Source organism: Neptunomonas japonica JAMM 1380, from assembly GCF_016592555.1.
In the GTDB taxonomy this organism is placed as follows: domain Bacteria; phylum Pseudomonadota; class Gammaproteobacteria; order Pseudomonadales; family Balneatricaceae; genus Neptunomonas; species Neptunomonas japonica_A.
Window position 1 is genome coordinate 516,867 of sequence record NZ_AP014546.1, and the last position, 115,343, is coordinate 632,209.

Here is a 115,343-nt window from a genome sequence, read left to right on the forward strand (position 1 = left end):
TTTAAGTACAGAGCCGGCTAAGTTGTGGCTGAGTATCCAGGAAGAAGCAAAAACTGAAGTAGCGAAAGAGCCTTGCCTGGCTAGCTTTTACCACTCTTGTATTATTAATCACTCTGATCTGAAATCAGCACTTTCCTATCTTTTAGCCAGTAAGTTAGCTGATGATGTGATGTCATCACTGCTGCTTCGTGAGTTGCTAGAGAAGGCGATGGATGCGGATCCTCAAATAATTACTGCGGCGTGCCATGATATTATAGCGGTAAGAAAGCGCGACCCTGCTGTTGTACATTGCTCAACAGTGCTGCTTTATTTGAAGGGATTCCATGCATTACAAGCACACCGTGTGGCTCATTGGTTTTGGCATCAGAACCGCCGTTCGATGGCGCTATATATCCAGAGTCGTGTTAGTACCATGTGCCAGGTGGATATTCATCCAGCCGCAAGCATCGGTCAAGGGGTGATGTTTGATCACGCTACCGGTATTGTCGTGGGTGAAACGTGTGTCATCGAGAATGATGTTTCTATTTTGCAGTCGGTCACGTTAGGCGGAACGGGCAATGAAAGTGGTGACCGTCATCCGAAGATTCGCGAAGGTGTATTGATTGGTGCTGGTGCTAAAATCTTAGGTAATATAGAAGTAGGCAAGGGTGCTAAAGTAGGCGGCGGAAGTGTCGTGCTAGATAATGTGCCTTGTCACACTACTGTTGTTGGTGTTCCTGCCCGTGTAGTTGGTGATTCTGGGTGTGAGAAACCAGCCTTTAATATGAATCAGCAAATATCTCTAGAAGAGAGTTCAGCGCAGGCACACGAAAAGAGAGTTAAATCATGAGAATTGCAGTAATGGGTGCCGCTGGGCGCATGGGTAAGGCCTTAATCGAAGCGGTTTGCCAAGCAGAAGGTGTTAAGTTGAGTGCTGCTGTCGTGCAACCGGGTAGCTCGCTAGTGGGTGCGGATGCTGGTGAGTTGGCCGGTGTTGGCAAGCTAGATGTTCGCTTAGTCGAGAAGTTGTCTGATGCAAAAGACGACTTTGATTTGTTGATCGACTTCACATCACCAGAAACGACTATGAGTAACTTAGATTTTTGTGCCGCACATGGTAAAAAAATCGTAATTGGCACGACCGGCTTATCAGATAACCAAACTCAACATTTAGCAGAATGTGCTAAGCAAACGGCTGTTATGTTTGCGCCAAATATGAGCGTAGGTGTGAATGTTTGTTTTAAGGTATTGGATCTTGTAGCACGCACACTAGGGGATGATTACGATATTGAAGTAATCGAAACTCACCATCGTCATAAAGTGGACTCTCCGTCGGGTACCGCATTACGTTTAGGTGAAGTGGTTGCCGATGCGCTAGGACGTGACCTTAAAGAGTGTGCTGTTTATGGCCGTGAAGGTCAGACGGGTGCGCGTACTCAAAAAGAAATTGGCTTTGAAACTATTCGCGCAGGTGATGTTGTAGGCGATCATACAGTACTGTTTGCTACAGAAGGTGAGCGTATTGAAATTACCCATAAAGCGAGTAGTCGTATGACTTTTGCTAAGGGTGCTGTGCGAGCCGCCACTTGGTTAGCAGAGCAGCCATCAGGTCAGTTTGATATGCAGGATGTTTTGGGGCTGCGTTAAGTTGGAACTCAGTTTACTGTTTTATAAAGCCGCTCTTGAGCGGCTTTTTTTATATAGTCTAAAATAATATCTTAAATACAGATTTTTGTTTCCTTTAGTGAATTTTTTTCTTATGGTATTTTATACTTTGGTATTGATAAGAAAAACAGTGAGGTGGTAGGGATATGTCAGCTGAGAAGTTTCCAACATTAACAGAAATGGGTATTGATGAGCCTTCTGATATCGAGCGTTATACATCTCGTATTGAAGGTGATGTTGATATCTTAAAGATTTACTTTCATCGCCATCAAGGCGACTGGATGACCAAAAGCAAAAAATTTAAATTCAAGCGTATGCATAAAAACATGCGAGTGAATGAAGGTCGCGTACCTTATATTGCTACAACTGAGTCCTCTCCTTACTTTTTACGTGCAGTAGCAGAGTTGGATAAGTTGGTTAGCGCTGAGAAGACAACGCAAACGCGTAAAGCCAAATTGCTGGATGATATTGAGCATCTAGAGAAAGTTGTTGCGCGAAAAATAGAAGATATTCGTCGCCAGATTGATGAGATCTAAATAGCGACTGCCTGTCAGTAGGCATCCCCGTTCGCTGTTAAAAGGGGTCTGGTAACACATCTATGTGGGTTGCATAGAGTATTTCACAGGCCCCGGCTCCTACATCTTGACGTGTCATTGATGTATTCCAGAAAAAGCCATCCGTGCTTCGTACATCGACTAGCTGCCCAGAAATTTGAATAATATCCCCCTCATCTACCCTTGATATTTGCTCCTTTACTGCCTGATTGGCAGGGATAATATGGACATTAGATGCACTTGTTTCTAACTCTTTACGTGGAATAGGTAGCTTATCTGCTCTCCAGTGGAACCAGCGGCCACTCTGTGAGATTTTTATCTGGTCAGTCACTTGTGGGTTAGCCATAGCCCCCCACCCTAAGGCAAAGTCATAGGGTGAAAGGTCTGCTTCTCTTCCAAGGCGATAGCGCTCTTTGCCTAATAGCCGAGCTGAAAAGTGTATTTCTGCCTTGGGCTGCAATATATATTCATTGAGTAAAAAGGGTTGCGCGTTCTGCTGTGTGTTCTCTAGCGGCTTTTGTATAGGTGCTGTTAGGGGGGCTGGTACGGGGGTAATGTCTGGTTGGTATTCTGACGTAGTGTTATTGTTTGGTGCTAACCAAATGAAAAACATCACGATGGCACCTAGTACAGCAAATAGTCTGAACATGCGTTGTCCTTTTAATTCTCTATCTTGATTATATATCAAGGCTGAAATTTTGCTTTTTTGAGTAGAGCGTAAGAATGTCATTGGGCCTTTTATTAGCTTTGTGATGCATGTTTTATATCAATGAATTTATTCTAAATGAATGATAAATATTATTGTCACGACGCGCTTGCACAATGCGCTAGTCATGTCTTATGTTGTAGGTCAATGCAGCCAATCTTGTTGGGAGTTAACGTATGTACAAGCTCGCTTTTTTTGTTCCTGAGTCTCATCTTGATGTAGTGAAAGTTGCTTTGTTTGAGCACGGTGCAGGCAAAATAGGGGATTACGAGGCCTGTTGCTGGCAAGTCTTAGGGCAAGGGCAGTTTCGCCCCGGAGAAGGAAGCCAGCCTTTTGTCGGAGAGCTCGATCAGTTAGAGATGATGTCTGAGTGGAAGGTAGAAATGGTATGTGAAGATCACCTGATCAAAGAGGTGGTTGCTGTTCTGAAGCAAGTTCACCCTTATGAAGAAGTAGCTTACGACGTCTACAAACTCGCAGATATTTAGATGAAATTGTGCACGTAAATTAAAGGTCTGTATTTCAGGGAGAGATGAGTGACTCAGTTACTAATGCGTTATTCCCGTATTTTGGAAATTGTCGGTGATATCGTAAAAGTCCATGTGCCGTTGTCCGAGGATGGCGTGTCGGCTATCTGTTTTGGTGATTTGGCACTTATTGAAAGTGTTGAGCATAGTGGTCGTCCACCTCATTTATCGCAAGTTATTTTATTGGAAGGTGAATCGGTTTCTTTACAGGTATTTTCCGGTACTAAGGGGCTATCAACACATTCAGCCGTGCGCTTTCTTGGGCGATCTATGCAAGTGACATTTTCTCCTAATATTTTGGGGCGGTCATTTTCCGGTACAGGACGTTCTATTGATGGCGGTCCTGAATTAACGCAAGAGCCCACGATTGAAATCGATGGTCCTACAGTAAACCCCGTTAGGCGAGTGTTAGCTTCACGTATGATTCGCACCGATGTGCCGATGATCGATTTGTTTAATTGTCTAGTCGAAAGTCAGAAAATCCCTATTTTTTCTGTGGCAGGTGAGCCTTATAACCAGCTCTTAGCGCAGATTGGTGCTCATGCTGATGCAGATATCGTCGTATTTGGCGGTATTGGCTTGGTTTTTGATGACTATCATTATTTTCGTCAAGCTTTTGAAGAAGCGGGTGTGTTAGCACGTACGGTGATGTTTGCTCACCAGGGTTCTGATCCTGTTGTAGAAGGATTACTGGTGCCTGATATGGCACTGGCAGTAGCCGAACGTTTTGCCGTGGAAGAAGGTAAGCGTGTTTTAGTGTTGCTAACGGATATGACGGCCTATGCGGATGCGCTTAAAGAGGTTGGCATTTCGATGGAGCATGTGCCTTCTAATCGTGGTTATATCGGTGATCTTTATTCTCAGTTAGCACGCCGCTATGAAAAAGCCTGTGACTATAAAGGCGCTGGTTCAGTGACGATTCTTTCTGTCACGACGATGCCAGGAGATGATGTAACGCATCCAGTGCCAGATAACACAGGGTATATTACAGAAGGCCAGTTATACCTGCATGATGGCGTCATTGACCCATTTGGTTCTTTGTCACGTCTTAAACAGCATGTGATCGGTAAAGTGACGCGTGAAGACCATAGTCAGGTAATGAATACTATGGTGCGTTTTTATGCTGAATCTCAAGATGCGGCACAAAAGCAGGCTATGTCATTTGAATTGAGTGAGTATGATCATCGGTTGCTAAAGTTTGGCGATCTGTTTCAGCAGCATTTTATGGATATAGGCGTCACTATGTCTCTAGAGCACGCTTTGGACCTTAGTTGGGAAGTATTGGCTGGATGCTTTAGTAAAGACGAACTTCTTATGAAGAAGGCGCTGGTTGATAAATACTTTCCAGTCAGTGAGTCACGAGAGAAAAGTACTATTGTGACTGAGTCCTGATTATGGCGAAGTTAGCATTGAATAAAAGTACCCTCAATCGAGAGGGGAAAAACCTAAAATCCTACCGGCAGTTTGTTCCTGCACTGGATCTTAAGCGTAAACAGTTAATGGCTGCTCGTGTGAAAATACGTAATGATTTACTGGCTTTTCAACAAACATTAGATACGCTGAAACTGCAAATAAAGGAAGAGTTTTCCGTTTTAGCAACCGCTGAAATTGATGTTGGTCGTTTGGTTAAAGTCGAGGCTATTGAGCTTGATTATTACAACCTTGTTGGCCTGCAATTACCTAAGTTGGGGCGGTTTTGTGTTGAACCACAAGAATACTCCAAGCTGGCGACACCTTTATGGTTTGATGCGTTAGTCCTTAATCTGGAACAGTCGGTTAAGCTTGAAGCTGAGGTTATGATTGCTCAGCGTCAGCTCTGTTTACTTGATGAAGGGCTACGCAAAACAACTCAACGCCTTAATCTGTTCGATAAGGTGCTTATTCCTACAACAGAAAAAAATATACGCAAGATTAAGATTGCTCTATCAGATGCGGAGCGCGCCGGTGTTGTGAGGGCAAAAATTGCTAAGAATAAGCGACGGAGGCTGGCTTTTACGTGAGTATTCTTCAACTTAAAAAAGCCACCTTAATCGGCCTTGCTGAAAGCAAACCGCAGATTTTGGATGCTTTGCAGTCGCTAGGTAGCTTACACATTATTCCATTGGCACAACAAAAAAAGCGCCCCCAACCGTTATTAGTGGACATTAATTCTGAGCAGCTATCTACAGTGCTGGGGTATCTGCTGGGCTGCAGTCACAAGCGTCGCCAAGTGCTTAGTGAACGGCATTTTGATTTAGTTGATGTGGTGCGCACCACAGAGAAAAATCGAGCTGAACGTTTGCAGCTGCTGGAACGCCGTGAGTTTCTTAAAAAGCGTATTAAAGATTTAAAACCGTGGGGGAGTTTTGGTTTTCCTGAGCATGGTGAACTTTTTGATCAGCGTTTATGGTTTTATTTAGTCCCTAATTACCGGATGAATGAAGTCGCTAAGATTACCTTGCCTTGGTCTATTGTCCATCGTGATAACCGTCATTCATATGTGGCTGTCATTGCGCCTGATGAACCGCAAGTAAGCCTGATGCCTGTGCAGCGAACTCATACGGGTGCTGTTCCATTAGATGCTCTGGTCGTTGAACTAGAAGATATCGAAATTGCTATTGAAACTGCAGAGGCCGAGCGCCAAGCGTTAACTCGATGGATCTATGCTTTACAGCTGAGTGAGGCGGGAATCGGTGATCAGGATGCGCTGAAAAAGGTAAATGAACAAACATTGGACCGTGGGGAAGTATTTGCTATTCAGGGCTGGGTTGCGACACAAGAAATAGCACGGCTTGAAGCCTTTGCTCAAAAGCAAAGTTTGGTGTTACAGCTGAGTGACCCCGAGACTGATGAAACCCCACCAACATTACTGTCTAACCCAGCCGAATTGGCTGGAGGGGAAGAGGTTGTTAGCTTCTTTCAGACGCCAGGCTATAAAGGTTGGGATCCTTCTCGCGTAGTGTTTTTCTCATTTGTTGGTTTCTTTGCATTGATTATGTCAGATGCAGGCTACTCGCTCATGCTGGCATTGATATTGATGTTCTATTGGCGGCAAATGTCGTTAACACAAACGGGGCGTAGGCTCAGAGCCATGGGTGTTGCTCTATCGGTAGCTGGTTTTGTCTGGGGTGTCATGGTGGGGAGTTACTTCGGTGCTTCACCTCCCTTTGCATGGTTGGCGTCGTTTAAGGTAATGGACCTGCATGACTTTGAAAGCATGATGAAGCTTTCTATCTGTATTGGCGCCGGGCATTTGATTCTCGGTAATTTGATGATGGCATGGGTAAAGAGACATACCAACCAAGCGTATGCTTCGCTTGGTTGGGCTAGCGCTGTTGTTGTCGGGTTATCTGGTTGGTTGCAGGGGATACACTCTTTGCACTGGGTTGGTTTTGCTGCTGCATTGCTGCTAGTGGTGGTGTATTCGGGACAAAGTAAAGCGTGGAGCCTTAAACGTTTTCTTGAAGGGCTATTAGCGCTGACAAATGTGACCAAAATGTTTGGCGATATCTTGAGCTATTTACGCCTGTTTGCTCTTGGCTTGGCAAGTGCTTCACTGGCGATTACTTTTAATCAATTAGCGGTTGATGTGGCGACAGCGTTACCGGCCATTGGACTACTTTTCAAAGTCCTTATCTTGATTACAGGGCATTTACTTAACTTTGTATTGACAGTTGTTAGTGGTGTGATACACGGCTTACGACTTAATTTGATTGAATTTTATAATTGGAGTTTGGCGGATGAGGGCTATGCCTTTCAGCGCTTTTCCAAACAGGAGGTTACACCTTGGATAACTTGATTATGATGCTGGGATGGGCGGGTTTATACGGCCCAATGGCCTTAGGTGCTATTGGCAGCATCATCGGCTGTGCGATAGCAGGACAAGCTGCCTGTGGTGCGCTGCTTGAGACGGAAACCGGCCATGGTCGCTACATCGGTATCTCTGCTATGCCTTCTTCTCAGGCTATCTATGGCATTGTTGTGATGTTTGCATTAAACCGTACGGTAACGCCGGATAATGCTCCAGGATTAGCGGCTATTGGTTTGTTATGCGGGTTAGCACTGTTGTTTAGTGCCGCTCATCAAGGACGTGCTTGTGCTGCAGCAATTAATGTATCAAAAATTCGTCCAGAAATTTTTGGTATGTCACTAGCGCCAGCGGCCATTGTTGAAGGTTTTGCTGTATTTGCATTTATTTTTGCATTAGTTATCAGTGCCGGAGTGCCTGCTTAGGAGGCTAACTATGAATAATAAATCTGAGCTAGCCTCATCGGGTGTTGAGGCGCTCATTGAGCAGTTACGTGAGCAAGGTGTTAAGAATGGACAAAAGGAGGCATCCAAGTTAATAGAAGAGGCTGAGCACCGTTCTGATTGGTTGTTGGAGCAAGCACGTCTTGAAGCGGAGCAAATCCTTGTGAAAGCTCGCCGCGAAGCCGCGCATTTAAAAAATGCGGGTGAAGACGCGTTGAAAATTGCCGCAAGGGATTTGCATCTGGAGGTGAAGGAAAGTTTAGCGCATAGCTTTGCAGGTCAGGTTGAGCGTCTCGTAGCACATCAGATGGATAATGGCGCTTTTATGCAGAAGTTGATTCTTGAGCTGGTTGGTAAGGTGCGTGAGGAAATGGCGCTGGATAAAGCCGCGCATGTTGAAGTGCTTTTGCCTAGAGATTTTATTGGTTTAGAGGAGCTTCGTCGAAGCCCTCATGAATACAAGGAAGGTCAGTTAAGCCATTTCGTGCAATCACTGACAGCTGAACAGTTGCGTGAAGGCGTTGAGATCGCTTTTTATGAAGGTCGGGGCATCAAGGTACGTCTTAGTAGTCAAAAAGTGGAAGTAGACCTGAGTGAAGATGCGGTTTCTAGATTGTTGTTGAAGCACTTGCAGCCTCGTTTTCGCGCGATTGTCGAAGGGGTTATTCGCTAGTGTCACAATACTACACCTTGCTAACGTCATTACCGCATTTACCTGTGTTGGAGAAGTCTCGGCAGCTGCCTATCTCACGATTGGCGCTTGAGAGTCGCCTCAGTATGTTGTGCGAGACTGACTGTGCACAACTTGATGCGATAGAGGCACTGTATTTTCCAAACCCTAGTGTGTTGTCTGGCTTAGCTGACCGCGAAGTTGTTCAAGCATGGAAAAGTGCTTTGTTATTGCTTGAGTCAGATGTGCTAAAAGAGCGTATTGCTTATCAGCTTGAAATTAGAAGCTTGCTGGCAGCACTGCGTTACCGTGAGGCTGGTGGAAAGAATCCTGATCAGTTTATAGGCTTTGGGCGTTGGCATTCGTTTATCAAAAATCATTGGTTCGAGCCTTTTTTTGGTATGGATGAATTTCAACCACAGATACAAAAAATAGCACGTTACCTTAAAGAAAATAGACCGGGTCATGCGGATAAATTGTTAGACCAGATGCTATGGCAGGACCTTTTTTATTGTGAAAAGCAACAGGGTTTTAGTTTCTCTGCTGTTGCGTGTTATGTACTGCGTTGGGGAATTGTGTCTCGTTACTTAAGTGCGGATGCAGATGCTGCTTTAATAAAATTTGATGACGTAACACGCCACTTGTTAATGAAGACGACATTTATAGATGATTTAAACCAGGAGTCGGCAAACAGATGACGGATAGCAGAGTAACCGCGCGGGTGAAGGGAGTGCGTGACGATATCGTTACTATTGAGGTGCTTACCGATGCTGAGGGAAATTATTATCCTGTTGTTAAAAATGAAGTGATTCATATTTGTCCAACGCGTCTTGGTTTAGGTGATCGTCAGGAGTTTCTTAAGGCAGAGGTATTACGTGTACGTCATGGCGAAGCCGATGCGCAGGTATTTGAGAATACTCGTGGTGTTGCCATTGGTGATCCTGTTGAGCAAACCGGGCATATGCTTTCTGTCACGTTAGGCCCTGGTTTACTGGGGCAAGTTTATGATGGTTTGCAGAATCCTCTTGAGTTAATTGCTTCGCAGCATGGTTTTTTTCTGCCGCGCGGTTTAGAAGTCGATGGTATTGATCAGCAGCAACATTGGGCATTTGTTCCGGTAGTAAAAGTGGGTTCTGCAGTATGCGCTGGTGATGTTATTGGTTCGGTGCAGGAAGGGCGTTTTAAGCACAAGATTATGGCGCCCTTCAATTTACTGGGTGAAGCGGAGGTTACTTGGGTTCAGGAAGGCTCGTTTAGTGTTTCCACCCCTGTTGCTCGAATACGGAGTAATGGTGAAGAGATCGACGTAAGCATGCAGCAGTCTTGGCCAGTCCGAATCCCTGTATGTGAGCCCTTACTTCGATCACGTAGTAGTCAGCGCCACTTCCCCAAAGAACCACTACTCACCTCTATTCGTTTAATAGATACCTTTTTCCCGATCGCGCGCGGGGGGACTGCTTGTATACCAGGCCCTTTTGGTGCGGGTAAAACAGTATTGCAAAGTTTAATATCACGCTTTTCTGAAGTGGATATTGTGGTTATTGTTGCGTGTGGTGAGCGTGCTGGCGAGGTGGTAGAAACGATTACTGAGTTTCCGAATATGCCTGATCCAAAAGGTGGGGCGTTGATGGATCGAACAGTCATCATCTGTAATACATCTTCTATGCCTGTTGCTGCACGTGAGGCTTCTATTTATACCGGAATCACCATCAGCGAATATTATCGCCAGATGGGTAATAATGTATTACTGATTGCCGATTCAACATCACGCTGGGCTCAGGCTATGCGAGAAACATCAGGGCGCCTTGAAGAGATTCCAGGTGAGGATGCATTCCCTGCGTATTTGGACTCATCTATTCGTGCTTTATATGAAAGGGCTGGGCTGATTGAGAATAATCACGGAGTTATGGGAAGTTTAACCTTGATTGGAACAGTCTCACCGGCGGGTGGTAATTTTGAAGAGCCGGTGACGCAGTCGACATTACGCACAGTGAAAACATTTTTAGGCTTGAGTGCAGAACGTGCCTATAAGCGTGCCTACCCTGCTGTTGATCCTCTGATTTCCTGGTCGCGTTATTTGGATCAGTTATCTGAATGGTATCAGGAGAATTTAGGTGAGAATTGGATTGAGCAAGTCAAAGAGATGCATACGCTATTACGTCGTAGTGAGTCTGTGCAGCAAATGATGCAAGTTACCGGTGAAGAGGGGGTGACATTAGAGGACTACATTACATATCACAAAGGGATGTGCCTCGATCAAGTGTATTTGCAGCAGGATGCTTTTGATGATGTTGATGTATCTACTTCGATAGAAAGGCAGCAACGTATTTTCGAGTTATTACGTGATGCTTTGTCGCAACAGAAAAAATTTCCGAATAAAGAGGCGGTGCGTGAGCACTATATCAAGCTTACAAGCTTGTTTCGTAACCTCAACTACAGTCGGGAACAGAGCCCTGATTTTAAGCTTTATATGACAGAGATTCAGCATTTGAAAACTGAATTCGGTTAAGCTTATATTCATTTTATCTATTCTGGCTGTTAAAGCTGTTATACAATCGCCGACCTAATATAGGTTTGCAGCGTAGCAGCCTTCATCCGATAACTGAAAAGGAAAGCAGTTCTCGATAGTTGGAATAGTATTTAATTTTATGTCATTTCGAATAGATGCTCATTCAATACCCCGATATCAAACATGGGGGATGATGGGAGTAGTACTACTTTTATTGATCACTGTTTTTGGTTTTTTGTTTCGCGAGAATATGCTGCGGATAGTAAACGTACGGCTTTGTTATACCAAGAAATTTTGAACAGCCAGAAGGATCGTTTACGTACAGAGTTAAGTTCAGCGCAAGATTACATTCGGTTTATGAATCAACAAGCTGATGCTGTGCTGATGCAGAACGTTAAAGACCAAGTGGATCAAGCTTATAGTGTTGCGATATCGATCTATCGACGCTTAAATGGATCCAGTTCAAAAGAAGAGATACAGCAAGTCATTCGTGAGGCATTGCGTCATATTCGTTTTTCTAACGGGCGTGGCTATGTCTTTATTGATGATATGGATGGCCGTTGTGTTCTGTTGCCCACGGCCCCTGAATTAGAAGGGCAGTCCCTTTGGAATAACCAAGATGATAACGGGCTTTACATCATGCGCTCGCTTATTGATGCAGTAAAAAATCCTAGTGGGGCAGGTTATAGCCGCTATCGTTGGTACCCGCCGGGCAATGCTGATGAAATGAAAGAAAAGATTACCTATGTACGCCATTTTGAACCTTTCGATTGGGTTATTGGTGCAGGTGATTACATTTTTCAGACGGAAAATGATTTAAAGGATCAGGCCCTAAAGAGAATTTCTGCTCAACGATTTGGAAGGAATGGCTATATCGCTGTGCTCGACCTAGCAGGTAATGTTTTGTACACCCCCTATACCAGTGCCACGTCACTACCCACGCACTACAGCACATTTTCAGATGTTCAGGAGCAACGTGTCGTCGGTGATATCATGGAGATAGCTGAACAAGGTGGCGGTTTTGCTGAATATGATTGGTTCATCCCAAATGGTGATGATAAGTCTGCTCAAAACTTAACGGCAAAGTTGTCTTTGGTTGATGTTGTTCCTTTGTGGGATTGGGTATTGGTGGCTGGTGTATATCCTGAAGAGTTCCAGGAAATATTTCATAGGCAACAAAAAGAGCTGCAAGATAAGCTTAATGCGGATGCTTGGTTCTTATTATTGAGCCTATCTTGTGCAGGTTTTTTTATGATGCTGGTCGTTTGGATTTACGGTCAATGGTTAAAAAGGCTATTTCTAAAATACAGTGCTGATATTGAAGCTAAGCAAGAACAAATTGAAGGTGATGCTCGTTCTCTGAAAATTGCTTCTCGAGTGTTTGATACCGCTCGCGAAGGTATCATGGTTACCGACCCTGATAACCGTATTGTCGCGGTCAATAGCTCTTTTACAGAAATTACTGGCTACGCGGCCTCTGAAGTAGTGGGCCAACTTCCTAGCTTGCTTGCTTCCGGGCGCCACTCTCCTGATTTTTACCGTGGGATTTGGGAAGCGTTAGCCGTCTCGGATCAATGGAGTGGTGAAATTTGGAATAACACTAAATCCGGACAAACCTTTCCAGAACAGTTATCTATTTCTGTTTCTAGAGATGAGGTCGGTGAGGTTGTTAATTATATAGCGACTTTTAGTGACGTTACGGATAAAAAACGCGCTGAAGAGCAGCTTCGTTACTTGGCCGAATATGATGACTTGACTGGCTTGCCAAATAGACGCTTGCTTATGGATCGTGTTGTGCAAACCATAGCAAGAGCTAAGCGCCATGAATTACGTCGTTTTTCTCTGATGTTTATAGACCTTGACCGCTTTAAGAATATCAACGATTCACTTGGCCATAGCGTCGGTGATCTAGTGCTGCAAGAAGTGGCTCAGAGGTTACAGGGTGCTGTGCGCGAAATTGATACGGTTAGCCGTATTGGCGGAGATGAGTTCGTAATTCTGGTAACAGGAAAGGGCAGTGATGCGGTTATTTCTGCAGCAAACTTAGCGCACCGTCTATTAAAAATGGTGTCTGAGCCAATACAGGATCAAGATTTAGATTTAGTGGTTACGCCGAGTATAGGCATCGTGTCTTACCCGGCTGATGGTGAGGATTTTGAAACGCTACTGCGCAATGCCGACGCTGCTTTGTACCACGCTAAGTCTCGTGGGCGAAGCAACTACCAATTTTATGATTGTAAGATGAATGAAAAAGCGTCAGCGCGTTTGAAATTGGAAAATGCATTAAGGCAGGCCATCGAAAAAGGAGAGATGCAACTCTACTATCAACCGCAGTATAAGCTCGGTACGAATGAGTTGAGCGGTTGCGAGGTTCTATTACGATGGTTTCATGGGGGGGAGCTCATCTCGCCCGAAGTGTTTATACCATTGGCAGAAGAAACAGGCTTTATCTTGCCATTAGGTAAATGGGTACTTGAAGAAGGCTGTCGTCAAGGTGCTGAATGGTTAGAGGAAGGTGTAAACGTTCCGTCTATTGCTATTAACGTATCGGCTTTCCAGTTTAGGCAAGAGTTTTATCGTACCGTTGATAGTGTATTACGTCATACGGGCTTTCCTCCTGACTTACTAGTTTTGGAAGTGACAGAAAGCGCTTTAATGAGTGATGTTTCTAGGACTGAGTTTTTATTAACGCAATTTCGTGAGTTGGGTATCCAAATAGCATTGGATGATTTTGGCACGGGCTATTCAAGCTTGGCTTATCTGAAGAAGTTCTCTCTTGATAAACTAAAAATAGATCGAGCTTTTATCGATGGTTTACCAGATGATCAAGATGATATAGCCATTACTTCATCTATTCTTGATGTGGCAAAGCACTTGGGTCTAGAAACGATAGCGGAAGGGGTTGAAACTGAAGCTCAGTTGAATTTCCTAAAAGCCTATGGATGCGATCAAGTACAAGGTTTTTACTTCTCCAAACCATTACCACTTAATGAGTTTGAGCTATTAATTAGTTCTGCTAATGATCGGCCATAATTATTTGATTGGCAGTCATAAATAACAGAGTATCCTGCATTGCTTTTATAATGAGGTGGTTATGTTGGGGCGTTGGGTACCTGTTGTTTCTCTTTTCTTCGCTATGTTGTTATGGGCTAGCTCGTTTATCGCACTAAAAATAGCATTTTCCTATTATGATCCGATGGTAGTTATCTTCGGACGTATGTTGGTTGCTGCTTTTTGTTTTATATTTTTCCTTAAGTATTTAATGCGCTTTGAGTATCAAAAAGGTGATTGGCGGTTGCTTTTATTGATGGTGATATCTGAGCCTTGTTTATATTTTTTATTTGAAGCTCATGCATTGCAAAACACCAGCGCAGCGCAGGCGGGAATGATTACCTCCATGGCTCCCTTGCTGGTTGGTATTGGTGCATTGTACTTTTTGCGAGAGAAGCTCCCAAAAGAAGCCTGGTTAGGGTTTTCAGTTGCGGTTATTGGTGCTATTTGGTTAAGTTTATCCAGTGGTGAAACGGAGCATGCTCCCAATCCGTTACTCGGTAACTTTCTTGAGCTGTGCGCCATGGTGTGCGCTACAGGTTATACCTTATGTCTTAAGCATTTGTCGCAGCGGTATTCAACGTGGTTTCTTACTGCCTTGCAGGCATTGTGTGGGATGGTGTTTTTTATACCTTTCCTTCCATTTACCGGTGAAGAGAATGTGTGGAATTTGCAGTGGAATTGGGATGGAGTATGGGCTGTTTTATATTTAGGAACATTAATTAATATTGGAGCTTATGGACTGTATAATTTAGGTGTCTCAAAGATTAAAGCTGCAGAGGCCTCTGCATACATCAACTTAATTCCTGTGTTTACATTACTAATGGCTTATTTTATTTTGGGCGAAACATTTAATGTCCAGCAAATATGTGCATCCGCTTTAGTGTTGGGAGGGGTATTTCTTAGCCAAAGAAAGGCGTTTGTTAAGATTGAGACCGCGGATGTTGCTGCGGCTCAATAGGCCAAGTGAAAAGTTTAGATCTACGGTTTAATTAGTTGCTTTGGTGGTGCTTTTAATACGACATTATGCAGTGGGAACTTTCCAGCTTTATAGTCCTCAATATAAAATGTAAGCGCATTTTTGATGGTTTGAAAAGCCAATTGATTCCAAGGGATATCTTCAAAGCTAAATAGTTGGACATCAAGCGACTCGATGCCACTTGAAAACTCAGGTGTCGGTAACTCTGCAAGAAATAACATCTGTACTTGGCTAGCATGTACTATGGAGGTCAGCGTGTAGAGGCTGATAATGTTGACCTCTGCGTTTGCTTCTTCGCGGGTTTCGCGAAGAGCGGCGGCTTCAACGGATTCGTTATTTTCCATATAGCCGGCAGGCAAAGTCCAGTAGCCTCGTCTTGGTTCGATAGCGCGTTTACAAAGAAGAATCTTATTTTTCTGATAAACAGGAAGGCAGCCAGCAACAATGTTTGGATTGCTATAGTGAATTATTTGGCAAAAATGGCAGTTGTGACGAGGCCTATTATCGCCTTCTGGTGTGTAATAAGAAACTTTGTTACCACATTCACTACAGTATTTCATGCTATCTCCCTGTTCATACTATAGTGTAGAAGTGAATGCTCATCGTATTCAACAGTGCTAAGAATAACATGTGGTCGCATATCTCTTATTGATGTTGGTGTAATAGCATATAGCGAGAGGTTTTTTAGATACAATGATGTTAGATCAGCTACGACAGCGGTTAAGTTGTTACCAGGCTCGCCGTTTCGACAGTCAGGAGGCTCAAGCAAGTGTTTTGATAGCACTTACTGATAGTCATGATCCGCATGTGATTTTGACAAAGCGCGCTGCTGGGCTTTCCACTCATGGTGGAGAGGTGGCTTTTCCTGGTGGACGTCATGACCAGACAGATCCTGATCTGTTGTTTACAGCGTTGCGTGAGGCTAACGAGGAGGTTGGCTTACAAGCTGAGGATGTAGAGATACTAGCGCCGTTAGGGCAAGTAATGTCTAAGCATCGCTTGCAGGTTACGCCTTGGGTGGGCATTGTGCCAGAAGCAGTACAGTTGACGCCAAGCCCTGATGAGATAGATAGTATATTTACGGTGCCTTTACGTTTCTTTTTAGATGATGAGCGTCACCATACTGACGAGATTCGTTTTAAAGGAATGACGCATTTTGTGCCGGCATATGAATATGACGGCCATATTATTTGGGGTCTGACGGCTTATATGTTGATTGAGATGTTAAATATAGGTTTTGATGCAAAAATACCCATGAAGCCCCGCCCAGAACATTCATATGAATGCTGATGTGTAAATGAGTTAGAAATAAAGTTATCGTTAAAGAGTGTGTATTAAAATGACAGAACAAAGTAGCCCGGTTCGCAGTCCATGCATGGGTGTTTGTGCCTTAGATGAGAAAGACTTGTGCATTGCATGTCGTCGCAGTGGTATGGAGATCGCAGAATGGGGTGTGCTGACGAATGATCAGCGCCGTGAAGTGATTAAGAAAATTGAACGTCGGTATCGTGGGGAGGTTTGTTAAGGCAGTAACAATCAGCTTTTATGGAGCAGGCTGTTATGCCTTATCATGGTAAATCTCTGCTTTACTCTGTCTTGAGTGCTATTAAGCGGGCAGTGGTGATCAAGTTGTCCGTCATTTGTAATGTTTCTATGCGGTAATCGCCAATATCTAAGCATACATTCGCATCAGGAATAGATTCTAACGTTTCAATAATTAAACCATTGAGAGTTTTAGGGCCATCAGTGGGTAGCTCCCAAGAAAGTGCTTTGTTGATGTCTCGGATAAATGCAGAGGCTTCTATAAAGTAACTACCATCGTCTTGCCTATGGATATCTGCATTCTCTTCTCGGTGATCTGCTGATAACTCACCTACTATCTCTTCTAAAATATCTTCAAGCGTGGCGATACCTAAAACATCGCCGTATTCATCAACGACAAGCCCTATGCGGCGACTCTCTTTCTGAAAATTTAAAAGCTGAGTTTGTAGTGGTGTACTTTCGGGAATGAAGTAAGGTTCGTGCACAACCTGAAGAATGGAGGCTTTAGTAACTTTTCCCTGCTGGATTATTTGTGCCAAGTTACGCATATGTAAAATACCAACGACTTTATTGATGTCGCCATTATAAACAGGTAGTCGCGTGTGATTGGTTGTGGATAAGCGGTCGAGGATTGAATTGAGTTCAAGATCTAGATCAATACCCTGAATATCATTTTTAGTAATCATGATGTCATCAACAGTAACATCATTCAATTCAAGAACACCTAAGAGCATGGATTGCTTGCGATGCGGCAATAAAGCCCCCGCTTCATGCACGAGCGTTCTGAGTTCTTCAGTGCTGAGGTGGTGATCACTATTACCATCAGGGCTGATACCAAAAACTCTTAATAAGCTATTGGTTATACCATTAACTATCCATACAAGTGGGTAAGTAAGGGTGAGTAGGGGTGTTAAAATATAAGCTGCAGGAAACGCAATTTTTTCAGGGTAAAGTGCCGCCACTGTTTTTGGCGAAACTTCAGCAAAAATAAGAATGATAATGGTCAGAGCTGCTGTAGCTATAACAATGCCCGCATCTCCCCATAAGCGTACGGCAATAACCGTAGCAATGGCGGATGCAAGAATATTAACGAAGTTATTACCAATGAGAATGACACCGATTAATCGATCGGGCCGCTCTAATAATTTATTGGCTTTTCGTGCACCACGATGATTTTGTTTGACGAGATGTTTTAGTCGGTATCGATTGAGAGACATCATGCCTGTTTCTGAGCTGGAAAAAAAAGCAGAGCAGAAAATCAGGAAACAAAGAACTCCTAAAAGAAAACCTATTGATGCGTCTTCCAAAACTATCGCCTAACGTTACAAATTGGAGGTACATTTTCAGTGCGCGCCGAAGGTGTGTCAAGGTGTTGCTGTCGTCTAAAAGTCAATAATGTCTAGAACGAGTTTTGATCCGAAGAAACTAAGCATCAGTAAGAAAAATCCACTGACTGTCCACCTGACCGCACGGTGGCTGCGCCAGCCCCGCATAGAACGCCCCCAAAGTAAAATTGCATAAAGAATCCATGCAATTATAGACAGTATGGTTTTATGTACTAAATGTTGTGAAAATAAGTCATCTAGGAAGATAAAACCGGTCACGAGTGATGCGGTTAGCAAAATCATCCCGATCCAAATCATTTCAAATAGTAGGCGTTCCATGGTTTGCAGTGGTGGAAGAGACGCGACTAGCCCACGAGTGTGATGTTGTTTTAGAGCTAAGTCTTGCTTTGATAACAAAAATGCCTGAAAAGTAGCGACAGTAAAAATGCTATACGAAAGGATCGATAGCAATATATGGATGATTAGCCCGCCCTGATAAATTTTAGCTACGCCTAAATTTGGCCCCCATACTGAGAGAGCTGCGGTTAATGCGGCCATAGGCAATACGCCGATAAAAAGGTTTTCAATAGGTTGTCTAAGGCTGCTAATAATAACGACCGTGGCCACTAGCCAGCCAATTAATGAGCCTGCAATAAAGAAACCAAGATTTATGCCATCAGGCTGATGAAGAACACTATAAACAGAAAAAGTATGCACAATAGCGCCAGCACCTGCGATTGTTTTAATCATTGCAGGTGAATTGGTTTGTTGCTTAAGCAGCTTAAATTGCAAAATGGCTGCTATTAGATACAGAAATACCGCTATTAATGTAGACAGGGTGAGCATCTTTTTCTCCTAAAGATGAGTAGTTTGGCATAAATGTGCGGTGGTTGAAATATGGGGGTGTGGCCTTGAACGTCACTACGCTATAATGTCGCCAAAGTTTTAAGAATTTCAGGGTTTAATCTTATTCGAAGTTTTACTTTGCGAATGAATATTCATCTAAATAAGGTTAGATCCTTGTAGAGGCAACTATGTTTGAGAATCTGTCAGAACGATTAACGAAGACGCTGCGCGCGGTTACCGGGCAGGCAAAGCTAACGGAAGATAATATCAAGGATACCTTGCGCGAAGTGCGTATGGCATTGCTTGAAGCCGATGTTGCACTGCCTGTTGTTAAAGAATTTGTAAATGCTGTTAAAGAGCGTGCAGTCGGGCAGGAAGTTTCTAAAAGCCTGACGCCAGGGCAGGTCTTCGTCAAAATTGTGAATGACGAGCTTGTGCGGGTAATGGGGGAGGCCAATGAAGGCTTAGATTTGGCTGCGGTTCCACCTGCTGTAGTATTAATGGCTGGCCTTCAAGGTGCGGGTAAAACCACTTCTATTGCGAAACTGTCTTTACTATTAAAAGATCGTGAGAAGAAAAAAGTATTGGTAGTCTCTGCTGACGTATATCGTCCTGCGGCTATTAAACAGCTAGAAATGCTGGCGGGTGAAGTGGGCGTTGATTTTTATCCCTCATCTGCCGATCAAGATCCAATTGCTATTGCTGAAGCGGCTGTTCAGCACGCTAAAATTCAGCATTATGATGTGTTGCTTGTAGATACTGCCGGTCGTTTGCATGTCGATAATGACATGATGGATGAAATTAAGCGTCTGCACAGTGCTATTAACCCAGTGGAAACCTTGTTCGTTGTTGATGCAATGACAGGTCAGGATGCCGCCAATACCGCACGCTCTTTTAATGAAGTGTTGCCTTTAACGGGTGTTATTCTAACCAAAGCGGATGGTGATGCGCGTGGTGGTGCTGCGCTATCGGTACGTCATATTACGGGTAAACCTATTAAGTTTATCGGTATGGGCGAAAAGATTGATGCGCTGGAGCCATTTCATCCAGATCGCCTGGCATCACGTATTTTAGGTATGGGTGATGTGCTTTCTCTAATAGAGGAAGCCGAGCGTAAAATTGATAAAGATAAAGCAGAAAAGTTCGCAGCTAAGATCAAAAAAGGTAAAGGTTTTGATCTAGAAGATTTCCGTGAGCAGTTGCAGCAGATGAAAAATATGGGCGGCATGATGGGCATGCTAGATAAAATGCCTGGTATGGGGCAGTTGGCTCAAGCTGCAGATGCGAGCAAAGCAGAGAAAGGCATGGGGCAGATGGAGGTTATTATCAACTCTATGACCCGCGGTGAGCGTCGCAATCCAGATATTATTAGTGGCTCTCGGAAAAAGCGTATCGCGATGGGCTCTGGTACTCAAATTCAGGATGTTAACCGTTTGCTTAAACAGCATAAGCAAATGTCGAAGATGATGAAGAAGTTTTCTGGCAAAGGCGGTATGACAAAAATGATGCGCGGCATGAAAGGGATGTTGCCACCTGGGATGGGTGGCGGCCCCGGTGGTATGCCTCGGATGTAATGCCGAGTAAAGAATAAAATAGATTTACTTTCCAATAGGGGTGCTTTCACGTAGAATGCGCCCCTTGATTTATTTTGGCTCGACTGAAAAATTATTCGGTCGGAACTGCAACGCTGGGCGATATCAAAACCCACGCAATATAAAGGGATTAACGTATGGTCACTATTCGTTTGTCACGTGGCGGCGCTAAAAAGCGTCCTTTCTATCAACTAACAGTAGCTGATTCACGCAATGCGCGCGATGGTCGCTTTATTGAGCGTATCGGTTTCTTTAATCCGTCAGCTCGCGGCCAAGAAGAGCGTCTTCGCTTGGATATGGAACGTGTTGAATACTGGACTGGTAAAGGCGCACAGTTATCTGAGCGTGTTGCACAGCTAGTAAAAGAAGCTAAAAAAGCTGCACAGTAATTTTTATATAGTAGCTGGATAGGTCAATGAGCCGAAATACGAATAATGAATTTACTGTAATCGGCCAGATAACCTCGGTTTATGGTGTGAAAGGGTGGGTGAAAGTCTTCTCTTATACCGAGCCGATGGATAGCATCCTGACTTATTCACCGTGGATGATCAAAGAAAATGGTCAATGGAAGCCTCTTAAAGTAGAGACGGCCAAAAAACACGGTAAAGGCTTTATAGCCAAGTTGGACGGTGTTACTGATCGTGATGTTGCTCGCAAATTTTGCGGTATAGATATTGCGATTGAGTCTTCTCTTCTTCCTGATTTGGAAGAGGGTGAGTACTACTGGAGCCAGCTGGAAAATCTGACAGTTTATACACTTTCTGGCGAATTGCTGGGGCGTGTGAGTCATCTGATGGAAACCGGTGCTAACGATGTCATTATCGTTAAAGGTGATGCAGAAAGTATTGATCGCCGTGAGCGATTAATTCCTTATCTGCCCGATCAGGTGATAAAAGAAATTGACCTGGAATCAGGTACGATGCGGATCGATTGGGATCCGGAGTTCTAAACCATGTGGTTTGGCGTTATTACGTTATTTCCTGAAATGTTCGATGCTGTCAGTCAGTATGGTGTGACAGGAAGGGCGGTTCGTAATGAGTTGATGTCTATTGAATGCTGGAGTCCTAGAGACTTTGCGCACGATAAGCATAGCACTGTGGATGATCGGCCTTATGGTGGTGGTCCGGGGATGCTGATGAAGGTTCAGCCATTACGTGATGCGATCCATGCAGCTAAGGCTGTGGCAGGAGAGGGGGTTAAAGTTATTTACCTCTCGCCTCAAGGGCGCAAGCTAGATCACAAAGGTGTGCAGGAGCTAGTTTCCTGTGAGAAATTGATTTTAGTAGCTGGGCGCTATGAAGGTATCGATGAGCGATTAATTGGCTCAGAGATTGATGAGGAGTGGTCGCTGGGGGATTTTGTTCTCAGTGGAGGTGAATTGCCTGCAATGACCATGATTGACGCAGTCTCCCGATTAGTTCCTGGTGTGTTAGGGCATCAAGACTCAGCTGAAGAAGATTCTTTTGTTGAGGGATTGTTGGATTGCCCTCACTACACGCGACCAGAATCAATTGAAGGACAGCATGTACCTGATGTGTTGTTAAGTGGCAACCACGAGAATATCAGACGCTGGCGTCTGAAGCAGCAATTAGGCAGAACTTGGCAACGCCGATCTGACTTGCTGGAGAAACTCGAGTTGACTGCTGAGCAGCAGGCGTTGTTAACCGATTATATCCATGAGACCAATGCGTCTGATGGTTGAATATTAGGAGCGAGCGATGAGCAGCAAAAACTTAATCATTCAGCAGATTGAAGCTGAACAGATGACAAAAGAAATACCAACTTTCTCACCTGGTGACACAGTAGTTGTGCAGGTTCGAGTAGTTGAAGGTACACGTAGCCGTTTGCAGGCATTTGAAGGTGTAGTTATCGGTAAGCGTAACCGCGGTCTGAACTCTGCATTTACAGTACGTAAAATTTCTCACGGTGTGGGTGTTGAGCGTACTTTCCAGACTTACAGTGCTGTTGTTGAAGAGATTACTCTGAAACGTCGCGGTGATGTTCGTCAGGCTAAAATCTACTACTTGCGTGAGCGCAGTGGTAAATCTGCACGTATCAAGGAAAAACTCGGCTGAGTTAAACCTGATTCGCTGCTATAGAAAAAAGGTGACCTTATGGTCACCTTTTTTTGTTTTGTCATTAGTAAATTGCAGTAAAGATCACTAGAATTATTAAAACACTATTTTTTGTAGGGCATGGATGAGGTTGTAGATGCGGCGTTGGCTGAAGTGGTTATTGGTACCGTTAGTCTTCATGCTCTTGTTAGCAGGGGTGCAGGGGTACTATTGGTATCAGGTGAAGTCTGATATTGATAGTTTAGTTGCATCAGTCAGACCTTTCGCTAAAGTTGAATACGACGGTATTTCGGCTGCCTTTCTTGGCGGAATTGCTCTTGAAAATATTACGATTCAACCAAACGCCTATAAAGAAAGAATTTCAATTCAGCGTTTATCGTTAACATCTTCTTCGCGTGCTTTTTTTCTAACAGCGCATGAGCAGCTACGTACGGGCGTGTTGAGTGATCCCGTCTCTCTTAATTTGACCGGCGTAAGCTATGACCTGAATGCCGATTATGCTAAGCGTTTGGTTCTTTCCTCATCTGATTCTAAAAGTAGCTCCTTGGATACGCTAGTTTGCGGTGATACGCGCTCTATTGATAGCGCTGCATTGCAGGCGATGGGGTACCGCTTTCTTCAGGGTGACTTGAGTTTGTTGCTTGAGTCTTCTGCTAATAAAAAGCTTATGAAGGTGCGTCTAGGGTCTGAATTTGCACAGCTAATAAAGGCTGAGATGAACCTTTGGTTGGCTTTGCGACAAGGGGGGACGCTTAGGCGGGATGATTTAGCGAAAACGGCTATTCAAATGTTTGGTATGACGGTTAGTGATTTGGGGTATAACCAGCGCTGGAAGGCTTTCTGTGCTCAGCAAGAAGGAGAGGTTGTAGAAGGTTATTTAGAGCGTTATCGAGCTGCGCTGATCCAAAATTTTGTAGATGGTGCTGCGCAGTACGAAGGTGAACGTTTGCTTGGGGCTTTAGTGAGTGCGCGCAGTAACCGTTCTATTGTGGCTGTTCGTCTTGAGCCCGCTGTTCCGCTTGGTTTGGGGCAATTGGCCAGTCCTGGTGGTGCTGATTCTTTGTTTTCTAGTGCGGAGCTGGCGCTGCAGGTGAATGGTAAAGTGCTTGAGCTGATGGATGCTGAATGGCAGGTGATGCGTGAGCTCTTTGGTGGGAATGTACGTCGGGCTGCCTTGGCGGTAATGGAAAATAAAAAACCTATCGTTATACGGGAAAAGGCACCAGAAGTGGCTCCCATGAAAGAAATTATCCCTGGCGTTATGCCTATACGGCCTCCAGAAGTCAAAAAGTCATTTGTGGAAACCCCCATTGATAAGCTAGCGGGTTATGTTGGCAGTGCTGTTAAGCTTAGAACCTTTTTTGGTCGAGAGATGGAGGGAGCTTTAGTTGATGTAAACGCTGAGGCTATCAGTATTCGCCATCAAGTTGAGCAGGGGAGAGCCACCTTTCCTGTAGCAAAAGATAAGATCGCTTTCATTCAAGTGTATCGCTAACCGTGTCGCTAGAGCTTGCTGGGGGGGATAAGCGCTTTACGAGTCGAGTTCCGCACAGTGAAGATGTAGAGCTGATTAGGCAGTTTATTGATGCAATGTGGTTGGAGGAGGGTTTAAGTAAGAATACTCAGTCCTCTTATCAGCGTGACCTTTCTATTTTTGCCTGTTGGTTAAACGATCTTAATGGGCGCTTGGCTGGTGTTGATGCGCTAATTGTTCGCAAGTATCTATTGTGGCGAGTAGAACAACAGCTATCACCATCGTCTACTTCTCGTTTTCTTTCTTCGGCGCGTCGTTTTTTTAGATATCTTTTACGTGAAGCTTTTATCAATGAGGATCCGATGTTGCTTATCGCCCTGCCTAAGAAAGGGCGCTCCTTGCCTAAAACGCTGAGTGAAGCAGATGTTGAGTGTATTTTAAATTCCCCGGATGTTGATAGTGTTCTTGGTTTAAGAGATAGGGCGATGTTAGAAACCTTGTATGCATCGGGCTTGAGGGTTTCAGAATTGATCTCCTTAGAGTTGGGGCAGATTAATTTAGAGTTGGGTGTAATAAGAGTCGTGGGTAAGGGGGCAAAAGAGCGACTTGTTCCTTTGGGTGATGAAGCGGTTCGTTGGATAAAAGAGTTTTTACACTGCGCTCGTGATGAGTTGTTGCAAGATACTACCGATGAAATGCTTTTTCCTAGCCTGCGCGGTCGAATTATGACACGCCAAACTTTTTGGTATCGGATTAAGCGCTATGCGCAAGAATCTGGTGTTGATAAGGCTATTTCTCCTCATGTGCTTAGGCATGCTTTCGCAACTCATTTGCTTAATCATGGAGCGGATTTGCGAGTAGTACAGATGATGCTTGGGCATAGTGACTTATCTTCTACGCAAATATATACCCACGTGGCGCAGCAGCGTTTACAATCGCTACACCAACAGCATCACCCTAGAGGTTAATTGAACTTTAAGCGTTTGATTTAATCAGATTGTTATCATTACCGGATATTGAGGAACGTATGCGAATTAAAACATTAATAGCAGGAGTGCTGTTACTAGCTAGTACGATGGTTGTGGCTGAAGATGCTAAAGATGTCATCATTAAGCAACTGCAAAAAATTGATCAGCGTATCCCTGTGGTTTCTGTTAAAGAGGCTCAATTGGCCGGCATGTATGAGGTTGAATTAGGAACAGGAGAAGTTATTTTCTCTGATGCGAAGGGTGAATACTTCTTGTTAGGTCAGCTGTATCAGTTGTCGGATGAGAAAGGTTTTGTAAATCTATCTGAAGCAAAAATGAATACTCAGCGTGCCGCTCAATTACAAGCCATTCCTAGTGCTGAGAAAGTAGTATTTAAAGCCAAGGGTGTGGAAAAGGCATCTGTTTATGTTTTTACCGATGTTGATTGTCCATATTGCCGTAAGCTGCACAACGAAGTGCCCAAGCTTCAGGCGATGGGTGTGAGTGTTGAGTATTTGGCGTTTCCTCGCCAGGGGCCTAATACGGCGACTTTCAAAAAAATGACTAATATCTGGTGTGCTGAAGATAAAGTTGAGGCAATGACGCGTTCTAAACAGGGGAAGTCACTTAAAAACATGGAGTGTGAAAATCCTGTATTGGCTCAGTATGAGGTTGGGCAAAAAGTGGGTGTTACCGGTACACCGGCTATCATCACGAAAGATGGTCAGTTGATTCCTGGGTATATGCCGGCTGAGCGGTTGGCTGCAATGTTGGGAATTAAGCCTTAGTACCTTGCTTTAAGTAAAAAAGGAGCCGGGTGCTCCTTTTTTTATTGCTGTTTATCCTGTCTCGAATAGAGTCTGGAAGAGTTATTCGCTATACTATTTCCCCATTTTTGTTCGTTAATTCAGCTTGCGCTTGGCTTGCGATTGACTAGTAAACTGCGAGGTATTGGTTTGAAACCGGTAAAAGTTGGAATATGTGGTCTAGGTACTGTTGGTAGCGGTACGTTTAATGTCCTGCATCGCAATGCAGATGAGATTTCTCGTAGAGCTGGGCGTCGTATTACGGTTGAACAGATTGGTTCGCGTCGAGACAACCCCGGGTGTGATACAAAAGGCACTCAGGTTACTCGTGATATTTTTGATGTAGCGACTAATCCAGAAATTGACATCGTAGTTGAGTTGATTGGTGGTTATGACATCGCGCGTGAACTCGTGATGACGGCAATCGAAAATGGTAAGCATGTCGTTACTGCAAATAAAGCATTGATTGCGGTACATGGAAATGAGATTTTCGAAGCAGCGCAGCGTCACAATGTAATGGTGGCATTTGAAGCTTCTGTTGCTGGTGGTATTCCTGTTATTAAAGCAATTCGTGAAGGCTTATCAGCTAACAATATCGAATGGTTGGCAGGCATCATTAATGGAACTGGTAACTTTATCCTCACAGAAATGCGTGATAAAGGTCGTGATTTCGCTGATGTTTTAGCTGAAGCTCAAGCATTAGGTTACGCTGAAGCTGATCCAACATTTGACGTTGAAGGTATTGATGCAGCGCATAAGCTAACCATTCTTGCTTCTATCGCTTTTGGTATTCCGCTGCAGTTTGATAAGGCCTATACCGAAGGTATTAGTGCGATTACACCTGCCGATGTTGAATATGCTGAAGAGCTTGGTTATCGCATTAAACACCTAGGCATCAGCCGTCGCACTGAGCATGGAATTGAGTTACGCGTTCACCCTACAATGATTCCTACATCTACCTTGCTTGCTAATGTAAATGGCGTAATGAATGCTGTGTTGGTTGATGGTGATGCTGTCGGTCAAACACTATATTACGGAGCGGGTGCGGGTGCTGAGCCAACAGCTTCTGCTGTTGTTGCTGATATTGTTGATGTGGTACGTACGCTAACAGCTGATCGTGATAACCGTGTTCCTCATTTGGCGTTCCAGCCATCTGAGTTGTCTGACCTGCCAATTTTGCCGATGAGTGATACTGAAACTGGGTTTTATCTACGCCTACAGGCTGCAGAAAAGCCAGGTGTTTTAGCGAGTATTACTAAAATTCTAGGTGATAATGGCATTAACATTGAAGCCATTGTGCAGAAAGAAACGGCTGAAGAGCAAGTGCCGGTGATTCTGTTAACGCAGCGTGTTCAAGAACAAAAAATGAATGAAGCGATTACAGCCATTGAAGCGCTGGATGACATCATTGGTCAAGTAACACGTATACGTGTTGAGCACCTTCAGGGTTAAGGGGACTAAACGTGAAATATATTTCTACACGTGGGCAAGCGCCTGCACTTAACTTTGAAGAAGTTCTGTTGGCAGGCCTAGCAAGTGATGGCGGCTTGTATGTGCCGGAGAATTTACCTACTTTTAGTCAAGAAGAGATCGCTAGCTGGGCAGGGCTTTCTTATGCTGAACTAGCATTTAAAATTATCTCTCCTTTTGTAAATGATTGCATTGATGATGCTGATCTAAAGCAGATGATTGATGAGACCTATGAAGGCTTTAATCACTCTGCGGTCGCTCCTTTGAAAGAATTAGGTACAAACGAGTGGGTATTGGAGTTATTTCATGGCCCGACCTTAGCTTTCAAAGATTTTGCTCTACAGTTGCTGGGTCGTTTAATGGATCATGTGCTGGTGAAGCGTAATGAGCACCTAGTGATCATGGGCGCTACATCAGGTGATACGGGTTCAGCAGCGATTGAAGGTTGCCGTCACTCTAAGCATGTGGACATCTTTATTCTACATCCGCACAACCGTGTCTCTGAAGTTCAGCGCCGCCAGATGACCACTATTCTGGATGAGAATGTACATAACATCTCTTTAGAAGGTAACTTTGACGATTGCCAAGAGATGGTTAAGGCGAGTTTTGCTGATCAGAGCTTCCTTAAAGGCATGAAGTTGGGCGCAGTTAACTCGATTAACTGGGCGCGTATTATGGCTCAGATCGTTTACTACTTCTCAGCCTCATTGGCTGTGGGTGGCCCGCATCGTCCGGTAGCATTTTCAGTACCCACTGGCAACTTTGGTGACATCTTTGCCGGTTATCTTGCGAAGAAGATGGGCTTGCCTATCACTCAGTTAGTAGTTGCAACTAACCATAACGATATTTTACATCGTGCTATTTCTAACAACGATATGTCTAAGAGTGAGTTGGTGCATACCTTGTCACCCTCTATGGATATTATGGTCTCATCGAACTTTGAGCGTATGTTGTTTGATATTTATGACCGTGATGGCGCTGCTATTGATGATCTGATGAAGCGTTTTAAGACTGAGTCAGTACAGTTGGATGCTTCGCGTTGGGATAAGATGCGTGAGTTATTTGATAGCTGTGCGGTTGATGATGAAACGACATGTCAGACTATTGCTGCCGTGCATGCTGAGACAGGTTATCTGCTTGACCCTCACACTGCCATTGGTGTGAAAGCGGGCCGAGAATGTAACCGTGATGCAGCTGTGCCAATGATTGTATTGGCAACCGCCCATCCCGTGAAATTTCCTGATGCTGTGCTTAAGGCTAATCTCGAATCTCCGGACTTGCCTGCTCATATGCAAGGCTTGTTTGAGCGTGAAGAGAAGCTAACAGTCCTGGATAATGATATCTCTGTTGTGCAGCGCTTTATTGCCGAGCATGTACATTCAGAGTCATAACGACTGCTGCTTCTGGTTGTTGTAATTTGCTAGTTGAAAAGGTCCGATCTTAATCGGGCCTTTTTTATTTTCTGATAAAAGGAGAGAGTGTGAAACATGTAACCATTCATCGTCGTGCTGTGCCTAATGAGCACTCTCCTATATTTAAGGAAGTACCTAGCGCTTTGGCGCGTATTTATGCGGCACGAGGCATTCAAAGCAAGCAGCAGTTGGGTCGTAATTTAAAAGAATTACTTCCTGATACTCAAATGAAAGGAATGGATGCGGCTGTCTCGCGTTTGCTGCAGGCGGTTAAAGCCAATGAGTCGATCATGATTGTTGGTGATTTTGATTGTGATGGTGCGACCAGTACTGCTGTTGCTGTATTGGGGTTGCGAATGATGGGGGCGACTAATATTGATTACTTAGTACCGAATCGTTTTGAGTATGGCTATGGATTAAGCCCAGAGATTGTTGATGTCGCTTTTACTCAATCACCACAGTTATTAGTCACGGTTGATAATGGTATCTCCAGTGTAGAGGGGGTGGCGCGCGCCAATCAACTCGGTATGGATGTTGTGGTAACAGATCACCACCTAGCTGGGCATGTTATTCCGCAGGCGGTGGCGATTGTTAACCCTAATCAGCCGGGGTGTAGCTTTGAAGCAAAATCGACTTGCGGTGTGGGTGTTATATTTTATGTGTTAATCGCACTGAGGCGAGCGCTTCAGGCAGAAAGCTGGTTTGAGGGAAGTGGTATGCCAGCACCTAACTTGGCATCGTTACTTGATCTTGTTGCGCTGGGCACTGTCGCTGATGTCGTGGCGCTAGAACACAACAACCGAACATTGGTATATCAGGGATTACAACGTATTCGTGCAGGATACGCACGCCCGGGTTTACTCGCATTAATAGAGATAGCGGGACGGCGTAAAGAACGCTTGGTCGCCAGTGATCTTGGCTTTGCTGTAGCACCGCGTTTGAATGCGGCGGGGCGCCTTGAAGATATGTCGATTGGTATTGAATGCTTGTTGGCAGATGATCCAGAATATGCGCGTGAATTAGCGCAGACGTTAGACCAGCTCAATTTGGATAGGCGTGCGATAGAGCAAGATATGCAACAACAAGCATTGAGTTGGTTGGATGAAATGCACTTTGATATAGATACGCTGCCTTACGGTGTGTGTTTATATGATGAAGGTTGGCATCAGGGTGTTGTCGGCATTCTGGCTTCTCGCATAAAAGATCGCACTCATCGCCCCGTCATTGCATTTGCTCCTGGTGAAAATGGAGAGATAAAAGGTTCGGCTCGCTCTATACCGGGCTTGCATATTCGTGATGCGCTCGATCAAATTGCGAGTAGGTTTCCTGAATTAATTAGCAAATTTGGAGGCCATGCCATGGCCGCGGGCTTGACGATTGCTGCCACAGGTTTGGAGCGTTTTCGAGAGGTATTTGATGAGGTTGTTCGAGAGCAGCTCTCTAAAGAAGATTTAGAACAGCGGTTAGAGACCGATGGAGTGTTGCAGGCTACCGACATGACACTTGCATTAGCTGAAAATATTCGCGAAGCAGGGCCATGGGGGCACCAGTTTCCTGAGCCGTTGTTTGATGGTGTCTTTAGAGTATTGCAGCAAAGAATTGTAGGTCAACGTCATTTAAAAATTGTATTGATGGAGCGCGACTCTGGTTTAGCACTTGATGGTATTCAGTTTAATACGGATTTAGCAGTATGGCCCGACGAGAACATTAATAGTGTTCGTGCTGTTTATAAATTAGATGTAAATGAGTTCAGGGGACAGCAATCAGTTCAGTTAATGATTGAATATTTGGAACCTGTTGTTGAGAAATAAGAGGAAAATAAGATGAAAGATTTAACACTCACTGAGTTGGCTACCTTAATTGCTGTTTTTGAACGCGCAGTTTTAACAGAGCAGGATAAAAACGAGCAGGGGATGTTTGAGCGCATAAAACTGGCTCATGCAGAAAGGCTAGAGCTGGAAAGCATGGACTTTGATGATTGTCTTGGTGGTGCCTGCAAACTGTAAATGTTGTGCCTGTAGAGTCTAGTAATAAGTGTGAGTACCAATAACTGAGAAGAATATGGCTGAATTAAAACCTTATTATATTGGTGCTCATGTTAGCGCTGCAGGGGGCGTTGAAAATGCCCCTTTGAATGCCAAAAAATTGAGTGCTAATGCGTTTGCTTTTTTTACGAAAAACCAGCGCCGCTGGGATGCAAAGCCGTTGACCACAAGAAGCATCTCATTATTTAAAGAACGCTGCCAAAAATTGGGCTTCTCCTCGGAACAAATACTGCCGCATGACAGTTATTTGATCAACTTAGGCCACCCTGAGGTTGATGCTTTAGATAAATCTCGACTAGCGTTTGTGGATGAAATACAGCGCTGTCAGCAATTAGGGCTGAAATATCTGAATTTTCATCCGGGTAGTCATTTACGTGTGCTTTCAGAGGCAGAGAGTCTTGATAGAGTATCTGAATCTATTAACTTTGCTTTGTCTGAAACGGATGATGTTATTGCTGTAATAGAAACAACAGCAGGGCAAGGAAGCAACCTAGGTTATAATTTTTCGCAAATAGCGCAGATTATTGATGGGGTTTTTGATAAGCAGCGAGTCGGTGTATGTATTGATACTTGCCATATTTTTGCAGCGGGCTACCCATTAAATACCTATGCTGAATGCCAGAGTACGTTTAGTGAGTTTGCTGAGAAAGTTGGTTTTGAATACTTATGTGGGATGCACTTAAATGATTCAAAAGTTGCGCTAGGTGCACGTGTCGACCGCCATCATAGTCTTGGGCAGGGAGAGATAGGGCTCGAAGTCTTTAAGTTTATCATGCAGGATGAGCGTTTTAGAGGAGTCCCCCTTGTACTCGAAACTATTGATGAAACTGTGTGGGCTGAAGAGATTCAGATGCTGAGAAGTTTTAGTGTTCATCAATAGCAGTTCTTAAAATAGGGGCTATACTTATTTCAACTTAAGTTTATAGCGCCGAATTATCATGTTGCTAAAAAATATTGCCAAAACAATATGTTGGCAGTTTTCTTTGGTTTTCTTCTTTTTGTTGATGAATGTATCAACGCTTGTGAAAGCTGATTTAGGCTATACCCCCACTGTGTTGGTGATAAACTCTTATCATCAGGGCTTTCCGTGGTCTGATGGTATTTATTCAGGTTTTAAAAAAGTAATAGATGGCGCTGGTTTTCCTATCGATCTACACGTTGAATATTTAGATACTAAGCGTTTTTCAAGCAAAATAATGTTCCCCTTAGCTGCAGCATTGATGGCAGAGAAAAGTGCCAATAATTTTGACGCTATTGTAGTAACTGATAACAATGCATTAAGTTTCCTAATGAAATACCGGCAATCTCATTTTGCTGAGATTCCTGTTGTTTTTGTAGGTGTGAATTCATACTCAAAAGACTTAATTGGCAATGATCAGTTCATTACGGGTATTGCTGAAACAACTGCCCCTGATGCTAATTATCAACTACTAATGTCGTTACACCCTGATATGACAGAAGTAGTTTTGTTAAGTGACGCTACTCCGACCGGGTTAGCGGAGCAGCAGCGCTTTGTAAAGGCCGCTCAACCATATGTATCTAAGTTTTCTACTCGATCGATAACCGACTGGACCTTGTCAGAATTAAAGCTGCAATTATCAGCATTAGAGCCTGGCACTGTTGTCTTTAGGTTGCCATTACATAGAGATAAAGAAGGTCTTTCTATGACCTTGAAAGAGAGTGTCCGTATTCTATTAGAGAATAGTCCTGTTCCTATTTATTCAGCTTGGGACACTGCTATTGCAGAGGGGATAGTGGGCGGCTATGTAGCGACTTCTGTATTGCAGGGTAAAGTTGCTGGCCAATATCTATTAGAGATTTTAAATGGTAAGCCTGTAGCTGAGTTGCCGGTTATATTGGAAAGTCCTGCAGAGCCCGTTTTTAACGGTATTTCAGCGCAGAAGTACGCTATAGATAAAAAAAGTATCCCTGAAGATAGCGTTATACTTAATCCAGTGAAAGCAAAGGAGTTATCTGACTATTTAATTATTCCTATTGTCTTTTTGCTAGTTGTTTTGAGTGGCTTTATCTTTCAGTGGCGTAGGAAAAAGAACGAGCTTTCACTTTTAAATGATGAGTTTGAGCATGTAGTTGATGAAACATTGTTGCTCAGAACGTTAATGAACTCAAATCCTGATCATATCTATGCAAAAGGATTGGATGGCCGCTATTTGGATTGCAATCAAGCATTTGCAGAGTTTATAGGACAGCCGCGTGAGAGCGTGATAGGAAAACGTGTTGAGGATTTTTTCACAACAGAGAATGTTAATTTAAGTAATGAACAGGATGCAGAGGTTTTTTCTAAAGATAAGGTAACCTGCAAAGAAATATGGGTACGTGGGCTCTCCAGCGCTGATCAGCTGATTGAATGTGTCAAAACACCACTTAAAAACTCTGATGATAAGGTAATCGGTTTGTTGGCTGTGAATCGGGAAATTACTAGCCGACACTTTGAGAATGCTCTGTTAAAACAAAATACGCGGGTATTGGATATGTTGATCCGCGGAGTATCCTTGAGCAATATTCTTTCAGAAATTGTTAAGGGGATCGAGAGTGTTTATTCCAACAGTTTATGTTCTATCCTCTTGCTCGATAAAGAAAAAAACACTTAGTGAGTGGTGCGGCTCCAAGCTTACCGGCTTTCTACAGTGACGCTGTTAATGGGTTAGCAATTGGTGAAGGTGTTGGTGCTTGCGGAACTGCAGCAAGTACGGGTGAGATGGTTATTAGCGCGGATATTCAAAATGACCCTTGCTGGGCTGACTTTAAAGAGCTTACAGCTAAAGCGGGTTTGGCTTCGTGCTGGTCTCAACCTATTTTTGGGTCTTCGCATGAAATATTAGGAACTTTTGCTATTTACCATGGTTACCCGCACCAACCCAATAATGATCATATTGCGATGATGGAGCAGGCATCTCAACTAGTGAGCTTAGCGCTGGAACGAAAGCAAGTTGAAGGTGATTTACAAAAATTGTCTCGTGCAGTCGAGCAAAGCCCAACAATGGTTTTGATTACGGATGAGCGTGGGAAAATCGAATATGTTAATGAGGAGTTTACTGATGTTACAGGGTACTCTTTAGATGAAGTGAGAGGTAAAACGCCTGCTATCTTAAATGCGGGAGAAACCGCCCCCGAATTTTATAAGGAGATGTGGGACGTCATTTTGGAGGGGCATGATTGGCATGGTGAAATTCGTAATAAAACTAAGTCAGGTCAGCCTTATTGGTCGATGCTATCCATTTCACCTATCTTAGATGAAACACATACAATCACACATTTTATTGGTGTTAGTGAAGATATATCGGCACAAAAAAAGACATTAGAGCAGATAGAGCAGCTAGCTTTTTACGACCCGCTTACTTTGTTGGGAAATCGGCGCTTGTTTAAAGAGCAGCTGGATATAGAGCTTAAAAAAGCAAAGCGAAACTCGACAATCTTTGCGTTGTTTTATTTAGATTTAGACAACTTCAAACAGATCAATGACACATTAGGACACGATGCGGGCGATCGTTTGTTACAAGCGATTGCGGGTAGGTTAAAAGGCACTTTACGCCAATCAGATTTGATTGCCCGCATTGGTGGGGATGAGTTTATTGTATTATTAGCTGATGTGGCCGGGGCTGCGGAAGTGGCATCAGTAGCGAATAAATTGCTACAAGCGATTAGTCAACCGGTGCTACTAGGGAGCAGCGAGGTCAAAGCAACCGTTAGCTTGGGTATTACTATGGTGCCTACTGATGGTGATGATTGGGCTGTGTTGATGAAAAATGCAGATCTTGCGATGTATCGAGCCAAGCATAAAGGCCGAAATAATTTTCAGTTTTTCACTCATGAAATGAATGATGAAGTTGTCAATCGTGCCAGCATGGAGCAAGAGCTGCGGAATGCGCTAAACAATAAGGAGTTTTGTGTACATTACCAGCCGCAATGGAGCATTCTAAAAGAGTTACAACCGGTTTGTCTTGAAGCATTAGTTCGCTGGAACCACCCTGAAAGAGGTCAGGTATCTCCTGCAGAATTTATTCCGGTCGCAGAAGATCTTGGGTTGATTGTTGAGTTGGGTGAATGGGTTCTAAATGAAGCATGTAGCCAAGGACGATTGCTCATAGATGCTGGTTACTCAATACGCATGGCTGTGAATTTATCGATGCGTCAATTTTTTGATCCTGAATTACTTAATAAAATTAAAAAGGCGCTGGAGTTACATGGTTTTCCGGCGTCGTTGCTTGAGTTAGAAATAACTGAATCTATGATTATGGAAGAGGTTGATGTGGTGGTAGATACTCTTCATCAGCTTAAACTCTTGGGCGTTTCGTTGTCGATTGATGACTTTGGTACGGGCTACTCATCATTAAGTTACTTGAAGCGCTTGCCTTTTGATCATTTGAAAGTCGATGGTTCCTTTGTTCGCGATATCCCACAAGATAAAAGTGACATGGAAATCACGTCAGCCGTGATCGCAATGGCCCATAAATTAGGTTTGAAGGTTATTGCAGAAGGGATAGAAACACATGAACAGATGGCTTTTTTAAGAGAAAATGGCTGTGAAATGGGACAAGGTTTCTTGCTTGCTCGTCCGGCGCCGTTGGATGATATAATGAAGTATCTTGATGTCGAAATGGATTCATTAGGCGACTAGTTTCATCGCTTTGTCATCAGTCTTGCATATGGTTATATCTTGGCGTTCATGTCACGGTGATTATTATGCAATCCTCTATATTACAGCTGCCATTTTCTGAAGATGAGCAGTTGCTAAGTTCAATACTTGAAATGGGTGGGGTAACGACCTATTTTCAGCCAATATTTGATTTACTCAATGGCGATGTCATTGGACATGAAGCACTCTCAAGAGGTCCGGAAGGGAGTGCATTATACTCTGCGGATAAGCTATTTAAGACGGCGGTTGCTTATGGAAGGCTGCATGAGCTGGAGTTGTTGTGTCGGGAGAAGTCGTTGCAGCAGTTTTCAGAGCTGGCATTGCCAGGGAAATTATTTCTCAATATAAGTGCTTCATTATTGAGTTCATCGGATCACCAGAAGGGCATGACATTAGCCTTGTTAGATTCTCTGAAAATTTCACGGGATCGAATTGTTATTGAGTTATCTGAGCAGCATCCTTATGACCATTTTGGGTTGTCTCGTGCGAGTGTCGAATATTATCGTCATATGGGGTTTAAAATTGCCATTGATGATCTGGGTGTTGGTTATTCGGGCTTACGGCTTTGGTCAGAACTACAGCCTGAATACGTGAAAATTGATAAGCACTTTATCAGTGGTGTTGATAAAGACACGGTGAAGCGTGAATTCGTGCGTTCTATTATTGCTATAGCAAACAGCCTGAAGTGTGAAATTATAGCGGAAGGGATCGAAACACATGCAGAGCTGGAATTACTGCTAGAGCTAGGTGTCGCTAGGGGGCAAGGTTATTTATTAGGTTATCCTGTGCAAGTACCTGATCAGTTCCAAAATAAGCTGCTGCTGAACAAAGCCCGCCGCATTAAGCAAAAGATGCGTCTTGAAGCTGAAGAAACAGTATTATCGCTAGTGCAGCCTGTTCCGGCTGTTAATGAGAATGCTCAACTAAGAGAGTTAGATTTAGCTTTTAAGAAAAATCCAGCGCTACATGTGATTCCTGTTTTAGACAATGGTGCCCCTATTGGTGTTGTTAGGCGACATGACCTTCTTGAATTGTTCTCAACACAGTATGGAAGGGCTTTAAATGAAAGTAGAAGTGTATCCCGTTTATTAAAAAGTGAAATACTAGTCGTTGAGAGCTATGTGAGTCTATCCAAAGTTTCGTACTTGCTGACTAACCAAAATTCAGAAAATCTCAATAATGAAATTGTTATTGTTCAAGACGGTTGTTATTTAGGTGTTGGCAGTTTGCGTGATCTGTTAAAAAGAATAACCGATCTAAAAATACAAAATGCTACCTACTCTAACCCGCTGACCCTGTTGCCTGGTAATGTTCCAATTAACAATGAAGTGAATCGGCTACTTAAGCAAGCTTGCAATTTTAGAGTGGCGTATTTTGATATTAATGATTTTAAACCGTTTAATGACTACTACGGTTATGCGCGTGGAGATCAGGTCATTCAGCTGTTAGGGGGAGTGATTAAGCAGCACGCGGGACATGCTGAGAACTTCATTGGGCATATTGGGGGGGATGACTTCGTTGTAGTGTTTACTTGTGATCACTGGGAAAGGAGTTGCCAAGCAATACTAGAAGATTTTGCTGAACAAGCTAAAGGCTTGTATGCTCCTAAAGAGCGTGAAGAGGGGGGATTGTGGGCGCTGACACGTAATCAAGAAAGTGTTTTTCATGGTATGTTAAGTCTAGCGATTGGTGTAGTGCACCCAGATGCGTTTGCTTGTAATAGTCACTTGGAAGTTTCCGAGCTTGCGGCTGAAGCAAAAAAAGAAGCAAAAAATATGGCGGGTGATGCTTTGTTTATTTCTCGTCGCCGTAAAATTAGAATGTTTTATCAGCAGTCGTAAATGGAGGGTAGCTAAGCATTGATTAAGTATGCGCCTAGCTTAAGGCAGAGGGCGTTATAGAAATTTATAGCTTGGTATGACTTCGTTATTGCGCTTTATCTGCATGGTGTGTTTAATTCAATTTACAAAACTGACCGCCTCTTAGAGGATAGACGTAATACGTTATTTGGGCCTTCAGTACTAATCAGACTATACTGACATATAATTCATATCCCTGCTGTTCTGTTTGTTTTTGCGAATATCGATAGAATCTAATGCCCTGTGTTCTATTCATTTTAATGGAGAGTAGTCAATGAACAAGCACTGGAGTCCTGCATTTAGCGCTGCTGATTTTGAGATAAAAGAAGACACAGTAATCTGTGAAAGTTTTTACCAGATGCGAGAAGTAAAGATACGTCACCAGCGTTTTGAAGGTGGGAAGATCGAGTTGACAAGAGACCTCTTTTGGAGGCCTGATGCAGTGTGTGTGCTGCTTTATGATCCTGCTCGTGATGTTGTGGTTTTGATTGAACAGTTTCGTATAGGTACTATCGATCACCCTCGTAGCCCGTGGTTGCTTGAACTTGTTGCGGGCCTTGTTGAGCCTGGAGAAACCATTGAAGACGTGGCGCGGCGAGAGAGCCTTGAAGAAGCCGGAGCGAAAATATTACAACTTGAACATATCAGTCGGTTTACTCCAAGCCCTGGTGGGGCCAGAGAATATGTTGATCTGTACTGTGGTTGTGTAAATAGTGATGGCTTAGGCGGTGTTCATGGCCTAGAAGGCGAGGGGGAAGATATTAAAGTGCACTTATTCCCTGTGGATACTGCGGTAGCGATGCTGAAAACGGGTGATGTTGATAATGCGGCGGCGATTATCGCAATACAATGGTTGCAGCTAAATCACGCAATAATAAAAGAAAAGTGGAGCGTTGATACGGTATGAAACGTAAGTATGTACCTGACCTAACGCGGCAAATGGCCATCTGTGAGGTGAACTATGCCCGCTTGAATAAATTGATGCCTGACTTAGAAGAGTGCGATATGCGCGAGTTTAGTTTGGTTTGTGGCGAGCATCAGACACAAATACGGATTGAGGTTGAAGAGCGTTTTGTTTACACCACGACCTTACAAATTTCACAGCAGGACGATAGTTGCTCATCATGGTTAGAGTCACCGGCACTAGTCGTTAGGCTTTATCACGATGCAAATATGGCAGAAGTCATCTGTCTGAAGCGTCGCCGTCAACTATCTGGTGCTTACCCGTATCCTAACCGCGAAATGCATCAGCCCGATGAAAAAGTACAGCTGAATAACTATCTAGGCGAGTGGCTCAGTCATTGTCAGCAGCATGGCCAGTTTATCGAACCTGTTTTTACCGCCTGATGAGTATGCTGCGTATTATTCAAGTCACCGACTGTCATCTGCAGTCGAGTAAAGATGATCTATTCAAAGATGAAAATCCGGAGCAGCGTCTACTAGCGGTTCTGGATGATGTGAAAGCAAATTATCATTATCCTGAGTTCATACTACTGACGGGTGACCTCGCTCATCACGGTTACAGTGCTGCTTATGAACGGTTGCAGTCCTATACAAAGGATATGGCGACAGCGGTTCGTTGGATTCCGGGCAACCATGATGATGCAGGTAAAATGCTGGAATACCAAAGTCTCTCAGGAAAGGTTTTAGTGGAGGGCGCATGGTGCATCATTCTATTGGATTCTACTTCCAAACCCGATGGTGTTGGTGGCGGTACGCTTAGTTGTGCTCAGCTGTCTTGGTTAGATGACGTTGTAGCTGAATATCCCGAGCATTACTTACTTATTGGTATGCACCATCCTCCGGTTAAAGTGGGTAGTCGTTGGCAAGATGCCATTATGTTGGCTAATGCTGAGGCTTTTTGGGCGCAAGTGAGCGCGTATGACAAACTAAAACTCGTACTATGTGGGCACCTTCATCAAGAGCATCAAATAATCCATGACGGCGTGAGTGTTTTGGTCGCACCGGCAACGGCTCCTCAGTTTGCAGTCGGTACCGATGCTCCACTAGTCGAGTCAGGTGGGGTTCTCTCTTTGCCAGGCTATAGGGTGCTTGATCTGCTGGATGATGGTGGGTTTGAGACAATCGTTAAGCGAGTCTCTCTCTGAGCTTGCATCCCATTGAAACCTTAGGTAACTTCTCTTAAACACTGTAAGGATAACCAGTATGCTGTCGCCTTTATTTATCTATGTGCATGGTTTTAATAGCTCGCCGGATTCAATAAAGGCGCGCTTATTTGGGGATTTTCTTAAAGCGAGTTACAAAGGTGCCGATATCGGTGATTATGCGGTGCCAGCATTATCACATTGGCCGCTAAAAGCGGTAAAACAGCTAGAAGTACTGATAACTGAAAACCCACAGCGTCAAGTTGTATTAATAGGAAGCTCATTGGGCGGGTTTTATAGCCTATGGTTAACAGAGCGTTTTAAAAATTGCACGGCAGTACTGGTGAACCCAGCGATCTATCCTTATCATTTGTTAGCTGAGTGGCTAGGGGACAATGAAAACCTATATACGCATGAGCGTTATACGTTAACGCGGGAACACTTAGCTCAGCTAGAAGCATTAACTGTGGATAAGGTGGTAGATCCTCAGCGTTATCTATTATTGACGCAAACAGCGGATGAGACGTTAGATTATCGTGAAGCGGTTGATTTTTTTGACAAATCCCCAGCGTTTATTCAGCCTGGTGGTAGTCATGGTTTCGATCAGTTCGAAAAGCTGATTCCTGCAATTATCAGCTTTTCCCAAGGGCAGCTATCCTTGCCAGAAGCGACCCCTTTACCTTCTTTTATAGAGTGACAGGAAACAATAAATAGATGTCGACGCAATATACAGCTGATTCGATAGAAGTATTAAGTGGGCTGGACCCGGTTAAACGACGTCCAGGTATGTATACAGAGACTGACCGTCCTAACCATCTAGCACAAGAAGTTATTGATAACTCGGTCGATGAGGCTTTGGCAGGACATGCCAAGCAGATCGATGTAGTACTGCATAAAGATGGATTCTTATCTGTAAGTGATGACGGACGTGGTATGCCTGTTGATCTTCACCCTGAAGAGGGCGTTAGTGGAGTTGAACTGATCCTCACTCGCTTACATGCAGGCGGTAAATTTAATAATGACAACTACAACTACTCTGGTGGTTTACATGGTGTGGGTGTCTCTGTTGTTAACGCCTTGTCTAAGCTGCTTGAAGTACAGATTAAGCGCGATGCTAAAGTGTATAAGATCGGCTTCGCTGATGGTTTTAAGGTTTCTGAGCTGGAAGTGATTGATACCTGTGGTAAGCGTAATACGGGGACTACCGTTCGCTTTTTAGCGGATCCTCAGTATTTTGACTCGCCAAAATACAGCGTTTCCCATCTTAAGCATAATTTGCGTGCTAAAGCCGTTCTTTGTCCAGGACTAAAAGTTACTTTTACGGATCAAAGTAGCGGTAAAAATGAAAAGCAAGAGTGGTATTACGAAGACGGACTTAGTGCGTATCTTCGTGGAACAACACAGGTATTTGAAACCATCCCTGAAGAGCCTTTTGTTGGGTCCTTGCAAGGAGAAGAAGACGCTGTTGAGTGGGCAGTACAATGGTTGCCAGAAGGTGGTGAGCTAACCTGTGAAAGTTTTGTTAACCTCATTCCAACGGTGCAAGGCGGTACGCATGTTAATGGGTTTAGAACCGGCTTACTTGAAGCGATGCGTGAGTTTTGTGAGTTCCGTAACTTGTTACCGCGAGGTGTCAAATTAACGGCTGATGATATCTGGGAGCGATGTGCTTTTATCCTCTCAGCAAAAATGCGCGATCCTCAATTCTCAGGCCAAACTAAAGAGCGACTCTCCTCACGTCATATTGCTGCCTTTATCTCTGGATCTGCTAAGGATGCTTTTTCGCTGTGGCTAAATAGCCATGTTGAGGAGGGGGAGAAGCTGGCAGAAAGCGTTATTGCTAATGCCCAGAAACGTTTACGCTCCAGTAAAAAAGTAGTGCGTAAGAAAATTACTCAAGGCCCAGCACTTCCTGGTAAATTGGCAGACTGTGCTGGATCAGAAACGATGCGTTCCGAACTATTTTTAGTGGAAGGTGATTCTGCTGGTGGTTCTGCCAAACAAGCGCGTGATCGTCAATTTCAGGCAATTATGCCGCTACGCGGGAAAATTCTGAATACGTGGGAAGTTGATTCCGGAGAGATTCTGTCGTCACAGGAGATTCACGATATCTCCGTGGCTGTTGGGGTTGAACCCGGTTCGGATAACTTGGAGGGTTTGCGTTACGGAAAGATCTGTGTGTTAGCCGATGCCGACTCTGATGGTGCACATATAGCGACCCTGATCTGCGCTCTTTTTTTACGACACTTCAAGCCCTTGGTAGATGCTGGTCACATTTATGTTGCTATGCCACCGTTGTATCGTATTGATGCAGCCAAGGATGTGTTTTATGCATTGGATGATGCTGAGAAGAACGGCATCGTTGAACGCATACGTGCTGAACGTAAAAACGTTAAAATTAATGTGCAGCGATTCAAAGGGCTGGGGGAGATGAATCCTCTGCAATTACGTGAAACAACAATGGATCCAGACACACGGCGTTTAGTTCAGCTCACGATTGGTGCTGAAGATAATGCACATGAGATGCTGGATATGTTGTTAGCTAAAAAGCGCGCCGCTGATCGTAAAAGCTGGTTGGAAAGTAAGGGTAACCTGGCTCAACAGTAGTCAGTTTGATGGATATTGAGATATGAGTGAAGTAATAACAGACGACAGCATTGAGCGTTTACCCTTAAAGGATTTCACCGAAAAAGCATATTTGGATTACTCCATGTATGTCATTTTGGATCGTGCTTTGCCGCATGTGGGTGATGGCATGAAACCGGTGCAGCGTCGTATTGTGTATGCGATGTCTGAACTTGGCCTAAAAGCCGCCGCTAAACATAAAAAATCTGCGCGTACTGTGGGTGATGTGTTGGGTAAATACCATCCTCACGGAGATAGTGCTTGTTATGAAGCCATGGTATTGATGGCGCAACCATTTAGCTATCGTTATCCGTTAATTGACGGGCAGGGAAACTGGGGATCACAAGATGATCCTAAATCCTTTGCTGCCATGCGATATACCGAAGCGAAGTTAGCAAAGTATGCTGAAGTGCTGTTGCAGGAAGTCAGTCAAGGAACGGTTGACTGGTTGCCAAATTTTGACGGCACTATGGTCGAGCCCGCAGTATTGCCTGCACGTTTGCCTAATATTCTGCTCAATGGGGGTAGTGGTATTGCAGTGGGTATGGCGACGGATATTCCGCCGCACAACCTGCGTGAAGTCACCTCGGCATGTATTCATCTGCTGGATCATCCAAAAGCTGACATTGCTGAACTGTGTTCTTTTGTTCCGGCACCGGATATGCCAACAGATGCGGAAATTATATCGTCGCCGAGTGATCTGCAAAAAATCTACGAAACGGGTCGAGGTTCAGTGCGAATGCGCGCTGTGTATACGCAGGAACAAGGCGATATTATTGTAACTGCACTGCCATACCAGGTATCAGGCGATAAAATTCTTGAACAGATTGCTCAGCAGATGCAGCAGAAAAAGCTGCCAATGGTGGCTGATCTGCGAGATGAGTCGGATCATGAAAACCCGACACGTTTGGTCATTATTCCGAGATCAAATCGTATCGATGTAGAGCAACTAATGGCACACTTGTTTGCCTCTACTGATCTAGAAAGAACCTACCGCGTTAACATGAATATGATTGGCGTTGATGGCCGCCCTCAAGTGAAAAATCTACGTATGATTTTGACCGAGTGGCTTAGTTGGCGCACAGGTGTTGTTAGGCGTCGGTTAGAGCATCGACTCTCAAAAGTACTGGATCGTCTACATATCCTCGAAGGTTTGATGGTTGCGTATCTGAATATAGATGAAGTGATCGCGATCATCCGGTATGAGGATGAGCCTAAGCAAGAGTTGATGAAACGCTTTAACCTGAGTGAGACTCAGGCTGATGCAATTCTGGATCTTAAACTGCGCCACCTTGCTAAGCTAGAAGAGTTTAAGATTAAGTCTGAGCAAGATGAGCTTGATGCCGAGCGTAAGCGTCTTGAATTGATACTCGGTTCTGATCAGCGTATGCGGACATTGATTAAAAAAGAACTCAAAGATGATATGGAAACCTATGGCGATGATCGCCGTTCACCTGTTGTAATGCGTAGTGAAGCTCAGGCTTTTAATGAAAAAGATTTGCTTTCCTCGGACCCATTGACGGCCATTATATCTAAACAAGGCTGGATTCGTGCAGCTAAAGGTCATGATATAGACGGTGCTGGATTGAGTTATAAATCTGGAGATAGCTTTAAACTAGCATGTGCGGGGAGAATGAATCAGCCATTAATTCTACTGGATTCGACTGGACGAAGTTATACGCTTGAAGCCCATACTCTTCCATCAGCACGCGGCCAAGGGGAGCCTATTACTGGGCGGGTGACGCTGCAAAAAGGGGCCACCATCGAGGCTGCTATTGCTGGAAAAGATAGCGATAAAATCTTACTAGCATCAGATGCAGGGTATGGGTTCATTACATCAGTCTCTGATCTTTCTAGTAAAACCAAAAATGGTAAGGCTGCACTTACATTACCCAAAAATGCCCAAGTGTTAGCTCCTGTGAAAGTTGAGAATATAGAGCAAGCCTTGTTAGCGGCGATAACCAGCGAAGGGCGTTTATTGGTGTTTCCTGTAGCAGAGTTGCCAGAGTTGGCACGAGGTAAGGGAAATAAAATTATTAACATTCCCTCTGTGCGTGCAGCAACACGAGAAGAGGTTGTCTGCGATGTTGTGGTGTTGATGCCTGATTCAATACTACAAGTGCATGCCGGCCGTCAGCATCTTAAGTTAAAACCTTCTGATCTTGAGCATTACCGGGGTGAGCGTGGGCGACGTGGTAACAAGTTGCCGCGCGGTTATCAGCGTGTCGATAAGCTTGAAGTCATGAGTAATAAAGGAGAAACACTAGAGTCTTGATCTAGTGTTTCACTTATCTTCTGCGGTTTCTTAGGAGTGCTGTTTTAAGGTCTCGGCAGAAGGCGCTTTAAGTAGGTGTGTTGCTTGTTTTGTAAGTAACGCTTGATATGAAGGTGTTAGTGAGAGTATCAATACTTTGTCTTCATCTTCACGGCGCACTTGAGCTGTAGATAGTAGTGTTGATTTGAGCTGCTTAGCTTCAGTCAACGCTGTATGGCTAATTAGCTCGTTGGTTTGCGTGGTGCGTGTTAAAAAAAGCGCTTCTTCTTTGATAAGGTTAAATTTGTCTCGGTTGCCGCGTACGATGGCCATATGCAGATTAAGCACAGGTTTAAATGACTTTATGCGTGCTTGATTGAAGGCTCTATAGAGTAGAGTGAAAAGCTTGGCGGCACAGAGCGCATGTACGCCATGCCCATCCTCTTCATCTTGGTCATCAAAAAACACTTGTAGGTCACCACTGGCATTAACGAAAATCGAACCGCCGTAAATGGCCGAGACTTTTTTAATTAGGTGCTCGTATGTTTGTAATAAATAGCTATGTTCTTCAGGTTCTACATAGTCTGCATGCCCGGTTGTCGCATCGATATAAAATAGGTAAGCGGCTTCTTTAGGCTGTAGCGATAATTCTAGTTGATGTTCTAAGCTGTATAGGTCGAGTTGCTCTTCTGCTCGTTCATGTGCGCGTAGCGGGTTGGGCTTAAGGGGTGGCGCCTCTTGAGTGTTTTCAGGTTGGCTTAGTTGTTGCTCTTTAAGTGAGTCTTCAAGTTCGTAAGTTGATTCTTCAACTGGCGATGTATCATTCGCCTGTTCGTTGTCTGACTGCATCGGCGCTGGCTTAAAGTGTGGCATGCGCTCTGTCGAGTCGGGTCTTAATAACTCAACAAGTTCATTGTTATCTAGCGTTTCATCTGTCGAATGAATGTCAGTATCAGGTTCTGATCCTATTTGGCTTTGATCATCATTGCTGCCCTCAGTTCTTTCTGAATAAGGTTCACTAGTTGCTTCAGCCATGCTCTGATAAAAACTCTCGGGTTGTTCAGCGACTTCTTCATCAAGAGCTGGCGCATCAGAAGAGGAGCTATTAGAAGTGTCTATATTAGAGTTCTCGTCAAAGGTGCTTGAGCGTAAGTTGAGCTGTTTTAGTGATAGCCATAGAGTGATTAACGTAGCTAGAAAGCTGATGGCAGACAGGATAGCCACTTGCCATAACAAGCCTGTGAGCATGTTGTGTTCTGATTGATGACCAGTGTAGAGCTTTAATGTTCCCATGGGTGTTTGCTGGTTACCCAATATGACTTGTTGTTCTGCTCCGTTGTTCTCGCCTGCACGAGCAATTAATTTATTTCTTTTGTTAAATATTGCAACGCCCTTAACTTGCGGAGCTTCTGTTAGGCTATTTAGAAAGAAGTTCAAACTTATGATGTCTTCTGCTAGCAAATAAGGTTGAATAGTCATCGCTGCTTGGCGAGCGGTAAGACGAGCAGTTTTTGTGGCTTCATTCTTTGCGATGTTGTCAGCTGCAATATAAAGATACGTCGCGCTAAGTATCCAGCCAGATAGCATAACCAGTGCCGTTGCTAATATCAGGCGGTAGTGCTGTTTCTTTAAAGTGAATGGCATATTGCTGTTATTACCTGTTGAAGGTTGTCCATTTTATTAGCGCTGATGATAGCAGTTAGTGGTCTTTATGGTCACTCATATAAAGCAGTTCATGACCCAAGATTAATAGCATTGTATAATTATGGGTCACGTGAACGCGAAAGGGTAAGTGATGAACGTTGAAGCATATATGAACAAGTTAGGGCAAAGCGCCAGAGAAGCCTCCCGTTTGGTGGCAAAATCAGAGTCTGGTGTTAAAAATAAAGCATTATTGGCTATGGCTACTGCATTAGATAATAGCCGTGATGCTCTGATAGCAGCCAATGAGAAAGATTTGGAAAATGGCCGCCAAAATGGTTTGGACGCGGCAATGCTAGATCGTCTTGGATTGGGTCATGCTACCATTGATGGAATGATTGAAGGTTTGCGCCAAGTGGTTGCGCTGCCTGACCCGGTGGGAAGTATCACCGATATGAATTATCGCCCTTCCGGTATTCAAGTTGGTAAAATGCGTGTTCCTTTGGGTGTTATTGGTATTATTTATGAATCTCGCCCAAATGTGACTGTTGAAGCTGCGAGCTTATGTCTAAAATCAGGTAACGCTACCATTTTACGCGGTGGTTCTGAAGCTATTCATTCTAACCAAGCGGTTGCTGAGTGTATCCGTGTAGGGTTGAAGGAGGCAGGTTTACCTGCTGAAGCAGTACAAGTGGTTGAAACGACGGACCGAGAAGCGGTTGGGCAGTTGATTACAATGCCTGAATTCGTGGATGTAATCGTACCGCGTGGCGGGAAAGGTCTTATTGAACGTATTAGCCGTGATGCTAAAGTGCCTGTCATTAAGCATCTAGATGGTATCTGTCACGTATATATTGATGATCAAGCGGATAGAGCAAAAGCTGTAAATATAGCAATAAACGCTAAAACACATCGTTATGGTACATGTAACACCATGGAAACATTGTTGATTCATGTTGGTGTTGCTAAAGAAGTGTTGGGTGACTTGGTAGATCGTTATTTTGCCGCGGGTGTGGAGTTGCGTGGTTGTGAGCAGACACGAGCTTTAGTCCCGCGCGTTAATGAGGCGACAGAGTCGGATTGGTCGACTGAGTATTTAGCGCCTGTTTTATCGATCAAGATTGTTGCTGATATTGATGAAGCGATGAAACACATTAATCTTTATGGGTCACACCACACGGATGCAATAGTGACTGAAAACTATACACTTTCACGCCGCTTCTTACGTGAGGTGGATTCAAGCTCCGTTGTGATTAATGCCTCCACCCGTTTTGCTGATGGCTTTGAATATGGGTTGGGTGCAGAAATTGGTATTTCTACTGATAAAATACACGCACGCGGCCCCGTTGGGCTGGAGGGGTTAACTTCTCAGAAGTACGTAGTATTGGGTGACGGCCATATTCGACAGTAAGCCAATGGCAACTGCGCATGTATTTATGGGGGGAACTTTTGACCCCATTCACTTTGGACATTTGAGAACGGCATTAGAGATACAGCAATGGCTAAAGGTTGAATCTGTACATCTAATGCCGGCCAATGTCCCTGTGCATCGGCAAGCGCCGGGTTCTAATGCTTTAGCGCGTTTGACTATGGTTGAAGACGCTATTGTTGGCGAGCCTGCGTTGCGCTGTGATTCAAGAGAAATTCTCTCAGATAAGCCTTCCTATACAATTTATACCTTGGAGGCTTTACGTAAGGAACTTGGATCAGAGATACCTGTCTGTATGGTCATAGGAATGGATTCATTTCTATCGCTGGATACGTGGTTTCGTTTTGATGAGTACCTTTCGTTCTGCCATATTATAGTAGCGGCAAGGCCGGGATATTTGTTTGAGCCAAATCAGACGCTCAAGCAGCTTTTGCAGGGGCATCAGGTCGATACGAAAAATGATATCCTGAAGAAGCCGTCAGGAAGTATTTTGCTTCATGAGTTGACGCCATTAAGTATTTCAGCCACGTATATTCGTGAGTTGATGGCCAGTGGCAAGTCTCCTCGGTACTTATTGCCAGATTCCGTCTGGCGCTATATACAAAAAAATAAACTCTATTACACAGATAAAGGATAGTTAATTGTCAATGCAAACTGAGCAGCTTATTGGGCTTGTGCGTAATGCGCTTGAAGATGTTAAAGGGCGAGATATCGAGGTTATCGATGTACGTGGTAAATCTAGTATTACTGATTTTATGATGATTGCCACAGGTACATCAAAGCGGCATGTTGTGTCGCTAGCTCAGTCCGTTTCTGACAAGGTGAAAGAAGCAGGTGTTGAACCGATGGGCAGTGAAGGGCAAACCGACGGTGATTGGGTGTTGGTTGATTTAGGTGAGTTGGTAGTACATGTCATGATGCCTGACGCGAGAAGCTACTATGATCTTGAGCGCTTATGGCAGTTTGACCCGTTAAAAGATGAAGAGTCATCTGAAGCTAATGTGAGCGGTTTAAGCTAATGAAAATACGTTTGTTGGCTGTAGGCGGGAAAATGCCTGATTGGGTTACTACTGGATTCAATGAGTACAGCAAACGTTTACCGCATGAAATGACGTTAGAGTTAGTTGAACTTACGTTGGGGCATCGCGGTAAGGGCGCTGATATGGCACGTGCCATTCGCCAAGAAGGCGATGCTATGTTGGCAGCCATTCCAAAAGGCGATCGGATTATCGCCTTAGAAGTTGAGGGGCGTTCATGGTCGACAGAGCAGCTCGCTGAAAAAGTCAGTGAGTGGCAGATGGATGGGCGCAATATTTCTTTGTTAGTGGGCGGACCGGATGGTCTCGATCCACGTTGCGTTGCCATAGCTGATCAGAAGTGGTCACTATCTGGGTTAACATTGCCGCACCCATTAGTTCGCGTCATTCTTGCTGAACAGGTTTACCGAGCCTGGACAATCATCCAGGGTCATCCGTATCACAAATAGCCATGTCTCAATTTGAACGTTTAAAAGATCATTCCCAGGAAAGCCGGACTTTTTGCTTTCGTGCGCTCCTCGCTTTTATGATTGTGTTGTTATTAATAGGGGTGCTTTTAGGTAGGCTCTATTACTTGCAAGTCATGCAATATGACCGCTATGCCGCTATGTCTGAAAAAAACCGTGTGCAGTTGCAGCCTGTGGCACCTACACGAGGTCTTATCTACGATACTAACGGAGTTTTGCTTGCCGATAATCGTCCTAGTTACAGTGTTACTCTTCTGAAAGAAGAAGTGGGCAAGGATCTCGATGCAACGCTTGCTGAGCTGCAGCGTATTATTGAAATTAGTGATAAAGATATAGAGCGATTTAAGAAACGCCTTAAACAACGACGACGACCCTATGAAACGGTGCCTGTTAGGTTTCGCTTAACTGAAGAAGAGATTGCCAAACTGGCGATAAATTACCATCGTCTCCCGGGAGTTCAAGTAGAGGCAGATCTTATTCGTTACTACCCGTACGGCGAAAATTTAGTGCACGCTATGGGATATGTTGGGCGTATCAACGAAAAAGAATTAAAAGCTTCTGACCCTAAAGCCTATGCCGGTACGCACTATATAGGCAAGCTTGGTGTTGAAAAGTTTTATGAGTCGATATTGCATGGCTCAGTGGGTATGCAGAAAGTAGAAACTAATGCGCGCGGCCGGGTTATGAGAATTCTTGAGCGTACTGACCCTATTCCAGGTAAGGATCTACAGTTACATATTGACCTTAGGTTACAGCAGATTACAGAGAAACTGGTGCAGGGTGAAAAAGCCTCTATTGTTGCGATAGACCCTGCAACTGGTGGTATTTTAGCGCTGGTATCTACCCCGGGTTATGACCCTAACCTGTTTGTAACCGGTATTTCTAGTAAAGATTATAGTGCGCTGAGAGACTCTCCTGATCTTCCATTATTTAATCGAGCCTTGCGTGGCCGTTACCCTCCTGGTTCGACTATTAAGCCTATTATTGGTTTGGCTGCCATTGATTCAGAGTCGGTACCGCCAACACACTCTGTTTGGGATCCTGGCTTTTTTACGCTCACTAAAGGTGGCCGAAAGTATCGTGATTGGAAGCGTGGGGGACACGGTAAAGTTAATATGAAGCTGGCATTTGCTCAATCCTGCGATGTTTGGTTTTATGATGCGGGTTATCGGATGGGGGTGGATCCTATGTCTGACTACCTAGGACGTTTTGGCTTTGGGCGGGTAACCAGCTTAGACCTACCTGAGGCATTAGCGGCGATTCTTCCGTCAAGAGAATGGAAGCGAAGAGCGAGAAAACTTCCTTGGTACCCGGGTGACTCTTTGAATCTAAGTATTGGGCAAGGTTTTTTGCTAACGACTCCCTTGCAGTTAGCGACAGCGGCTACGGTTTTGGCTAATCGCGGTAAGTGGGTTCAGCCTAAGCTCCTTAAAGGTATTCGGGATAAAAATGAGGAAGGCAAAGTTAGTATTAATATGCCAGAAATTCCTAATGCAACCACCTACCCTGAAGATGTAAAGCTTAAACATCCGGAGTATTGGGAGTTAATTGTCGATAATATGGTTGAAGTTGTACATGGTAAGCGTGGTACCGCTCGAAAAATTGGCCTAGATGCTCAATATGAAATTGCTGGGAAAACAGGTACTGCACAAGTCGTGGGTATAAAGCAGGATGAACGATATGATGCAAGCGCATTATCAAAACGGTTTCATGATCATGCCTTATTTTTAGCGTTTGCACCTGCAGATAAACCACAAATTGCCTTAGCGGTCATTGTTGAAAATGGTGGCGGCGGCTCGAGTACTGCAGCGCCATTAGCGAGAAAGGTGATGGATGCTTACCTGTTGGGAGTAGACCCTACCGCAGAGCAAGATGTCGCTTTAGGAGTGGTGGATGAGTAGTCGTGATTTTGAGCGCTCCATGCCTGAGGCTGGACATCACTTACGTCGTAAAAAAGGCTGGTGGAGTTATACTCATCTAGATGCTTGGATGTTGTTTTTGCTCTTTTTATTATGTTCTTTTGGTTTGTTTGTACTGTATAGCGCATCTGGGCAAGATGTTGATTACGTTATACGCCAAGCTGTGCGTATCGGTGCTGGCTTTATCGTATTAGTAGTCTTGGCCCAATTCAGTCCGCGGATATTAATTCGATGGGCTCCGTGGGTGTATGCGGCAGGTGTTATTTTACTATTGGCGGTTATGTTTTTTGGTGTAGGAGCGAAAGGTGCACAGCGCTGGATTGCTTTACCTGGTTTTCGCTTTCAGCCCTCTGAAATCATGAAACTCATATTGCCCTTAATGGTGGCTTGCTATATTGCAGGACGCTCTTTACCACCAAGTTTAAAGCATTGTGTCGTTAGTTTAGTGTTAATAGGGTTGCCGACAGTATTGATTATGAAGCAGCCTGATTTAGGGACCTCGCTTTTGATTGCCGCATCAGGAGTTTTTGTGATGCTTTTTTCGGGTATTCGATGGCGCTATATTTTAGGTGCATTGGGGGTTGCTGCAGCGGCTTTGCCGGGTTTGTGGATGGTCATGAAGGACTACCAAAGGCAGAGGGTGTTAACCTTTCTTGACCCTGAAAGTGATCCCCTTGGCTCGGGTTGGAATATTATTCAATCTAAAACAGCCATCGGTTCTGGTGGCACTTGGGGTAAGGGCTGGCTGGGAGGGACTCAGTCGCAGTTGGACTTTTTGCCAGAATCACACACTGACTTTATTATTGCGGTGATTGCTGAAGAGCTTGGGTTGTTTGGCGTTTTGCTGCTTTTGTTTCTCTATATATTGATTATTGCTCGAGGCTTGTGGATGGCAACACGTGTGCCGGATAGTTTTGGACGCCTTGTCGCTGGTAGCATCGTGCTTACATTCTTTGTTTATGTTTTTGTGAATATTGGTATGGTTAGTGGTTTATTGCCTGTAGTGGGGGTGCCATTACCAATGATTAGTTACGGTGGAACGTCCATTGTTACTCTCATGGCAGGTTTTGGTATTTTAATGTCAGTGCATAGCCATAAGCAGATGGTGATGAGGTAACTACACAGATGAAACTGAATTGGAAAATGTTAGCCGCAGTAACGCTTAGTTTTTGTGTGAATAGCGTTGCTTTGGGAGAAAGCGCTTCAGGTTACAGTGGCCACCCCGAAGCGGAAAAGTGGTTAAAGGAGATGGAATCTGAAGCATTTTCTGAAAGCTATTTACGCTCGGTTCTATCCGTGGCTATCAAGAAAGATTCAATACTAAAAGCGATGAACCGCCCTGCTGAAAAGCGTCTTGACTGGGGAGGGTATCGTAAACTCTTTGTGCAGCCTAAACGTATCACTCGTGGAGTCGACTTTTGGAATAAACATGCAGAAACACTTCATCGAGCAGAACAAGTATATGGGGTTCCTGCAGAAGTGATTGTTTCAATTATTGGTATAGAGACTCATTATGGTCGCAATACCGGTAACTTTAGAGCGCTGGATGCTTTGGCAACGCTTGGTTTTGATTACCCGCGTCGCGCCACATTTTTTCAAAATCAGTTGAAAGATTTGTTGGTGTTAGCAAGAAATGAAAATATTGATGTTACACAGCTTAAAAGCTCCTATGCTGGTGCAATGGGGTACGGGCAGTTTATGCCATCTAGCTTTCTTGCCTATGCAGTAGATTTTGACCGTGATGGTAAAAAAGATTTATGGAACAACCCTGTAGATGCTATAGGTAGTGTGGCTAACTATTTCGTGAAACATGGTTGGGAGCCAAATGGGGTGGTTGTTTCTGCAGTTGCATTAGAGCATGCTCTGCCTGATGATTTTGTGAACACCGGTGAGAAGCCAGATCGTCCGCTGTCTGAATGGAGAGCGTCAGGCATCAGTATTGATCAGAGCCATGAAGTACATTTGCCCGCTGTTTTATTACGTATGAAAGACCAAGATAAAGCCTCCTATTGGCTTGGTTATAATAATTATTATGTCATTACTCGTTATAACCGTAGCCGTTTGTATGCAATGGCAGTGCTACAATTGAGCGAAGAAATCAAAGCTAAGAAGCTCTCTAAGTAAGCGTCAGTTAAACGGTCTAGCAATAAAGGTTAGTGTTAAATGAAAATTATGATGTTGGCGCTTTCTATCGCAGCCTTGTTGCTAAGTGGTTGTACGAGTACAAGTAAGCCTAGTAGTGGAAGCCGTTATAGTATTAAACATGATCACGGCCCCTCGGCTCCAGTGGACGTTTCGAATGTTCCTGATGCGGTACCCAAGGTTGAGCCAAAAAGCCGTGGCGGCAATAAAAGTACCTATAAAGTGTTAGGGAAGCGCTATTCGGTACTGCCTGCAGCAGATGGTTATCGAGAAATAGGTGGGGCCTCTTGGTATGGTAATAAATTTCATGGCCATTTGACCTCTAATGGCGAAACATATGATATGTATAAAATGACTGCTGCACATAAGTCGTTACCGATCCCAACGTATGTGAAGGTAACTAATTTAAAGAATGGACGGCACGTCATCGTACGTGTAAATGATCGAGGCCCATTTCATAAAGGTCGAATTATAGATCTTTCTTATGCGGCAGCTTCAAAGTTAGGCATGTTGCGAAGCGGTACTGCTAGGGTTGAAGTAGAAGCTATCAACCCTGTTACTTGGAATGCGTCAAAAATAATTGTTTCAAGTGCCACTAAGGTAGCGCCATCTACGCTATCAAAACCACTAAGTACTGACGTAACAAGTAAAGGGGTGTTGGCTGCAGGGCGTTATTTGCAAGTAGGGGCGTATTCGCTTGAGGCATCCGCTCGTAAAGTGGCTAGCCAATTAGATAGCGATTTTACAATGGGTACTCATGTTAATAGTTTAGAGCGAGCTAGCGGTAGCCTATATCGAGTTTTGTTGGGGCCTGTGGCTAACCGTGCTGAAGCAGATAATATGATTGAAAAGCTGACTCAAAGAGGGTTTCTAGGAGCGCATCTGGTAAACTTCTAAATTAACGTGATATACCTCTATAAAATATAAAGTTGAGTAGAACTAAATCTTAGTATTAACGTCTACTCTCGAAATAAATTAGCATACCTATCCAGGAACTTACTGTGCAGAGACTGCGAACAGCCTTTTTAACTTTTCTATTCCTTTTTCTAAGTGTTGGACACCTACAAGCAGCGACTGCCTTGATTCCTTCTGCACCACAGATTTCGGCAACCTCATATTTAGTGATGGATGCTGATACTGGGAAGTTAATCCTATCCAGTCGATCTGATGAGCGCTTTGCGCCGGCAAGCTTAACTAAAATGATGACCAGTTATCTTGTTGAGTATGAACTGGATAAAGGGAATATTAGTAAGGATGATCTAGTACTGGTCAGTGAAAAAGCTTGGAGAACCCCGGGCTCAAGAATGTTTATCAAAGAAGGGACGCAGGTTAAGTTAGATGATCTGTTAAAGGGCATTATTATCCAATCGGGTAACGATGCCTCAGTTGCCGTTGCTGAGCATATTGCAGGAAGTGAGTCTGCTTTTGCCGACTTGATGAACCAGCATGCCAAACTACTAGGTATGAATAATACCCATTTTAATAATGCTACAGGCTTGCCAGCTGAAGGTCACTTCTCAACAGCGAAAGATTTGGCTATCTTAGCAAAAGCAATTATTCAGAAGTTTCCTGAGCATTATGGTGTGTACTCTGAAAAATATTTTACTTATAACAATATCCGTCAGCCAAATCGTAACAAACTGCTGTGGCGTGACCGCACTGTTGATGGCATAAAAACAGGCCATACGGACGAAGCGGGATACTGCTTAGTTGCCTCAGCTAAACGTGATGGTATGCGTTTGATATCTGTTGTTATGGGTACAAGTAGTGAAGAAGCAAGAGCGCAAGAAAGCCAAAAAGTATTGGCTTATGCATTTCGCTACTTCCGTACGCACAAGCTGTATGGGGCTGATGAGATTCTTAGCACCGCGAAAGTATGGGGCGGTATTCAGGATCAGGTTCGTTTAGGCCTTGATGAGTCATTAGCTGTCACAATCCCTAGAGGACAAGCTGACCAGCTCAATGCAACGATGGATGTCGATAAGGTCATTAAAGCGCCTGTTGTTAAGGGGCAGGAATACGGTGCAGTACGTGTTACTTTAAATGGCGAAGATGTTGTTAGGGTGCCTCTTGTTGCTATGGAAAATGTAGAGGAAGGTGGCATATTGAAGCAAATATGGCATACCATTATGTTATTCTTTATGAGCTTGATTAGCTGATAGTTGGTTAGCTGCTAACTCTGTTTTGAGTTGGCTTTTTACATGAGCTCACATTTTTGATGTGAGCTTTTGTGTTTTGGTGACAATGGATACAGTGTATTTAAATGGGGAGTATATCCCTGCTGATCAAGCCACAGTGTCAGTATTTGATCGTGGCTTCTTATTCAGCGACAGTGTTTATGAGGTGATTCCCTTTTATCAGGGAGTAGGCTTTAGGCTTGAAGAGCACTTACAGCGTTTAGAGCATAGCTTGCGCGCATTGCGTATTGACCTGAAGTTTGACTGGGTTGCTACGTTAAGCCGCCTTGTTGAATTAAACGGTGGCGGTAATCTGTCTGTTTACCTTCAAGTAACACGTGGTAGTGCTGGCAAGCGTGTTCACGCTATTGACCACCACTTGAGGCCTACCGTGTTTGCATGTTGCCAGCCGATTCGTGATGTTTATCAAGAAGGTGCTGACAAGGTTGAAGGTATAAAGGTTATTGTAACAGCAGACCTTCGTTGGCACCGATGTGATATCAAGTCGACTTGTTTATTGCCTAATATTCTAGTCTTGCAGCAGGCCCGTGAGTTGGGTGCTCAAGAAGCGATATTGCAGCGTGATGGAGCATTGACCGAAGGGGCAAGTTGTAACTTCTTTATTGTCGAGCAGGGGGTTCTATATACACCCCCCATTGGAACAGAGATATTGAGTGGTACAACTCGTGCGCTTATTTTAGAGTTGGCTGATCAAAATGGTATTCCACGCCAAGAAGCGAAAATTGATTATCAACGACTTATCCAGGCAGATGAAGTCTGGATTTCGAGTTCAACAAGAGCCATTGTACCTGTAGTACAGATAGATGATTATGTGGTTGGAGATGGCCAAAATGGTCTTCTTTGGCAGCGTATGTTTGAAATTTTTACTCGTTATCAGCATCAATTGATGACGGGGGAGTAATTTATGAGTCAAGAGCAGTCACCAAAAGTACAAGCAGCAACACAAGCACAACCTCCAAAAATTGAATTTCCTTGTCCGGATTACCCGATTAAAGTCGTTGGTAAAAATGCCGATGATTTTCAGTCGTTTGTCGTTGAAGTAATGAGGGTCCATGTGCCCGATTTGGACGAAAGCCGAATTACTATTCAAGATAGTAAAAAAGGAACATTCCGGTCGATCAGAATGTTTATTACGGCGACAGGGGAAGGGCAACTTAAAAGCTTACACGAAGAATTAATTGCTTCAGATCGCGTGCATATAGTGATCTGATGAGTAGCGATAATAAGTTAGTTATTCGTGATCTCGGTATTCAGCCATATGAGCCTATATGGCAAAAGATGCAGGCTTTTACTGATCAGCGAGATTCAGAAACGTATGATGAGATATGGGTTCTTCAGCATGAGCCAGTATTTACACAAGGTCAGGCTGGTAAAGAGGAGCATCTGCTCGTTACAGGTGATATCCCTGTAGTGAAAGTCGATAGAGGCGGCCAAGTCACTTACCATGGTCCTGGGCAGTTAGTTATTTATCTGCTGTTAGATCTTCGCAGAAATAAGCTCGGTGTGCGTGATGTTGTGACTCTTATGGAAGTAGGCGTCATCAAAACATTGCAGCACTTTGGTGTAGAAGCTTATGCAAAAGCGGATGCACCAGGTGTTTATGTTAATCAAGCAAAAATAGCCTCGCTTGGCTTACGTGTTCGACGTGGTTGCACATTTCATGGTCTTGCTTTAAATCTGAATATGGATTTGGAGCCCTTTTTAAGAATTAACCCGTGCGGCTATGCTGGCATGCAAATGACACAACTATGCTCTTTAGTCGCTGATGCCGATCCGCATCAAGCAACCCAATGGCTTGTGAATTACTTGACTAAAGAAATAGGTTATAATTTCATATCACATCAAACTTCCTTGGACTCACAATAAAATGGCGAACAGTTCCGATAAAGCCTCTTCAGTAGTGAAGGTGGAACAGGGTGTTAAATTACGTGGTGCTGAAAAAATGGCACGTATCCCTATCAAAGTAATCCCGACAGAAAAGGATGAAATGCTTCGTAAGCCTTCATGGTTACGCGTTCGCATGGGGTCGAGCAAGGAAGTTCAAAGAATTAAAGAAAAGCTGCGTCACCATAAACTATCTTCAGTTTGTGAAGAAGCTAGTTGCCCGAACCTTGGTGAGTGTTTCACGAATGGCACCGCTACTTTTATGGTCATGGGTGATATTTGCACGCGACGCTGCCCATTTTGTGATGTTGCGCACGGCCGCCCAAATGCTTTGGCCGAAAACGAACCTAGAGAGTTAGCAGAAGCTATTACAGATATGGGATTGCGCTATGTAGTTATCACATCTGTAGATCGTGATGATCTACGTGATGGTGGTGCTCAACATATTGCAAACTGTATTTCTGAAACCCGCCAGCGCTCGACAACTATTCAAGTAGAAACATTAGTGCCTGACTTTCGTGGTCGTATGGAAGTGGCATTGGATATTCTTAGTCAGACACCTCCTGATGTATTTAACCACAATCTTGAAACAGTGCCTCGCTTGTACCGTAAAGTGCGTCCTGGTGCAGACTATCAGTGGTCGCTTGATCTATTGAAGGGTTTTAAAGAAAAGTGCCCTGACATTCGTACTAAATCTGGGTTGATGGTCGGTGTAGGTGAAACCAATGACGAGATTATTGAGGTCTTAAAAGATCTGCGTGCTCATAATGTCAATATGCTGACAATTGGTCAGTACTTGCAGCCGAGCCGTAATCACTTGCCGGTAGATCGTTTTGTGACGCCAGAAGAGTTTGATGAGTTTGCGCGTGTAGCCAAGGAGTTAGGCTTTAGCCATGTTGCTAGTGGCCCATTAGTTCGCTCTTCTTATCATGCAGACTTGCAAGCCCAGGGTGAAAAGGTCGGTTAAAGCAGTCGATTCAATCGTCTGTAGCCATGAACATATAACAGGTACTGCTAAGTAGTATCTGTTTTTTACTCAATTTTTCTGCTCCTCTAATAAACCAAAATGAAGCACTTTCTATAGTGGTATTTACTGATATAATTATATTAGTAAATTCTTATGTGGAGGTGTTATGTCTGTTACTAAAACAGTTCGTGTTGAAGCTCAAATGGGTGACTCTTTTCGTGTTCAATCTGATATACGTGGTCACAAAGTTATTATTGATCAGCCCGCTGCAGGTGGCGGTACTGATGAAGGCCCAACTCCTCTAGAGTATTTTCTTTTTTCTTTGGCTGGGTGTGTTGCAACTATTGGGCGCATTGCAGCTAAACAGCAAAAGATTGATCTACATAGCTTTTCAGTGTCTGTAGAGGCTGATTATGACCCAGCAGGCTTATTAGGGAAGCAAACAGATAACCGTTCTGGTTTTCAGGTGGTGCGTGTTACTGCAGAGATTGAAGCAGAATTATCATCAGCTGAAAAACAAGCTTTTCTTGATGAGGTCTGTGATCGTTGCCCGTTGCATGACAATATTAAACTGGCGACTGAGGTAGTGCATACGCTAGCCGAATAAAGTGTGTTAGGTCGGAGTTGCTTACTCTGACCTATTATTTCTCGGATTCTTTGGGTTTTTCTGGATTTTTACTACATACTTTGCAATTGCGTCTGCTTGCTTATCGGATAATTGAGTGAATACCGGCATTTGATGCCCCATGCTGTAGCCATGTTTAATCATTAGAACAATTTCATAGCTAGTCATTTTCTCACGGTTTTCAGGTAAGTACTCATACATGGCACCAACGCCATTTTTAATATGGCATTGCATACAATAGTAGCTGTAGAGTTGATCGCCTTGTTTTAGTTGCAAAGGGTTTTCTTCAGCGCAGCCCGATAAAATAAGGCTTGAAAGGAGCAGAGAATAGACCTGAGCAGCAAAGTTCTTCAATGATGGTTCCGGCTTGTTGAGGTGCTGTATGTCAGTATAGTTTATTCGCTACTTAAAAGTAGAGCGTTAGGGAAGCGAGGTGAGTTGAAGGCGTGTGCCGGATAGTGTAATCGTAATATCCGATAACATTAACCAAGGAGAGCCTGTAGCCATACCTTTTATAACCTTGTCTAGCTGTTGGCTAGTTTTTAAAAGGTTTTCTAATGTGGTTAAGCTCAGCCGCTTAGCGCAACGGTGTAGAGCCTGTTTTCTTTTACCCCAAATACGCTCTTTTTGGCAAATAGTGTCATAAGCTAAACCGCGTTCCAAGCCTTGGCTAATCGCATATAACGTTCTGATTTCTCTCGTTAATGCCCACAAAACAATAGGAGGCTCAACTCCTTCTTGGCGCAATACGTTTAGAATTTTGATACATCGCTCACTTTGCCCTAAAGCTATGGTATCCATAAGACCATAAACATCGTAGCGTGAGTTGTCAGATACGGCATCGACTATTTGTTCAGCTGTTAAGACCCCTTCGGGGTGGAGCAGATGAAGCTTGTCGAGTTCTTGTTTTGCAGCTAATAGGTTACCTTCGACACGATCACAAAGTAACTGTACCGCGCTATCATCAAGCTGCATTTTTTTACTGTTAGCACGGTGCCTTATCCATCCGGGGAGTTGATTTATTTCAACGGGCCAGATTTCTACACAGACGCCTTTTTGCTCAATTGCTTTATGCCATGCGGATTTTTTTGCACCAGCATCCAGTTTGTCAGCAATAATTAGCAGGATGTTTTCAGGAGGAGCATGAGCGATATACTCCTGAATAATATCGCTGGCAGCTTTATTAACTTTATGGCTGCCGAGCCGGATTTCGATGAGTTTCTGCTCAGCAAAAAGGGAGAGGGCATTAGCGCATTCCAGTAAGTATTCCCATTTGAACTGCCCCTCAACATGTAATACTTCACGCTCGCTAAAGCCTTTTTGGCGAAATGCGCTGCGTAATTGATCGCAGCACTCAGCACTGATCAGCGGCTCGTCTCCTGATATCAGGTAGACAGGAGCATGTGGTTGTTGCAAATGCCCTGTAAGCTGTTCGACAGAAAGTTTCATATAGCTACCTCGTTGCGTTAGCGTGTTTGTGCAACGAATTGACGTACTACACGTTCAGAAAGCGATTGCCACATTTCAAATCGAATTTCTTTTTCGAGTGTATAGCTGGCAGTAGCGGCATCTGCATCATAGTCATAAATGCGTTCAATGCGAGCAACTAGGGGGCCAGAGATAGATTTGCCTTCAGTGTTTAGTACTTCAAATTTCACTAGCATCAGAAGCTCATATTCATCAACATTCGCTTTACGGTCTAATGTGATTGAGCGGCGATTCTCTTTAACTTTCTTGATGTCTAGTTGGTAAGGTGCAGTACCCAGCAGGGCGATACCCTGCTGGTCGAGTGTGCGCTTAAGTGCTTGTTCAAACGCTGTCGGAGTGCCGCTTTTTAACATTAATGTCACTAATCTGGATGACTCCGGAATATCTGCAGAGCCGCGTAACTTAAAGCCGCAACCTGATATTAGAAGAGTAGCCAGCATAAGGCACATAAACTTGCATAAAAAACGGTAACTGGTCATCTGTTTGGAAACTCCTTTTTAACCTACAACTATGTTGACCAGTTTTCCGGGAACAACAATCTTTTTACGAATGGCTTTATCCACCATGAACTTCTGAACATTCTCAAGTGCCAGTGCTGTGTGCAAAATAGTGTCTTGGTCCGCATCTGCAGAGACTTCCATTTTTGCGCGCACTTTGCCGTTCACCTGTACTACCATCTGAATAGATGAGCGTATCAAGGCTGTCTCATCAAAAGTAGGCCAAGGCGAATTGAGTAGGTCTGTTGTATGGCCTAGTTCGCTCCACAACTTATGTGTGATGTGCGGCACGATAGGTGACAACAACTGTATAGCTGTTTGTAGTGCTTCACGCATAACTGCACGGCCTTGATCGCTAGCATCAACAAATTTAGTGATACTGTTTAATAGCTCCATTACTGCGGCAATGGCGGTATTAAATGTTTGGCGACGTTCAATGTCATCAGATACTTTCTTGATGGTTTCGTGCACTTTACGGCGCAATTCTTTTTGCGGTTCAGTAAGTGCGGTTGTATCCAGTTCTACAACGCTTTGCCCATCTAGTAAGTGATCATGTACATGTTTCCATAAGCGACGTAGGAAGCGATTTGCCCCTTCAACACCTGTATCTGACCATTCTAAAGATTGCTCAGGAGGGGCGGCAAACATCATAAATAAACGTACGGTATCGGCACCGTATTTATCGATCATGACTTGTGGGTCAATACCATTATTTTTTGACTTAGACATTTTAGTGACACCCGCTTGCATAACGGCTTTTCCGTCATCCTTATGGGTGGCGCTAATAATGCGGCCCTTTTCGTCTGTTTCAGTGACAACATCAGTTGGAGCTATCCAAACCTTGCCGCCTTTTTCATCTTCGCGGTAGTAAGTGTTAGCTAATACCATGCCCTGACAAAGCAAGCGTGTGAATGGCTCATCAGAATTGATTAGTCCTTCATCACGCATCAGCTTATGGAAAAAGCGAGAATACAATAGATGTAAAATAGCGTGCTCAATACCACCAATATATTGGTCTACAGGCAGCCAGTAATTGGCTTTCTCTGGGTCAAGCATGGCGTTATCAGTCGAGCGACTTGCATAGCGAGCGTAGTACCAGCTTGATTCCATAAAGGTATCGAATGTATCTGTTTCACGCTCGGCAGCACCACCACACGAAGGGCAGGTTGTGTTAATGAAACTGTCCATCTTTTTGATAGGCGAGCCGCTGCCATCAAACTCAACATTTTCCGGTAATACCACGGGTAACTGGTCTTCTGGTACTGGTAACGCACCACAGTTTGCGCAGTTAATAACTGGAATTGGCGTACCCCAATAACGCTGACGAGAAACGCCCCAGTCGCGTAGTCGGTAGTTGATAGTTATCTGCCCTTTGCGTTGACGCTCAAGCTCAGACGAAATAGCTTTAAAGGCTAGGTCATATTCAAGGTCATTAAAGTCACCGGAGTTGACCAAGATACCTTTGTCGGTAAAGGCTTCTTTTTCGATATCGACTTGTACATCGCTATTTGTTGAGTCGATAACCTGTTTTATCTGTAATCCATATTTCTTAGCAAATTCCCAGTCTCGTTGGTCGTGAGCAGGCACTGCCATAACGGCACCAGAGCCATAATCCATCAAGACAAAGTTTGCTGTCCATACCGGCACTTGCTCGCCGGTAAGCGGGTGTGTTGCTTTAATACCAAGCGCCATACCGCGTTTTTCCATGGTGGCCATGTCAGCTTCAGCCATTTTGATGTTTTTGCATTCATCAATGAACTGGGCAAGCTCTGGGTTGGACTCGGCAGCTTTAAGTGCTAAAGGATGCTGAGCGGCAACTGCAACGTAAGTCACCCCCATCAGTGTATCTGGACGAGTAGTAAAAACTTCTAAGTCTGAACCATCTTCCACGTGGAATTTGAGCTCAACACCTTGAGAGCGTCCAATCCAGTTTCGTTGTTGCGTAATAACCTGTTCAGGCCAATCTGTTAGTTTGTCTAAGTCGTCAACAAGTTGGTCTGCGTAGTCAGTGATTTTAAGGAACCACTGAGGGATTTTTTTTCGCTCAACAAGTGCGCCAGAGCGCCATCCACGGCCGTCGATGACTTGTTCGTTAGCGAGTACTGTCATGTCAACTGGGTCCCAGTTCACTTCAGCTTCTTTTTTGTAAACAAGACCTTTTTCCATCAGGCGAGTGAAGAACCACTGCTCCCAACGGTAGTATTCGGGATGACAAGTAGCGAGCTCGCGATTCCAATCGTATCCAAAGCCCATTAGCTTTAGCTGGTCGCGCATGTAGCTTACGTTTTCGTATGTCCACTTAGCAGGAGGTACATTATTGTTCATAGCGGCGTTTTCAGCCGGTAGACCAAATGCATCCCATCCCATAGGTTGTAGTACGTTTTTTCCCTGCATTCGCTGGTAACGGGAGATTACATCACCGATAGTGTAATTACGAACGTGGCCCATATGAAGGCGACCGCTGGGGTAAGGGAACATAGAAAGGCAGTAAAACTTCTCTTTGCTAGTATCTTCTGTGCATAGGAAACTATTGTTATCTTCCCAGTACTGTTGAGTCTGGGTTTCAATCTCTTGCGGTTCGTATTGATCGTTCATAATGGTATCGTGTCGGAATCTCAAGCAATAAACCGGCTTATATTGATGCCGGTTAAAGAGTCTACTGGAAAGTTTATAGTATGCTGCATAGCATACAATATAAGCCCTGCTATCAACAGCAGTATAGGTCGTAAAATTATGTCAGGCCGGAGTTGAAAATGGATAATAAATCAAAAAAAATGCCAGAAAATAAACAGGACGTGTCAAGTTTATATAATCGTGTTTTGGATCGTTTAGCCGACACGTTAGAAAGCGCCGAACATCGTTCGTGGGATTACCTACAAGAAAAAATAGAAGAAGCGGTAGAATTGGAGCTAACTGCTGAAGAGATGACACGAGATGAGATGGACCTGCTCAGTGCTTATGTAAAGCGAGACCTCAAACAGTTGGGTTATTATGCGCATGAAACAGGTGAGGGAATTGCTGCCTGGTTACATTTTGACTTGAATATTCTTGAAAGCACGCTAGTGAAAAAGCTAGTTGCTCTTGCTGACCAGACTAGGGTTGAGCAGGAAAGGTTAAGAGAGCAGCTAGCCAATGAGAATGATGAGTATATGGCAGGGGAGATTGCTGCTGTAGGTACGTTTCAATGCCAGAAATGTAAGAAGCAGCTGCAACTTAGGCAAACTAGCCTGATTCAGCCGTGTGAGACGTGCGGTTCAGAGCACTTTAAACGCATATCTAGTCCGTGGAATCAGTAAGCTAGCTGCTGGATACTAACGGGCGAATAACTATCTATTTGCAGAAGAGTTCTACATTTTCTTTCGCATCTTGAATGGCGTTGCGTGCAGCAGCGCCTTTTAACTTTTGCTTTTTGCCGGTAGCCAAGTTAATACCTTTAACACCATTGTTTTTGTATTTTGTGTAACGTTGCTTGTATTTTTCACACATATCTTTATCGCGCGCTTCTTGCTTGAGCATGGCTTTTTGCTCAGCCTGTATATGTTTTTCTTTTCGTATTTCGTTTTGTTTATCTTGTTCTACGCGACGTATATCTCGTTTTTTCTGATTGAGTAAGCGCTCTTGCCTATTAGCATTGGCACGATCTACTGGTAGCTTTTGTAGCTTTACTTCTTCAATATGAGGAGCCAGCACGCGTGGCGTGCTGGAGTAGTGAAGCTTGCCGTTTTCATCTTTCCATTTATATATTTCCGCGTTTGCTATTGGGCTTGTAAGTAGCAAGGCGATGATAAAAGGTAGAATGTTGTGCGGCATCGGTCGTCTCAATTTTGGATTAGAAATATATGTCTAATCTATAAGATCGTATTGATTACGCAAAATATCAATAATATCTGCTTTAGGGGTGTCAGAAAGTATCAATTTTTTGCCAGTTACTTTCTCTGCAATACCTATATAGGTTGCAGAAATGTCCATCATCACCGCCTCAGGTAATGAATTATCGCGTGCTAGTGCTTCTCGCTCAGGCATGCGCTCTTTGTTAAGTAGAATGTCTGGATCAGGAAAGTGGTTTAATAACCATTGGCGGAAGCCTTCTTTGGAGTTTTCAACAATGTGACCATTGTTATAAGACGCTTCATCCCAAATACGTGAAGAGTCGGGTGTGCCGACTTCATCCATATAAATTAGCTTCTCGTTGCCAGCGGCATCAGTGACATAGCCAAATTCAAATTTAGTATCGACAAATATTTGTCCCAAGGCTGCTAAGGCATCACTAATAACGCCAAAACCTTCTTTCAATAGTTTCTCGTATTGCTTTATGTCATCTTGGCTACGCAGGTTAAAAGCAGCAAAGTTATCTTCTAAATTTTGGCGGGTGATGTTTACATCATCTGCTTCTGGTACGCCTGGAATCCCTTTGAGAATACCTTTCGTTGAGGGCGTGATCAGAATTTCGGGAAGTTTTTGGTCTTTTTTCAAACCGTCGGGTAACTGAATGCCACAGAACTCACGTTCGCCTTTAGAGTAAGAGCGCCACATAGAGCCGGTAATGTATTGACGACAAATAGCTTCAATCATTACCGGCTTGGCTTTTTGTACGATCCACACAAATGGATGTGGGATATCTAAAATATGGCTATCGGCTAAACCGTTATCATGGAATAGCTTAAACCAGTGGTTAGATATGGCGTTAAGTGCAGCGCCTTTTCCAGGTACCCCATGCATACCGCCTTCGCCATGCCAGATGCAGTCAAAAGCAGAAATACGGTCACTGATAACCATAATGGCTAGCGGAGCATCGGCGGCAACATCGTAGCCTTTTTCTTCGATAAGGCGTCGGCTATCAGCTTCGGTTAGCCAGTAAACCGAGCGTACTTTACCGCTGTGGACGGGGCTATCGGTACGAATCGGCAGATCGTTATTAACTGCTAGCACTTTATCGGCAAGACTCATGAGTTACGCTGTCCTGTTTAGGATGGATTGTATAGATTTCATAGAATAGGTTTAGGCGGGGATTTTATCAGATTAGAAAATATGAGACACGATTTTTACGTAAGAAGAGGGAGGTGCTTAGTAGATATAAAAATGCCCTAGTGCAAGCTAGGGCATTTGGAAGTTACTGTTAGGTGATGATTAAACAGCTTTACGTTTGATGTTTGAGAAGCGCAGGCCAACTAAACCTAAGCCGAATAAAAGCAAAGTAGCTGGTTCTGGTACATCGTTGCTGTTAGATGCAAATAGAAAGTTATCAAATTTAGTAGATGTATTTGCACCGCCGTTGCTAGGGTCGTCCTGGAAAACAAAAGAGCTTAAAGCCGTATCTGTTACTAGGCCAAAGAAACCAGATGTTCCTGAAGTGCCTACGTTGAACGACTGTCCATCAACAGTAAGTACAGTGTAATCAGAGGTAGGGTCTTCATTAGAAAAGTCAAAACCAAATGCTAAAAGACCATTATCAAAGGTAATAGTCATAGTATCTGGGATATTGCAGCAATCAGTATAGAAGTCTAAATGGTTGCTAGAGAAGGTGCTTGATGAGCCGCCACTAAGAACAGAAAGTCTAATACCAGAGCCAGTAGCTACGACTGAAAAATCCCCGAAATCTTGGTTTGAGAACCCGCTAATTGAATTGGCATCAAAATTATAAGACGACGTTGAGCCTGCAGCCGACAAAAAAGATGCCTGATTAGTAAATGTTGTAATTAGTGCTGCTTGAGCTTTTAGAGTGAATAAGCTGATAAAAGCAATTGCTAGGTATTTCATTCTGTCGCCTTACGTTGATAAATTGATTTTCAAATGTAAAGCAAATCCAGTGCCAGTTTTATAAGTTATTGATATTTATGATTTTATTAAATAACAAAACGTCTCTAAAAAGAGACTGTAAGAAAATCTGACGTTTTTGTCTCTTTTTTGAGTCGCTACTTCTTTTGCTTTTGCTTTTGCTTTTGCTTTTGCTTTTGTTTCGCTTTGCCCGTTACTTTTGCTGTCGTCACTTTATTACGAATAATTTTAGTTTGGCTGGCTTTGTTGGTGCGTGGCTTATGCGCTTTTTGTGAGAGCTGCTTTCGAATGTTGTCTCGGCTGCCTACTTCATAGCCTTTTTGATAGATTCGTTGAATACGAGAACCTATTAAACGCTCAATGTCGTCTAGTGCACGCTCCTCTTCTCGACTAACAAAAGAAATGGCATGGCCCTTAGCGCCTGCGCGACCAGTACGACCAATGCGATGTACGTAATCTTCAGCTAGGTAGGGAAGGTTGTAGTTTACAACATACTCAAGACCTTTAATGTCCAAACCGCGCGCGGCAACTTCGGTTGCGATCATGACTTGAACTTTGCCGGCTTTAAAATCGGCTAAAGCTCGTTTGCGTGACCCTTGTGTTTTATCGCCATGGCAAACAACGTAAGAGATTTTGTCCATTTTAAAATCGACTACTAACTCATCGGCTTGGGCTTTTGTGCTGGTAAAGACCAATACTTGAAACCAGTTATGCTTTTTGATCAACTCAACAAATAAGTCTGCTTTGCGGCGCTCTTCAACTGGGTAGACTACATGCTCGATTGTATCGGCTGTTGCATTTTGCTTCGCCGCACGGATTGTCTCGTGACGTGACATTAGTTTTTTAGCCAACTCGTTTACCGTAGACGTGGCCGTGGCAGAGAACATTAGTGTTTGATGCTGTTTCGATGTCTGCTGGATCAGCTTGTACACATCGCTGATAAAACCCATGTCCAGCATGCGGTCGGCTTCATCTAGAACGACAAACTCAACTTGCGTCAGGCTGATATTGCATTGCACTACATGCTCAAGTAGACGGCCGGGTGTTGCTACCAAAATATCAACCCCAGCTTTTAGCTTACCCTTTTGCGATACAGTACTTACACCCCCATAGATCCCTTTGACAGTAAATGGCAGAAACTGTGCATAACCTTTAATAGTGCTCGTCAGCTGCTCAGCAAGCTCGCGCGTGGGGGCTAAGATCAAGGTTCGCACATGGCCAGGCTGTGTTGTTGCTGGACGATCAATCATCTGCTGTAAAATAGGTACCGTAAACGCGGCTGTTTTGCCGGTACCCGTTTGCGCATTTGCCAGTACATCTTTACCGCGACGAGCAGGAATGATCGCTTGCTCTTGGATAGGCGTCATTTGGCTGTAACCACAAGCATCCAGAGCGCGTTGTAACTCAGGTGCTAGATCTAAAGAGGAGAATTTCATTGTCTATCCTTTGTGGACACAGCCACAGCCAAAATACAGGGCGGCTATTATAAAGGAAATCTGTCTTGTGAGTGTCGTTTTTTATAGAGGCTTTGTCGTTATGAAGAGATCTTAACTTTTTATAAAAAACGGCGTGTCATTGTGAAGCGTGATCAATGTTTTTGTATAAAATTGGGTGGCTATTTTATTTTTTGATATACAGTATTTTTTAAGGCGAACAGTATCAGTTACCTAGATGAGAAAGGGCAATATGAAGAATCAAAACTATCTCGATAAAGTGTATTGCGGGACAGTAGCTCAGCGCTACGGGCTTGAAACTGCTATTGATAAATCAGTCATTAAAATAAACCTTTATCTCTCTAGTGAAGGGCTGGAGGGTGATCAGTGCGCTGATCACAAACACCATGGTGGTGCTGAGCGAGCTTTGCATCAGTATCCGTTGGAGCACTACGTGTTCTGGGAAAATAAATACGGTACCAATAACCAGTGGCAGGCTCCAGGCATGGGTGAAAACCTCAGTTGTGCAGGGATGACAGAAGATACCGTCTGCTTGGGAGATCGTTATCAATGGGGAGAGGCTATTATTGAAGTTAGCCAGCCTCGCTCACCCTGTTTTAAGCTGAATCAGCGTTGGAATATTGAGCGCTTTTCTGTTGATATGCAGGAACTAAGTCTTTGTGGTTGGTTATATCGAGTTATTCAGCCAGGTGTCGTGAGTGTAAAGCAGCCGTTAGTGCTGGTGGATCGAGAGTCAAACGCGATGACAATACGTGAAGTATGTGAGGTTTTCTTTGGTGACCCATTGAACAGGGATGGATTGCTAAAATTGAAACTGCAACGCAAACTATCAGCGAGTTGGATGGATAAGGTAATACAACGCCTTGAAAACCATGAAGTAGAGAACTGGAGTTTTAGGTTATTGGGGCGAGCAGACAGCAAAGCGACAGGGCAACAAAATGTTTTCTAAGTTTAATAAAGATAAAACAGGTTTTTCTTATGAATAATTCACATTACTTTTACCGTACTGCTATTTATACTCAAAAAAATAATGAAATTGGCTTGGTCGACATTAACCAGCTAGATAATGTTACGCCGTTAGATGAATGGCTTGGCCTTGTGGTTTCGTTAGCGGATGGAGCACATTCAATTCAGGAGTTGCTAGATTACGTAAGCAGTCGTTACTCTTCAGTACCTGCTAACCTTGAAGAGACCATCCATTCGGTAATAGAGAGGCTTGAAGAGGGGAACCTTATTAAGTTGAGTGATAAGCCTGTCGCTCTTCCTTATTATCTTGCTGAGCCTATTGAGGCGCTTGATCTGGATAAGGCCCGAAAGTTAATAGCAGAAGACGGATACACGCTTCACTAACAGGCTATCTTTTCATAGTTAAGACTAGCTTTCTGGTTTGAGAGTTAATCATGGATGCTTGGTTGGCTTTGCTATCTAAAATAAGGATGTTATATGCAAAAGTTACTTAACCTATTGAGGGTAAGTGCTTCAGGGAAGCTTGTATTACTTTTATGGGTAGTCACCATGGCTACCTTTTCAGTTATGTGGTTTTTGTCACTCCCCGCCGTCGAGCACTTTGTGCCAGGAAAAGTATTATTTGACCTATCCTTTACTGGGTATTCGTATGAGTACGCCGTTTCATTGCTGGATGAGCTAGGTGTACAGGGGCGAGATGTATACCTATACCTTCAATTGCCTGTCGATTTTATTTTTCCGGGGCTTTTGGCAATATCGAGTGCGTTGCTTCTCACGTGGGTTTTTAGCAAAGGTTATGCGCCTAACTCTAGAGTCTTCTACTTTGCAATTGTTCCGTTTTTAGGTGGGCTTTTTGATTACTTAGAAAATATAAGCATTCTGCAAATGATTTACGCCTACCCTAATATTCCTCAACAATTTGTTAATGCTTCCAGTGCTTTTACACAGTTGAAGACCTGGCTTACTGTTTTGGCTTTTTTGCTTCTGTTGGTCGGTGTTTTCAGGGCGATTAGGAATTACTCAGCAATAACCCGCAATTAGACAATTCTAGCTTATAAGGTTAGCGCTACTTGTTGCTCTGGCGTGATAAGTAACGGTGCTTACCTATTGACATTTTTTTTAATTGCACTAGCATACTAGTACATGAATACAAATAAGCAATATACTCTTGAATTAATGGAACATCTGCTGGTATTAAAAACGCCAGATGAGATGGAGCAGGCATTACGTGCGCTGCTAACCCCGGCTGAATTTAGTGAGGTCACTAAACGTTTACAGATCTTTAAGATGCTGGGACAGGGTATACCGCAACGCCAAATTGCTGAGACGCTGGGTGTAGGTATTGCGACTGTGACGCGTGGGTCGCGTGCGCTTAAAGTCGATTAAGAATGAATGCTAGTGAATAAGGTTAAATGAATATGACATCGCGCAAACCTGATCGTATTGATCTGTCAAGAAAACCGCATTATGTAACGATCGCTTCTGACTGCGATTTTTTTGATCTATTTAAAAAAATAGAAAAGCAGTTTGAGACTTGCTTTATGTTGGAATCGTTAGGTGAAGATAGCTTTATTTCTCGCCATTCGATTATTGGTTTTGATCCGGAAAAAATCATCTGGGCAGAAGAGAAAACCCTTTTCATTCAGGAGCGTGATGGCCAGTGCGCGCAGTACCAAAGCGATAATCCGTATTATTTGTTACGTGAACTTGTGCCACAAAATGTTTTATCCCGAAAGTATGCGGGTGGTCTGACCGGTTACATCGGTTATGACAGTATGAACTACTTTGAGCCAACGCTTAACCTACAGCGCAGTGATATGTTCGAGGCGTTTAAGTTCGGGCTTTATAAAGATGGTTTGATACTCGATAAGATGACCGGTGAGGTGATCTATTTCTACTATACCGATAGTCGTTTAGATTTGGTTGAGTCATTGATTGCACAAGAGTACGTCGGTAATGGCGAGCTGGAAATCACTCCGATGGGTGAGACAATGACGCAAGCTGAGCACGCCTCAGCGGTTATGAAAGTTAAGCAAGATATTATTGACGGTAAAATTTTCCAGACAGAAGTTGGCTTTAAAAAACGCTTCAAGCTGGAAGGTGACACTATTAATATTTATGAGCAACTGCGTGAAGTGAACCCATCACCGCAAATGTACTACGTTAAGTTTGGTGAGCAAAAGTTAATTGGAGCTAGCCCTGAGCTGCTGTTCCGTTTACGCCAAGGGGAGATGGAAACCTTCCCGCTGGCGGGTACCGCCAAGCGTGGTGCAACTGAAGATGAAGATCGCGCATTAGCACGTGTCTTATTAAACGATCCAAAAGAAATTGCAGAGCACAATATGATTGTGGATCTGCATCGAAATGATATTGGCCGTGTCGCGCAATTCGGCACCGTTAAAGTGCGTAGCTTGATGGATATTAAACGCTTTAGTCATGTGCAGCATATTTCTAGTGAGATTGTTGGCATTATCGCTGAAGAACACGATATGTTCTCTGCGCTGGCCAGTAATTTTCCTGCAGGTACGTTAACCGGTGCGCCAAAAATTGAAGCGATGAAAGTGATCGATGATCTTGAATTAGATGGTCGCGGTCCCTACGGTGGTGCTGTTGGGCATTTTTCCTTTAATGGAGACTGTGCTTTTGCCATTCCTATTCGCACCGTTTTTGCTAATGGTGAAGAGGCATATGTACAAACTTGTGGCGGAAATGTGTATGACTCCAACCCTGAAGATGAGTATGAAGAGATTCGTCGTAAGTTTGCAGGGACTAAAAAAGTCTTAGACCAGTTTATCAAGGAGGAGGCGTGAGCATGAAAGTTTACATTATCGATAATTATGACTCCTTTACGTATAACCTTTATCAGTTTATTGGTGAAATTTTAACCTCCGAAAAATCCAAGGGGCAAATTGAGAACTTTGAGATTGTGGTGAAGCGTAATGATCAAGTCACGTTAGCCGAGATTCAGGCGGCTAACCCGGATCGTATCATTATCTCGCCGGGACCGGGTTCGCCAGAGGATGAGCACTATTTTGGTGTGTGTGCTCAAGTAATCTCTCAGTTTGGTAAAACTATTCCTTTACTTGGTGTGTGTTTAGGGATGCAGGGAATTGTGCATCAGTTTGGTGGTAAGGTTGTGAAAGCGCATGTGCCGATGCACGGTAAAATTAGCCCTATTACGCATAATGGAGAGGGAATATTTCGCGGTATTCCTGACCAGCTCGAAGTGATGCGTTATCACTCTTTGATGGCGGAAGCTGAGAGTTTTCCTGAGTGTTTAGAATTGACCTCTATTGTCGGGGAGCTTACGGCAGATGAGTTTGGTGATTATACAAAAATTCATCAAGGAGGAGAGTTCGAAGTGATGGCAGTACGTCACCGTGAATACCCTATCACGGGTATCCAGTTCCATCCTGAGTCTTTTGCTACTGAAGGTGGTAAAGAGCTAATCAGGAACTTCCTTTTTGCCGACGAGTAAAGCACACCACTATCAGTAATAAGCTGAGCAGTAACACAGGAGTGACACCGTACTTTTGATAGGGTGTTACTCCGCTTCTTTTCTCAACGCTTCCTGTTAATACTGCTGGCTGATAAGCCGGTGCTTGTGCTGCTATTTCACCATAAGGGTCGACAATCGCAGTTAGCCCATTGTTGGTACTTCTGACTAACCATCGGCCATTTTCTAATGCGCGCATACGTGCAATTTGCATGTGTTGAGCTGGTGCTAAGGAGTGGCTGAACCATGTGTCGTTGGAGACAGTAAGAATCCAATCACTGTCTGTCGATAGCTTTCTGACAAGCTCTGGGTAGGCTATTTCATAACAGATTGCGGCGGCAATTTTGCTTGAGCTAAGGTTAAGTGTTGTTTGTTGTTGTGCGGGCAAGCTAAAGCTCGACATAGGTAAATTGAAAAACTCGATTACGCCGCGTAAATAATTTTCTACTGGTACGTACTCCCCAAAAGGAACCAGTCGCTGCTTATGATATATATCTGTTTTGCCCGTCAATAATGCCAGACTATTATGAGCGCGGTAGCCGTTAGGGTGTTCAGTGTCTCTCTCTATAGAAGGTATGCCGCTGATAAGTGCGCGATTGTCTTGCTCTAGTTGAGTTAGCAGATCGGACAGGTAGGGTTTTGCTGATGATAGCAGGGCCGGGATTGCTGTCTCGGGCCAAATGATCAGCGGTGCCTGGGTTTGTTTAAGTGTCATCTGGCTATAGATGTTGAGGAACTCGGGTAGGTAATTCTTATTCCATTTCAGCTGCTGAGGAATATTTGCTTGAACTATGTCTATCTCTTGGATATGCCCGCTTGCTTGCGTCCACTCCTTGGGTAGAAAAAAGCCTAAACAAGGCAGTGTGATAATAACGGCGAGAGCGATGCGTTGAGAAGCGTGGCGTGTTGTTAGCAACGATACTGTGGCAATTGATATGCACAGCACCGCAAACGACAGAAGCCAAACGCCGCCTATGGGGGCCCAAAATTTAAGCGGTGAATCTATCAGTGCGTACCCTAAATACAGCCATGGGAAACCGGTAAGAAACCAGCTGCGAATCCATTCAAAAATAACCCATAAGCCAATAAAACCAGCGCCGGATAGTGTGGATTTTGATAGCCATTTTGCATAACACCAGCCTTGTAGAGCAAAAGTTAGCGCTAGCCCCATTGCAAATGACAGCGTCATTAGGGACGCAAGCCAGATTGGAGCATTACCGTACGTATGAATGCTGACATATACCCAAGAGATACCTGTACCGAAAAAGCCGGTGCCAAAGCACCAGCTAACCCATGCTGATTGTTTCGGAGTAAGGTTTTGAAGCAGCAAGAATAAGATTCCGGGGATGATGAGAATCAATCCCCAAAAATCAAAAGGTGAAAACGCTAACGGTGTTAGAGCGCCGCAGATAAGAGCGATAAAGGCGCGATATTTTGTTAAAGACTTTAGCATGCTTAATAACACTTTATTATTTGCGTATTACCTGTAACAGCCGGATGCGACGGTTGTCTGAAGACAATACCTTGAAAGTGAAGTTTTGTATCGAGACCTCTTCATCTTTACGTGGGAGGTGGCCAAAGCGATGTGTAACAATGCCACCAATGGTATCGAACTCATCATCAGGAAAGCTGGTGTTGAAGTACTCGTTGAAGTCTTCAATTTCAGTCAAAGCCTTAACAATATAAGCGTTGTCGTCAAATAAACGGATATTGCCTTCATCCTCGTCGACATCGTGCTCATCTTCGATTTCACCGACGATCTGTTCTAGAACATCTTCGATGGTGACAAGACCGGCTATGCCGCCATATTCATCAATTACAATCGCCATATGATTGCGATTAGCGCGAAACTCTTTCAATAGAATATTGAGTCGCTTGCTTTCTGGAATGAAGGTGGCTTTGCGTAGTTTGTTGTAAATATCGAACTCTTCTTGGCCATCATCAATAATTAATGGCAAGAGATCTTTTGCTAATAATACGCCGATGACTTCATCAGGGGACTCGCCGATAACAGGGAAGCGGGAGTGAGCGCTGGAAATGATAAGGGGAAGGAATTCTTTAGGTGTTAGTTCTGCGTCTACCACAACCATTTGGGAGCGTGGGATCATAACATCTCGAACTTGCATCTCGGCAACTTGAATTGCGCCTTCAATGATGCTGAGGGCCTCTTGGTCCAGTACACTTTCTTCTGCTGCATCACGTAAAATGGTTAATACTTCATCACGTGTTTTGGGTTCATCAGAAAATGCCTGGGCAAAACGCCCGAACCAACTTCGTGGTTGTCCTGATCGATCTTCACTCATAACTAATTTCTCACACTCCTTGCTGATAAGGGTCAGGTATATTGATGGATGCTAGTAATGCTACTTCCAGTGTTTCCATCTGTTCGGCATCACTGTCATTTATATGGTCGAAACCAATAAGATGCAAGGTTCCATGTATTACCATGTGTGCCCAATGGTTGTGTATCGGTTTGTTTTGCTCTTGGGCTTCTTTTGTAACGATATCGGCACAAATGGCAAGGTCACCTAGTAAATCCATAGGGATGCCTTCAGGTCCATCGAAAGGAAAAGAGAGCACGTTGGTGGGTGCATCTTTACCGCGATAGTCGTTGTTAAGCTGTTGGCTTTCTGTAGGTTCCACTAAACGGATGCAGATCTCGCCGCGTGATTTTCTGCCGGTAAGCGCTAAAGTGACCCAGAGTTGAAAGTCTTCATCAGAAGGTAGTATTAGCTCAGTGTTGTCGACGTCTCTTTGGATATCCACGTCGTAGTTCATGATGTGCTGCCTTTGCTCTGTTCTTGTTCTTGGTCAAAGCGTTCATAAGCTTCAACAATGTGCTGAACTAATGGGTGACGCACTACATCTTTAGATGAGAAGTGAGTGAAACCAATGTCTTTAACGCCGCCCAATACATGGATTGCATGCTTGAGGCCTGAAGGAGTGCCTTTAGGCAGATCGACCTGAGTAATGTCGCCGGTAATAACCGCTGTAGTGCCAAAGCCGATGCGAGTAAGGAACATTTTCATCTGTTCGCGTGTGGTATTTTGGCTTTCATCCAAAATAACAAAGGCACCATTGAGTGTGCGGCCGCGCATGTAGGCGAGGGGGGCGACTTCAATAATGTTGCGCTCAAGAAGCTTATCGACTTTTTCAAAGCCAAGCATTTCATACAAGGCGTCATAAAGAGGGCGCAGGTAAGGGTCAACTTTTTGTGATAAGTCGCCGGGTAAAAAGCCGAGTTTCTCACCGGCTTCTACAGCAGGGCGCACAAGTAAAATACGCTCTATCTCTTCTTGTTCTAATGCTTGCACTGCACAGGCGACTGCTAAGTAAGTTTTTCCAGTACCCGCAGGGCCAATACCAAAATTGATATCGTGCTGCAAAATAGAACGTAGATAATTTTGCTGGTTGGGACCGCGTGGCCTGATGAGAGCTTTACGCGTGCGAATGCTGATATCGCCTTTTAGTTGCTTGTTACCATTGCTAGCGCGTTGCTCGACACCTGACTGCTGTAGTAGCAAGTGGATCAATTCAGGCGTGATATCGGTCCCATCGATTGAGTCTTGATACAGTTGCTTAATCATTTCTCCAGCGAGTTGTGCCTGCTGGCTTTTTCCCGATACTTGGAAATCATTGCTACGGTTATGAATCGTGACATCTAGACGCGATTCCAATAGCTTCAGATGTTCATTAAGTTTGCCGCATAGATTGGCAAGGGCATCTGCATGAAAAGGCGTTAGTAAAAATTTAACGTCTTTAGTTGTTTGTGTGGTCATACTGGCGTTTTTCAATCCGCAATGGGTTTAGTCGAGCTCAGAGCTAACAAGCTCACCAAGCAAGGAGTTCTGGTAAGCATCAAGGATGCGCACATCCGCAAAATGCCCTATCAGATTTGGATTATCGCACTTGAAATTAACAACACGGTTGTTTTCGGTGCGTCCTGATAAAAGTCCAGGGTCTTTTCTGGAGTAGCGGTTAACCAGAATGCGTTGGGTAGAGCCAATCATGCGACGGCTAATCTGCATTGTTTGCTGGATAATACGTGTTTGCAAAATCTGTAAATGTTCTTTTTTGGTTTCTTCAGACACGGTATCAGGCAGATCAGATGCGGGTGTTCCTGGGCGTCTGCTGTAGACGAAGCTGAATGAGTTATCAAAACCTATCTCTTGGATGAGGTTCATAGTTGCTTCAAAATCTGCTTCGGTCTCACCCGGAAAGCCGATGATGAAGTCAGAGGACATAGTTAGCTCTGGGCGTATTTTCATCAATCGGCGTATTTTTGATTTGTATTCTAATACAGTATGTCCACGCTTCATGGCCATCAGAATGCGGTCAGAACCAGACTGTACAGGTAGGTGAAGATGGTTAACCAGCTCTGGTACGTCAGCAAAAGCTTGAATTAAATTGTCTGTAAACTCGACAGGGTGTGAAGTAGTGAAACGGATACGATCGATCCCATCAACCGCCGCAACGTTACGAATCAACTCAGCTAAATCTGCGGTGTCGCCATCATGTGTATCACCACGGTAGGCGTTGACGTTCTGGCCTAATAGGTTTACTTCTCTGACACCTTGCTCAGCTAGCTCAACGCACTCAGTAATAACGTCATCTATTGGGCGGCTAACTTCTTCTCCGCGTGTATAGGGAACGACGCAGAATGAACAATATTTACTACAGCCCTCCATTACAGAGACAAATGCTTCAGCGCCTTCGGCTTTGGGTGTGGGTAAAACGTCGAATTTTTCAATCTCAGGGAAACTGATATCAACGATACCTTTTTGTCCCTGGTTGGTTAGGTCGATCATTTCTGGCAGGCGGTGTAGTGTTTGCGGGCCGAAAATCATATCAACATAAGGCGCGCGTTTAAGGATGTTATCACCTTCTTGGCTAGCTACGCAGCCGCCTACGCCAATAATTAGATCTGGGCGCTTGTCCTTTAATTTACGCCAGCGTCCCAGCTGATGAAAAACCTTTTCTTGCGCTTTTTCCCTAATAGAACAAGTATTTAATAACAGGACATCGGCATCATCCAGGCTATCGGTTAACTCCAACTTATGACTTTCACCAAGTAGATCTGACATACGGGCAGAATCATACTCGTTCATTTGACAGCCATGAGTTTTAATAAATAGCTTTTTCGCCATTACACACCTTGTTCTATCGTTTGCAAAAAGACCGGTCATTGTACTGGATAGAGGGGCGTTTTAATAGGTATTGCGGTGTGCGTTAAAATCGATTTTATCGTGAGCTACATGCAGATCACAACGCCTAGCTTCACATGTAGTGATGAGTAAAAAAGAAGTGCTAGTGTTAATGTGTTGTGTGCGTAGGTGATAGGGGTATTCAGGGTGCTTTCTTGTGAGCGTTAAACATTCCAAAGAAAGAACCCTGAGTGAGCAGGTTATTTATTGAACACATGACCCGCTAGTAAGTTTGGTTAGCCTGTCACCTTGTGCAATTTCAACGCTGCCATCACTAAATATAATTTCTACATGGTCAACATCGATACAATCAATTTTTGCTCGGCCCCACGTATTTTTCCACGAATTACCTTTGCTGTACTCGCCGGGGTGAACGGGGCCTGCAACACGCAAGTAGGCGCTGTGATCTCTGCTTTTTCGAGCGCGTACAATATTGCCGTCTTTGTCATAAGCGGTAGCACGAAACAGTATGTATTGATAAGTGCCGGATGAAGAGTTAGTGAAGTGAATATTGGCACCTACTGAACCACGTTTTTTCTTTTGGATAGGTTCGGCAAGCTCCAGTGTGATCAAGGGTTCTGGTACGTAAACTGGTATGGGTTCTGGTGCCTTGACTATCTCTTTCTCAGTGCTACAAGCGACCAATAAGGCGAGCGTAATAAGAATAAATGATCGTTTGATGAGCTGCATTGATAAGTCCTGTGACGATAGCTAATGGCATGATTAGAGAGTAGACACTCATTGTTCAGGTGTGGTTCCCTTTATACACCAGTTAGCTTAAGGGAGGCTGATTAAATTTTTTTGACTACCCATAGTTTAGCTCAAAGAAAGTAATGTTTTTGACGGCCGACCGGGTATCTCTCGTGCAAGTTTAGGGACAAGGTAACCAGGAAGTTCTGTTTGTAGCTCTTTCATTAAAGCAATAGCATCGCTATCGCTAATGTCAAAGTGAGCGGCTCCGTGAACAGGGTCGAGAACAAAAAGGTAGTAAGGAAGAACGCCACACGTAAAGAGTGTTTCACTGAGGGTCTTCAGGCAATCAACCGAGTCATTAATGCCTTTTAAAAGAACAGACTGGTTTAGAACGGTTACCTTAGCTGCTTGTAATTTAGCAATGCTCCCGGCTACCTGAGTGTCGACTTCGTTGGCGTGATTAATATGTAAAACGCAGACAGTGCTAAGGCGAGAAGATGCTAACGTTTGGCACAGAGTATCGGTAACACGTTGAGGAATGACCACGGGAAGACGGCTATGGATTCTGAGTCGTTTTATATGCGTGATAGCCTCAAGATCATTAATCATGCTACTTAAACGCTTATCTGGGGTGGCTAACGGGTCGCCACCTGAGAAAATAACCTCAGTAATGTTTTGGTTATTCTGCAAGTATTGCAATACTTGTTGCCATTGCTGGCTACCTAGCTGGTTTTCTTGATAAGGAAAGTGACGTCTAAAACAGTACCGACAATTAATGGCGCAGGCACCGCTAAGAATAAGAAGCACTCGGCCTTTATACTTGTGGATTAGCCCAGGAGCTGGGTTAGTATCGAGTTCTTCCAATGGGTCATTCGAGTAGCCTGGGTAGCGTTCCATTTCTGCTGATTGAGGTAGCACTTGTAGTAGCAGTGGATCGTTAGGGTTGCCTTTTTCGATACGGTTTAAATAAGGCTCAGGAACTCTAATAGCAAAATTTTTCGCTGCGTGAGAGCAAGCCGGCAGTGATTGTGAGTCTAATTCAACTTTATCTAATAGTTCATCAAGGTTACAAGTAGACTGTCTTAGCAGGGTTTGCCAGTCGGTTTCGATGAAAATAGGTGTAATATGGTTCATGATGACTGGAGCCTGAGATAATTCAATTTTGCTCGCATTCTCCTTTCAAGTAGAATAGGTGTCAATTTTGGTGTGAAAACCTTTTTAGCTCGACTATTTTTTAGTGAAATTATTTTAGCTTAATTATTAATTAGAGAAAATTATGGGATATTCCGCGAACCAGTTAAAAAACGGCCTAAAAGTGATGCTTGAAGGCGATCCATGTGCGATGCAGGATGTAGAGTTTGTCAAACCGGGTAAAGGCCAAGCGTTTACTCGTGTGAAAATGCGTAATTTGCTTACCGGTCGTGTTTGGGAACGTACTTTTAAATCTAACGAAAGCGTTGAAGGCGCAGACGTTATGGACCGCGATATGGAATACCTCTATAACGACGGTGAGTTGTATCATTTCATGGTGCCGGTTACTTTTGAGCAATACGCTGCGGATGAAACAGCGGTAGGTGATGCTGCTAAATGGCTCAAAGAAAATGACACCTGCATGGTTACACTCTGGAACGATAACCCAATCGCGATTACAACAGCTAATTTTGTTGAACTCGAAGTTGTTGAAACTGATCCAGGTTTAAAAGGTGACACTGCTCAGGGAGGCTCTAAGCCGGCTAAATTGAGTACAGGTGCATCCGTTCGTGTTCCCTTGTTCATTGAGCAGGGTGATATTTTAAAAATTGATACACGTACTGGCGATTACGTTAGCCGTGCGTAGTTTTTAAATACAATTAAAACGGCAGCTTCGGCTGCTGTTTTTGTGATCTATTACCATTAAAAAAATTGCTTATGTTGTTTTGATGTGAAAAGTGTAACCTTCTAACTAGTTTTATTTAAGGCATATCACTAATTTTTATTTGGTAGCTCTGCCCACAATTGTGGCCACTTTTCGATCCAGCAGCAAGAATGATCAAAATTATCAATAACGGTCAAAAATACCTCTGAGTCGTGAGGGTACATATTTAGATAAGAGATCATGAGTTTGGCTGGGATGGTTTTATCCTCTGCTCCTACGAAGTGTTGTTGTCGAATGTTCTTAAGTGTGTTTATTGAATTTATAGCGTTTAGCGATCCCTTTAATGGTGACACTTTGTGATAAGCAGTCCATGCTGAATGATCGATATTTCCCGCCACGCTTATAATACGTGTAACATCGTCTCTTTCAGCTGCTACGAGAGACGCAATACTAGCCCCCCCAGAATAACCTACAAGCTCTATAGATGAGGCAGAGTACTTACTCTTAAGGTTAGAGATGGCTTGATTGACTGATGAGACTATGTTTGAAGCAAAACGCATATTTGTCCAATACTTTTGGCTGCATGATGGGTCAGCTACATACTGGCAGGGGCGTGCAAGATATATAGCCGTCCCTTTGGGTTGACTAAGTGCTAACTCAAGTGCGAGAGGGTTTGTAGGTGTGGGGTTGCTTGAAGGCTGGTCTCGTGAAAGCCATGCCAACCCATCTCCTTCAATATAAACGGTTATATGATTGGTGCTAATCAAGTCCTTAAAAGAATAGGAGCGTAATAAAAAGCTATCAGTCTGTATGTTATATCCGTTCCAGTTCTTGGTGGCTGAAAGAGTTTCAGCGATACCATATCGCTCACTATACGATGGTACTGAACGACACGCCTCTAAAGATATAATGCAAAGTATTGTGAATGCTATGTGAATAGATTTGATCATGATTAATATCTCAAAAAAGCCGTCATTGATGATGACGGCTTCTGATTCAACAGCTCATGTCAGAACATCCAGCGTAATTTCACACTAGCAGTCTGGTTTAAAAAATCTTCACGATAGCCTACATCATAGCGAGCATTAATTTCGGTACCATTCTCTAATGTATAAACAAGTCCCATTCCCGCATTAGTTCTCCATGGATCAGGGTCGATACCGTAGGTTACAAAGCTCGCCGTTGGAGCACCAGCAAAAGCAGAGGTTATACTCGATCTACCATTATGTAAGTCATAAGCAACACCTATATTTGCTGTGAACTTAGTTTCATCACTGACCTGATGAGTAAGCTTGCCGTCAACACCCACTAGTAATTCGGTTGTACTGCGTTTTTCCACATTTAAATTAAGTACACCTGCTCCAGACTCGTCATAAGACTCATCTTCTATCCAGGTATAATCTGTTCTGATTGAAGGGGTAAAGGTTGTCTTTCCACTAACATCGAAATTTTTAGCAACTTCGACCCCAGCATGCGCACTTAAACTGTCAAAGTCGGAACTAGCAGTAGTTGAAGTAAAGGCTATCGTTCTCTGTCCTTTGTTACTGTTATGACCGACGTCAATTTGGAAATTTAGGTCAATATTTTCACTTAGAGCATAGCTACCATAACCAACAAGCTGATACACATCAGTTTGCAAGCTTTGTGGAGCTACAGAAGATTTACTATCAACATCTGAATTGGCATAAGCGAAAGCTATACCTAAACGATAATTGTCATTCATTAGACCATCAAAACCGGCAGCAATACCGTATGTGTCAACATCAAAACCTGCAACGCCACCAGTGTTTTTTTGATCTGCCCACGAGCCGAACGGCTTTAACCAAAAATATTGTTCACTAACAAAATCGTCACCTGACGACAAACCTTGGTTAGAATTAGTACGAGCCTGAATAATGCGATTGATGCCATTCAATGCATTTTTAGCAGCAAGTGCAGACGAGCCGGTAAGCAATGGGAGAGTTTGAGATGCTGCATCAGAAACCTCTTGGTCACTGCTCAATCCAGCATCCGAAAACACTGAAAGCAATGCGGTATTATTATCTATAACTGATGCAGCTCCAAAAGCAGAAGAGTTGCTTAACGTTGTAGAAGAATCTAGGACACTTAAGCCTGAAATGGCTTCAATGGCAGCGGTAATGTCTGAACCGAAAACATAGTAATAAGTTAATACTAGGGATTCAGACGTTAGAAGGCTTTCGTCATAAAACGACATACCAAGTGTGTAGTCACCATTACCATCATCAGTTCCAGCATAATAAACTGTTGGGTCTGAGGACCAGCCACTACTTATTCCGGTATTTACGCCCGAAGTAGAAGCCGTGTAATAACCAAGAATGTACTTACTCACCAATGCTTCAGCATAAACTAAATTCTCAGCTGCAACAGAACCGTTTCCTCTAATGTTCGTTGTGGCGCTACTATCGCCAGGTGCAGCATTCGCATCCGGATCAATAAGTCTAAGGAAGTAAAGATCTGTCAGGTCTTTTGATGCTGTTATTGTAGTCACAACTTTAATGATTTGGTCGCTATCTTCGAAGCTTATATCATTGGTAATATCAAATAATTTACCACTACCAGGGTCATATGAGCCAACCCATTGAACACTATTAGTTGTACCTGAGGAAGTATCAGAAAAAGAACTAAAGTTTACACCTAGGCCAAAGCCTCCGGAGTTATTTGAACCTGAGTTATATGTTGTTCCTCCATTGGAAGTTCTAAAATAATAGCCTTCGTATGGGGCCCCAGGAGTCAAGTAATCATACGCAGTATTGAAAGTTCCAGTGCCCGTGCTGTCGTAGAGAATGCCAGGGGAAGTGCTGCCAATCGAGCCGACTGTACCGTAATGATTGGTACCAATCTTTATGAAATCACCAGTCAGGCTTATAGGAGATGGTGATGCTAGCGCCTCGCCACAACTAAGTGCAACCGCCAAAGATAGTGCACAGCGTTTAAATACCCGCTCCATTCTCATTCTTTCCTTGCTCATACAAAGCCTCAATATAAATAAAGTAAATAAATATATAGTGCAAGATTCATTAATAAGCCATGCCATTACTCATGGTTTTATTCCTTAGTTTGATGAGGATCATTATATAAATAATTTGCAAGCACTTACTTGCCAGATGTTTTTCTTGAAATATCATTATTTTTGGATGGGTAGTGGCCTAGTGCTATCGTTCTGTTGTACCCCTGACACATAGAAGATGGTCGGGTTTTAAAAGGGTTGATGAGCAAAAAGTGCTTTTAACTTGGTTTTATTCTCCTAATTAATAAGGCTGCATTCTGATGATTTAGTGCTTTTGGGGGCTGATGTTTGCTTCTGATAATGTAAGTATTCATGAAATGTGTGTGTTAAGTAATACGCCAGCCCCTGTGTTAAATCGCTGATGGTTTTTAGGGGGAATAAGAGTGCTTTGGCAAGCTAGGTAGAGTGTGACTAGTTCATATTAGAGAATTAACTGCGCTATGAATATCAAGAATAGAGAGATGTTTATTGGTCGAGTGTTTAGCTTATTTCATAATAGAGCAATGAATTATAAAATGTGTGCTTGGTGTTGGCAGCTTCGGCTGCCGTTTTTGTTTCTTGTATTGTTGCTAGTAAATGGTGTTATGTAAATGTCTGACTGGAAACCGACGGCTTGTGTTGAAAATCTACACAAAAGAGCCGCTATATTAGCATTGATTCGTCAGTACTTTACTGAGCAACAGGTACTTGAGGTTGATGCAGCTGTTTTGTCTCAGTGTGCGGTGAGCGACCCTTGTATTGACTCGTTGGAGGTGAGTTTTCGCAGTTATCCTGAAGCAGAGGCAGAGATTTACTATCTGCAAACATCGCCAGAATATGCCATGAAACGTCTGTTGGCAGCGGGCAGCGGCTCAATTTATCAAATGGGTAAAGTGTTCCGAAATGGGGAAGAGGGACGCTTTCATAACCCAGAATTCACTATGTTGGAATGGTATCGTCTGGGTCTTGATGATAATGAACTAATGGATGATGTTGAGCGCTTGGTGCGTTTGGTATTGGGTATTGGGCCGATTAGACGTTGTACATATAATTCTGTTTTTTTAGAAAAGCTGAGTATTGATCTGTCAAAGACGAGTACTGCAGAACTAGCCGCCGTTATGCGTCAACACGTTGAAGTGGATATGGGTCTAGAAGACCGTGATGCGTGGTTAAATTTATTGATGTCACACGTGGTTGAGCCTTTGTTAAAAGATGAGCCCGTGTTTATTACAGATTACCCTGCGAGCCAATCAGCACTGGCGCGCATTAAAGAGAATGCGACAGGTGAATCAGTGGCCGCCCGCTTTGAGTTATTTGTTGGAGGGATGGAGTTGGCAAATGGTTATCACGAGCTTACTGACCCTGAAGAGCAGCAGCGTCGATTAGATGCTGATCAGCTGATAAGGCAGTCGTTAGCGTTGCCTCAGCGACCATTGGAGCAGCGTTTGGTGACAGCACTTGAATGGGGTTTACCTAACTGTGCAGGCGTTGCGTTAGGTGTGGATAGGTTGGTTATGCTGGCCTTGCAGGCCTCACACATTGAAGAGGTTATACCTTTCACATTTAGAAATGCCTGATAGAGGCTTTTTGCGCCTGCTTTAAGCCTGATAAAGCTTAAAGCAGGCCTTTATTATGCTGGTAGGTGATTAAGTAGTGCGCTTTTTATGCGCTTAATGGCCTCTTCTAGTAAAGGTCTTGGGCAACCAAAATTAAGTCGCATATAGTTGGCATCACCAAAATCTCGCCCTGGTGACATACCAATTCCCGCCTCTTCAAAAAAGCGTGCAGGGTTTTCTAATTTTGCCGCTGATATATCTATCCACGCTAAATATGTGGCTTCAATGGGGTTAAGTTTTAAGCCGGGGATTTGATTGAGCTCTTGTATTAGATAGTCTCTGTTTTCTCTTAAATAACGTAGCTGCTTTTGATTCCAGTCATCACCGGCTTGGTAGGCGCCAATAGCGGCGGTATAACCGAGTAGGTTAACGTCAGGTACGATACCTTTTCTTACATTGATAAATTGTTTACGTAGCTGTTCATCAGGAATTATAGCAAACGAGCAACCCAGACCGGCAACATTGTAAGTTTTACTTGGTGCCATGAGGGTAATGGTGCGTGAGGCGCTATCTGAATTCAACGAAGCCAGGGGGATATGCTGTAAATCGGGTTCAAGAATTAGGTCGCAGTGGATCTCGTCAGAACAAATGGTGAGCTGATGCTTTTTAGCTATAGCAGCTAGCTGCAGTAACTCCTCTTCTCTGTATACGCTACCGCCTGGATTGTGAGGATTGCAGAAAAGAATCATATGAGTATCAGGTGTAATAGATTTTTCTAGCACGGCGAAATCAAGAATAAAGCGCTCGCCCTCCTGTGTCATTGGAACCTGAATGACTTTGCGTTTTGATAGGTGCGGTGCTGAAACAAACGGTGGGTAAATCGGCTGAGGGGAAATAACATGGTCGCCAGCATCACCCACCGCTCTGCAAGCTAAATTTAATCCGCAGACAAGGCCGGGTAACCATACTAACCAGTCTGTTTCGATCTTCCATTGGTAAAGCGACTGCATTCTATCAATGACTAGCTGGTTGAGTTCTGCTGGTGTATTGGTGTAACCAAATACACCATGCTCAACGCGTTTTTGTAGTGCTTGAATGACGCTAGGAGGGGCCATGAAGTCGGTATCTGCAACCCACATAGGAAGAATTTCAGTGTCTCGGTATCGCTCCCATTTTTGGCTGGCAGTGTCGCTACGATCAATAAAAGTATCAAAATTTATGGGGGTCATCAGGTTCTCCTACTTTATTCTGCGTTTGCTTAATAAATGAGAGTGATTTCTCATGGTAATTGTAGCGGCTGAGAGGTTACAAATAGCTAGCTTCAGGTTATAGTTATCGGTAATTCAAATCAATTCGGTTAACAGGTGAATATGCAATTCGTGAGTGCCTATGTGAACAACATAGCACGTGTTGATACGACACCCACTGCATGTGGTGAATTAACTCGTTTACAGCCTCTACGTCCACTGCTTTAGGGTAGTGATGTCGCGTTCTCGTCCTTGTTAAATTTCGTTAAAATAATTCGTTTAATTCAGTACTTTTGTTATGCACTGAATAACTGATTGGAGCCCCTCCGATGAGCACTAAAGATCAAGTCATAATTTTCGATACAACGTTGCGTGATGGTGAACAGAGTCCTGGTGCTTCAATGACCAGAGATGAAAAGCTGCGTATTGCCAAGCAGCTAGAAAAAATGCGTGTGGATGTAATAGAGGCAGGCTTTGCTATTGCTTCACCGGGTGATTTTGAATCTATTAAAGCGATCGCTGATACGGTAACTGAGAGCACAATTTGTTCATTATCACGTGCATTGGATGCGGATATTGATCGTGCTGGAGAGGCTCTTGCGGGAGCGGCTTCTGGGCGTATTCACACCTTTATCGCAACATCACCCATTCATATGAAGTATAAGCTTCAAATGACGCCTGACCAAGTGATTGAGCATGCGGTGCATGCCGTTAAGCGTGCGCATAACCTGATCAGCGATGTTGAGTTTTCATTGGAAGATGCGAGCCGTTCCGAGCTTGATTTCATGTGTCGCATTATTGAGAAAGTAATTGATGCGGGTGCTCGCACCATCAATATCCCTGATACGGTTGGTTATGCAATACCTGAAGAGTTTGGATATACCATTGGGCAGTTGTTACAGCGTATACCTAATGCCGATAAGGCAATTTTCTCGGTTCATTGTCATAATGATTTAGGTTTGGCAGTTGCGAACTCATTAGCGGCGGTTACCGCAGGTGCTCGCCAAGTAGAGTGTACGATTAATGGTCTGGGTGAGCGTGCAGGTAACGCTTCACTTGAAGAGTTTGTCATGGCCATCCGTACACGTAAGGATCTATTGGGCTTGCAAACTAATATTGATACGACACAGATTGTTCCTGCGTCGCGCCTAGTATCCAGTATTACGGGCTTTCCTGTGCAGCCGAATAAAGCCATTGTTGGTGCTAATGCATTCGCACATGAGTCTGGTATTCATCAAGACGGCGTGCTCAAGCACCGCGAAACTTACGAAATCATGACAGCTCAAGATGTTGGCTGGCAAACTAACCGTATGGTGATGGGTAAGCATTCAGGACGTAATGCTTTTCGCTCTCGCCTAGATGAGCTTGGAACAACTTTCAGCTCGGATGCTGAGTTGAATCATGCCTTTGCGCGGTTCAAAGACCTTGCTGATAAAAAACATGAGATTTTTGATGAAGACCTTATTGCGTTAGTGTCTGATGTGCGTGCTGCGGATGCTTATGAGAAGTATAAGCTGTCTTCTTTGAATGTTACCTCACAAACAGGAGAGGTCCCTGTTGCGCAAGTTTCGTTGGTGGTTGATGGTGCTGAGTTTAAAGCAGAATCAGAAGGTGGTGGGCCCGTTGATGCCGCGCTAAAAGCGATTGAAGAGATTGTGCATTCTGATTCAACTCTCGAACTCTACTCGGTTAATGCTATTACCAGTGGGACTGATTCACAAGGTGAGGTGACGGTACGCTTAGAAAAAGAAGGACGGATTGTGAACGGCATGGGATCTGATATTGATATCATTATTGCTTCAGCTAAGGCATACCTTCATGCGCTTAATCTGTTAGATGCGAATATTCAAAAAGCGCACCCTCAGGTTTAATGATCATGTCGTCGGAGCAGTTAGAGCAGCGTCGCCATCGATATTTGGCGGCAATGGGGGTGACCAGCTGGTTGCCTCGTGCTGTATTGTCGGGTGCTAAGTCTTCGCCAGACAGTGTTTATCAATTTTTGTATGGGCACGAGGATGAAGACTTTGCGTCTGATACTGATCTAGATAATGACGTAGCTGGGGCTACAGGCGTTAAGTCTAATGTTGATACGATTTCTTCCGAACTGAAGAAATCTCATATAGCACCCGTGACGGCAGAATCTCTGCAGTTGTCTTCGACTAGTGTTGCGCCTACTGGCATTAATAGCAAAACGCAGGCGGCGGGTTTAAATGGTAGTCGTCACTCCGCTGAGGTTCGTGCTGCGTCTACTCCCATTGATATCCCGCAGTTAGCGATCGAAGCGCGTGTTAATAAAGAGAAAGCACCGCGCTTTCGTTTGGGGTTTTGGCTGTATAAAGATGTATTGGTCATTGACAGCCTTCCTTTACTGAGTCGAGGTGGAGTTACACAAGAGAAGTACCAAGCCCTTTGTGCAAATATGGTCAGGGCCATGGGTTTAAGTGCTGAGCTATTGGCTACACCTTATGTGCTTGCTTGGCCGATGTTGGCGGGTAGCTCATTGGACCAAGGGAAGGCGGAAGCCTCATTGGCTGTGAATCATAAAATACAGAAGCTTTTATCGTTGGCTAAACCACGTCTATTGTTGTTTTTAGGCGAGCCTGCTGCGCAGATGTCTATGCAGCGCTCTGAAAGCTTAGATGAGCTGCGTGCCGTAGTTTTCAATTACACGAGCCAAATTAAAGCGCTAACTTCTTTAAGTTTGACGCAAATGATTCAGATCCCTGAATGTAAGAAAGAGGTTTGGAATGACCTCCAGAAAGTCTTGCCTACCGATGGTTGAATTTTCCCTTCTATGTGAAGGTAATATTGCCTCTATTATGCCTATTGAAACACGGCTCTTTGCAGAGGAGTGCTGGAGTGAAGGGCAAGTTAAAAGCCAATTGAACAATCCGCGTTGTTTAAATTTGGCAGTAAGTATATCAAAAGAATTACTCGGTTTTGTGCTTGTTAGCAGTGTGTTAGATGAGGCGGAGCTCTATCAGATTGCTATTCTTCCCAAAGCTCAAGGGCTCGGTTTAGCGACAAGCCTGTTGCATGAATTAGTAAACAGGCTGAAGGATTTGGGTATTACCCGTTTGATGCTAGAAGTAAGAGAAACCAATACTGCGGCCGTTAAACTATATACGTCATTTGGTTTCGTGCTTGATGGATGTCGCAAGGGCTATTACACCTCGTTACAAGGGCGAGAAGATGCCTTGCTGTATAGTTACCAGATTATTTAATACTCGCTTTTGTATCGATTAAGTGGGTGGTGCTTCCTGTCAGCATATCAGCAAAGCATATGTGTTGATTTCTTCCTGACTCTTTCGCGACATAGAGAGCTTTGTCAGTTTGCTCAATTAATGAGGCGACGTTTTTCGCTCCGAATCGAGTTGATGTTATACCTAGGCTTGCCGTTATATGATCACAGGTAGGCGAAAAATCATGCAAAATTTTATTTTTAGCTAAATCTATAATTATTCTATCAGCGAGCATTTTTGCACCTTCAACGGGAGTGTTGGGTAAGATGATCATGAATTCTTCACCGCCATAGCGAGCCAATAAATCAGCAGGTCTAAATAATTGTGCTTGTAGCAGTTTGCTGAATGTTTTTAAGCATTCATCCCCTTGAGGGTGGCCATAGTTATCATTATAAGATTTGAAGTGGTCGATATCTAAGAGAACGATGGATAATTCTGTTTTTTCTCGTTGAGCTACTCTCCATGCTCGGTCAAGAGCCTCATCCATACCACGACGGTTAATTGCTTCTGTTAATGGATCAACATGTGTGAGCTTCAATAGTTGCTGGTTTGCTTCATCTAGTGCGGCTTTCATTTGTGCAATACGTGACATTGCACGTATTTTAGCACTGAGTACAACGCTATTAACGGGCTTTGTTAGGTAATCGTCGCCACCAGCATCAATACCTTCAGCTAAATGTTGATCATTGGTTTGTCCGCTAAGAAAAATAATAGGAAGCCATTGTTCTTTTAAGCGTTCACGAATTTGACGTGTTAGTTCAAAGCCGTTTATATCTGGCATTTCCACATCCATGAGAATGAGGTCAATGTCCGTTTTATCGAGGACTTTATGAGCTTCTTCTGCCCCTGAGGCTGAAAAAGGAGTGTAGCCTTCATGTGTGATGATGGCGCTAACCATTTCGCGTATTAATCTGTTGTCATCAACAACTAATATCTGCATGCAGAACGCCTATTAGTTAGTATTTGAGCCTTTAACAAAACTAAAGACTCAATTAAGTAGAATTGAATATAACTCTATAAAGTTATAGCAAAGAAACTACGAAAAACCATTATTATTTAGGCTAGTGGTTGATTTGATTATAAAGATCCGCTTAGTAATAACACCGGATGAGAAGCGCGTTAAGCTGCGCCTTTCATCTGGTGTGTGTTGCTTTTAGAGAATGCTGTTAACACGGCTTGAAGAGCCGCTCCAGATGTATCTTCTGCTATGGCTACTGCAGAGTACGCATCGCCATTGATGGTTAATGCCACGCTAGCTTGAGCATGAGCAGTGCTGCCGTGAGCCATTGAGTGCTCATCAAATTGAGAGATTTCAATAGCGACACAGTACTGTTGAGCTAAAGCATTACACAGAGCATCAACCGCTCCCGTACCTTTACCAGTAAGCATATTTTGGCTGTGGTTTATATCAAACTGCGCACTTATATGCCCGTCGCCTGTATGTAGGTCGTAACCATTTAACAACCATTGCCCGGAGTTGGCTGTAAAGTGCTGATCAAAGAGCGCTTTAATTGTTTTTGCTGAGATTTCTTCGCCTGAGGTTTCAGTTGCCTGTTGTACGACCTTGCTAAGTTCTGCATGCATCCATTTTGGCAAGGTAATGCCATAATCTCGTTCTAACACAAGTGCAACGCCGCCTTTACCACTTTGGCTGTTGATGCGTATGACGGCTTCATACTCGCGACCAATATCTCTTGGGTCTATAGGTAAGTAGGCTACCTCCCAAAAGTCTAGATTATGTTCTTCATGGTAATTAATGGATTTACGAATAGCGTCTTGATGGCTACCAGAAAATGCAGTGTAAACGAGTTCTCCTGCCCACGGATGTCTAGCTGCTACGGGTAGCTCAGTGCAATATTCCACAACATTGATAATCTCTTTAATGTCAGAGAAATCTAACTCAGGATCGATCCCCTGGGAGTATAAATTCATTCCCATGGTAACGATGTCCATGTTGCCGGTACGCTCGCCATTACCGATTAATGTGCCTTCAATACGATCGGCTCCTGCCATAACTCCTAACTCAGCAGCAGCCACGCCACAGCCACGATCGTTATGCGTATGTAAGCTGATCTCTACTAGATCACGTTGTTTTATGTTGCGACAAAACCATTCGATTTGATCGGCAAAAACATTGGGCGTTGATACTTCAACGGTTGCTGGCAAGTTAATAATCATGCCACGACCTTTATCTTGCGCCCACACCTCTATAACGGCATCGCACACTTTTACCGCGTACTCCATTTCGGTGCCGGTAAAGCTTTCAGGTGAATATTGGAAGCGCCATGCTGTTTGTGGGTATTGCATTGCATATTCTCGTACCCACTTAGCGCCTTGGACGGCAATCGCTTTAATGCCATTTTTATCTAAGCCAAAAACTTGCTCGCGCTGTACAGTGGATGTTGAGTTGTATACATGCACAATCGCTTGCTTTGCGCCTTCAAGTGCCTCGTATGAGCGGCTAATTAACTCTTCTCGAGCCTGCGTTAATACTTGAATGCAGACGTCATCTGGAATTAATTTTTCTTCAATTAACTTACGTACAAAGTCAAAGTCAGGCTGCGATGCTGAAGGGAAGCCGACTTCAATTTCTTTGAACCCTAATTTAACCAATAAAGTGAACATACGTGTTTTTTGTTCAACATTCATTGGGTTGATCAGCGCTTGGTTACCATCCCTAAGATCCACACTGCACCAGTTAGGCGCTGATGTAATCTGTTTATCTGGCCAAGTGCGGTCAGAAAGGCGAATCGGAGTGAAAGGACGATATTTGCGATGATCAAACATAACCGGTTTCCTGAATGTAATGATAAACAGTGAGTAAAAAATTCACATAAACAATGGCTGGCAAAGCCCTGATTCGCTATATAAGTGCGGCAGGGCTTGCTGAATATCTGTTGCTCTTGTGGGGCAGAGAGTCGCTGGGTAAGCGATGAAAAAACAGCTGAGATATATAACTTTTGATTACGTTCTCGCCGGAAATCGGGTAGATACCGGTCTGTTATTCAATGACACAAAGTTTACGTAGATTGCTGCGCAATTACCTTGCTAATGTTGCTGAATGCTTTTTGTTTACGCAAATTTATGTAACTATTTGGTTTAAAATATTGATTTTAATTGCGTTACTATAGGTTTTGATGATGTTAGGTGTTGAGTTGGACCGTTTTGATATAACAATATTGCGTGAACTGCAGCGGGATGCATCGTTGTCTAATCAGGAATTAGCAGAACGGATTGGCTTAACGGCTGCGCCGTGCTCGCGCCGAGTAAAGCATTTGGAAGATTCTGGTGTTATTGCTAATCGTGTTATTCGAGTAAGCGAGCGTAGTGTGGGACTGAATCTCATAGCTTTGCTGCACATAAGCATGGATAAACATATTCCAGAACGATTTGAGACATTTGAGAAAGAGATCAGTTTAATATCAGAAGTGATGGAGTGTTATTTGATTACAGGACATGATGCCGATTATCAGCTTAAAGTTGCGGTTCCGGATATGGATAGTTATCACGATATATTATTAGGAAAGATCACTCGTATTAAAGGCGTTACTGGCGTTAAATCTGCTTTCATTATGCGTAAAGTGATTGATACAACAGCTGTGCCATTGCACTATATTCCTTCTCATCGGTGAGCAAGCTAGACTTTATTTATACTTAGATCTGCTTTCCAAGCATTTTATATTCATTAGAAAAGCGTAGAATTACTCAATATAAGCTCTTTCTTAATTAATGATTTTGATATGAATATTACAGATAGTCTTCTTTCAGGTTCGTGGCTGTGGATAGCAGATATTCTCTATCTGTGTGCACTTATGTTTGCGCTGTGGCGTAGTCCGTGGCAAGTCATTGTCAATAACAGAGGGCTACAGCATCTATTCTGTGGTGCAACGGTGCTGTTGTTACTTATGTGGAGTATGAGGGCTGGTATTTCGCCGGGATTAAGCATCCATTTTCTCGGTGTTACAGCACTCACTCTCATCTTAGGGTGGGATTTGGCGATACTTTCAGGGTCATTGGTTTTATTAGGGATGACGTTGATGGGTAAAGAAAGTTGGCAAGGTTTTGCCGTCAACGGCTTATGCTTAGTTGTTATTCCTGCATTTCTAACGTATTGGATTCATCGGCTGGTGGATAAAAAGTTACCAAAGAACTTTTTTATCTATCTGTTCATCTGTGGCTTTATGGGGGCTGGCGTGGTGATTGCTGTTTCGGGTGTCGCTGTGTCCACCATACTCTGGCTTGATGGGGTTTATCCGTGGAGTAAAATTCAGCACGAATATATTAACTACTTACCACTGATCATGTTCCCTGAGGGATTAATGAATGGCATTCTGATGACAGGAATAATGGTGTTTTATCCCGACTGGATAAGAACCTTTAATGCACGTCTGTATATTGATGAGCAATAACGTGTTAATGCCCCGATTATTGTCTAACGGGGTGTTTGGCTAGCTTGCGTTGTAAGGTTCTGCGGTGCATATCTAGCGCCCTCGCTGTGGCTGAAACATTGCCATTATTTTCACTCAACACTTTTTGAATATGCTCCCACTCTAGTCGGTTAACTGACATGGGCTGGTTGGATATATCAACCTCTTCATCGGCATCGCTTTGCTCAAGAGCATGCAGAATTTCGTCTGCGTTGACTGGCTTTGGCAAGTACTGTGTTGCACCAAGCTTGATGGCTTCAACCGCGGTAGTGATGCTTGCGTAGCCCGTTAAAACGACGATGCGCACCATAGGGTGTGCTAGCTTTAATGGTTGAATAACTGTTAGTCCTGAGGCTCCTTCCATTTTTAAGTCCAGTGATACAAAATCAGGTAGCCAGTTCTTTATTACTTCAAGCGCTTCTTCGGCGCTTCGAGCAACCTTTACATTAAAGTTACGCTTTGTAATGGCGCGTGCTAATACGCGTGTGAAAGTGGCATCATCATCGATAATTAAAAACTTTTGTTGTTCAGCCATGAACACTTCTCCGGGATAAGCGAACTTCAGTGATTGTACCTTTACCCTGTGCAGCATAGAGTTTAACGTCGCCGTCATAATGGGCGAGCGTTGTCGAGGTGAGGAATAAACCAATACCTAAACCTTTACCCTTGGTTGAGATAAAAGGCTGGCCTAAGGTGTTTGTCTGTTCAACCGATAAACCCGCGCCATAATCTCGGATAGTTAACCAAATAGCCGTTGGCTCCCAGCGTAACGATATCTCAATATTTTTAGGGCAGGCATCAGCGGCATTATTTAAGAGATTTAAAATAGCCTGTCGCAATGCGGTTGTATTGCGCAAATCCGGTGGAAGGTCTTCTTGAATGCTAACGCTGTAAGTTACATCTGGGCGGGTGATATTCCACTGCTCAATGATTTCATCAAGAAGTTCTGTTGCTAGCGATGTTTTTTCGCTGTCTTTCTCTTCGGCAACAGAGCGCGCCATATGTTGTAGTTTATCGGCACAGGTTTGAACTTGCTGCTGGAGGGTATCAATATCCTCCCTGTGTTCATCTGATAGCGTAGAGTCAGTCCGCATCTCATGCAAAATAACACTCATGGTACTAAGAGGCGTACCGAGCTCGTGCGCAGTGCCTGCTGCCATGGTTCCTAACGCAAGTACTTGTTGGTGATGGACTTTGGCTTCCCTCTCTTCAATAAGGCTTTGTTGTTGACGCTGTAGAGCACGGTTGATGCGCACAATAAAATAGGTAATAACAATCACAGTAAGGATGAAGTTCAACCACATCCCCAACATATGAAAATTAAAAAGAGAAGTTAGTGAGTGCTGGTGTTCTGATAGTGCTGTGACCACCGGGACATAGTAAACCAGTAAGGAGCCGTATATCGCCGTTACTGTGATAGCCATCATCCAAATATAGCGGTTATTGAGTGTCATAACTGTAATGATTAGGGGGATCAACAGCATAAAAATAAAGGGGTTAGTGCCTCCACCTGATTGGTACAGTATAAAGCCGTAAATAATGGCGTCTGCGAGTAACTGAGTGAAAAACTCGGGTTGAGTGACGGGCCAAGAAGAGTGAAGACGTGCGTAGGTTATTAGGTTCAATAAACCTAATAACAGCAATGCTAAGCCGGTGGCCCATGGGTTGAGGTCGACTCTTAAATAAAGAAGTGCAAATGCAACCGCGCAACACTGACAAAACAGGATAACAAAGCGAATGTAGGTTAATTGCAATAACTGTTGATGGTTGCCTGCCACGTCCTGCTCCAAAGTAAGGTTAGGACGAATTATAACTGAAAAGTACTGCGTTGCAGATTGAGACAAATTGTCGCGGTGGTTGTCAGTGCCTAAGATTTGCGGATGTTAAAAACAGCACTGCTAAACCACAACTCTTTTATTGTGATTAGTGGTTTAGCAGTAATTAGTCTGAGGTTGACTATTACTAATTTAGCATTGGAAGCTAAGCTGTGTATTACTGCGGTACTGCAGCGTAGACAACTACTTCACACAGCATCTCTTCGCGAGCAAGCCCAGCGACTATCATTGCTGCACGGTTTGGATAGGGCGCTGCAAAATATTCTGCATAGACCTTGTTGAAAATAGGTAGTTGCTCGCGAGCAGTGACATAGATTAGGACTTGCGTCACATCATCCATAGTCAGTTTAGCTGCTTCAATGGTGTGTTTTAAGTTATCCATCGTTTGGCGTGCCTGGGCTTCAATACCGCCTTCAACAACTTTCCCGTTTACATCAATAGGGATCTGAGCTGTATAGAATTGGTTGTTAGCGATAATAGCCCACTCTAGTGGTGCGGCTGAGGCAAAGAGGTCTGTTTTTACAGCTGTTTTCATATGGGTTACCACTTTATTTAAAACATGAATGTGAGTAATTATTTCTAATAAGCAAAAGGAGCCTGAGTTAGGCCCCTTGCTTAATTCAGGCAATTAAAGCCCTTGTTCATCCGCCATTTTTATAGCGATTTGTGGAGCCGTCCATAATGAAGGTAGCAACACCAGAGATACTGGAACTGCGGTCACGACAATAAAAGACTGTAGTGCTGAAATACCACCTGAGCCTATAGAGATCAGTAGTGCAGCAACAACACCCATCATGATGCCCCAAAACACGCGTACAGCGCTTTTAGGGTGGTCAGTCCCTGTCATTACCATAGATACTGCGTAGGTCATTGAGTCACCGGTTGTGGCGACAAAAATCGTAGTCAGAATCAAGAACAGTACAGAGATCACAAAACCCATAGGTAGCTGCTCAGTAATAGCTAGCAAGGCGGCAGGTAAATTGAAACCAGTGAAAGGCTCAGAGATAACACCTGGGTTTGCTAGCTCAAATGCTAAGCCGCTACCGCCTACAATGGTGAACCAGAAACAGGTGATAACCGGTGCAACAATGGAGATGAGCAAGATCATTTGACGAATAGTACGGCCACGAGAGATACGTGCTACAAACATTGCCATTAATGGGCCATAGCCTAGGAACCAGCCCCAAAAGAAAACTGTCCACCAGTCTAACCAGCCTGGGCTAGCACGAAAAGTTGCCATTGGAATGAATTGATCCAGGTAGATACCAAAAGAGTGCAGGTAGCTATCAATGATGAAGGCGGTTGGGCCAAAGAAGAGAATAAATGCCATTAGGGCAACAGCAAGTATAACGTTGGCACGACTTAGTATCTGTATACCACGGGTTACACCACTCACAGCTGATAATGTGTAGATGGCAATAAGTCCGAGTAAAATCATGACCTGAGTTGTATAGGTGTTTGGAATGCCGAAAAGCTTTTCCAGTCCAAAGCTTACTTGCAACCCAAGAAAGCCGATGGGGCCGACAGTTCCCGCTACAACAGCAAGTACACAACAAGAATCGACAATAGCACCGAAAGCTCCCTTCATGACACGATCGCCAAATACTGGGTACAGCAAGGTACGGGGTTTGAGAGGTAGTCCTTTTTCATAATGCAGGTACATGAACACAATACCTGTCAGGCTGCCAAGAATTGCCCAAGCAAGAAAACCCCAGTGCATAAAGCTTTGAGCTAATGCGTTGTAGGCTGCTGCAGTGGTACCCGATTCACCACCATATAACGGCGGAGGCGAGGTAAAGTGAGCCATAGGCTCAGCTGCTGCCCAAAAAACACCCCCACCGGCTAGCAGGGTACACATGATGATAGATATCCACTGGAAGGTCGACATCTCCGGAGCTTTTAAACCTCCTAGGACAACCGCGCCGGTGCGCCCAATCGTCAGGAAAATACCGATAACAAATGTTAACAGTAGTAATACTTGCCAATAGGCACCGAAATATTTTGTTGATGTTGCAAATGCACTATTTACCCAGCCAGACATCATATCGATGTTATAGAGTGCTAGTACTGCAAACAGTACTATTACTCCACCGCTGATAAGGAATACTGGCATATCTACGCCTGCCAGTAATTTACCTTGGCTGCTATCTGGCGTGTCTGTCGCCAGAGAAGCCTGAGTTGCGTTACTCATAGTAGTCTCCTGATGGATCTCTTATATTTATTGGTGTATCAGGTCATCTATTTAATAGTGGAAGCCTATGGCTCCCGTTATTAAACGCCTAGGTTTAATGGCTTTAACGAATCGTCCAGAAAGTTCAGCCAATTCAGCCCCATGACTTTAGCTACCTCTTCAGGGCTAAAACCACGTGCTAACAATCCATTGGTAATATTCGGGAAGTCCCTACTGTCTTTAAACCATGAAAGTGGACGTGGCCAATTCGCATTTGCTTTAGAACCTTCGCCGTAATCCATATCTTTTGACCAGCGACCGTTACGCATCCACTCTAGGATTGATAATGGCTGCTCCTGACAAAGGTCGGTGCCAATGCCTATGTGATTAATTCCCATCAATTCCGCTGTACTGGCCACCATGTCGCAGAATTCATCTAACGTGCAATCCGGACCATTTTTTAGATGGAATGGGTACAAGCTAAAGCCCAGCAAGCCCCCTGATTCACTTAACGCTTTAAGAACCGTATCGGACTTATTACGTTTGGCTTCGTGAAAGCTAGTGGGGTTCGCATGTGAAATCACAATGGGACGTTGTGAAATTTCGATGGCTTCCAGCGTGCTGCGTTCTGCGCTATGGCTCATATCTATAACCATGCCGACACGGTTCATCTCTTTGATCGCTTGGCGGCCAAAGCGAGTAACACCGCTGTCGTGTGCTTCGTAACAACCGCAAGCGAGTAGGCTTTGGTTGTTATATGTCAGCTGCATAATCATTAGGTTTAGCTCACGCATTACCTCGATCATGCCAATATCATCTTCAATGGGTGAGCAGTTTTGCGCCCCAAACATGATGCCTACTTTGCCTAGCTCTTTAGCACGACGAATATCCATCGCGCTTTTCACTGGCATGATGAGGTCGCTATTTTGCTCGAAAAGCCGGTTCCATTCCGAAATGCGCAGCAATGTCTCACGAATCTGTTCATGGTAAACGATGGTGGCATGCACCATCGTTACGCCACCTTCGTGTAGCTGTTCGAAAATTTCTCGGTTCCAGTTCGAATATTGCAGACCGTCAATCACAATCAAATCGTTATGCAGTGCACTATTCATTGATCAGCTCCTGTTAGGCGCGGATGTAAGTCGTTTTTACAATGGTGTAAAACTCTTTAGCATAAGTGCCCTGTTCGCGAGGCCCGAAGCTTGAATCTTTGCGTCCACCAAACGGCACGTGATAGTCAGTACCTGCTGTTGGCAAATTCACCATGACACAACCTGTTTTAGCGTTACGCTTGAAGTCTGTTGCGTATTTCAAAGAGGTCGTACAGATACCACCAGTCAGACCGAAGTTTGTATCGTTCAGAGTGGCTAATGCTTCGGCATAATCTTTAACTTTGATGACACATGCGATTGGCGCGAATGCTTCTTCGCGGTTAATTGTCATGTCATTGCTAGTGTCGGTGAATAGCGCTGGCTGCATGTAGTAGCCGTCAGTTTCTTCTGTGAGTACTTCACCGCCATATACCAGAGTACCGCCTTCAGATTTGGCTGTTTCTAAATAGCGCAAGTTCTGTTCCATCTGGCGAGCATCGGCAACTGCACCAATGTGAACGCCCGCTTTAAGAGGGTGGCCAACAACGAGCTTTTTCATACGCGCTATAACGGCGTCAACAAAGCGGTCATGGATACCTTCCGTAACGATTAAGCGAGAAGACGCCGTGCATTTTTGGCCTGTACCGCCGTAAGCACCACCCACAGCACATTCCACTGCATTATCAAGGTCCGCGTCATCTAAAACGACCAGCGCGTTTTTGCTACCCATCTCTAATTGGCATTTCACTAGGTTTACAGCAGTAGCAGCGGCAACTTTGCGACCAGTCTCTAAAGAACCTGTAAACGTTAATGCATTGATACCACGTGAGTGGATCATTACATCACCTACTTCAGAGCCTGGGCCCATCACTAGGTTGAATGTGCCGGCTGGTAGGCCTTGGCGAGAGATGATTTCTGTTAGCGCCCAAGCACTTGCTGGTACTTGATTGGCCGGTTTGAAAACAATGGCGTTGCCAAATGCTAATGCTGGTGCAATTTTCCAAGCACCGGTAGCGGTTGGAAAGTTCCAAGGCGTAATAATACCAACGACACCGACGGGCTCGCGGCGTGTTTCGATTTCAACACCTGGGCGAACAGACTCAGCTGTTTCACCCATCTGGCGAAGGACTTCGGCTGCGTAGTAATGAAAGAACTGACCTGAGCGGTAAGTTTCACCAACACCTTCTGCAAGCGTTTTACCTTCTTCACGTGCGAGTAATTCACCCAACTCATCTTTGCGTGCAATAAGTTCATCACCAATGGCCATAAGCACCGTGTAGCGTTGTTCTAAACCGCTTTTAGCCCATTCGGCTTGGCCAATAGCTGCTGCAGTAATAGCTGCTTCAGTTTGTGCCTTATCTGCTTGAGCATAATGACCGATCAGGTCGCTGGTATCGGCTGGGCTGATATTTGCCACGCTGTCATTGTTACCTTCTACCCACTCACCTGCGATGTAATTGTTAAATACTGAATCAGACATATTGACCTCCCGAATGTAGTTGGAATGATCATAAAACTTGTGCTGTAATAATAAAAATTAATAAATAATATCCAGTAATAAGGTTTTCTTATCATGCTTCCAGAATTAAAAGTGACTCAGCTTCGCCACTTTGTTTGGGTGTCTGAATTAAAAGGGTTTCATGCTGCTGCGGAGAAAGCGCACCGTACTCAGCCGGCTATCTCGTTATCTATTCGTGACCTTGAAAATAAGTTGGGTGAAGGGCTGTTTGAAAAGCGTAATGCCAAAACGGCTAAAACTGAGCTAACGCCGTTTGGAAGGTATTTTTTGCCTAAAGCAAAAGAGCTTATCGCGCATCATGATCGGATTGCTGAAGATATGATGCTGCTGTCAGAGCACAAAACAGGCCACTTGCGGCTTGCTTCAGTGCCCTCTATTGCTAGCCGGGTATTGCCAGAAATATTGTTGAAGTTTGTCGCTAACTCTCCTTCACTTCATGTGAGCTTCTTTGATGATAATTCAGATGCCGTATTGAAAATGGTAGAGAACCAACAAGTTGATTTTGGTATTTCTCATTTGTTCCATGAGCAGGACCATAGCGATAAGGTGTTTACACCTATTTGGGAGGATCGCATTGGCGTGGTATGCCCAAAAGACCATCCATTGGCGGGAAAGGCGGGTATACATTGGAAAGAGCTAAGGCAGCATCGTCTTATCAGTAATGGGACTTCTCGGCTATTGGAGGATACTGAGGCGCGGCCATTGCTCGGGCACTCTCAGTTTTATATATCGAATATGATTTCACTGATTGCCATGCTGGAGGCCGGGTTTGGTATGACAACCCTGCCTTGGTATGCCTTCCCTAAAGAAAGTACGACGTTGCAGTTCATACCATTGGAAACCCCTGAAGTTACGCGGCGCATTGGGATTGTTAAATTGAGTAATAAGTCACTCACGCCTCCGGCTCAGGCGCTTGTTGATTTTATTCTTGCAGAGAGTAAAAGTTGATTGAGGTCAGTATTGGCTAATTATTTTATGCAAAATTGAAGATGAAGAAAGGGTCTCTAATATAGGAAAAATAATGGTTTAAGGTTGTTTGATAAGTATTGCTTATCGGGTGATATAACCTTTTGATTTGAGTGGTATTGGTTATTTGGCTGATGATAAGTAGCCCTTGTTGCAAAATTGCTCTATTTGATTTTCTTGAAGGTGGGCTTCCTCTGTCAATAATGATTATAGACAAAGCCAGCAGAGGGTTAGAAGCGTCATGGTTTTGAGCACATCTATGCTGCCGCTGATTTGATATCAGCATTCTGAAACCAGATGTGAGCAAACAAACGAGGATAAAAATAATGACAACGCCAGCAGCCATCAATGCAGCCCTTAGGGGAGGTAACGCACTGCCGCTACGACCTATTAATCAGGTTATGAATCTTGAGCGCTTGGGTGCAATGCATCAAAGCCGATTAAGTTTTATGCGTACACTAGTCCGCCGTATTATGCGTGAGCGTTGGCAGATTGAACCATCGCGATTTGAACTTGATGCACAGGGTTACGGCACTGTGGTTTATGAAGTTAAAGCGCCTCATGGCCTGTTTAGTTTTGTTTTATTTTCTGATTACTTGGCCCCTGAAGATCGTAATGACCGTGTCATTGCTACTCAATGGGATCTTACTATGGCTCTAGTGGATGGTGAAGTTGATGATATCTATCTTGAAAAGCTGCGCCAGAACGTTCCTAAGCAAGAAGCAGGGCGAGTAGATTCTCGAGTGTTTGTGTTATCGCGCGCCAACCGCAGTGCGCGCAATTTTGACTATGTTGTTAATCAACTGGCTCAAGGAAAACAGCCGGATGTTGCTAAAATTGCACAGGTCGGGTACTTGTATCGAACGACGGCTGTTTATGGCAGTGGTAAGTTAGGTATGGCAGATTGGGAGAAGGTATCTACACGATTCCCCGATTTTGCACGCCCTTTTGCGGCGGAGATGTTTGTTTGTCTAATGCTACGTAATTTCAGCCTGCTACAAGCTGAGTATATAGCCAAGAACCAATCTCCCGCTTCTTTTGCGCCGATGCAGCCAGAAATTAAGCGTTTCTTTGGTATTGGTAACTCAACCGGTTTGGGAATGGCCCCTTATCTAATAAATCATCCGATATTGATTAATCAATGGGTTGAAATGCGAGAGTTAGCACTGGCTCGCATTAGAGTATTAGGTGGAATTGATGCTCATGTTTATCAGCAATTGGATAAGTTGATTGATCGTTGTTGTGTTCATACTGCCGAAACTGTGACCGAAGATGAGTGGCAGAGCGCTAATAATCAGCAAGTCCTTAAAGATATGGACGCGCTCAAAAAGCGTGTTGCAGTTTCTTTCAATAATTGGAATGAGTTATTGCAGTGGAGTGAAGAGCATTGCTCTTTGCAAGGTCAGGAAATGCTGATTTCCATGATGTTGGAATTGTATCCCGAGCTTGTGGATGATCTAGAGGATTATCATACAGCAGAAGAGTTTCTGGACCTTGATCCTCTGATGCCAGTACAGCAGTTAAAAGAAGTGATAGAGCAGCGTTACGACTGGGCGTTGGCAATCGATTTTAATGCAGAGGGCGCGCGCGAAATTTTCTGGTACCGTTCAGAAGAAAAAATGGAGCCCCGCTTGGGTGGCACGGAGCTAGAAGATGGCCGTAAAAAGCAGATGGCGCTAGGTGTGGGGTACGCCGTACGTAAATGTTATGACCAGCTGTGCGAGTATGTAGAAGCTTACCCTCAGCATACTGCCGCGCGCTTTATGGTGGCTAACCCTAAATTGCGAGGCATTGTGCGTAGAATTCAGACGATGAATAAATGCGTATACGGCGATATACAGGCCAATTTACTAGATAGAAATGTTCTTCCAATGCACTTGTTACGCGCTAAATTAGCATTTTTTGGTGTCGGAAAATTTGATCCTCGATCGCGCTTATGGGTTCGTAATACGATGTTTCAGGGAGCTCCATTACTGGAAGATATCGGAAAAACATTTAATGACGATTGGTTTATGCCATTAGCACCCAAGCAAGCAGCATCAATGAACGAATCAAATCCTGAAGCCTCAGCACAGTAGGAGAACGCTATGCATGTATCAATGATAGAACTCAAAGCTGCTCTGCGGCGCTGTTTTGAGGCCAGTGGTTATTTTGTCGGCAATTATGAAGATGCTGCCAATATGATTTTGTGGCTTGAAAAGCACGGTCTGAATGGTTTGGGTGAATTAGATAGAGCAATTTCATACATAAAAGAAGATAAAGAGAAATCGTTAAGCACTGTTGTTTATGAAGATAACACGTCCGCTATTATTGATAGTAATGGCCGCAGTGCACTTAACTGTATAGCAGCTTCTGTCGATTTGGCCCATGCTAAGGCTCTAGAGTGTGGTATCGCTACTGTTACGGTTCATAATTGCCACAATCGTATGTTCGTACTAAAAGCGTTAACTGACTGCGGAAGGCGTGGTATAAGTGCGGCTGCTTATTGGCAAAATGGCAGCCAAGTTGTTACTGAGCATGCTGTTGCGATTAAAGCCGGTGATCGATACCCGAGTTACAGTGAAGCTACCACCAATTTAGCAAGCCTTGAGGTGACGGCTGGAGAGAAACAAGCGTTGACGATTATCTGTAGTTCTCGTGTAGATTTGACCGCTTCTTTACAACAATCTAAAGGGAACTCAAATGCTCGTTATGTGAGTGCTTCACAAGTGGCGAAAAATAAAGAATATAGCGTTGATCATGGTATCGAAATTGATGAACAGCTATGGGCTGAAATCAACAAAATCGGCGAAGGTATCTTAGTTGAAAATACAGAGCGTTCGCGGATGGGGGCTGGGGGGAGGTGAGCTTCGGCTTTCAAGGCTAATCCAAGTTGGTTTTAGTCACTCATGATTAGCTACTCTGTATTGGATCTATTAGCGCTGCTGATAGTCATGAGTGGGATCATTCTGCAAACCTGGGTAGGTATTGGTTTTGGCTTACTGGCTGCACCAATACTCTACTTAGTTGATCCTGCTTATGTGCCAGTTCCTGCTCTAATCTTAGGGTTTAGTCTGTCGTTACTCTTGGTATTAAATCAGCATAAACTCCTGTGTTGGCGACGGGTTCTGCCCGCGATTATTGCGCGCTTTCCCGGTTGCTGGTGCGGTGCTCTTCTATTGGTTAGCGTCCCTCCCAATCTACTTAGTATACTGTTCGGCTGTGTTTTATTGATGGCCGTTTTAACATCCCTGTATGCCTGCAAAATTACACTAAACTCTATAACACTATGTGTCGGTGGCTTTTTCTCGGGTCTCATAGGTACAGCAACATCGGTAGGTGGGCCGCCTATAGCACTGGTTTATCAGGGTGTAGATAGAATCACAGCACGTAATGAGCTTGCTGCCTTTTTTCTTATTGGAACGCCTATTTCAATATTGTTTCTTGCACTGCAAGGGCGGGTTGATATAGGTAGTCTATTGTTAAGCCTCAAGATGCTTCCAGGAGTGCTGGTTGGCTTTGGCATCGCCCGCCTTTGTGATAACCGTATTAGTGCATCTTCGAGTAAACCTGTACTGCTGTTTATCTCAAGTGCATCAGCCATCACGATTTTATATAAAGGAATTAGTGGCTGGTGGAGTGCTTAGTCTCTCTAGCATGTGATGTTGTGGCATCAGTTTAATTCTTCTCTTTGTGAATATAAGAATTGTTAGTTAAAGATAGAAACTCAATAGCTAAGTAATGGCTTGATTTAAAGCAGCTAAACTGTTTCAAGTGGGATGCTTTTCAAGTGATCGAATAAGCGCTATAACTAGTATTAAAGATTCGCAATACAAAGGAATATGTTCTTATGTGCCGGATTCTGTTTAAAATTATTCTTCTGTCCTTGTTGGCTTCAACATCTCAAGCTTCTCTTTTAAAACAAGATGTACCCGATGTAGGTGTTTCTTCTTTATTGCTCTTTGAAAATGATCCTACTTTTGCTCGTAACTCACAATTACAGGAGTTGATGGCATTGATGGAAGCGGGTAAACGCGATGAAGCGAATCTTAGAATTGCTCGTTTGCTTGCAAAAAATAATCAGGATAAAGGTGCGCTTGAGCTTGCCGGTATTTCATTGATGCAGATGAAAAACTTTAAAGTTGCAGAAGAAGCGTTCCGCCGATTAATGCAGCTCCCTCCTGTAAAGCCGTCGGTAATAACAAGATATGGCGTAACAAAAATAATTAATGGGGATGTTGAATTTGGGGTAAAGCTACTTAGACAAGTTGTGCAATATACTCCTAATGATGCACTGGCTAATCGTTACTTAGGTTGGGTAGCCGAAAAAACGGGTGATGTTGTTGGTGCCGCTGCTTATTTATCTAAACTTCCAAGCGTATCTCAAGTAGGAGCCCAAGAATATCATGTCGCGCTTGCTCGTAATAACTATGCTACAGGTGCTTTTGGCACAATAGTAGAAATGTTTGAGCCACTGTATCCAAGGTATAAAGTAGAGCCAAATACGCTTTCCACAGGTGCTGCTTTTTATTTGACGCTCGCCTATGCAGCGCAAGGAGATAAGAGAAAATCTGCTAGCCTTGCTAAAGCCCTTAGACCTTATATCTCAGCTAACCCTTTAAACTTGTTTGGTTTAGATATGGGGCTGGCCAGTATATATAAAGATGAAACAGCGGGAATTGCAGCGCTTGATTTACTAATAAGCAAGGAGCCCGGAGGAGAAGCCTCGGGTAGGTACGAGTTAGCAAAGTTATATGTGAATTCTGATAATATTCCCGCAGCGGTAGCGGAATTAGACAGCGTTTTAATACTTGCTCATGAAGCTGATATAGCGAATGTATTAAATATGATGATCCCTTTGTTAGTGGGGGAGAGTATGAATTCTCATGCGGTTAATACTATGAGAAAACTGGTGAGGAAGTACCCTTCTAATAATAGTTTCTTATTCGGTCTTGCAGAAGTTTATGCTATTTCAGGCATGGATGATGAATTTGTTAATGCTATCGATAAGCTTACTAGAGAGCCTAAATCGTATTCTCCTGCCTATCGTTTAGGTGCCAAATGGGCTGCACAAAAAGGGGACCCAGTATTAGAGAAGCGCTACTTGGAAGAATATACGAGTGCTGAGCCGCAAGACTTACAAGGCTGGGTTGCACTTGCAGGTTTTAATTATAATCGTAACAAGTTAGATGATGCTATTCAGGCTATTAAGCTAGGTATGCAGTCAAACCCTAAGAGTGCTCAGTTGAAGTACGAGCTAGGCTCGCTTTACCAGGCTCGTGGTGATATTGAGTTGGCAAACCAACAGTATCGTGACTCACTAAAGTTAAAGGGAGATTACTTTCAAGCGATGGATAATCTTGCAAGTAATTTGCTTGATGCTAATACAGATCTGGACGAGGCGTCGCAGTATGCAGGCATCCTTTATCAGGTGTTACCTGAGGACCCTTACATTAAAGATTTGATGGGGTGGTCGTTATATCGCTCAGGTGAATTTCAAGATGCGCTTGTATATTTTAAAGAGTCGGCAGCAGTGATTGTTGACTCTGGGCGATCAGACTACCATGCAGGCTTAACGCTTATTGAGTTGGGACGTAAGAAAGAAGCCGTAGTGTATTTGAAATCGGCTCTGTCGAAAGGTTTGTCTAACCCTTTAATCAATCAAGTTAATCAACATCTGGCAGAGCTCAATTGATAAATCTGGAAGCTACTTAAAACAGAGTTGCTTTAGACTTTAAGTCATCCAGTGAGAGTATTTTAATTTAGCTTTAGTGTTTCCTTTGTTTTTCCACATTAGGCACATTATTTGTGTCTTTTGTGCTTCATAGGTGTTCTCAGCGAAGTTTCCCGACACTTGTTGTGGTCCATATAGGTAGATGGTTTTTCCTTTAGCTTTATCATGATAATGAAAATTAAAGCTCAGCGGAGAGTTTGAAGTGAATTTGTACTTTATACGCTTTCCTTTTTTTACGAGTAAACAGTCCTCTACTACCACTCCTGCTTTTACGTGTTTTGTGATGCTAGTAAAGCTGGGGTTATTAGCTTTTTGTGTGGTGTCGCTTGACGCTAATGATAGAGTAGAAAAAGAGCATAATAGTGAGAATGCTGCAGCAAGCGCTTTGTAATTTATTAAACCGTTTTTAATACTCTCAATAGCCATAGAGTTACCACTTTGTAAGTTGTAAAGACTAAAAAACCGCGAATTAACGCGGTCTTTAATAAGTATAGCTAATTAACTAGTTAGTGCTTTCTTTTCCAGCCAAGAGCAGCCAAACCAAGACCAAATAGGAAAATACTTCCTGGTAATGGGATACCTGTTGGCGGGTTGGTTGGGTTGCTAAGGTTTACTGTTAATAACCCAAAATCACCAACATTTTGGCTATCAAATGCACGTGCTTGAATTAAATAAGTACCTGGCGCATAGCCAGTAGTGTCCCAAGAAAATGTTTGGGTCGCAGTATTAAATGTTGGTAATGCATGAATAAAACCGGCACCAAGTACGAGGTTAGGATCCCAAGATGCCCCAGCCAGTAAAGCGCCATCTTCCGCATCTAAGGCAGTAAAGATATGAGATATAGGTCCTGGGCCCACTAAGGCATTTATTATAGCATCAGCAACAACCGGCGCTTGGTTAGAGGCGGCATCGACACCATCAAACATCCAGTCAAACTCAACAAATGAGCCGTTGCTAGCGATGATATTGCCGCTAAATGCTGCGTCTGCACCAGGGTTTTGGGCCGCAGTGTGATCGGTAATTTGAGCACGGTTAACATCGCCCACGATTGTCATTAGTCCTGTCGTAGGGTCAACGGTAAATCCTGGAACTTGGCTATTAATATTTACATTTAAGTCTTGATTGTAGGTTAATGTTAAGCCATCAGGAGAGGTCGCATTGAGTCCTTGAGAGTAATCACTCCCTGCTAGTCGGCTCACTTCGGGTTGGATGGTCGAGAATGTGAAGTTGATAGGAGTGGTTGCTGTTGTACCATCCCAGACAATTCGAGAATCAAGGTCAAAGCTTGATCCAGCCCAATTTCCTAAGCCTGAAGAGCTTACGCGGCAGCAGCTACCACCACCAATATCATATGTGCCTGCCGAAGTTAGTTGTATGCTATGTGTTCTTGTTACCACCGCATAGCGGCTATCAGACTGGTCGACGACTGTTGGGGTTGCTGTTGCTGTTCCGACCCCTGTAACACTTACGTTACCTAGCTGAGCAACAAAGGTCTTTCGCCAAAAAGTGGTTTCTTGAATCGTCAATAAGCCGTTTGCGTCTACACTAGGTATCAATGCACCACCACGGAAATGGGAAGCGCCTGCAGTTCCCGCAACCATGCTGAGTGAGCCTGCTATGCTTGTTGCTATGATTATTTTTTTTAATGCAGTTTTCATGCTGGACCTCCGCCATTTCTGAATTTTGTGTTGAAGGAGGTTCCTTCAGCATCACAAATTCCAACGAAACTATGCAAAAAGGTTCATGCACATGGCGTACCAATAATTTGTTATGGCATGTAATCATTTGTAAATATAAGCAATTATAATTTTAAGTGTTGCTTTTTGGAGGCATATTACTTTTTGCTGTAAAATTATCTGACGCACAAAGCAGACGTTTCTTGCGAGCTTTTATTATCAGGAGGCTGTTTTTAAGGATAGGATCTTGAGTTGCAGAATTTGGAGAAGTACTACTGATCAAGCAATCTATATGTGAAAGCACTCTACTTAGATTGTTTCTCTTTCCTATATCGGCGAAAATAGTCGGTAATCCTATTTAACGCATGCGGGTTGACGTTAGTTGCTGGCTAATTTTAGTCTCAGGCTGTTGACCTATGCATAACTCAGAAGACTCTATCTCATGTCTAATTCAGCTATTGCGCAAGAAGTATTTAAGCGCAGGACTTTTGCGATCATTTCTCACCCGGATGCTGGTAAAACAACCATTACAGAAAAATTATTACTCTTGGGTAACTTGATTCAAAAGGCTGGTACGGTCAAAGGTAAAAAAAGTGATCGTCATGCAACTTCTGATTGGATGACGATGGAGCAGGATCGTGGAATCTCTATTACCTCTTCTGTGATGCAGTTTCATTGGAATGATCGTGTTGTAAACCTTCTAGATACACCCGGCCATGAAGATTTCTCCGAAGATACCTACCGTACCCTTACGGCGGTAGATAGTGCTTTGATGATTGTAGATGGTGCGAAGGGTGTTGAGGATCGCACTATTAAGTTGATGGATGTTTGTCGGCTGCGCGATACGCCTATTTTCTCGTTTGTTAACAAGATGGACCGCGATATTCGTGATCCAATTGAGTTGTTAGATGAAATTGAAGAAGTATTGAAAATTCAGGCCGCCCCTATTAACTGGCCAATTGGAATGAGTACATTTTTTAAAGGTGTATACAACCTTTATACTGATACTATTCATGTGTACAAAGCTGGGCAAAGCGCAGTATTGTCGGATGATACAAAGATTCATGGCCTAGAGTCTGTTGAAGCACGCGAGCTTTTAGGCGATGACTATGATGATTTTGTTGATGAAATAGAGCTTGTTCGAGGCGCTAGCCACGAATTTGATCAAGAAGCTTTTTTAGCGGGTAAACAAACACCGGTTTTCTTTGGGACAGCCTTAGGTAACTTTGGTGTTCGTGAGATGTTGAATGATTTTGTTGAGTGGGCGCCTGCGCCGATTGCGCGTGAAACAACTACTCGAAAAGTGGCTGTTGATGAACGTAAGTTTTCTGGCTTTATTTTCAAAATTCAAGCCAATATGGACCCTAAGCATCGTGACCGTATCGCTTTTATGCGCATCTGCTCAGGTAGCTATACCCGTGGTATGAAAATGAAGCATACGCGTATTAACAAAGATGTACGTATTGCTGATGCAGTGACATTTCTTGCGGGGGACCGTGAGAACGTAGAAGAAGCTTGGTCAGGTGACATTATTGGTTTGCATAACCACGGTACTATTCAAATTGGCGATACCTTTACCGAAGGCGAAATCTTAAAATTTACCGGTATACCTCATTTTGCTCCTGAGATGTTCCAGCGTGTTAGGCCACTAGATCCACTTAAAGCGAAACAGCTACAGAAGGGGCTGCAGCAGCTAGCTGAAGAGGGCGCTGTGCAGTTATTTCAACCGCTTAAAAACAATGACCTAGTTCTAGGTGCTGTTGGTCAGTTGCAGTTTGAAGTCGTTATGTTCCGCTTAAAAGATGAATACAAAGTCGATTGTAAATACGAACCGATATCGGTTCAAACAGCCCGTTGGGTAGAGTGTAATGACAATAAAATGCTCGAAGATTTACGTAAAAAAGGTTACGAAAATCTCGCATTAGATGGTGGTGGTTTATTAACTTACCTAGCCCCAACTCGTGTGAACCTGAGCTTGACTCAAGAACGTTGGCCTGATGTACAGTTCCGTGCAACACGAGAGCATTAAGCTTTTTTGTAGTAATAGAGACTAAGGAGGGTTTTGATGGCTGGCTTACAAATTATTGATAGTCACTGTCATTTGGATTTTCCTGTATTTGATGCAATACGCCAGCAGGTTGTGCAAAGTGCACAGTCTGCTGGCGTGAGGCATATCGTAATACCTGCTGTTACGTATCAAGGCTTTCAACGAGTTATTGATACGGCTTCCCTTTACCCACATGTATCTTTCGCATTAGGGCTTCATCCCTGCTTTATGCAGGAGCACCAACTATCTGATTTAGAGAGATTAGCGGAATATATTGAGTCTCAGCCTGTTTGTGCCGTGGGTGAAATTGGCTTAGATTTCTATCTTGATGGTTATGATTCAGTAGCTCAAATTTCTTTATTAAAAGCACAATTAAAGATAGCTAAAGAGTATCAATTACCCGTTCTATTACATGTACGAAAAGCACATGACATTATGCTGAAAACCCTTAGAGAAATAAGTTTTGAGCAGGGCGGAATTGTCCATGCGTTTAGCGGATCGGCTGCTCAAGCTGCACGCTACATACAAATGGGTTTTAAATTGGGGTTTGGTGGGGTCGTGACTTATCCTCGGGCTAATAAGATAAGGCACTTGGCTAAAACGTTACCGCTTGATTCAATTGTGTTAGAAACGGACTCACCTGATATGCCATTGTATGGGCGGCAGGGGGAGCCAAATCAGCCCGTGTTTGTTGTTGATGTGCTTAAGGAAGTAGCAGGTTTGAGACCTGAGACTATAGAAGCCATCGCAGCAATAACAACCGCGAATGCTACGCGGTTACTTAAGTTAGATGGCGCCTAGAGTCGTTTTACTCAGCAATAAAACCTATTGGTACTCTGTTCGATAAAGGTCGTTTAGTGCTTTCCATGCTGTGTTTGTTTTATCGTTCTTAGGTAGGCTGTATAACCTGCCGTTAGTGTCTAGATTGGTGGCGCGATAACTGCTATCAGCGGGCTTAAGAAGAATAATCATTAAGCTGCGAGGGTAGTTAGGGCCGGTGATCTTTTGTTGGTAGGCTTTTTCAAATGAATCGAGCTGGCCGTTTTGGCTAGCCACGAGGCTCAAGCGCACACAGTAACCAGTATTCCCATTGCACAGCCTTCCCTCTTTTGTATCGACTAGATAAAAGCTGCTGTCTTTTTTCTCTGGTATAAGAGCGCTTGTTGAGAAGCACCCGCTGAGAAGAGTCATCGTCAGTAGTATGAGTGAGGCAAACAGCTTGTTCATGAATCTTCTCTCTAGGTGTAGGGTTATTTAGTAGTGTAATCGCTAAAAGGGTTTCCTGAATTTAGGTCTATTTTGTTTTCAAAACCCGGAAGGCGAATACTACTTGCTGTAATTTCTAAATCATCACCCGCTAGCACATTGTGGTCGTAATGGTAGATGGGCCTAGTTAAACCTAAAGTGGTTTGCTGGTCATAATCACTGGCTCGTGCTTGGGTGATAACCTTTTTCGTTTCCCATTCACTCATTCTGTTTTGGCCGTGTTTGGTTAATAGCATTTGTTTTACAATATGTGGGGCGAGCATGGGAGCGCTGGCATTGTTGCCGCCAAAGCCTTTTGAGTTAAGAATGACGCTATCCATCCCTAGAACACCTACCTCCATATGTTGTTGAGAAAACAATAGGTTTGATTGGTGTACATCTGAAGCAACTTCATCGGTAGTGCTGATGCCTGGGATGTAGCCGTATGCCCATGTACCAAGCGATGTGACGAGCTGATCGCCACCGGCGGTGCCTTGAGAGTGTCCGAGGTAGCATTTAATGGCAGCGACAGGCCAAGACTGAATATCGAATGCTTTCGCTATTTCGTTAATAACATGTGATTCGGTTACTCGGTTTTGTGGAGTGCTCGTGCCATGTGCTTGAACGTAAGAGCGTTGCTGTAATGATGTTTCGCCTAGCATGTTTTTTATCAGAGAAGCTGCTTTGCCTAGCGTAATATAGTTGCCGATTCCTGGTGCTGAAATAGATTTCTTATGGCCATCAGCATTAACAAAAACATCGGGTACCGCGCCGAATATGTCTGCACCGAGTTCTAGCGCTAGGTCATCACTCATCAGGACAATGAACTGGCTAGATTCGCCTATGGTAAAACCACAGTTGTCACCAAATGGACGGCAAGCTTTACGGTAATCTTTATCCGTTAGCTCAGCTAGTTTGTCTAAGTTACGTAAGTCTTTATCTTCAGCCAAAGCCCCCATCGCACGGAAGCCTTCAATAACCTCTTGAGTTACGGGCGCATCACTACCGCCGACTAAGACAACTTTTCTGCGCCCTGAGCGGATATCTTGAACACCGCTGCGCAGGTTATATAAAAAGGTTGCGCATGCACCTAGCGCTCCTCCAGTAGCCCCTACGTTACCTAATATGTAGGCGTTCACAAAGTCTGCTGGCATCTGAGCATAGCCTAGCGGCATTTGTTTAGAGCTGGTGCGTTTGCCAATAGACGGATATTTAGTCAGCCCGCCAAAACCAAAGTCATCCAGTTGTCCTATAGAATTACTAGCATATACGGCAATTTGGTCTGGAGAAATTCGATTTAAGATATCTTCGTAAGGGATGCCAGCCGAGAGTAATGCATCTGAGGCGCTAAAAACGGTCATTTGCAGGTTGCGGGGGTGGTTTCTAGATTGGTATAGCTTGCCGGGTTGAAAGCCAGAAGGCAGTTGCCCAGCAGACTGTACCTGAGCTGTTTTAAAATCTGGAAATATCGCGTCTAGGCTTCCAGTAACCGTTACTTCTACTTCTTGACCATTGCCTGTCGAAATCGACCAGTTATCAGGGATGATGTTGGGTAGATGACGCTTGCGTAATGTAAAGCAGATGTTGTTGCTATCAGTATTTTTTAATGTGGCAGCTTTATTAAAAGTAACCTTGTTAATATCAAAACTATCGGCTTCAATGCGGCGAATTAGTGTTGAGTTAAGTAGCTGCTCTTTTATGTTGTTAATAAGTGCGTCTAGGGGAAATTGTTCACCGGCTTTATTGAAGTAGTGGCCGTCTTCATAGGACGCTAGCCCCATCAATGTGGCTAAGCCTAATAGGATGTCTCGCTGATTTTTTTGATCCAGTTTATCAAAAATTAAACGGCGGTAAGCATGATGGAATGATGTGCGACCTGCGGGATTTATTCCACCGAAACCGACGACTAGAGGTAGATGTGACAATGAAAACTCCTCGGCTGGAACTATAACTGGATTAACCGGACTGAATAGGTACAGTAAATTTCATATTCTAGCGGCACAGTGATGCTGTGACTAGGTAGAATCAGACTAAACTTAGGAAAATTACTTATTCAGTGTATTGATTGTAGCTAAGTTTGTTAGAAACTGTTCTAAGGACGATTTGTAATAGACGTATTGATGTCGGATGATGGCTTTTAATACAGTTGTCGATGCGATGCGATGCGCTGTGCGACGTTAGATTAGATAACTTATATTATTATGTGGGCCTTATCGTGAATATTTACATAGGTTTATGTATTAGCTATTTAGTCGTCGCGCAGCTAAATTTAACTCATTATTAAAATTTGTATGACACGCAGAGGGAAGTTTATGAAAAAGTTAGTGATAGCGTTATTGGCAACCAGTGTATTGGCTGGTTGTACAACTATCGATCCTTACACCCGGGAAGAGAAGACAGGAAATGCGGCTAAAGGAGCCGGCATTGGCGTGCTTGCAGGAGCGCTACTTGGCTCTGCTGTGTCAGGTAAAGGAGATCGAACTCAAGGTGCGGTTATCGGTGCGTTGGTGGGCGGTGCAGCAGGTGGCGGGATCGGCTACTACATGGACCAGCAAGAAGCTTTGTTGCGTCAGCAATTAGAAGGTACAGGCGTGAGTGTTGAGCGTGTTGGTGATGAAATTCGTTTGATTATGCCAGGGAATGTGACTTTTCAGACTAGCTCATACCAAATAGCGAGTAACTTTTATCCTGTGCTGGATTCTGTTGTAACGGTTCTCACTAAGTTTGATAAAACGGCATTGAGTGTGAATGGGTTTACTGACAGCACTGGATCATTTGAATACAACCAACAGCTATCTGAGCAGCGTGCAGCCAGCGTTGCTAATCATCTATCTAATAGTGGCATCAATGGGTTGCGTATTAGCACACAAGGTTACGGTGAGCGTTATCCAGTAGCTGATAATGGAAGTGCTTCTGGGCGTGCATTGAATCGCCGTGTGGAAATTAATATTCGAGGGACTCAGAAATAATAGGCTGAGCCCCCTTCTTGATCACACTATTCTGCGGCGTCTACTGAATCAAATTTATTCAGGAGTTGCTGCAGGTTTTCCTGCCAGACTTGTTGTCCGTCTTCCAATTTTTGTTTTGCTTCACGTAGTTCGCTTATTTCCATTCTTAGTAACTCGACTTCGTCGATCATGCTTTCAATTTTAGTTTCTAACTGGTTGAACAGCTCGGTTTGCATTGGAGACCCTTTATCATAAAACTATTTAAAGATGCCGATTATAGAGTGGGTGTGTGCGAAGTAAACCATTACCAGAACATCACGATATCATCAGGCTGAATATTGTGTTGCGTGGTGAGGCTATCGATGTGCCCTTTGACGACTGTCGGCTGTATTTCATCAACGATCATCGTTAAACGCGTGTTAATTAATTCTGTGGTTGGTTGGCTGCTTTGATTGTAAAACATGGTCTTACGATAAACGCTAAGCTTGTCTCCTCTTGACAGGCCGCTCTCCTTGCCGGCATTGATCCAAAGCTTGTTTTCTTCTGTGCGAGTAATTCTTGCTGAGTAGGGTAAGCAGCGAAGAGATTGGGATAAATCTGTGCTGATATTATCAAGTAGTGTTTTGACATTTTGCCCATAGTCTCCACTGAAAAAGGCGGGAGTGGCAAAGCCTACTCTGTCGGTTTCTGAATGGTTCCAGCGTCCTTGAGTGGAGTAGCTTTTCTGTTCTAGTAAAGTGCCACTAAAAGCATCGTGAATAAAGAGGTCAACGCTAAAGTTGCGTAAATGCTTTTTACTTTTGTAATCGAGCTTATTGTAAGTGTCTATAAGCCAGTTTTTTTCGCTGGTTGTGTTCGGTTTTAGCATCGATAAGTCTCGGATAACCCCAGAGATAATAAACTGGCTATCCAATTGCTGAGTGTAGGGCAGCATAGTGGTGAGTGCGCCGTTATCCAGCTGGCGTGAAGTTGCTGTCCCTAACTGTTTGTGT

At 43.8% G+C, this 115,343-nt stretch carries 110 protein-coding genes (2 of these 110 cut by a window edge); 73 read left to right on the forward strand and 37 right to left on the reverse strand.

Annotation, left to right across the window (positions count from 1 at the left end; translation table 11 throughout):
- The 3 genes from cysE to NEJAP_RS02350 all read left to right on the forward strand — a co-directional run.
- A protein-coding gene (gene cysE / locus NEJAP_RS02340; RefSeq protein ID WP_201349121.1) for a serine O-acetyltransferase crosses the window boundary here: on the forward strand, positions 1 to 829 show its 3' portion. The gene continues 8 nt to the left of window position 1, outside the view; only the last 829 of its 837 coding nucleotides appear in the window; its start codon lies beyond the left edge, outside the window; its stop codon occupies positions 827 to 829.
- On the forward strand, positions 826 to 1,626 hold the full coding sequence (gene dapB / locus NEJAP_RS02345; RefSeq protein WP_419197840.1) for a 4-hydroxy-tetrahydrodipicolinate reductase: 801 nt from the start codon (positions 826 to 828) through the stop codon (positions 1,624 to 1,626). The genes cysE and dapB overlap by 4 nt, the downstream gene beginning before the upstream one ends.
- Positions 1,627 to 1,790: 164 nt before the next feature.
- On the forward strand, positions 1,791 to 2,180 hold the full coding sequence (locus tag NEJAP_RS02350; RefSeq protein ID WP_201349122.1) for a DUF3461 family protein: 390 nt from the start codon (positions 1,791 to 1,793) through the stop codon (positions 2,178 to 2,180).
- A gap of 37 nt (positions 2,181 to 2,217) precedes the next feature.
- Here the strand turns inward: NEJAP_RS02350 and NEJAP_RS02355 are convergent, their stop codons facing one another.
- Entirely contained in the window at positions 2,218 to 2,847 is a 630-nt protein-coding gene (locus NEJAP_RS02355) for a hypothetical protein (protein WP_201349123.1), read from the reverse strand.
- A gap of 233 nt (positions 2,848 to 3,080) precedes the next feature.
- On the opposite strand from NEJAP_RS02355, the gene NEJAP_RS02360 reads away from it, so the two are divergent.
- The 10 genes from NEJAP_RS02360 (at position 3,081) to NEJAP_RS02405 (ending at position 14,852) form a co-directional block, all read left to right on the forward strand.
- Positions 3,081 to 3,392, forward strand: a complete 312-nt coding sequence (locus NEJAP_RS02360) for a YqfO family protein (protein ID WP_028467996.1) — start codon at positions 3,081 to 3,083, stop codon at positions 3,390 to 3,392.
- Positions 3,393 to 3,440: 48 nt separating this feature from the next.
- Positions 3,441 to 4,823, forward strand: a complete 1,383-nt coding sequence (locus NEJAP_RS02365) for a V-type ATP synthase subunit B (protein ID WP_201349124.1) — start codon at positions 3,441 to 3,443, stop codon at positions 4,821 to 4,823.
- Between the two features lie 2 nt (positions 4,824 to 4,825).
- Positions 4,826 to 5,431: a V-type ATP synthase subunit D gene (locus NEJAP_RS02370; RefSeq protein ID WP_201349125.1), complete on the forward strand. Its 606-nt coding sequence runs from the start codon at positions 4,826 to 4,828 to the stop codon at positions 5,429 to 5,431.
- Positions 5,428 to 7,209, forward strand: coding sequence for a V-type ATP synthase subunit I (locus NEJAP_RS02375; RefSeq protein WP_201349126.1), 1,782 nt, complete (start codon positions 5,428 to 5,430; stop codon positions 7,207 to 7,209). Before NEJAP_RS02370 ends, NEJAP_RS02375 begins: the two co-directional genes overlap by 4 nt.
- Positions 7,197 to 7,643, forward strand: a complete 447-nt coding sequence (locus NEJAP_RS02380) for an ATP synthase subunit C (protein ID WP_028468143.1) — start codon at positions 7,197 to 7,199, stop codon at positions 7,641 to 7,643. The genes NEJAP_RS02375 and NEJAP_RS02380 overlap by 13 nt, the downstream gene beginning before the upstream one ends.
- Before the next feature lie 10 nt (positions 7,644 to 7,653).
- A complete protein-coding gene (locus NEJAP_RS02385) occupies positions 7,654 to 8,334 on the forward strand; it encodes an ATPase (RefSeq protein ID WP_201349127.1) in 681 nt (226 codons plus the stop codon).
- Positions 8,334 to 9,029 carry a hypothetical protein gene (locus NEJAP_RS02390; RefSeq protein ID WP_201349128.1) on the forward strand — a complete coding sequence of 232 codons (696 nt, stop codon included), beginning with the start codon at positions 8,334 to 8,336 and terminating at the stop codon, positions 9,027 to 9,029. The genes NEJAP_RS02385 and NEJAP_RS02390 overlap by 1 nt, the downstream gene beginning before the upstream one ends.
- Positions 9,026 to 10,840: a V-type ATP synthase subunit A gene (locus tag NEJAP_RS02395; protein WP_201349129.1), complete on the forward strand. Its 1,815-nt coding sequence runs from the start codon at positions 9,026 to 9,028 to the stop codon at positions 10,838 to 10,840. The genes NEJAP_RS02390 and NEJAP_RS02395 overlap by 4 nt, the downstream gene beginning before the upstream one ends.
- Positions 10,841 to 11,023: 183 nt before the next feature.
- The gene (locus NEJAP_RS02400) at positions 11,024 to 13,873 is read left to right on the forward strand and encodes a cache domain-containing protein (protein WP_201349130.1); all 2,850 of its coding nucleotides are present in this window, start codon (positions 11,024 to 11,026) and stop codon (positions 13,871 to 13,873) included.
- A gap of 61 nt (positions 13,874 to 13,934) precedes the next feature.
- Positions 13,935 to 14,852, forward strand: a complete 918-nt coding sequence (locus tag NEJAP_RS02405; protein ID WP_201349131.1) for a DMT family transporter — start codon at positions 13,935 to 13,937, stop codon at positions 14,850 to 14,852.
- Positions 14,853 to 14,872: 20 nt separating this feature from the next.
- Here the strand turns inward: NEJAP_RS02405 and NEJAP_RS02410 are convergent, their stop codons facing one another.
- On the reverse strand, positions 14,873 to 15,430 hold the full coding sequence (locus tag NEJAP_RS02410) for an NUDIX hydrolase (protein WP_201349132.1): 558 nt from the start codon (positions 15,428 to 15,430) through the stop codon (positions 14,873 to 14,875).
- 136 nt (positions 15,431 to 15,566) lie between these two features.
- On the opposite strand from NEJAP_RS02410, the gene NEJAP_RS02415 reads away from it, so the two are divergent.
- Both NEJAP_RS02415 and NEJAP_RS02420 read left to right on the forward strand, forming a co-directional pair.
- Positions 15,567 to 16,160: a CoA pyrophosphatase gene (locus NEJAP_RS02415; RefSeq protein WP_201350432.1), complete on the forward strand. Its 594-nt coding sequence runs from the start codon at positions 15,567 to 15,569 to the stop codon at positions 16,158 to 16,160.
- Between the two features lie 49 nt (positions 16,161 to 16,209).
- Entirely contained in the window at positions 16,210 to 16,395 is a 186-nt protein-coding gene (locus tag NEJAP_RS02420; RefSeq protein WP_201349133.1) for a DUF1289 domain-containing protein, read from the forward strand.
- A gap of 61 nt (positions 16,396 to 16,456) precedes the next feature.
- Here NEJAP_RS02420 and NEJAP_RS02425 read toward each other — a convergent pair whose 3' ends face one another.
- Both NEJAP_RS02425 and NEJAP_RS02430 read right to left on the reverse strand, forming a co-directional pair.
- On the reverse strand, positions 16,457 to 17,719 hold the full coding sequence (locus NEJAP_RS02425) for an HlyC/CorC family transporter (protein WP_201349134.1): 1,263 nt from the start codon (positions 17,717 to 17,719) through the stop codon (positions 16,457 to 16,459).
- A gap of 75 nt (positions 17,720 to 17,794) precedes the next feature.
- Positions 17,795 to 18,583, reverse strand: coding sequence for a cytochrome C assembly family protein (locus NEJAP_RS02430; RefSeq protein WP_201349135.1), 789 nt, complete (start codon positions 18,581 to 18,583; stop codon positions 17,795 to 17,797).
- A gap of 188 nt (positions 18,584 to 18,771) precedes the next feature.
- Here NEJAP_RS02430 and ffh point away from each other — a divergent pair, with 188 nt between their 5' ends.
- From ffh to parC, 22 genes are all read left to right on the forward strand, one after another.
- Positions 18,772 to 20,157, forward strand: coding sequence for a signal recognition particle protein (ffh, locus tag NEJAP_RS02435; protein WP_028468009.1), 1,386 nt, complete (start codon positions 18,772 to 18,774; stop codon positions 20,155 to 20,157).
- 155 nt (positions 20,158 to 20,312) lie between these two features.
- On the forward strand, positions 20,313 to 20,564 hold the full coding sequence (rpsP, locus tag NEJAP_RS02440) for a 30S ribosomal protein S16 (RefSeq protein ID WP_028468010.1): 252 nt from the start codon (positions 20,313 to 20,315) through the stop codon (positions 20,562 to 20,564).
- A 26-nt stretch (positions 20,565 to 20,590) separates the two neighbouring features.
- The gene (gene rimM / locus NEJAP_RS02445) at positions 20,591 to 21,124 is read left to right on the forward strand and encodes a ribosome maturation factor RimM (protein ID WP_201349136.1); all 534 of its coding nucleotides are present in this window, start codon (positions 20,591 to 20,593) and stop codon (positions 21,122 to 21,124) included.
- 3 nt (positions 21,125 to 21,127) lie between these two features.
- Positions 21,128 to 21,877 (forward strand): tRNA (guanosine(37)-N1)-methyltransferase TrmD, encoded by a 750-nt coding sequence (trmD, locus tag NEJAP_RS02450; protein ID WP_201349137.1) that lies wholly within the window; start codon positions 21,128 to 21,130, stop codon positions 21,875 to 21,877.
- Between the two features lie 16 nt (positions 21,878 to 21,893).
- Positions 21,894 to 22,250: a 50S ribosomal protein L19 gene (rplS, locus tag NEJAP_RS02455; RefSeq protein WP_201349138.1), complete on the forward strand. Its 357-nt coding sequence runs from the start codon at positions 21,894 to 21,896 to the stop codon at positions 22,248 to 22,250.
- Positions 22,251 to 22,386: 136 nt separating this feature from the next.
- The gene (locus NEJAP_RS02460) at positions 22,387 to 23,745 is read left to right on the forward strand and encodes a hypothetical protein (RefSeq protein WP_201349139.1); all 1,359 of its coding nucleotides are present in this window, start codon (positions 22,387 to 22,389) and stop codon (positions 23,743 to 23,745) included.
- A gap of 2 nt (positions 23,746 to 23,747) precedes the next feature.
- Complete coding sequence (xerD, locus tag NEJAP_RS02465) at positions 23,748 to 24,692, forward strand: site-specific tyrosine recombinase XerD (RefSeq protein WP_268927824.1); 945 nt, start codon at positions 23,748 to 23,750, stop codon at positions 24,690 to 24,692.
- 59 nt (positions 24,693 to 24,751) lie between these two features.
- Positions 24,752 to 25,480 carry a DsbC family protein gene (locus NEJAP_RS02470; RefSeq protein ID WP_201349140.1) on the forward strand — a complete coding sequence of 243 codons (729 nt, stop codon included), beginning with the start codon at positions 24,752 to 24,754 and terminating at the stop codon, positions 25,478 to 25,480.
- A gap of 168 nt (positions 25,481 to 25,648) precedes the next feature.
- A complete protein-coding gene (locus tag NEJAP_RS02475) occupies positions 25,649 to 26,950 on the forward strand; it encodes a homoserine dehydrogenase (RefSeq protein ID WP_201350434.1) in 1,302 nt (433 codons plus the stop codon).
- Positions 26,951 to 26,961: 11 nt separating this feature from the next.
- On the forward strand, positions 26,962 to 28,359 hold the full coding sequence (gene thrC / locus NEJAP_RS02480; RefSeq protein WP_201349141.1) for a threonine synthase: 1,398 nt from the start codon (positions 26,962 to 26,964) through the stop codon (positions 28,357 to 28,359).
- Between the two features lie 89 nt (positions 28,360 to 28,448).
- A complete protein-coding gene (gene recJ, locus NEJAP_RS02485; protein WP_201349142.1) occupies positions 28,449 to 30,191 on the forward strand; it encodes a single-stranded-DNA-specific exonuclease RecJ in 1,743 nt (580 codons plus the stop codon).
- A gap of 12 nt (positions 30,192 to 30,203) precedes the next feature.
- Positions 30,204 to 30,386, forward strand: a complete 183-nt coding sequence (locus NEJAP_RS02490) for a hypothetical protein (RefSeq protein ID WP_201349143.1) — start codon at positions 30,204 to 30,206, stop codon at positions 30,384 to 30,386.
- A gap of 55 nt (positions 30,387 to 30,441) precedes the next feature.
- Positions 30,442 to 31,305, forward strand: coding sequence for a deoxyribonuclease IV (gene nfo, locus NEJAP_RS02495; RefSeq protein WP_201349144.1), 864 nt, complete (start codon positions 30,442 to 30,444; stop codon positions 31,303 to 31,305).
- A 58-nt stretch (positions 31,306 to 31,363) separates the two neighbouring features.
- The gene (locus NEJAP_RS02500) at positions 31,364 to 33,037 is read left to right on the forward strand and encodes a PAS domain-containing protein (RefSeq protein WP_201349145.1); all 1,674 of its coding nucleotides are present in this window, start codon (positions 31,364 to 31,366) and stop codon (positions 33,035 to 33,037) included.
- Positions 33,037 to 35,064: an EAL domain-containing protein gene (locus NEJAP_RS02505; protein ID WP_201349146.1), complete on the forward strand. Its 2,028-nt coding sequence runs from the start codon at positions 33,037 to 33,039 to the stop codon at positions 35,062 to 35,064. The genes NEJAP_RS02500 and NEJAP_RS02505 overlap by 1 nt, the downstream gene beginning before the upstream one ends.
- 65 nt (positions 35,065 to 35,129) lie before the next feature.
- Positions 35,130 to 36,923, forward strand: coding sequence for a GGDEF domain-containing protein (locus NEJAP_RS02510; protein WP_201349147.1), 1,794 nt, complete (start codon positions 35,130 to 35,132; stop codon positions 36,921 to 36,923).
- 292 nt (positions 36,924 to 37,215) lie between these two features.
- Entirely contained in the window at positions 37,216 to 37,848 is a 633-nt protein-coding gene (locus NEJAP_RS02515) for an NUDIX domain-containing protein (protein WP_201349148.1), read from the forward strand.
- Positions 37,845 to 38,288 (forward strand): DUF1249 domain-containing protein, encoded by a 444-nt coding sequence (locus tag NEJAP_RS02520; protein WP_201349149.1) that lies wholly within the window; start codon positions 37,845 to 37,847, stop codon positions 38,286 to 38,288. Before NEJAP_RS02515 ends, NEJAP_RS02520 begins: the two co-directional genes overlap by 4 nt.
- Entirely contained in the window at positions 38,288 to 39,049 is a 762-nt protein-coding gene (locus tag NEJAP_RS02525; RefSeq protein ID WP_201349150.1) for a metallophosphoesterase, read from the forward strand. Before NEJAP_RS02520 ends, NEJAP_RS02525 begins: the two co-directional genes overlap by 1 nt.
- 58 nt (positions 39,050 to 39,107) lie before the next feature.
- A complete protein-coding gene (locus NEJAP_RS02530; protein ID WP_201349151.1) occupies positions 39,108 to 39,743 on the forward strand; it encodes a YqiA/YcfP family alpha/beta fold hydrolase in 636 nt (211 codons plus the stop codon).
- A 17-nt stretch (positions 39,744 to 39,760) separates the two neighbouring features.
- Positions 39,761 to 41,653: a DNA topoisomerase IV subunit B gene (parE, locus tag NEJAP_RS02535; RefSeq protein ID WP_201349152.1), complete on the forward strand. Its 1,893-nt coding sequence runs from the start codon at positions 39,761 to 39,763 to the stop codon at positions 41,651 to 41,653.
- A gap of 22 nt (positions 41,654 to 41,675) precedes the next feature.
- Positions 41,676 to 43,946, forward strand: a complete 2,271-nt coding sequence (gene parC / locus NEJAP_RS02540) for a DNA topoisomerase IV subunit A (protein WP_201349153.1) — start codon at positions 41,676 to 41,678, stop codon at positions 43,944 to 43,946.
- A gap of 30 nt (positions 43,947 to 43,976) precedes the next feature.
- Here parC and NEJAP_RS02545 read toward each other — a convergent pair whose 3' ends face one another.
- Positions 43,977 to 45,569 carry a hypothetical protein gene (locus tag NEJAP_RS02545; protein WP_201349154.1) on the reverse strand — a complete coding sequence of 531 codons (1,593 nt, stop codon included), beginning with the start codon at positions 45,567 to 45,569 and terminating at the stop codon, positions 43,977 to 43,979.
- A 151-nt stretch (positions 45,570 to 45,720) separates the two neighbouring features.
- On the opposite strand from NEJAP_RS02545, the gene NEJAP_RS02550 reads away from it, so the two are divergent.
- The 14 genes from NEJAP_RS02550 to NEJAP_RS02615 all read left to right on the forward strand — a co-directional run bounded on the left by NEJAP_RS02550 (position 45,721) and on the right by NEJAP_RS02615 (position 58,216).
- Entirely contained in the window at positions 45,721 to 46,977 is a 1,257-nt protein-coding gene (locus tag NEJAP_RS02550) for a glutamate-5-semialdehyde dehydrogenase (protein WP_201349155.1), read from the forward strand.
- A 4-nt stretch (positions 46,978 to 46,981) separates the two neighbouring features.
- Positions 46,982 to 47,632, forward strand: a complete 651-nt coding sequence (nadD, locus tag NEJAP_RS02555) for a nicotinate-nucleotide adenylyltransferase (RefSeq protein WP_201349156.1) — start codon at positions 46,982 to 46,984, stop codon at positions 47,630 to 47,632.
- Positions 47,633 to 47,642: 10 nt separating this feature from the next.
- The gene (rsfS, locus tag NEJAP_RS02560; protein WP_201350435.1) at positions 47,643 to 48,014 is read left to right on the forward strand and encodes a ribosome silencing factor; all 372 of its coding nucleotides are present in this window, start codon (positions 47,643 to 47,645) and stop codon (positions 48,012 to 48,014) included.
- Complete coding sequence (gene rlmH / locus NEJAP_RS02565) at positions 48,014 to 48,481, forward strand: 23S rRNA (pseudouridine(1915)-N(3))-methyltransferase RlmH (RefSeq protein ID WP_201349157.1); 468 nt, start codon at positions 48,014 to 48,016, stop codon at positions 48,479 to 48,481. The genes rsfS and rlmH overlap by 1 nt, the downstream gene beginning before the upstream one ends.
- A 2-nt stretch (positions 48,482 to 48,483) precedes the next feature.
- Entirely contained in the window at positions 48,484 to 50,400 is a 1,917-nt protein-coding gene (gene mrdA / locus NEJAP_RS02570) for a penicillin-binding protein 2 (protein WP_201349158.1), read from the forward strand.
- A complete protein-coding gene (gene rodA, locus NEJAP_RS02575; RefSeq protein WP_201349159.1) occupies positions 50,393 to 51,535 on the forward strand; it encodes a rod shape-determining protein RodA in 1,143 nt (380 codons plus the stop codon). The genes mrdA and rodA overlap by 8 nt, the downstream gene beginning before the upstream one ends.
- Before the next feature lie 8 nt (positions 51,536 to 51,543).
- Positions 51,544 to 52,542: a lytic murein transglycosylase B gene (mltB, locus tag NEJAP_RS02580; protein ID WP_201349160.1), complete on the forward strand. Its 999-nt coding sequence runs from the start codon at positions 51,544 to 51,546 to the stop codon at positions 52,540 to 52,542.
- A gap of 39 nt (positions 52,543 to 52,581) precedes the next feature.
- The gene (locus NEJAP_RS02585; protein ID WP_201349161.1) at positions 52,582 to 53,457 is read left to right on the forward strand and encodes a septal ring lytic transglycosylase RlpA family protein; all 876 of its coding nucleotides are present in this window, start codon (positions 52,582 to 52,584) and stop codon (positions 53,455 to 53,457) included.
- 113 nt (positions 53,458 to 53,570) lie between these two features.
- Positions 53,571 to 54,719 carry a D-alanyl-D-alanine carboxypeptidase family protein gene (locus tag NEJAP_RS02590; RefSeq protein WP_211224844.1) on the forward strand — a complete coding sequence of 383 codons (1,149 nt, stop codon included), beginning with the start codon at positions 53,571 to 53,573 and terminating at the stop codon, positions 54,717 to 54,719.
- Positions 54,720 to 54,804: 85 nt separating this feature from the next.
- Complete coding sequence (locus NEJAP_RS02595) at positions 54,805 to 55,659, forward strand: aminotransferase class IV (protein WP_201349162.1); 855 nt, start codon at positions 54,805 to 54,807, stop codon at positions 55,657 to 55,659.
- Positions 55,660 to 55,662: 3 nt separating this feature from the next.
- Positions 55,663 to 55,968: a YbeD family protein gene (locus NEJAP_RS02600; protein ID WP_201349163.1), complete on the forward strand. Its 306-nt coding sequence runs from the start codon at positions 55,663 to 55,665 to the stop codon at positions 55,966 to 55,968.
- The gene (gene lipB / locus NEJAP_RS02605; RefSeq protein ID WP_201349164.1) at positions 55,968 to 56,624 is read left to right on the forward strand and encodes a lipoyl(octanoyl) transferase LipB; all 657 of its coding nucleotides are present in this window, start codon (positions 55,968 to 55,970) and stop codon (positions 56,622 to 56,624) included. The genes NEJAP_RS02600 and lipB overlap by 1 nt, the downstream gene beginning before the upstream one ends.
- Position 56,625: 1 nt before the next feature.
- Positions 56,626 to 57,609, forward strand: coding sequence for a lipoyl synthase (lipA, locus tag NEJAP_RS02610; RefSeq protein WP_201349165.1), 984 nt, complete (start codon positions 56,626 to 56,628; stop codon positions 57,607 to 57,609).
- A gap of 166 nt (positions 57,610 to 57,775) precedes the next feature.
- Positions 57,776 to 58,216, forward strand: coding sequence for an OsmC family protein (locus NEJAP_RS02615; RefSeq protein WP_201349166.1), 441 nt, complete (start codon positions 57,776 to 57,778; stop codon positions 58,214 to 58,216).
- 21 nt (positions 58,217 to 58,237) lie between these two features.
- On the opposite strand, the gene NEJAP_RS02620 is transcribed toward NEJAP_RS02615, so the two are convergent.
- The 4 genes from NEJAP_RS02620 to leuS form a co-directional block, all read right to left on the reverse strand.
- The gene (locus NEJAP_RS02620) at positions 58,238 to 58,588 is read right to left on the reverse strand and encodes a c-type cytochrome (protein ID WP_201349167.1); all 351 of its coding nucleotides are present in this window, start codon (positions 58,586 to 58,588) and stop codon (positions 58,238 to 58,240) included.
- Between the two features lie 66 nt (positions 58,589 to 58,654).
- The gene (holA, locus tag NEJAP_RS02625; protein WP_201349168.1) at positions 58,655 to 59,683 is read right to left on the reverse strand and encodes a DNA polymerase III subunit delta; all 1,029 of its coding nucleotides are present in this window, start codon (positions 59,681 to 59,683) and stop codon (positions 58,655 to 58,657) included.
- A gap of 17 nt (positions 59,684 to 59,700) precedes the next feature.
- The gene (lptE, locus tag NEJAP_RS02630; RefSeq protein WP_201349169.1) at positions 59,701 to 60,201 is read right to left on the reverse strand and encodes an LPS assembly lipoprotein LptE; all 501 of its coding nucleotides are present in this window, start codon (positions 60,199 to 60,201) and stop codon (positions 59,701 to 59,703) included.
- Positions 60,202 to 60,219: 18 nt separating this feature from the next.
- Positions 60,220 to 62,814, reverse strand: coding sequence for a leucine--tRNA ligase (gene leuS, locus NEJAP_RS02635; protein ID WP_201349170.1), 2,595 nt, complete (start codon positions 62,812 to 62,814; stop codon positions 60,220 to 60,222).
- Positions 62,815 to 62,972: 158 nt separating this feature from the next.
- Between leuS and NEJAP_RS02640 the strand changes: the two genes are divergently transcribed.
- Complete coding sequence (locus NEJAP_RS02640; protein WP_236591036.1) at positions 62,973 to 63,515, forward strand: zinc ribbon-containing protein; 543 nt, start codon at positions 62,973 to 62,975, stop codon at positions 63,513 to 63,515.
- Positions 63,516 to 63,549: 34 nt separating this feature from the next.
- On the opposite strand, the gene NEJAP_RS02645 is transcribed toward NEJAP_RS02640, so the two are convergent.
- The 4 genes from NEJAP_RS02645 to NEJAP_RS02660 form a co-directional block, all read right to left on the reverse strand.
- Entirely contained in the window at positions 63,550 to 64,029 is a 480-nt protein-coding gene (locus NEJAP_RS02645; RefSeq protein WP_201349171.1) for a DUF4124 domain-containing protein, read from the reverse strand.
- Positions 64,030 to 64,062: 33 nt separating this feature from the next.
- Positions 64,063 to 65,166, reverse strand: coding sequence for a phosphoribosylaminoimidazolesuccinocarboxamide synthase (locus NEJAP_RS02650; protein ID WP_201349172.1), 1,104 nt, complete (start codon positions 65,164 to 65,166; stop codon positions 64,063 to 64,065).
- A gap of 180 nt (positions 65,167 to 65,346) precedes the next feature.
- Complete coding sequence (locus tag NEJAP_RS02655; protein ID WP_201349173.1) at positions 65,347 to 65,976, reverse strand: PEP-CTERM sorting domain-containing protein; 630 nt, start codon at positions 65,974 to 65,976, stop codon at positions 65,347 to 65,349.
- A gap of 155 nt (positions 65,977 to 66,131) precedes the next feature.
- A complete protein-coding gene (locus tag NEJAP_RS02660) occupies positions 66,132 to 67,430 on the reverse strand; it encodes a DEAD/DEAH box helicase (RefSeq protein ID WP_201349174.1) in 1,299 nt (432 codons plus the stop codon).
- 250 nt (positions 67,431 to 67,680) lie between these two features.
- Here NEJAP_RS02660 and NEJAP_RS02665 point away from each other — a divergent pair, with 250 nt between their 5' ends.
- From NEJAP_RS02665 to NEJAP_RS02690, 6 genes are all read left to right on the forward strand, one after another.
- Positions 67,681 to 68,397 (forward strand): MOSC domain-containing protein, encoded by a 717-nt coding sequence (locus NEJAP_RS02665; RefSeq protein ID WP_236591037.1) that lies wholly within the window; start codon positions 67,681 to 67,683, stop codon positions 68,395 to 68,397.
- Between the two features lie 29 nt (positions 68,398 to 68,426).
- Positions 68,427 to 68,798: a hypothetical protein gene (locus tag NEJAP_RS02670; protein ID WP_201349175.1), complete on the forward strand. Its 372-nt coding sequence runs from the start codon at positions 68,427 to 68,429 to the stop codon at positions 68,796 to 68,798.
- 93 nt (positions 68,799 to 68,891) lie between these two features.
- Complete coding sequence (locus NEJAP_RS02675; protein WP_201349176.1) at positions 68,892 to 69,455, forward strand: hypothetical protein; 564 nt, start codon at positions 68,892 to 68,894, stop codon at positions 69,453 to 69,455.
- Positions 69,456 to 69,557: 102 nt separating this feature from the next.
- On the forward strand, positions 69,558 to 69,800 hold the full coding sequence (locus NEJAP_RS02680; RefSeq protein WP_201349177.1) for a Trp family transcriptional regulator: 243 nt from the start codon (positions 69,558 to 69,560) through the stop codon (positions 69,798 to 69,800).
- A gap of 32 nt (positions 69,801 to 69,832) precedes the next feature.
- Positions 69,833 to 71,224, forward strand: a complete 1,392-nt coding sequence (locus tag NEJAP_RS02685; protein ID WP_419197841.1) for an anthranilate synthase component I family protein — start codon at positions 69,833 to 69,835, stop codon at positions 71,222 to 71,224.
- 2 nt (positions 71,225 to 71,226) lie between these two features.
- Complete coding sequence (locus NEJAP_RS02690; RefSeq protein WP_201349179.1) at positions 71,227 to 71,892, forward strand: anthranilate synthase component II; 666 nt, start codon at positions 71,227 to 71,229, stop codon at positions 71,890 to 71,892.
- Here NEJAP_RS02690 and lnt read toward each other — a convergent pair.
- The 7 genes from lnt to epmB all read right to left on the reverse strand — a co-directional run bounded on the left by lnt (position 71,864) and on the right by epmB (position 78,941).
- Positions 71,864 to 73,363, reverse strand: a complete 1,500-nt coding sequence (gene lnt / locus NEJAP_RS02695) for an apolipoprotein N-acyltransferase (protein ID WP_201349180.1) — start codon at positions 73,361 to 73,363, stop codon at positions 71,864 to 71,866. The genes NEJAP_RS02690 and lnt overlap by 29 nt on opposite strands.
- Before the next feature lie 16 nt (positions 73,364 to 73,379).
- On the reverse strand, positions 73,380 to 74,213 hold the full coding sequence (locus NEJAP_RS02700) for an HlyC/CorC family transporter (protein WP_201349181.1): 834 nt from the start codon (positions 74,211 to 74,213) through the stop codon (positions 73,380 to 73,382).
- A 10-nt stretch (positions 74,214 to 74,223) separates the two neighbouring features.
- Positions 74,224 to 74,688 (reverse strand): rRNA maturation RNase YbeY, encoded by a 465-nt coding sequence (gene ybeY / locus NEJAP_RS02705; protein ID WP_201349182.1) that lies wholly within the window; start codon positions 74,686 to 74,688, stop codon positions 74,224 to 74,226.
- On the reverse strand, positions 74,685 to 75,689 hold the full coding sequence (locus tag NEJAP_RS02710) for a PhoH family protein (protein WP_201349183.1): 1,005 nt from the start codon (positions 75,687 to 75,689) through the stop codon (positions 74,685 to 74,687). The genes ybeY and NEJAP_RS02710 overlap by 4 nt, the downstream gene beginning before the upstream one ends.
- A gap of 27 nt (positions 75,690 to 75,716) precedes the next feature.
- Positions 75,717 to 77,057 (reverse strand): tRNA (N6-isopentenyl adenosine(37)-C2)-methylthiotransferase MiaB, encoded by a 1,341-nt coding sequence (gene miaB / locus NEJAP_RS02715; RefSeq protein WP_201349184.1) that lies wholly within the window; start codon positions 77,055 to 77,057, stop codon positions 75,717 to 75,719.
- Positions 77,058 to 77,318: 261 nt separating this feature from the next.
- Positions 77,319 to 77,804, reverse strand: a complete 486-nt coding sequence (locus NEJAP_RS02720; RefSeq protein WP_201349185.1) for a hypothetical protein — start codon at positions 77,802 to 77,804, stop codon at positions 77,319 to 77,321.
- Between the two features lie 126 nt (positions 77,805 to 77,930).
- Positions 77,931 to 78,941 (reverse strand): EF-P beta-lysylation protein EpmB, encoded by a 1,011-nt coding sequence (gene epmB, locus NEJAP_RS02725; RefSeq protein WP_201349186.1) that lies wholly within the window; start codon positions 78,939 to 78,941, stop codon positions 77,931 to 77,933.
- A gap of 142 nt (positions 78,942 to 79,083) precedes the next feature.
- On the opposite strand from epmB, the gene efp reads away from it, so the two are divergent.
- Positions 79,084 to 79,644, forward strand: a complete 561-nt coding sequence (efp, locus tag NEJAP_RS02730; protein WP_028468067.1) for an elongation factor P — start codon at positions 79,084 to 79,086, stop codon at positions 79,642 to 79,644.
- 128 nt (positions 79,645 to 79,772) lie between these two features.
- Here the strand turns inward: efp and NEJAP_RS02735 are convergent, their stop codons facing one another.
- Together NEJAP_RS02735 and NEJAP_RS02740 are read right to left on the reverse strand one after the other, a co-directional pair.
- A complete protein-coding gene (locus NEJAP_RS02735) occupies positions 79,773 to 80,612 on the reverse strand; it encodes an alpha/beta fold hydrolase (RefSeq protein ID WP_201349187.1) in 840 nt (279 codons plus the stop codon).
- A gap of 59 nt (positions 80,613 to 80,671) precedes the next feature.
- Complete coding sequence (locus NEJAP_RS02740) at positions 80,672 to 82,651, reverse strand: autotransporter outer membrane beta-barrel domain-containing protein (protein WP_201349188.1); 1,980 nt, start codon at positions 82,649 to 82,651, stop codon at positions 80,672 to 80,674.
- A gap of 629 nt (positions 82,652 to 83,280) precedes the next feature.
- Here NEJAP_RS02740 and epmA point away from each other — a divergent pair.
- A complete protein-coding gene (gene epmA, locus NEJAP_RS02745; RefSeq protein WP_201349189.1) occupies positions 83,281 to 84,246 on the forward strand; it encodes an EF-P lysine aminoacylase EpmA in 966 nt (321 codons plus the stop codon).
- A 53-nt stretch (positions 84,247 to 84,299) separates the two neighbouring features.
- Here epmA and NEJAP_RS02750 read toward each other — a convergent pair whose 3' ends face one another.
- The gene (locus tag NEJAP_RS02750) at positions 84,300 to 85,454 is read right to left on the reverse strand and encodes a MalY/PatB family protein (RefSeq protein ID WP_201349190.1); all 1,155 of its coding nucleotides are present in this window, start codon (positions 85,452 to 85,454) and stop codon (positions 84,300 to 84,302) included.
- Positions 85,455 to 85,801: 347 nt separating this feature from the next.
- Between NEJAP_RS02750 and NEJAP_RS02755 the strand changes: the two genes are divergently transcribed.
- The 3 genes from NEJAP_RS02755 to rimI are packed head-to-tail and all read left to right on the forward strand — an operon-like array spanning position 85,802 to position 88,696.
- Positions 85,802 to 87,343: a 2-isopropylmalate synthase gene (locus NEJAP_RS02755; RefSeq protein ID WP_201349191.1), complete on the forward strand. Its 1,542-nt coding sequence runs from the start codon at positions 85,802 to 85,804 to the stop codon at positions 87,341 to 87,343.
- 5 nt (positions 87,344 to 87,348) lie between these two features.
- Positions 87,349 to 88,254, forward strand: coding sequence for a hypothetical protein (locus NEJAP_RS02760; RefSeq protein WP_201349192.1), 906 nt, complete (start codon positions 87,349 to 87,351; stop codon positions 88,252 to 88,254).
- Positions 88,220 to 88,696: a ribosomal protein S18-alanine N-acetyltransferase gene (gene rimI / locus NEJAP_RS02765; protein WP_201349193.1), complete on the forward strand. Its 477-nt coding sequence runs from the start codon at positions 88,220 to 88,222 to the stop codon at positions 88,694 to 88,696. Before NEJAP_RS02760 ends, rimI begins: the two co-directional genes overlap by 35 nt.
- Here rimI and NEJAP_RS02770 read toward each other — a convergent pair.
- On the reverse strand, positions 88,689 to 89,654 hold the full coding sequence (locus NEJAP_RS02770) for a diguanylate cyclase domain-containing protein (protein WP_201349194.1): 966 nt from the start codon (positions 89,652 to 89,654) through the stop codon (positions 88,689 to 88,691). The genes rimI and NEJAP_RS02770 overlap by 8 nt on opposite strands.
- Before the next feature lie 179 nt (positions 89,655 to 89,833).
- Complete coding sequence (gene leuA / locus NEJAP_RS02775; protein ID WP_201349195.1) at positions 89,834 to 91,501, reverse strand: 2-isopropylmalate synthase; 1,668 nt, start codon at positions 91,499 to 91,501, stop codon at positions 89,834 to 89,836.
- Positions 91,502 to 91,851: 350 nt separating this feature from the next.
- Here leuA and NEJAP_RS02780 point away from each other — a divergent pair, with 350 nt between their 5' ends.
- Together NEJAP_RS02780 and NEJAP_RS02785 are read left to right on the forward strand one after the other, a co-directional pair.
- On the forward strand, positions 91,852 to 92,346 hold the full coding sequence (locus NEJAP_RS02780) for an Lrp/AsnC family transcriptional regulator (RefSeq protein WP_201349196.1): 495 nt from the start codon (positions 91,852 to 91,854) through the stop codon (positions 92,344 to 92,346).
- Positions 92,347 to 92,454: 108 nt separating this feature from the next.
- On the forward strand, positions 92,455 to 93,123 hold the full coding sequence (locus NEJAP_RS02785) for an energy-coupling factor ABC transporter permease (RefSeq protein ID WP_201349197.1): 669 nt from the start codon (positions 92,455 to 92,457) through the stop codon (positions 93,121 to 93,123).
- 16 nt (positions 93,124 to 93,139) lie between these two features.
- On the opposite strand, the gene NEJAP_RS02790 is transcribed toward NEJAP_RS02785, so the two are convergent.
- From NEJAP_RS02790 to NEJAP_RS02815, 6 genes are all read right to left on the reverse strand, one after another.
- On the reverse strand, positions 93,140 to 93,676 hold the full coding sequence (locus tag NEJAP_RS02790; RefSeq protein WP_201349198.1) for a response regulator transcription factor: 537 nt from the start codon (positions 93,674 to 93,676) through the stop codon (positions 93,140 to 93,142).
- Positions 93,669 to 94,919 carry an ATP-binding protein gene (locus NEJAP_RS02795; RefSeq protein ID WP_201349199.1) on the reverse strand — a complete coding sequence of 417 codons (1,251 nt, stop codon included), beginning with the start codon at positions 94,917 to 94,919 and terminating at the stop codon, positions 93,669 to 93,671. Before NEJAP_RS02795 ends, NEJAP_RS02790 begins: the two co-directional genes overlap by 8 nt.
- 214 nt (positions 94,920 to 95,133) lie before the next feature.
- The gene (locus NEJAP_RS02800) at positions 95,134 to 95,511 is read right to left on the reverse strand and encodes a RidA family protein (RefSeq protein ID WP_028468078.1); all 378 of its coding nucleotides are present in this window, start codon (positions 95,509 to 95,511) and stop codon (positions 95,134 to 95,136) included.
- Positions 95,512 to 95,604: 93 nt separating this feature from the next.
- Positions 95,605 to 97,167, reverse strand: a complete 1,563-nt coding sequence (locus tag NEJAP_RS02805) for a BCCT family transporter (protein ID WP_201349200.1) — start codon at positions 97,165 to 97,167, stop codon at positions 95,605 to 95,607.
- Positions 97,168 to 97,247: 80 nt separating this feature from the next.
- Positions 97,248 to 98,258, reverse strand: a complete 1,011-nt coding sequence (locus NEJAP_RS02810) for a dipeptidase (protein WP_236591038.1) — start codon at positions 98,256 to 98,258, stop codon at positions 97,248 to 97,250.
- A 13-nt stretch (positions 98,259 to 98,271) separates the two neighbouring features.
- Positions 98,272 to 99,717, reverse strand: a complete 1,446-nt coding sequence (locus tag NEJAP_RS02815; RefSeq protein WP_201349201.1) for an aldehyde dehydrogenase family protein — start codon at positions 99,715 to 99,717, stop codon at positions 98,272 to 98,274.
- A 93-nt stretch (positions 99,718 to 99,810) separates the two neighbouring features.
- Here NEJAP_RS02815 and NEJAP_RS02820 point away from each other — a divergent pair, with 93 nt between their 5' ends.
- The 5 genes from NEJAP_RS02820 (at position 99,811) to NEJAP_RS02840 (ending at position 106,396) form a co-directional block, all read left to right on the forward strand.
- Entirely contained in the window at positions 99,811 to 100,704 is an 894-nt protein-coding gene (locus NEJAP_RS02820; protein ID WP_201349202.1) for a LysR family transcriptional regulator, read from the forward strand.
- 344 nt (positions 100,705 to 101,048) lie between these two features.
- On the forward strand, positions 101,049 to 102,800 hold the full coding sequence (locus tag NEJAP_RS02825; RefSeq protein ID WP_201349203.1) for a hypothetical protein: 1,752 nt from the start codon (positions 101,049 to 101,051) through the stop codon (positions 102,798 to 102,800).
- 9 nt (positions 102,801 to 102,809) lie between these two features.
- Positions 102,810 to 103,568, forward strand: a complete 759-nt coding sequence (locus NEJAP_RS02830; RefSeq protein ID WP_201349204.1) for a DUF3726 domain-containing protein — start codon at positions 102,810 to 102,812, stop codon at positions 103,566 to 103,568.
- Positions 103,569 to 103,610: 42 nt separating this feature from the next.
- Positions 103,611 to 104,348: a sulfite exporter TauE/SafE family protein gene (locus NEJAP_RS02835; RefSeq protein ID WP_236591039.1), complete on the forward strand. Its 738-nt coding sequence runs from the start codon at positions 103,611 to 103,613 to the stop codon at positions 104,346 to 104,348.
- A gap of 203 nt (positions 104,349 to 104,551) precedes the next feature.
- Positions 104,552 to 106,396 (forward strand): tetratricopeptide repeat protein, encoded by a 1,845-nt coding sequence (locus tag NEJAP_RS02840; protein WP_201349205.1) that lies wholly within the window; start codon positions 104,552 to 104,554, stop codon positions 106,394 to 106,396.
- A gap of 39 nt (positions 106,397 to 106,435) precedes the next feature.
- Here NEJAP_RS02840 and NEJAP_RS02845 read toward each other — a convergent pair whose 3' ends face one another.
- Together NEJAP_RS02845 and NEJAP_RS02850 are read right to left on the reverse strand one after the other, a co-directional pair.
- Positions 106,436 to 106,861 (reverse strand): hypothetical protein, encoded by a 426-nt coding sequence (locus tag NEJAP_RS02845; RefSeq protein WP_201349206.1) that lies wholly within the window; start codon positions 106,859 to 106,861, stop codon positions 106,436 to 106,438.
- 80 nt (positions 106,862 to 106,941) lie between these two features.
- Positions 106,942 to 108,093, reverse strand: a complete 1,152-nt coding sequence (locus NEJAP_RS02850; protein ID WP_201349207.1) for a PEP-CTERM sorting domain-containing protein — start codon at positions 108,091 to 108,093, stop codon at positions 106,942 to 106,944.
- Between the two features lie 460 nt (positions 108,094 to 108,553).
- On the opposite strand from NEJAP_RS02850, the gene NEJAP_RS02855 reads away from it, so the two are divergent.
- The gene (locus NEJAP_RS02855; RefSeq protein WP_201349208.1) at positions 108,554 to 110,140 is read left to right on the forward strand and encodes a peptide chain release factor 3; all 1,587 of its coding nucleotides are present in this window, start codon (positions 108,554 to 108,556) and stop codon (positions 110,138 to 110,140) included.
- Between the two features lie 36 nt (positions 110,141 to 110,176).
- Positions 110,177 to 110,959: a TatD family hydrolase gene (locus tag NEJAP_RS02860; protein ID WP_201349209.1), complete on the forward strand. Its 783-nt coding sequence runs from the start codon at positions 110,177 to 110,179 to the stop codon at positions 110,957 to 110,959.
- Positions 110,960 to 110,983: 24 nt separating this feature from the next.
- On the opposite strand, the gene NEJAP_RS02865 is transcribed toward NEJAP_RS02860, so the two are convergent.
- Together NEJAP_RS02865 and NEJAP_RS02870 are read right to left on the reverse strand one after the other, a co-directional pair.
- Positions 110,984 to 111,385, reverse strand: a complete 402-nt coding sequence (locus NEJAP_RS02865) for a hypothetical protein (RefSeq protein WP_201349210.1) — start codon at positions 111,383 to 111,385, stop codon at positions 110,984 to 110,986.
- Between the two features lie 23 nt (positions 111,386 to 111,408).
- A complete protein-coding gene (locus tag NEJAP_RS02870; protein WP_201349211.1) occupies positions 111,409 to 113,328 on the reverse strand; it encodes a beta-ketoacyl synthase in 1,920 nt (639 codons plus the stop codon).
- A 387-nt stretch (positions 113,329 to 113,715) separates the two neighbouring features.
- Between NEJAP_RS02870 and NEJAP_RS02875 the strand changes: the two genes are divergently transcribed.
- Positions 113,716 to 114,372, forward strand: a complete 657-nt coding sequence (locus NEJAP_RS02875) for an OmpA family protein (RefSeq protein ID WP_201349212.1) — start codon at positions 113,716 to 113,718, stop codon at positions 114,370 to 114,372.
- 26 nt (positions 114,373 to 114,398) lie between these two features.
- Here the strand turns inward: NEJAP_RS02875 and zapB are convergent, their stop codons facing one another.
- Positions 114,399 to 114,587: a cell division protein ZapB gene (zapB, locus tag NEJAP_RS02880; protein ID WP_028468090.1), complete on the reverse strand. Its 189-nt coding sequence runs from the start codon at positions 114,585 to 114,587 to the stop codon at positions 114,399 to 114,401.
- A 68-nt stretch (positions 114,588 to 114,655) separates the two neighbouring features.
- Positions 114,656 to 115,343: the 3' portion of a flagellar assembly protein T N-terminal domain-containing protein gene (locus NEJAP_RS02885; protein ID WP_201349213.1), read on the reverse strand. Its footprint extends 530 nt past the window's final position; only the last 688 of its 1,218 coding nucleotides appear in the window; its start codon lies off the right edge, out of view; the stop codon is at positions 114,656 to 114,658.

Bases quoted from the DNA above. Each gene is read 5' to 3' on its own strand.
- NEJAP_RS02355 (WP_201349123.1), bottom strand. From the start codon at position 2,847: ATGTTCAGACTATTTGCTGTACTAGGTGCCATCGTGATGTTTTTCATT.
- rlmH (WP_201349157.1), top strand. From the start codon at position 48,014: ATGAAAATACGTTTGTTGGCTGTAGGCGGGAAAATGCCTGATTGGGTT.
- parC (WP_201349153.1), top strand. From the start codon at position 41,676: ATGAGTGAAGTAATAACAGACGACAGCATTGAGCGTTTACCCTTAAAG.
- NEJAP_RS02840 (WP_201349205.1), top strand. From the start codon at position 104,552: ATGTGCCGGATTCTGTTTAAAATTATTCTTCTGTCCTTGTTGGCTTCA.
- NEJAP_RS02400 (WP_201349130.1), top strand. From the start codon at position 11,024: ATGGGGGATGATGGGAGTAGTACTACTTTTATTGATCACTGTTTTTGG.
- NEJAP_RS02350 (WP_201349122.1), top strand. From the start codon at position 1,791: ATGTCAGCTGAGAAGTTTCCAACATTAACAGAAATGGGTATTGATGAG.
- NEJAP_RS02805 (WP_201349200.1), bottom strand. From the start codon at position 97,167: ATGAGTAACGCAACTCAGGCTTCTCTGGCGACAGACACGCCAGATAGC.
- NEJAP_RS02595 (WP_201349162.1), top strand. From the start codon at position 54,805: ATGGATACAGTGTATTTAAATGGGGAGTATATCCCTGCTGATCAAGCC.
- zapB (WP_028468090.1), bottom strand. From the start codon at position 114,587: ATGCAAACCGAGCTGTTCAACCAGTTAGAAACTAAAATTGAAAGCATG.
- NEJAP_RS02825 (WP_201349203.1), top strand. From the start codon at position 101,049: ATGACAACGCCAGCAGCCATCAATGCAGCCCTTAGGGGAGGTAACGCA.
- NEJAP_RS02510 (WP_201349147.1), top strand. From the start codon at position 35,130: ATGCAATCCTCTATATTACAGCTGCCATTTTCTGAAGATGAGCAGTTG.
- NEJAP_RS02740 (WP_201349188.1), bottom strand. From the start codon at position 82,651: ATGAGCAAGGAAAGAATGAGAATGGAGCGGGTATTTAAACGCTGTGCA.
- lnt (WP_201349180.1), bottom strand. From the start codon at position 73,363: ATGCTAAAGTCTTTAACAAAATATCGCGCCTTTATCGCTCTTATCTGC.
- NEJAP_RS02585 (WP_201349161.1), top strand. From the start codon at position 52,582: ATGAAAATTATGATGTTGGCGCTTTCTATCGCAGCCTTGTTGCTAAGT.
- NEJAP_RS02370 (WP_201349125.1), top strand. From the start codon at position 4,826: ATGGCGAAGTTAGCATTGAATAAAAGTACCCTCAATCGAGAGGGGAAA.
- NEJAP_RS02835 (WP_236591039.1), top strand. From the start codon at position 103,611: ATGATTAGCTACTCTGTATTGGATCTATTAGCGCTGCTGATAGTCATG.
- NEJAP_RS02520 (WP_201349149.1), top strand. From the start codon at position 37,845: ATGAAACGTAAGTATGTACCTGACCTAACGCGGCAAATGGCCATCTGT.
- NEJAP_RS02405 (WP_201349131.1), top strand. From the start codon at position 13,935: ATGTTGGGGCGTTGGGTACCTGTTGTTTCTCTTTTCTTCGCTATGTTG.
- dapB (WP_419197840.1), top strand. From the start codon at position 826: ATGAGAATTGCAGTAATGGGTGCCGCTGGGCGCATGGGTAAGGCCTTA.
- NEJAP_RS02685 (WP_419197841.1), top strand. From the start codon at position 69,833: ATGACATCGCGCAAACCTGATCGTATTGATCTGTCAAGAAAACCGCAT.
- NEJAP_RS02660 (WP_201349174.1), bottom strand. From the start codon at position 67,430: ATGAAATTCTCCTCTTTAGATCTAGCACCTGAGTTACAACGCGCTCTG.
- lipB (WP_201349164.1), top strand. From the start codon at position 55,968: ATGAGTAGCGATAATAAGTTAGTTATTCGTGATCTCGGTATTCAGCCA.
- NEJAP_RS02600 (WP_201349163.1), top strand. From the start codon at position 55,663: ATGAGTCAAGAGCAGTCACCAAAAGTACAAGCAGCAACACAAGCACAA.
- NEJAP_RS02430 (WP_201349135.1), bottom strand. From the start codon at position 18,583: ATGCTCACCCTGTCTACATTAATAGCGGTATTTCTGTATCTAATAGCA.
- NEJAP_RS02525 (WP_201349150.1), top strand. From the start codon at position 38,288: ATGAGTATGCTGCGTATTATTCAAGTCACCGACTGTCATCTGCAGTCG.
- leuA (WP_201349195.1), bottom strand. From the start codon at position 91,501: ATGTTTGATCATCGCAAATATCGTCCTTTCACTCCGATTCGCCTTTCT.
- NEJAP_RS02865 (WP_201349210.1), bottom strand. From the start codon at position 111,385: ATGAACAAGCTGTTTGCCTCACTCATACTACTGACGATGACTCTTCTC.
- NEJAP_RS02810 (WP_236591038.1), bottom strand. From the start codon at position 98,258: ATGAATAGTGCACTGCATAACGATTTGATTGTGATTGACGGTCTGCAA.
- rsfS (WP_201350435.1), top strand. From the start codon at position 47,643: ATGCAAACTGAGCAGCTTATTGGGCTTGTGCGTAATGCGCTTGAAGAT.
- NEJAP_RS02780 (WP_201349196.1), top strand. From the start codon at position 91,852: ATGATGTTAGGTGTTGAGTTGGACCGTTTTGATATAACAATATTGCGT.
- epmA (WP_201349189.1), top strand. From the start codon at position 83,281: ATGTCTGACTGGAAACCGACGGCTTGTGTTGAAAATCTACACAAAAGA.
- mltB (WP_201349160.1), top strand. From the start codon at position 51,544: ATGAAACTGAATTGGAAAATGTTAGCCGCAGTAACGCTTAGTTTTTGT.
- NEJAP_RS02500 (WP_201349145.1), top strand. From the start codon at position 31,364: ATGTTGCTAAAAAATATTGCCAAAACAATATGTTGGCAGTTTTCTTTG.
- epmB (WP_201349186.1), bottom strand. From the start codon at position 78,941: ATGAACCATATTACACCTATTTTCATCGAAACCGACTGGCAAACCCTG.
- trmD (WP_201349137.1), top strand. From the start codon at position 21,128: ATGTGGTTTGGCGTTATTACGTTATTTCCTGAAATGTTCGATGCTGTC.
- NEJAP_RS02860 (WP_201349209.1), top strand. From the start codon at position 110,177: ATGGCTGGCTTACAAATTATTGATAGTCACTGTCATTTGGATTTTCCT.
- NEJAP_RS02420 (WP_201349133.1), top strand. From the start codon at position 16,210: ATGACAGAACAAAGTAGCCCGGTTCGCAGTCCATGCATGGGTGTTTGT.
- NEJAP_RS02410 (WP_201349132.1), bottom strand. From the start codon at position 15,430: ATGAAATACTGTAGTGAATGTGGTAACAAAGTTTCTTATTACACACCA.
- nadD (WP_201349156.1), top strand. From the start codon at position 46,982: ATGGCAACTGCGCATGTATTTATGGGGGGAACTTTTGACCCCATTCAC.
- efp (WP_028468067.1), top strand. From the start codon at position 79,084: ATGGGATATTCCGCGAACCAGTTAAAAAACGGCCTAAAAGTGATGCTT.
- NEJAP_RS02850 (WP_201349207.1), bottom strand. From the start codon at position 108,093: ATGAAAACTGCATTAAAAAAAATAATCATAGCAACAAGCATAGCAGGC.
- NEJAP_RS02770 (WP_201349194.1), bottom strand. From the start codon at position 89,654: ATGCAGATATTAGTTGTTGATGACAACAGATTAATACGCGAAATGGTT.
- NEJAP_RS02550 (WP_201349155.1), top strand. From the start codon at position 45,721: ATGAACGTTGAAGCATATATGAACAAGTTAGGGCAAAGCGCCAGAGAA.
- rimI (WP_201349193.1), top strand. From the start codon at position 88,220: ATGACCTCCAGAAAGTCTTGCCTACCGATGGTTGAATTTTCCCTTCTA.
- NEJAP_RS02815 (WP_201349201.1), bottom strand. From the start codon at position 99,717: ATGTCTGATTCAGTATTTAACAATTACATCGCAGGTGAGTGGGTAGAA.
- mrdA (WP_201349158.1), top strand. From the start codon at position 48,484: ATGTCTCAATTTGAACGTTTAAAAGATCATTCCCAGGAAAGCCGGACT.
- NEJAP_RS02515 (WP_201349148.1), top strand. From the start codon at position 37,216: ATGAACAAGCACTGGAGTCCTGCATTTAGCGCTGCTGATTTTGAGATA.
- rimM (WP_201349136.1), top strand. From the start codon at position 20,591: ATGAGCCGAAATACGAATAATGAATTTACTGTAATCGGCCAGATAACC.
- NEJAP_RS02545 (WP_201349154.1), bottom strand. From the start codon at position 45,569: ATGCCATTCACTTTAAAGAAACAGCACTACCGCCTGATATTAGCAACG.
- NEJAP_RS02785 (WP_201349197.1), top strand. From the start codon at position 92,455: ATGAATATTACAGATAGTCTTCTTTCAGGTTCGTGGCTGTGGATAGCA.
- leuS (WP_201349170.1), bottom strand. From the start codon at position 62,814: ATGAACGATCAATACGAACCGCAAGAGATTGAAACCCAGACTCAACAG.
- NEJAP_RS02470 (WP_201349140.1), top strand. From the start codon at position 24,752: ATGCGAATTAAAACATTAATAGCAGGAGTGCTGTTACTAGCTAGTACG.
- NEJAP_RS02750 (WP_201349190.1), bottom strand. From the start codon at position 85,454: ATGACCCCCATAAATTTTGATACTTTTATTGATCGTAGCGACACTGCC.
- rplS (WP_201349138.1), top strand. From the start codon at position 21,894: ATGAGCAGCAAAAACTTAATCATTCAGCAGATTGAAGCTGAACAGATG.
- lptE (WP_201349169.1), bottom strand. From the start codon at position 60,201: ATGACCAGTTACCGTTTTTTATGCAAGTTTATGTGCCTTATGCTGGCT.
- NEJAP_RS02830 (WP_201349204.1), top strand. From the start codon at position 102,810: ATGCATGTATCAATGATAGAACTCAAAGCTGCTCTGCGGCGCTGTTTT.
- ffh (WP_028468009.1), top strand. From the start codon at position 18,772: ATGTTTGAGAATCTGTCAGAACGATTAACGAAGACGCTGCGCGCGGTT.
- miaB (WP_201349184.1), bottom strand. From the start codon at position 77,057: ATGGCGAAAAAGCTATTTATTAAAACTCATGGCTGTCAAATGAACGAG.
- NEJAP_RS02615 (WP_201349166.1), top strand. From the start codon at position 57,776: ATGTCTGTTACTAAAACAGTTCGTGTTGAAGCTCAAATGGGTGACTCT.
- NEJAP_RS02790 (WP_201349198.1), bottom strand. From the start codon at position 93,676: ATGGCTGAACAACAAAAGTTTTTAATTATCGATGATGATGCCACTTTC.
- NEJAP_RS02845 (WP_201349206.1), bottom strand. From the start codon at position 106,861: ATGGCTATTGAGAGTATTAAAAACGGTTTAATAAATTACAAAGCGCTT.
- NEJAP_RS02670 (WP_201349175.1), top strand. From the start codon at position 68,427: ATGAATAATTCACATTACTTTTACCGTACTGCTATTTATACTCAAAAA.
- holA (WP_201349168.1), bottom strand. From the start codon at position 59,683: ATGAAACTTTCTGTCGAACAGCTTACAGGGCATTTGCAACAACCACAT.
- NEJAP_RS02875 (WP_201349212.1), top strand. From the start codon at position 113,716: ATGAAAAAGTTAGTGATAGCGTTATTGGCAACCAGTGTATTGGCTGGT.
- NEJAP_RS02360 (WP_028467996.1), top strand. From the start codon at position 3,081: ATGTACAAGCTCGCTTTTTTTGTTCCTGAGTCTCATCTTGATGTAGTG.
- NEJAP_RS02675 (WP_201349176.1), top strand. From the start codon at position 68,892: ATGCAAAAGTTACTTAACCTATTGAGGGTAAGTGCTTCAGGGAAGCTT.
- NEJAP_RS02655 (WP_201349173.1), bottom strand. From the start codon at position 65,976: ATGAAATACCTAGCAATTGCTTTTATCAGCTTATTCACTCTAAAAGCT.
- lipA (WP_201349165.1), top strand. From the start codon at position 56,626: ATGGCGAACAGTTCCGATAAAGCCTCTTCAGTAGTGAAGGTGGAACAG.
- NEJAP_RS02760 (WP_201349192.1), top strand. From the start codon at position 87,349: ATGTCGTCGGAGCAGTTAGAGCAGCGTCGCCATCGATATTTGGCGGCA.
- NEJAP_RS02800 (WP_028468078.1), bottom strand. From the start codon at position 95,511: ATGAAAACAGCTGTAAAAACAGACCTCTTTGCCTCAGCCGCACCACTA.
- NEJAP_RS02720 (WP_201349185.1), bottom strand. From the start codon at position 77,804: ATGCAGCTCATCAAACGATCATTTATTCTTATTACGCTCGCCTTATTG.
- NEJAP_RS02690 (WP_201349179.1), top strand. From the start codon at position 71,227: ATGAAAGTTTACATTATCGATAATTATGACTCCTTTACGTATAACCTT.
- NEJAP_RS02640 (WP_236591036.1), top strand. From the start codon at position 62,973: ATGGATAATAAATCAAAAAAAATGCCAGAAAATAAACAGGACGTGTCA.
- NEJAP_RS02755 (WP_201349191.1), top strand. From the start codon at position 85,802: ATGAGCACTAAAGATCAAGTCATAATTTTCGATACAACGTTGCGTGAT.
- ybeY (WP_201349182.1), bottom strand. From the start codon at position 74,688: ATGAACTACGACGTGGATATCCAAAGAGACGTCGACAACACTGAGCTA.
- rodA (WP_201349159.1), top strand. From the start codon at position 50,393: ATGAGTAGTCGTGATTTTGAGCGCTCCATGCCTGAGGCTGGACATCAC.
- NEJAP_RS02820 (WP_201349202.1), top strand. From the start codon at position 99,811: ATGCTTCCAGAATTAAAAGTGACTCAGCTTCGCCACTTTGTTTGGGTG.
- NEJAP_RS02700 (WP_201349181.1), bottom strand. From the start codon at position 74,213: ATGAGTGAAGATCGATCAGGACAACCACGAAGTTGGTTCGGGCGTTTT.
- NEJAP_RS02855 (WP_201349208.1), top strand. From the start codon at position 108,554: ATGTCTAATTCAGCTATTGCGCAAGAAGTATTTAAGCGCAGGACTTTT.
- NEJAP_RS02460 (WP_201349139.1), top strand. From the start codon at position 22,387: ATGCGGCGTTGGCTGAAGTGGTTATTGGTACCGTTAGTCTTCATGCTC.
- NEJAP_RS02395 (WP_201349129.1), top strand. From the start codon at position 9,026: ATGACGGATAGCAGAGTAACCGCGCGGGTGAAGGGAGTGCGTGACGAT.
- NEJAP_RS02735 (WP_201349187.1), bottom strand. From the start codon at position 80,612: ATGATCAAATCTATTCACATAGCATTCACAATACTTTGCATTATATCT.
- nfo (WP_201349144.1), top strand. From the start codon at position 30,442: ATGGCTGAATTAAAACCTTATTATATTGGTGCTCATGTTAGCGCTGCA.
- NEJAP_RS02650 (WP_201349172.1), bottom strand. From the start codon at position 65,166: ATGAGTCTTGCCGATAAAGTGCTAGCAGTTAATAACGATCTGCCGATT.
- rpsP (WP_028468010.1), top strand. From the start codon at position 20,313: ATGGTCACTATTCGTTTGTCACGTGGCGGCGCTAAAAAGCGTCCTTTC.
- NEJAP_RS02645 (WP_201349171.1), bottom strand. From the start codon at position 64,029: ATGCCGCACAACATTCTACCTTTTATCATCGCCTTGCTACTTACAAGC.
- parE (WP_201349152.1), top strand. From the start codon at position 39,761: ATGTCGACGCAATATACAGCTGATTCGATAGAAGTATTAAGTGGGCTG.
- NEJAP_RS02530 (WP_201349151.1), top strand. From the start codon at position 39,108: ATGCTGTCGCCTTTATTTATCTATGTGCATGGTTTTAATAGCTCGCCG.
- NEJAP_RS02665 (WP_236591037.1), top strand. From the start codon at position 67,681: ATGAAGAATCAAAACTATCTCGATAAAGTGTATTGCGGGACAGTAGCT.
- NEJAP_RS02415 (WP_201350432.1), top strand. From the start codon at position 15,567: ATGTTAGATCAGCTACGACAGCGGTTAAGTTGTTACCAGGCTCGCCGT.
- NEJAP_RS02385 (WP_201349127.1), top strand. From the start codon at position 7,654: ATGAATAATAAATCTGAGCTAGCCTCATCGGGTGTTGAGGCGCTCATT.
- NEJAP_RS02490 (WP_201349143.1), top strand. From the start codon at position 30,204: ATGAAAGATTTAACACTCACTGAGTTGGCTACCTTAATTGCTGTTTTT.
- NEJAP_RS02680 (WP_201349177.1), top strand. From the start codon at position 69,558: ATGAATACAAATAAGCAATATACTCTTGAATTAATGGAACATCTGCTG.
- NEJAP_RS02710 (WP_201349183.1), bottom strand. From the start codon at position 75,689: ATGACCACACAAACAACTAAAGACGTTAAATTTTTACTAACGCCTTTT.